Below are 104,445 nucleotides of genomic sequence, written 5' to 3' on the forward strand. Positions count from 1 at the left end.
GGCGCCGCCCTGCCGGTGTCCAGCTTCCGCGAGAAGCCCGATGCCGCGACCGCAGCGAAGTTCCTCGAGGAGGGCACCTATCTCTGGAACGCCGGGATCTTCCTGTTCCGTGCCGCCGACGTGATCGCGGCCTTCGAGGCCCATGCACCGGACCTCGTCGCCCCCGCCCGCGCCGCTCTGGATCGCGGCCGCGAGGATCTGAACCTGTTCCGGCTGGACCCTGACTCCTACGCCGGGTCGCCGTCGATCTCCTTCGACTATGCCGTGATGGAAAAGGCCGGGCGGGTCTCGGCGGTGCCGCTCGACTGCGCCTGGTCCGACCTCGGCGCCTGGGACGCAATCTGGGCGGCCGAGGCCCCCGACCCCAAAGGGCTGGCCACCCGAGGTCCCGTCACGGCTATCGATTGCAGCGACAGCTACCTGCGGTCCGAGGAGCCGGGGCTGCAACTCGTGGGGCTCGGGCTCGACGGGGTCGTCGCAGTGGCGATGCGCGATGCGGTGCTGGTGGCCGACAAGAGCCGGGTGCAGGAGGTCAAGGGCCTGGTCTCGACCCTGCGCGCCGGCGGCGTCTGTCAAGCCGACGACTACCCCCGTTTCCACCGTCCCTGGGGCTGGTACGAGACGCTCTGCATCGACACGCGCTTCCAGGTGAAGCGGATCATGGTGCACCCCGGCGGGGTGCTGAGCCTGCAGAGCCACCATCACCGGTCGGAGCACTGGATCGTTGTGTCCGGCACGGCCGAAGTTACGATCGGCGACCAGGTCAAACTGGTGACCGAGAACCAATCGGTCTACATCCCGCTCGGCACCGTGCACCGCATGGCCAACCCCGGAAAGCTGCCGATGTATCTGATCGAGGTCCAGACCGGAGCCTATCTCGGCGAGGACGACATCCAGCGCTACGAGGATGTCTACGGCAGGGGCTGACGCCCCGCCCCACCTGGAGACTTCGCCCTGCCTGACCGCCCCCGCACCTTTCCTGCCCCGGAGACGGTCGCTGTCGTCCTCGCCGTGTTCAACGGCGAACGCTTCCTTGGCGCGGCGCTCGCCTCCGTCTTCGCGCAGAGCCGGGTGCCGGACGAGGTGATCGTGGTCGATGACGGCTCGACTGATTCCAGCGGGCAGATCGCGCGCAGCCATCCCGGCGTGCGGGTGATCCGGCAGGAGAACCAGGGACTGAGCGCCGCCCGCAACACCGGGCTCGCCGCCGTGCAGTCGGACGCGGTGGTGTTTCTCGACGATGACGACCGGATGCTGCCGGAGAACCTCGCCACGGGGCTGCGTCTCCTGTCCGCATACCCGCAGGCGGCCTTCGTCGCCGGTTGCGCCACGCCGATCGACGCCGCCGGTACCCGGACCAGCCCCGACAAGCGCCTCGGCAGTCCCGGCCCCTGCAGCTTTGCCACCCTGCTGGCCGGTCATTCCTTCGTGCCGCCCTCCACCGTGATGTTCCGCCGCGCGGCCTTCGAGGCGACCGGCCCGTTCGACACCGCGCTTCGGTCGGGCTGCGAGGATCTGGACATCTACCTGCGCATGGCGCGGGTCTTCGAGATTCATGCCCACCCGGCGCTGATCGTCGAATATCGCCGCCACGGCCGCAACATCACCCGCAATCGTGCCAGGCTGCTCAAGGCCAGCCTCGACCTGCTGGAGCGCAACCGTGCACTTGTCGCGGACGACCCGGAGCTGAAGGCCGCCCTTGAAGCGGGCCGGCGGCGCTGGATCGCGACCTATGGGCCGGGCTTGCCCAGCGAAGCGGCCGGACATCTGAAACAGGGGCACATCCTGCCGGCCGTGCGCGCGATCGGTGCGGCGCTGCGCTATCATCCGCAGGGGCTCTGGCGCTACCTGTACGGCAAGTTCGGGCGCGGATGATCTGCGGCGGACGGGGGGCCGTCTGCCCCCCGCGCCCCGTTCCGGGGCTCCCCCCGAGGGTATTTTCCCCAAGAAGACGGGTATGGGCCGTTTTGCGATGGACCTCCGCCCCTGCCGCGTCGCAAGGTGCCGTCGCCCGCATCGAAGGACCCTCATGGACGACCGCCCGCAATCGAAGGCCCTGCCGCGCCTCGCCTACCTGACCAGCGAATACCCGGCGGTGTCTCACACCTTCATACTGCGGGAGGTCAACGCCCTGCGGCGGCTCGGTTTCGAGGTCGAGACCTGCTCGATCCGGCGGACGGATCCGGAGCTTCACCATCGCGGGCCGCAGGAACGGCATGCAGCGGCATCGACCTTCTACGTCCTGAGTGCTGCGCGGTCTCCCCTGGCGCTGATTTCCGCGCAACTGGCTGCACTAGCACGTCCCGGACGATGGTTGCGGGCAGCGGGGCTCGCCTGGCGCAGCCGGCCACCGGGCTTGCGGGCCATGCTCTACCAGGCATTCTACCTCGTCGAGGCCGCGGTCCTGGCGCGCCACCTGCGCCAGCGGGGCATCACGCACCTGCACTGCCATTTCGGACACTCCGCCTGCAGCGTCGCCATGCTGGCCAGCGAATTGTCCGGCATCCCCTACAGTTTCACCCTGCACGGGCCAACGATCTTCTATGCGCCGAAGCATTGGCGGATCGACGAGAAGATCGCCCGGGCGCGCTTCGTGGCCTGCATCAGCCAGTACTGCCGAAGCCAGGCGATGATCTTTGCCGCGCCCGAGCATTGGGACCGTCTCAAGGTGATCCACTGCGGCGTCGATCCGGCACTCGACGATACCGGAGCGCGGGAACGAACCGGCAAGCGGCTGCTGTTTGTCGGGCGACTGGCGGCGGTCAAGGGGGTGCCGGTGCTGCTGGAGGCGTTCAAGGCGGTGGCCGCGCAGCACCCGGAAGCCCATCTGACCCTGATTGGCGATGGCCCTGAGCGGACCCGGTTGGAAACCGAGGCGGAGCATCTCGGCGTTTCGCGGCAGGCGGCCTTTGCCGGGTATCGCAGCCAGGAGGAGGTGGCCGCCGCTCTGGCGGATGCGGATCTGTTCGTTCTGCCCTCCTTCGCCGAGGGGGTGCCGGTGGTGTTGATGGAGGCGATGGCGGCGCGCCTGCCGGTCGTCGCGACGCGCGTTGGCGGGGTTCAGGAACTGGTCGAGGACGGCGTGAGCGGACTTGCCGTGGCACCAGGGGATGCGGACGCCTTCGCCAATGCGCTTCTGCGCCTCTTGGACGATCCGGACCGGATGCGCTCCATGGGAGAGGCCGGACGCGCGCGAGTGATCGATGAATTCTCCACCGAACGCGAAGCGGAACGGCTGGCCGGGTTGTTTCGGGGAGATATGGCCGGGCCAGCCCGCCAATAAGATCCATTTCAGTCCTGATAGGCCGAGCGGCGCGTTTACGAAACGCCGCCAGTGCGTCTCAGTCCGCGCAGGACCAGGCGGCGTCCTCTCCAAGGGCGGGGTGGCGCATCTGGGTGCCGGGCGCGATGTTCAGCGCCTCGGCCAGCCCGCCGTTGATCTCCAGCACCGCCACCACGCCGCGGCCGCCGTCGATCGGCGTGAGGTCGCCCGGAATCGCCTCCGAATGCACGCGGGTCACGACGCCGCGGGCATCGGCAAAGATCATGTCGAGCGGGATCAGCGTGTTCTTCATCCAGAAGCTCGCGTGCTGCGGCTGCGGATAGATGAACAGCATGCCTGCGGACCGGGGCAGCGACTCGCGGAACATCAGGCCGCGGGCACGTTCTTCGTTGTCGTCTGCGACCTCGACGGAAAAACGCGCACTGCCCCAGTCGCCGCGCAGGTCGATCTGGTCCTCTGCGCATTCGGCGCTCGCAACCGCGGGAAGTGCCGCCATCACAAGCGCCAGGAACGCCGTCCTGCCCCACCCCGTGAACATCGTCAGTGATCCCTGATCGCGCGTTCCCAAGCCGCGACCTCTATCGCCATGCGGCCGCGGCGCCCCTCGACCACGCGTAGGCCGACGGCCTCGCCGGGCTGAAGATCCGCCAGACCGGAGCGGCGCAGCACCTCGACATGCACGAAGATATCCTCATTGCGGCCAAATACATTGGCAAAGCCGAAGCCCTTGCCCTTGTCAAACCACTTAACCCGCGCGGGCTCCAGCGGTAGGGCGGCGATTTCCTCGGCCGTGATGGCGGCCGCATCTTCCAGCGGCGGGCCGTCGTCCTCGTCGGGCGGGGTGATCGAACGCACCTCGACCGCCTGCATCCCGCGAGCGGTCTGCTGGACGAGGATCTCGATGAGCGCCCCGTCGGCAACGGAAGATTGCCCGAAGTTCCGAAGCACATTCGCATGAAGCAGAATGTCCGGACCGCCCTCTTCGGCGACCACGAAGCCAAACCCCTTGCTGGGGTCGAACCATTTTACACGGCCGTTCACCGGCCACGCGTTCCCAGTCTCGTCTTTCGCGGTCACCAGCGGGTCACCTTTGTACACTCCCGATTACGGGCCTTCGGTTTTCTACCACTACACCAATCAAAGAGCTTGGAGAGTAAAAGCGTGACGTAAATGGAAACAATCAATTCAGAGCTTCGATGGTTAGGGCATGATACCCATCGTTTCAAGCTTTGGCCTTCGTTTCAACGCAGATGCCACGAAATGACCTAGATTGATGAAGAAAAACCACATTTTCGACAGATTTCACGGCGATAGCCGGCGAACTTCCCATGAACCCTGGGCAGTTTTCCGCCACTGGAAACGATCGTGAAGGCGAAACGCGCCATCGGCCCAGAATTCGATCTCGGTCGGCCGCAGCCGGAAACCGCCCCAGAATGGCGGACGCGGCGGGTTGGTGCCGTGTTTTGCCGTGACGCGGGCCACTTCGGCCATGAGCGACGCGCGCGACGCGAGCGGTTGACTCTGGTGCGACGCCCAGGCCCCCAGCCGGGATTTCAGAGACCGGGAGGCGAAATAGGCATCGGCCTGCGGCCCCTCTTCGCGCTCCACCGTGCCGCGCACCCGGATCTGCCGGCGCAGGCTCTTCCAGTGGGCGACGAAGGCCGCCTTGCCGGCTTGCTCCAGCTCGGCCGCCTTGGCGCTGCTGTAGTTGGTGTAGAAGACGAAGGCATCGGCCTCGATCTCCTTGAGCAGCACCATCCGGACATTGGGCATGCCCCCCTCGTCGACCGTGGCGAGCGCGATCGCGTTGGGATCGTTCACTTCCCTGGCCTCCGCCTCGGCCAGCCAGTCACGGGCCAGCGCGAAGGGATCGTCGCCTGCGAAGATGCCGGTTCGGTCGCTCATCGGGGTTACTCCTGCGTTGCGCAGCCCGGGCTATACGCGATGCGCGGGCATTTCCAGTGTCTTCCGTCGCTCTTGCCCTGCCCATGCCGCTTGCCGTAAAGGGGCCGAAAGGAAATCCGAGCGGCGGAGGGACAGATGACGACAGGTCTTATGGCGGGCAAGCGCGGCCTTATAATGGGGCTTGCCAACGACAAGTCCATCGCCTGGGGAATTGCGCGGGCCTGCGCAGATGCCGGCGCCGAACTCGCGCTGACCTATCAGGGCGACGCCTTCCGCAAGCGTGTGCTGCCGCTGGCCGAGCAACTGGGCGTGACCCAGCTTGCCGATTGCGATGTGACCGACGACGCCTCGGTGGATGCGGTTTTCGCGCAGCTCGAAGAGGCCTGGGGCTCCATCGATTTCGTCGTGCACGCCATCGGTTTCTCCGACAAGAACGAGCTGCGCGGCCGCTATGTCGACACCAGCCGGGCCAATTTCAACATGACGATGGATGTCTCGGTCTACTCCTTCACCTCCGTCGTCCAGCGGGCAGAGAAGCTGATGAAAAACGGCGGCTCCTGCCTGACGCTCAGCTACCTCGGTGCCGAGCGGGTGATGCCACACTATAATGTGATGGGTGTCGCCAAGGCCGCGCTGGAGGCCAGCGTGCGCTACCTTGCCGAGGACCTGGGCAAGGACGGCATCCGGGTCAACGCGATCTCGGCAGGCCCGATCAAGACGCTGGCCGCGAGCGGCATCGGCGATTTCCGCTACATCCTGAAGTGGAACGAGCTGAATTCGCCGCTGCGCCGCAACGTGACCATCCAGGACGTGGGCAATTCGGCGCTCTACCTGCTGTCGGATCTCGGCGCGGGCGTCACGGGCGAGCTGCACCACGTGGATGCCGGCTACCACAGCGTCGGCATGAAGGCCGTCGATGCGCCCGATATCGACGTGACCACCGGAAAGAAGTGAGACCCAGATGAGCCAGCGCCCCGACCGCCTGCCCCACGAAAAGGGATTCCACATCAGCTGGGATCAAATCCACCGCGACAGCCGCGCGCTCGCCTGGCGTCTCGACGGCCACGGGCCGATGGAAGGCGGCGCCTGGAAGGCGATCGTCGCGATCACCCGGGGCGGCATGGCGCCGGCGATGATCATCGCCCGCGAACTCGACGTGCGAATGGTCGATACGATCTCGGTGAAGTCCTACAACCACCAGCACCAGATGGATGCGGTCGTGCTCAAGGCGCCGGACGAGGCGATGATGGGCGACGGCGAGGGCATTCTGGTGATCGACGACCTCGTGGACAGCGGCAAGACGCTGGAGCTGGTCCGCAAGCTTTATCCCAAGGCGCATTTCGCCACCGTCTACGCCAAGCCCAAGGGCCGGCCGATGGTGGACACCTTCATCACCGAGGTGAGCCAGGACACCTGGATCTTCTTCCCCTGGGACATGGCCCTGCAATACGTCGAGCCCTATCGCGGCACCGACTGACGGCGCTGGCCTTAAGGGGCGAGGGGGGGCCGTCTGCCCCCCGCCTGCCCCGTTCGGGGCAGCCTCCCCCCGAGGGTATTTCCCACCAGGAGAAGCTGCCTGCCTTGGTCTGATCAGGCCAGGTTCGCCGCGAAATGCGCCAGCGTGCGATCCCACGCCAGGGTCGCCGCCGCCTCGTCGTAGCGCGGCGTCGAGTCGTTGTGGAAGCCGTGGTTGGCGCCCTCGTAGATATGCGCCTCATAGGCCTTGCCGTTCGCCTGCAGCGCCTCCTCGTAGGCGGGCCAGCCGGCGTTGACGCGTTCGTCGAGGCCACCGTAGTGCAGCAAGAGCGGTGCCTGGATCGACGGCACCTGCGCCGCTTCCGGCTGGCGTCCGTAGAAGGGCACGGAGGCGGCCATCTCGGGATAGGCCACCGCCAGCGCGTTGCAGACGCCGCCGCCGTAGCAGAAGCCCACCGCGCCGACCTTGCCGGTCGAGCCCTCGTGGTCGCGCAGGAATTCGAAAGCGGCGAAGAAATCCTCCATCAGCTTGGCGCCGTCGAGCGTCTGCTGCATGGCGCGGCCGTCGTCGTCATTGCCGGGATAACCGCCGAGCGGCGTGAGCCCGTCGGGTCCGAAGGCGAGGTAGCCCGCCTTGGCAGTCCGGCGCACGACGTCCTCGATATAGGGGTTGAGGCCCCGGTTCTCGTGGATCACCAGCACCGCCGGAAGCGGGCCGTTGGCGCCCGCGGGTTTCGCCATCAGGCCGCGGATGGTGCCGTGCCCCTCGGGGCTTTCGTATTCTGCGATCATGGTCTCGATCGACGGGTCGTCCTCCGCCACCTGCTGGGCGAGGGCATAGTTCGGCCGCATGCTCTGCAGCACCGCGGCCGCAGTCACGCCGACGGCGGTGTAATGCGCCGCCTGACGCAGGAATTCGCGCTTGGTCAGCTGCCCGTGGGCATAGCCGTCGTATAGTTCCAATAGCTTGGGATGAAAATCGGTTGCCTTCTTGCGGGTCATGTCGCGCTCCTTGGCGAGGGTGTCCGGGCGGACTGTAGCACCGGAATCCGGCCGCGCGACGCCCGTCACCAAAACGTGTTGAGGGTGCGCAGAAGCCGCCATTGCCGCGCCGCAGCAGGACCCTTTCGGGCCGGTGTCGGCGCTGTTAGACAGGGCAAGGACCGAAGGAGCCCCGCCGATGCCCATGCCCCTGAACCCAGCCATGGCCGCGACGGCGGTGTCTCCGGTGCCGGAGGCCGCCCGCTGGGTCGCCGGCAGGCAGTTTCCCGACGACCGGCCCCTGATCAACGTCAGCCAGGCCGCGCCGGTGGCGCCGCCGCCCCTGCCCTTGCGCGAGGCGATGGCGCGGGCGGTGATGGAGGAGGCCGGCGCGCACCACTACGGCCCCGACCTCGGCCTGCCGGCCTTGAGGGAAGCGCTGGCGGGACAGATCGCAGGCATCTATGGCGGCGCCGTCGCACCGGCACAGGTGGCGATCACCTCCGGCTGCAACCAGGCCTTCGCCGCCGCCATCGCGACCCTTGCCGGGCCCGGCGACGAGGTGCTGCTCCCGGTGCCCTGGTACTTCAACCACAAGATGTGGCTCGACATGTCCTCCGTGCGCGCGGTGTCCTTGCCCAGTGGAGACGACCTCGTGCCCGATCCGTATGCCGCGGCCGCGCGGATCACCAGCCGCACCCGGGCGATCGTTCTGGTCACGCCGAACAACCCCACGGGCGTCGCCTACCCGGCTGAAACCATTGCCGCTTTCCGTGACCTCGCCCGCGCGCGCGGACTGGCGCTGGTGATCGACGAGACCTATCGCGACTTCCATCCCGACCCAGGTGCGCCGCACGGGCTCTTCACCGATCCGGACTGGGAGGACACGGTGATCCACCTCTACAGCTTCTCCAAGGCCTACCGGCTCACCGGGCACCGGGTGGGCGCGCTGGTCAGTTCGCCGGCGCGCCTTGCCGAGGTGGAGAAGTTCATCGACTCCGTCACCATCTGCCCCAGCCAGGTCGGCCAGCGGGCGGCGCTCTGGGGCATCCGGCACCTTGGCGACTGGCTGGCCGGTGAGCGGCGCGAGATCCTCGACCGGCGCGCGGCCATCGTGGAGGGCTTCGGGGAACTCGCCGATCGGGGCTGGCGGCTGCGTGGCTGCGGCGCCTATTTCGCCTATGTCGAGCATCCCTTCGCGATGTCCTCCGACGCGCTGGCCCGAGAGTTGGTGGGCCGGGCGGGCGTGCTCTGCCTGCCGGGCACGATGTTCGAACCGGTAAGCAAGGCGCCGGGTGGCGGCGCCGGCAGCCGCCACCTGCGGATCGCCTATGCCAACATCGACCGCGCCGGGATCCGCGCGCTCTACGAGCGGCTTTCACAGGTCAGTTTCCCGGCCTGAGGGCGCTTGCCTCCCTGCGATCAGGCGCATAGACAAGCGCGACACGGATCCGCAGGAGACAGGTGCCCCATGAGCAAAGGCAAGAAGGCCGGTAACATCCTCGTCTATGCGCTGATGGCGGCGCTGATCGCAGGTCTCGGCGGGTTCGGCATTTCGAATTTCTCCGGCGGCGGCACCACTGTCGCGACGGTTGGCGACCGCGAGATCACGGCCGAGGAATACTACCGCGCGATGGTCGAGGCGATCCGGGCGCAGGAAGCCGCCGGCGCGACCGACCTGAACTTCGCCACGCTCGAGGCCCAGGGAATCCCCTCGCAGGTGCGCGGCCAGCTTGCCGGGATCGAGGCGATCAACGGCGAGGCCGACCGGCTCGGCCTGTCGGTGGGCGACGCCGAGGTCGCGCGCCAGATCCGGGCGTCCTCCTCCTTTGCCGGCGTCAACGGCGAGTTCGACCGCGATGCCTATGAATACACGCTGGAGCAGAACGGCTGGAGCGTGAGCGAGTTCGAGACCTCGGTGCGCGAGGAGACCACCCGCCAGATCCTGCAGGGCGCTGTCTCGGCCGGGGTCGCTCCGTCGCAACAGATGGTCGACCAGCTGACCAACTGGCTCGGCGAGCGCCGCAGCTTCCGCTGGGCCGCCTTCCGCGCCACCCGCTACCTTGCCGAGCTGGAAGAGCCGACCGAGGACGAACTCGCGGCCTTCCATGCCGAGAACGAGGAAGCCTTCACATTGCCCGAGACCAAGCGCATCACCTATGCGCTGCTGACGCCCGACATGATCGCGGGAGAGGTCGAGCTGAACGAGGACGACCTCCGCGCGCTCTACACCGAGCGGGCCGCTCAATACGTCATGCCCGAGCGCCGGCTGGTCGAACGCCTGGTCTTCGGAACGGCCGAGGAAGCGACTGCCGCCCGCGAGGCCATCGAGGCCGGCGAGAGCGATTTCCCCGCCGAGGTCGCGAAGCGCGACCTGACCCTGCAGGACGTGGATCTCGGCGACGTGACCCGCGACGCGCTCGGCGCGGCCGCGGATGCGGTCTTCGGGCTGGAAGAGCCGGGCATCGTCGGCCCCTACCCGACCGATCTGGGCCCGGCGTTGTTCCGGATGAACGGCATCCTCTCGGCGCAGGAAACCACGTTTGAAGAAGCAGAGCCGGATCTCCGCGCCGAGCTCGGCCGCGAGCGCGCCGCCCGCATGATAGAGGACATGATCAGCGATTTCGACGACCGGCTCGCCGGCGGCGCAACGCTTGAAGACCTTGCGGCCGAGACCGAAATGGAGCTCGGCACGATCGACTACTACCCCGGCGTCGATGCCGGTGTTGCGGGCTACGAGGCGTTTCGCGCTGCCGCCGAGGCGGTGACCGAGAGCGACTTCCCCGAGATCGACACGCTCGACGATGGCGGCATTTTTGCCCTGCGGATGGACGAGACCGTGTCGCCGCGGCTGCAGCCTCTGGACGAGATCCGCGACCAGGTGGCCGACGCGCTGCTGGCCGAGCGCGCGCTCGACCGCGCCCGTGAAGAGGCCGCAGCGGCGCAGGCGCAGCTCGAGATCGGCGGCACGCTCGGCAGCGACGCGGCCACGGTCGAGACGGCGCAGAACGCAACCCGCGCGAACTTTGCCGAGACCGGCGCGCCGGCGATTCTGGCCGACGCCGTCTTCGCGCTGGAAGCCGGTGAAAGCACACTGGTCGATTTTCCGGGCCTCGCGATCGTCGTGGTGCTCGACAGCATCGATCCGGTCGACGCAGAGGACCCGCAGAACGCGCTGATGGAGCAACAGATCCGGGCGCAGGTCGCCCAGGGCACCGCCTCCGACCTGTTCCTCTACTTCGCGCAGTCGCTGACCTCGAGCGCCGGGATCCGCTTCAACGACGCAGGGCTGAACGCCGTGAACTCGCAACTCTTCCGCTGAGCGCCCGATGGTACAGCTCCTTCCCGGCTTCGACGATTTCGCCCGCGGTTTCAATGCGGGGCAGAACCAGGTGGTCTATGCCCGCCTGGCCGCCGACCTCGACACGCCCGTCAGCCTGATGCTCAAGCTCGCCGACGCCCGCACCGACAGCTTCATGCTGGAATCGGTGACCGGCGGCGAGGTGCGCGGCCGCTACTCCATCGTCGGACTCAAGCCGGACCTCGTGTGGAAATGCAACGGCAGCGCGGCCCGGATCAACCGGTCGGCCCGCTTCGACCCCGACGCCTATGTCGACGAAGAGACCGATCCGCTGACATCTCTGCGCGCGCTGATCGCGGAGAGCCGGATCGAGCTGCCCGACGGCCTGCCCTCCGCGGCGGCCGGGCTCTTCGGCTATCTCGGTTACGACATGATCCGGCTGGTCGAACACCTGCCCGGCGTCAATCCCGATCCGCTCGGCCTGCCTGACGCGGTGATGATGCGCCCCTCCGTCGTGGCGGTGCTCGACGGGGTGAAGGGCGAGGTGATGGTCGTCTCCCCCGCCTTCACCGGCCAGGGGCTGTCTGCCAAGGCCGCCTATGCCCAGGCCGCCGAGCGGGTGATGGACGCGATCCGCGACCTCGAGTCCGGGATGCGGGGCGAGAGCCGCGCGCTCGCGGACCAGGCCCATGTGGGCGAGCCGGTCTCGAACTTCACCAAGCCGGACTACCTGGCGGCCGTCGAGAAGGCCAAGGACTACATCCGCGCCGGAGACATCTTCCAGGTCGTGCCCTCGCAGCGCTGGACCGTGGATTTCCCGCTGCCGCCCTTCGCGCTCTACCGCAGCCTGCGGCGCACCAACCCCTCGCCTTTCATGTTCTTCTTCAACTTCGGCGGGTTCCAGGTAATCGGCGCGAGCCCCGAGATCCTTGTTCGCCTGCGTGAGGGCGAGGTCACGATCCGGCCCATCGCCGGCACCCGTCCGCGCGGCGCCAACGAGGACGAGGACCGCGCGCTGGAAGCCGACCTGCTCGGAGACGAGAAGGAAATGGCCGAACACCTGATGCTGCTCGACCTCGGCCGCAACGATGTGGGCCGGGTCGCGAAGATCGGCACCGTGCATCCCACGGAAGAATTCGTGATCGAGCGCTACAGCCATGTCATGCACATCGTCTCCAACGTCGTCGGAGAGCTGAAGGACGGCGAGGACGCGCTCTCCGCGCTGCTGGCCGGACTGCCCGCCGGCACCGTGTCCGGGGCGCCCAAGGTCCGCGCGATGGAGATCATCGACGAGTTGGAGCCCGAGAAACGCGGTGTCTACGGCGGCGGCGTGGGCTATTTCTCCGCCGACGGCGACATGGATATGTGCATCGCCCTGCGCACCGCGGTGCTGAAGGACGAGAAGCTCTATATCCAGGCCGGTGGCGGGGTGGTCTATGACAGCGACCCGGAAGCGGAATGGCTGGAGACAGTGAACAAATCCCGCGCCATCCGCGCCGCCGCGCAGGATGCAGGCCGATTCGTGCGCCGGGGCAACCGCTGAGATCCGGTTCGCCCTGAGGCCGGGCCGATCGGCGCCTTGCAGCCGGCCAACGATGGTTTTCGCATCACTCGCGACCAGATGATCCTGTCCAACACCGGCGCGGCGCGTCAGCCGGTCCGTTCGATGGACGTTCTTGAGCTCACCGAGCACACCGAGATGCCGGCATCGCAACCGCCGCGGCACCATCGGGCCCGCATGTTCGGCCGGGCGGATGAGGCCGCTGGATCCTCGGGATGAGCCGGATACCGAGCGGCATGGACAACCACCCGTTCCCGTCCCCCCACTCCCCGCGCCCGATGACGCGTTTGCCGATCTCGGGATGTGGGACGTCGGCAACCCCACGCGCGGCTCTCTGGCTCTGGCTCGCGCTCGGCCTGGAAGCCGGTGACGCCTTTTCCTCTCCTTCTCAACAGTATGACGGACGCGCACAATGCCATCCCGTTCCCACGCGAGGAGGTCTTCGGTGCACTGAAACAGGTCGACACCGCGCTCGAGATGGGACCGTGCCCAGACTTCGCCGATCCGGAAAATGCCCTTGCCGGCGACCATTGGCGCGGGGAAGAACGTTTGGATATGACATGCCCTGCGGTGCCGGCCGTATGGTATGGTCAGACGATGGACAGCTCTTCTTCGCGATCCTCACGCACCGCCTCACGCCGCAAATACCGCGGGCTGGCTGTTCTGAGCCTCTGCGCACTGGCCATCGGCGCGGTCGTCTGGCTGCTGCCGAGCCTCGACCCTGCGGCGCTGGTCGAGCGCATGGCCAACAGCCCGGAACACATCGTCGTGCTGCTTGTCGCGCTGATGATCCTGCATAATTTCCTGCCGATCCCGGCCGAGGCCATTGCCATCTGCGCCGGCGCGACGCTCGGCATTGCAACCGGTGCCGTGGCGATCTGGATCGGGGCGATGCTGGGGGCGGCACTCGCCTTCTGGCTGTCGCGTCGCTACGGCCGCGGGTTCGTCGCCGCGCGCGACGCCTCCGGCCACCTCGCGCGAATCGAGCGAGACTGGGAAAACTGGGGCGCGCCGGGGCTGATCGGCGTGCGCCTGGTGCCGCTGATCTCCTTCAACCTCATCAACTACGGGGCTGGGCTGACCTCAGTCGGCTGGTGGACTTTCCTCTGGACCACGGCTGTCGGCATCCTGCCGATCCTGCTCCTCTCGGTCGCCGCCGGCGCGGGGCTTCATGCGACCTTCATGGGGCCGGCCTTCCTCGCCATCCTCGGGCTGCTCTGTCTCGGTCCCGGCCTTGTCCGCTATCTCCGGCGCAGACGCTGGAACAGCGCCGCCAATAGCATCGAGGCCCTGCCCGTCAGTCCAGATCCTTGACCATGAAGACGCGGAAGCCCTCGCGGCCGGTCTCTGCCCAGCCGCTGTTGCGGTAGAACCGCAGCGTCGGGGTCATGTCCCGGTGGCTTGCGAGCGTCATCTGCCGGTATCCGGCTGCACGCGCGTGCTCCTCCGCCGCCGCCATCAGCGCGCGTCCGATCCCCTGGCCGCCGCAGTCGGGATGGACGGCGAGGTTGGCGACCCGCGCCACCCCCGGTTCGAGATGCAGCACCAGCCCGCCGACGATCCGCCCCGTGCCCGGCTGCGCCGCCACCCAGACCGGGTGATGCGCGATCTCGTCAGCCACCCCCGCATCGACATCCGGAAGGCCCTCCAGCCGGTCAATCCACGGGCCATAGGCAGCGCGGATGACAGAGGTGAAGGCCGGGGCGTCCTCGACGCGGGCTTGGCGGATATCAGGCGTTTCCATGTGTAATATCTGGGCCGGGCTCTCGGGCTTTGCAATCCCGCGGACTTGCCAAGTTCAAGCCGGCATGAGCAGGTGCCAGTTCAGGGCAGCACCGGGAGGCACGCATGACACCCTTCTCCGAGCGCCAGATCATCGACCTGGCGATCCGCATCGGCTTCATCGCCATCTTCGTCTACGGCGCGGTCATGCTTGTCGCGCCGCTCATCGGGCTGATGCTCTGGGCGGTGATCCTCGCGGTCGCGGTCTACCCGCTGCACCGGTGGCTCTCGCGCCTACTCGGGGGCCGGGTCCGGATTTCGGCTGCGCTTCTCACGATCCTCGGGTTGATGCTGGTGGCCGGGCCGGTCGCACTGCTGGCCGCCGGCATCTTTGAAGCCGCCAACGCCGTTGCCGAGAGCGTCGATGCCGGTACCTTCCATATCCCGCCGCCCCCCGAAAGCATCCGGGACTGGGCGCTCGTCGGACCCAAGTTGCACGAGGTCTGGACGGCCTCCCACGCCAACCTCGCCGACACGCTTGGCCGGTTCGTGCCGCAGATCCTGCGGGCAAGCGGGCGGGTGCTCGGCGAACTGGCTGGGCTCGGGATCGGGCTGCTGATGATGGCCCTGTCGGTTCTGATCATGGGCGCGTTGCTGGTCGTCGGGCCGGGCTTTGCCGCCGGCACACGGACCTTCGCCGACCGGATCTTCGAGACTAGCGGGCCGGAGCTGCTCGACATGGCAGGGGCCACGGTCCGCAACGTCTCTCGCGGGGTGATCGGGGTCGCGGTGATCCAGGCCCTGATGGCCGGCATCATCATGGGCGCCTTCGGCCTCGCCGCCGCAGGACCGCTGGCGCTGGCCTGCCTTCTGCTCGCGGTGATCCAGATCGGCGCCGGCCCGGTCCTGCTGCCGACGATCATCTGGGCCTGGACCGCGATGGACACGTCGCAAGCCGTGCTCTTCACGGTGCTGCTGGCCCCGGTGACCATCATCGACAACATTCTGAAACCGATCTTCATGGGGCGCGGGCTCGACACGCCGATGTTGGTGATCCTCGTCGGTGTGCTGGGCGGGCTGATGGCCTATGGCGTTGTGGGCATCTTCGTCGGGCCGGTCATCCTGGCCGTGTTCCACCGGCTACTCGTCCACTGGATCAACCAGGCCTCCGACCCCATCTCCGCCGCGCCGGAGCAATCCGACGGCAAAACGCTCTAGCGCCCGTCCTGGATCTCCGGCGCAGTGTATGGAGCGAGTTCGATGTCGCTCCAGATGGGAAGGTGATCGGAGGCCCAGCTCGCCTGCTGCCCCTCCTCAACGCCGGCATCCCGCAGCCCGACATCGCGGCCGAGCGCAAACCGGTCGAGCCCGGCGACAGGCCGTGCTGCGTGAAAGGAATTGCCGGGGCAGACCAGCTGGAAATCGCGCTCTAGCGGTTCCAGTCCGCGATCCGTCGACCACTCGTTGAAGTCGCCCATCACCACCGCCCGGCCGGGCATGTCGCCCAGATGCTCGCGAATGGTCTGCAACTGCAGCCGCCGGTGGTAGCGCACCAGCCCGAGATGGGCGCCCACGACGGATAGCATACCGTCCTCGCCTTCTACATCGACCCGCACCGCCCCGCGCGGCTCCAGCCCCGGCAGGTCCACACGCTCCACATGCGCGATGCTGAGCCCCTTGCGGACCAGAACCGCATTGCCGTGCCAACCGAGGCTGACCTCGTTCTGGGCCAGCGGCGCGATCTCGTAATCCGTCTCGGTATCGATGTAGGTGCGGCAGAGCACCGAAGGCCGCTCGCCAAGGCGCTTGTCCACCTCCTGAAGCGCGACCACATCGGCGTCCAGTTCATTCACGATCTCCAGAATCCGCATCGGGTCGCGGCGCAGATCGACGCCGACGGCCTTCTGGATGTTGTAGCTGGCTAGTCGCAGCCGCATCTGGCTTCGCTCCCGTTTCCCCTGCCGGCCCGGCCCCGCCTGTCTTGCATGCAACGGCAGCCGCTAGAGAACCGGCGCCATCAGCCTGGCGAAGGGCGCGCCGATGCGCCGCGGCCAGGGCTGCTCGCTCAGGCTCTTCTCCAGTAGATAGGCACGCGTGAAATCCGCTTCCAGCATTGCCGCCACCTCCGCCGCCGCGCGGGCGTCGAAGACCACGACGGTTGCCTCGAAATTCAGCCGGCAGGAACGGTTGTCCATGTTGGTGGTGCCGATGGAGGCAAGGTTGTCGTCCACCAGCACGACTTTCTGGTGCATGAACCCCTCGGTATAGCGCCAGACCTGCACCCCGGCGTCCCGGATCTCGTCGAAATAGGCGAAGGCCGCGAGCCAGGGCATCCGGTGGTCGATCGCCGAGGGCACCAGGATGCGCACGTCGACCCCGCGAAGCGCCGCCAGCTTGAGCGCGGTCAGGATGTCCACATCCGGAACGAAATAGGGCGAAGCAATCCAGACCCGCGTGGTCGCGCGGGTGATGCAGGCACAGAAATAAAGGCTCCCCGTCTCCAGCTGGTCGCCCGGCCCGGTGGGCACGACCAACGCGTCCATGCCGTTTGTCACCCGCTCGGCCCGCCACTCGAGGAAATCGAGCAGGAGCGTCCGTGTGGCCCAGTGCCAGTCCTCGGCAAAGACCAGCTGCAGCTCCGAGACGACAGGCCCGCGCAGCCGGCAATGCGTGTCGCGCCAGGGGCCGAAAGTCGGATCCCGCCCCATGTATTCGTCGCCCACGTTCAGCCCGCCGATGAACCCGACCTGCCCGTCCACCACCACCGTCTTGCGGTGGTTGCGGAAGTTGATCTGGAAACGGTGGCGCGGCCCGCCGCTGGCGTGGGCGTTGACCACGTCGATCCCGGCGGCGCGGAGATCCTCGAGGTAGGCATTGGGCAGTTTCGAGCAGCCGACGGAATCGTAAAGCAGCTTCACCGTCACGCCGCGCGCCGCCGCGCCCTTGAGCCGCTCGGCAAAGGCCTGGCCCTGCTCGTCGTCGTGGATGATGTAAAACTGCGCCAGGATATAGCTCTTCGCCTCCTCCATCGCGGCGAAGATCGCGTAGAAGGTCTGCTGCCCGTCGATCAGCGGCTCCACCGAATTGCCCGAGACCACCGGCATTTCGGCGATCCTCTCGAAGGCGCGGAATCCATAGGGGCCACCGTCTCCCTTTGCCCGGTTCAGCTCGGCCAGCGCGTCGATGCCGGCGATCACGGCAGAGGAATCGCGCCGCGAGATGACATAGCCGCTGAATCGGAAGTGACCGAAGAACAGGAAGGCCGGCACCGCCAGCCAGGGGAGCGTAATTAGGAACATCACCCAGGCCAGCGACCCCTGCGGCGTGCGCGCCTTGGTCACCGCGCGGTGGGCGAAATAGACGGCCGCGACCTCCAGAGCCAGATAGGCGACGGCGTAGATCGTGACCCACATGTCAGACCTCCCTTTCCAACGTCGGCTCCGGCTCTTCGGCGATACTGAACGCAGCGCCCCCTGCGATGCAAGTAATGCTTGGCAGTGGCAAAGGTTCCGTGCAGGTCCTCCCCAGGCAGTCTGAAGGGGGAAATCAGGCTCCGGGCTTGAGCGGCAGCGCGCGCGTCCTCCAGAGCCAGCGCCGCCCGGTCTGCCAGCACCGCGTCCGGACAGGCTTTGGTAAATACGTGGGAAAAGCCGCCCATGCGGCAGCCGCACCGTGGACCATCGGCGTCGCGCCCGGTAATCCAGCCGGACGCGGCGCGTTACCCTTTCCGACCCGTAACAGGAACCGACCCGCGCCTGAGTCGACGTGCCGGCAGACCCCGCCTGACAGCCGCTACCCCCCGGGAAGAACGTGGCCGGAACCGGCTTTCTACTGGCCTCTCAGCACCGCCGAAACCGGCGCCAGCGCCACGTCCCGCGCCTTGTCGTCCTGCGCCCATCTGAAGAGGGCCTCCACCGTTTCCGGTTGGGCATGGCCGGCCATGACGACGGCTCCGTCCTGAGCCGCTTTGAAGGCCGCGCGGTCGAGATAGCGCTGGATCACACTGCTGCGCTCGCCCTGCTCATCGAGACTGCGGAAGATCAGCGCCGCCGGATGGCCGGCCCGCGCCGACGCCGCGCGCACCGCGCCGAGCCCGCGGTCCCAGCCGATCATTCCCAGCCCGTCGCCCGCGGCGATCTCTACCGCGTGCTCCACCAGCGCCCTGCGGCCGCCGATCCCGTCCGCGGCGGGATCCATGATCGCCACGGCCTCCGGCACGGCGGCCAGATTGGCTTCTAGCGCCACTTCGAGATCCCGAGCGGTGGCGTTCGGGGTGAGACCGGTGGCCAGCGCAACCACTTCGAAACCGGCTGAACGATAGAACTCCGCCGCCTCCGCCGCGTCCGGCAGCGCCGGGTCGATGGCGAAGGTGACCGGGAAGTTGAACGTGCTGAGAACCTGCCGGTCCAGCGTCCGCGACCCGTCGTCGATCAGGATCACCGAGAACAGCGGTTTGCCCTCGGGGTTGGAGAAGGGCACCGCGTGGCGGCTCAGGGCACCGAGCCCCGGCCGCTCCGCTTCGCCGGGCAGAGGATCGACCTCGGCCTCCGGCTCGACGGCGACAGCCACCTCATCGCCCTCCGGTTCACGCCCGATCTGCGGCAGCCGAGAGGACCCTCGGGACCGGTCGGTCAGCGGCAGGACCCGGACGCCCGGCACTGTGGGCGCCTCATCCCCCACCTCGGGCGCGGCCTCGCCGGGATCGGCGCGGCGGATCTCCATGCGCTCCGGCCGGTCCGGCTCGTCGCCGCCTTCAGGCAAGGCATCCGCCGGTGCGGCCGGAAGCGGATCGGTGCCATCGGCGGGCACAGCCGTGCCGGACTGCGGCTCCTCGGCCACCCGCTCCGGCGCGACAGGGCCTGGCAGCTCGGTCTGAGGCTCGGCCATCGCGATCTGCTCGCCGTCCGCCGTCGGGGCCGGCTCGGACTCCTCGACGCGCGTGCCCGGGCTGGCAGTCACGACCTCTGCCTCCGACGCGGCATCGCCGTTCACGGGCGGCGTGGCCGCTGGCGGATCGACCGGCGCGATGGGGCTGGCCGCGTCGCTTTCTTCCGAGGTCAGCGCCGCAGATACGGCCGGCGGAGTTTCGGCCTCCGTCGCGGGCGTCGCTGCCTGCGCCGCTTCCACGGCGGGCGCCGTGGTCTCCGCCGCTTCTACGGCGGGCCTCTCTGCCACATCGCCGATCTCCGGCGGCGCGGTTCCTTCAACCACCGCCGCGCCGCCTTCCGCCGGCACCGGCGCGGCGTCCGTGGCGGCAATGGATTCGGCGGGCGCGGCGTCGCTGGCGGCCAACGACTCGGTGGGCGCTTCGGTGACCTCGAGCGTGTCGGTCGGGACCGGCTGCGGCGTGACCGCCGGCGGGAGGCCGCCACCGTCGAGTTGCAGGGAGCTATCTGCGTTCGGTCCGGAGACCGGGCTCAGCGACTCACCCTCCGGCCGGGACACCGTTCCTCCAGAGGCGTCGGCGGTCACCTCGGGGGCGATTTCGTCGATCACGGGTGCAACCGGCGCGGTGACGGACATACCCGGCGTGTCGGGACGCACGGCGCCCTCGGTCGAAGGCAGGTCCAGCCCGCCCTCCTGCGTCACGCTCGGCGGCACCGCAGGGGCGCCGGCCACCGGCGACGTCGGGTCGGCGACCGGCAGCGCGGCTTCCGTCTCGGGCGGAGGGCGGCGGAATTCGGAGCCCGCGGGCACCGAGACGGCCTCGCCAATGGTCTGCTGCGTGGCCGGCGCGGGGCGTTCGGGCTCGGATGTATCGGCCGTTTCCGTGTCAGGCTCAGGGGTGTCGGTGGCGTCGGCTTCAGGTGGCGTGCTCGCCTCCGGCAGGTCGTCAGGCTCCGGCGCGGTTTCCTCCGCCTCCGGCTCCGGCTCCACCGCAGCGAGGTCCTCGCCCGCTTCGCCCGGGCGCTGCGGCAAGGGTGCAAGCAGCGACACGGCGCTGAGCACAAAGACCGAAATGATGCTGCCCCAGATCAGACCCGACAGGATACCGCGACCCATGCCTTATCCCCACTTGCTTATCGTTGCGCTCTCGCCTCGGGCATTCCCCGACCGAGGCCTTGACCTTGACCCCGGCGAGTGCCTCTGAGCATGTATAGCCCGACACTGAGACCGGTTCACCCCCAATTGCTCGGACACCCCGGAATGCTGCTTCTGATCGACAATTACGACAGTTTTACCTACAACCTCGTCCATTATCTTGGCGAGTTGGGGGCCGAAGTTGAAGTGCGCCGGAACGATGCGCTGGATGTGCAACAGGCGATGGCCCTGCACCCGGACGCGTTCCTGCTCTCGCCCGGACCGTGCGACCCCGCCCAGGCCGGCATCTGCCTGGCGCTGACCGCCGCCGCCGCCGAGACGGGGACGCCGCTTCTGGGGGTCTGCCTCGGGCATCAGACGATCGGCGAGGCATTCGGCGGCAAGGTCGTCCGCTGCCACGAGATCGTTCACGGCAAGATGGGCCTCATCCACCACGACGGAAAGGGCCTTTTCGCGGGCATCGAGGGGCCGTTCCAGGCCACGCGCTACCATTCGCTGGTGGTCGAGCGCGAGAGCCTGCCCGATTGCCTCGAGGTGTCCGCCTGGCTCGAGGACGGCACGATCATGGGCCTTCGCCACAAGACGCTGCCCATCGAGGGCGTGCAGTTCCACCCCGAGAGCATCCGGTCCGAGCACGGCCACCTGATGCTCCGGAACTTCCTCGACCGCATGAAGGTGCCGGCATGAGCGACGCGATCAAACCCCTGATCGGCCTTGCCGCCGACCGCCCCCTGACCCGCGCCGAGGCGGAGGCCGCCTTTGACGCGCTGTTCGAGGGTGAGGCGACGCCGAGCCAGATCGGCGGCTTCCTGATGGCGCTGCGCACCCGCGGCGAGACGGTCGAGGAGATCGCCGCCGCCGCCAGCGTCATGCGCGCCAAATGCCACGCCGTGGCAGCGCCGGACGGGGCGATGGACATCGTCGGCACCGGCGGCGACGGCAAGGGCACGCTCAACATCTCCACCGCCACCGCCTTTGTCGTGGCCGGCGCGGGCGTGCCGGTGGCCAAGCACGGCAACCGCAACCTGTCGTCGAAATCCGGCTCCGCCGATGCGCTGACCCAGATGGGCATCAACGTGATGGTCGGACCGAAGGTCGCCGAGCGGGCACTGGCCAAGGCCGGCATCTGCTTCATGATGGCGCCGATGCACCACCCGGCGATGCGCCACGTCATGCCGACCCGCACCGAGCTCGGCACCCGCACGATCTTCAACATCCTCGGCCCGCTTACCAACCCCGCGGGCGTGAAGCGCCAGCTGACCGGCGCCTATTCTCCCGCCCTTCTGCGCCCGATGGTCGAGACCCTCGGCGCGCTCGGCAGCGTCTCCGCATGGCTGGTGCACGGCTCCGACGGCACGGACGAGCTCTCCATCGCCGGCCCCTCGCAGGTGGCCGCGCTGAAGGACGGCACGGTGACCGAGTTCGAGGTCTCGCCCGAGGACGCCGGCCTTCCGGTCCATCCGTTCGAGGCGATCCTCGGCGGCACGCCGGAGGAAAACGGCCGCGCCTTCGCCGCGCTGCTCGACGGGGCGCCGGGCGCCTATCGCGACGCGGTGCTGCTGAACACCGCCGCCGCGCTGCTGGTCGCCGGGGTGGCCGCCGACCTGAAAGAAGGCGTCGAGATGGGCCGGACCAGCATCGATTCCGGACAGGCGCGCGCCAAGGTGCAGGCGCTGGCCGCACTCACCTCCGCCGCCGAATGAAGCTCGACCCGGATCATACGGGCGCCTGGGCGAGCTTGCCGTTCTTCCGAGACGACCTGCCCCGCATCGACGCGGCGCTGACGTCCGAGGAGCGGCCCTTCCTGCCCGCACCCGACCGGGTCTTCGCCGCGCTGGAGATGACCCAGCCCGAGGACGTGCGCGTGGTGATCCTGGGCCAGGACCCCTACCCCACGCCGGGCCACGCCCACGGGCTGGCCTTTTCCGCCGAGCCCGAGGTGCGGCCGCTGCCGCGCTCGCTGTCCAACATCTTTCGCGAGATGCAGGACGACCTCGGCGCCGTGCCGCCCAACGCCGACCTGCGGTTCTGGGCCCGACAGGGCGTGTTGCTGTTGAACGCGGTGCTGACCGTCCCCGCGGGCGAGGCCAACGGCCACAGGGCGCTCGGCTGGCAAAGGCTCACCGCGCAGGTGCTGGCCCGCCTTACCGACAGGCCCCGCGCCTTCCTGCTCTGGGGCAAGCCGGCCCAGGCCGCCGCGGCCTCGGTCGACGCCACGCGGCACCTCAAGATCGAGACGGCGCATCCCTCGCCACTCTCCGCCCATCGCGGATTTTTCGGTTCCCGACCCTTCTCGCGCGCCAACGACTGGCTGCGCGCCCAGGGGCATACTCCCATCAACTGGACGACCCCGGAGACGTCATGAGCACCCCGACCATTCTCGAGAAGATCAAGGCGTACAAGCTGGAGCATATCGCCGCCTGCAAGGAAGCCCGCTCCTATAGTGACGTCGAGGCGCTGGCGCGCGGCGCGGACCCGGTGCGCGGCTTCCAGGCATCGCTGCGCAAGGCGGTCAAGCAGGGCTATGGGCTGATCGCCGAGGTCAAGAAAGCCAGCCCCTCCAAGGGGTTGATCCGCGCCGACTTCGACCCGCCGGCGCTGGCGCAGGCCTATGAGCGCGGCGGCGCAACCTGCCTGAGCGTGCTGACCGACGGCCCGTCTTTCCAGGGCGCCGACGAGTTCCTGACCGCCGCCCGCAACGCGACCTCCTTGCCGGCGCTGCGCAAGGATTTCATGTACGACACCTACCAGGTCGCCGAGGCCCGCGCCCTCGGCGCAGACTGCATCCTGATCATCATGGCCTCGGTCTCCGACGCGCAGGCCTCCGAGCTGGAAACCGCGGCCCATGAATGGGGCATGGACGCTCTGATCGAGGTGCACAACGCCGAGGAACTGAACCGCGCCCTGCATCTCGAGTCGAGGCTCATCGGCATCAACAACCGGGATCTCAATACCTTCGAGACCTCGCTCGACGTCACCCGCGGGCTCATCAAGCACGTCCCCGAGGAATACCTGATCGTCTCGGAAAGCGGGCTGAACGGGCCGAAGGAGCTCGCCGAGCTGGCGATGTACGGCGCCCGCTGTTTCCTCATCGGCGAAAGCCTGATGCGCAACGAGGATGTCGAGAGCGCCACGCGCGCGCTGCTCGCCAACCCGCTCACGGCCGCGCACGGCGGAGGCATGTGATGGCTCTCACGCATTTCGACTCGCAGGGACGCGCCCACATGGTCGATGTCTCGGACAAGGAGATCACCAGCCGCGTCGCCGTGGCGGAGGGCTGGGTGCGGATGCTGCCCGAGACGCTGACACTGGTGCAGCAGGGCAGCGCCAAGAAGGGCGACGTGCTGGGCGTGGCACGGCTGGCGGGGATCATGGGGGCCAAGAAGACGGCCGACCTGATCCCGCTCTGCCACCCGCTGCCCATCAGCAAGGTCGCGGTGGAACTGGAGGCTGACCCCGCCCTGCCCGGCGTGCGCATCGCCGCGACGGTCAAGACCACCGGCCAGACCGGGGTCGAGATGGAGGCGCTGACCGCGGTCTCCACCGCCGCGCTCACCGTCTACGACATGCTCAAGGCGGTGGACCGCGGCATGGAGATGGGCGGCATCCGGGTGATCCTGAAGGACGGCGGCAAGTCCGGGCGGTTCGAGGCGGGCGCATGATCCCCGTCTCCGAGGCGCTGGACCGGCTCTTCGACCTCGCCACGCCGCTCGGCACCGAGTGCGTGCCGCTCGCAGACGCCGCTGGCCGGGTGCTGGCCGAATCGGTGATCGCTCGCCGCCTGCAACCGCCCTTCGCCGCCTCCGCCATGGACGGCTACGCCCTGCGCCGGGCCGAGATCGCGACGGGCGCCCGGTTCCGGGTGATCGGCGAGGCCCCGGCGGGACGGGCGTTCACCGGCACCGTCGGCCCCGGCGAGGCGGTTCGGATCTTCACCGGTGCGCCCCTGCCCGAGGGCGCGGATTTTGTGGTGATCCAGGAGGACACCGCCCGCGACGGCGAGGTAATGACGATCACCGAGGCCGATCTGCACAACGACAACATCCGCCCGGCCGGCGGCGACTTCGGCCCCGGCGACCGGATCGAGGCGCCACGCCTCCTGTCGCCCGGCGACGTGGCACTGGCCGCGGCGATGAACGTGCCGGAACTGGTGGTGGCCCGCCGGCCCTCCGTCGCTCTGCTCGCAACCGGCGATGAGTTGGTGATGCCGGGCGAGGATCCGCGGCCCGACCAGATCATCGCCTCCAACTCCTTCGGCCTGAAGGCGATGATCGAGGCCGCCGGAGCCGAGGCACGGATGCTGCCCATTGCCCGCGACACCGAGGCCAGCCTGCGCGCCGCGCTCGAACTGGCCGCCGGCGCGGACCTGATCGTCACCATCGGCGGCGCCTCGGTGGGCGACCACGACCTCGTCGCGCCGGTCGCCGGGGCCCTCGGCATGGAGCGCGCCTTCTACAAGGTGGCGATGCGCCCGGGCAAACCGCTGATGGCCGGCCGCCTGAACGGCTCCGCGATGGTCGGACTGCCAGGAAATCCCGTCTCCGCAATGGTTTGTGGCCACATTTTCATCCTCCCCCTGCTGCGCGCGATGCTCGGACTCGGCCGGGCGCCCGCGCCTCGGAAGACGGCTGTGCTTGGGATCGACGTGGACGCGAACGGCCCCCGCGAACATTACATGCGGGCGGTGCTGGCCGATGGCGTGGTCACGCCCTTCGAACGGCAGGACAGCGCCCTGCTCGGCATCCTGTCGCGCGCCAACGCCCTGCTCGTCCGCCCGGTGGCCGACGGGCCGCGCAAGGCCGGCGAGGCGGTGGAGATCCTCCCGATCTGATCGCCTGCTCCCATGCGCCCGGTTGACACAAAACGTGAACACTGGCAGAACATGGGGGAAACGTGGGCCGGTCGAATGCGCCCGCGCGGGCAGACAACGGAAGGGTGCCATGCTGACACGGAAGCAACTCGACCTGCTGGAGTTCATTCACAAGCGGATGCAGCGCGACGGGGTTCCGCCCTCCTTCGACGAGATGAAGGACGCGCTCGACCTGCGGTCGAAATCTGGCATCCACCGGCTGATCACGGCGCTGGAGGAGCGGGGCTTCATCCGTCGCCTCGCCCACCGCGCCCGGGCAATCGAGATCGTTCGACTGCCGGAGGCGCTTCAGGCCAAGGGGTTCCAGCCCGTGGTGATCGAGGGCGACGCCCCGGAGGTCGCTCCGACAGCGCCGCCCCGACCGGCCAACTCGATGCCAGTGGATCTGCACGCGACGGAACTGCCGGTGATGGGCCGGATCGCCGCCGGCGTGCCGATCGAGGCGATCAGCGAGGTCAGCCACACCGTGGCGGTGCCCGGCCAGATGGTCGGCGCGGGCCGGCATTACGCGCTCGAGGTGCGCGGGGATTCGATGATCGAGGTCGGAATCAACGATGGCGACGTGGTGGTGATCCACGAGCAGGACACGGCGGACGATGGCGATATCGTGGTGGCGCTGGTCGAGGATCACGAGGCGACGCTGAAGCGCTTCCGCCGGAAGGGCGGCATGATCGCCCTGGAGGCCGCGAACCAGGCTTACGAGACGCGCCTTTTGCGGGGCGACCAGGTCAAGGTGCAGGGCCGTCTGGTGGGACTGATCCGCACCTACTGATCCGTCGGGAGCGCCGCCCGGGAGGGCTCCCGCCCGTCGTCGGCGCATCGCAGATGCGCCTCCTCCCGTTGGGCCGGGCCGCGCTTCGCGCGGCAGCCACCGGGCGGGCACCCCGCCCCCCTTCAAGAAAGACGGCTGTCACGGCTCTGATCAGGGCGACCACATGCGTTGCCCCGAGCGGTCCGCCACCGTCTCGACCTCCAGGCCACCTTCCCGAATCCGCAGCGCAATCGCTCCCGTCGCGCGCAGGTCCACCGGATCGAGCAGCCAGCACGGTCCGGCGGGCCGGGTTTCGACCTTTACGTTGGCGACAATGACCCCCGGTCCGCATCGCTCGCCGAGGTCCTTCAGGCCGGTCTTGCCGGCCAGATGCCGAACGGTGGTGTCGCCAAGCGCCGCGCGGCGGTCGTGGGGCGGGCCGGTGAAGCCGGTGCGCACGGCGGCGCTCGCCTGGTCCCCTCCGTCGCCATCGTTCTCCAGCCAGACCTGGGCGGCGAAACCGTCGCCCCGCGGGCGCGACAGGACGCGCCCGTCCGGCCCCATGATCCCCACCAGCCCCCCGGTGTCGGCGATCAGCGCGTCCGGGCGGGAGGCCTGCGTCCAGAGCGCGAGCGCCACCGCCACCGCGCCAAGGCCGATCCAGCGCATCCGGCCGCACCAGATGAGCGTGAACAGGAACCCGAGGGTCAGGAGCGGCAGCACCGCGCCTCCGGGTGAAATGACGTGGGTGACCGCCCCTTCCATCCCGGCGACGCGATCGGCCACGTAGAGGATCCACTCCAGCCCCATCTGCATCGCCCAGAACGCGGGGGCGGCAAGCCCAAACGGCCAGAGAACCGCGGCCGTCACCGCCGCGGGCATCACCAGCGCGCCCATGAGCGGCACGGAGGCAAGGTTGGCCAGCAGGCCGTAATCCGCAAGCCGGTTGAAATGGGCCGCCGAATAGGGCGCTGTGGCCGCCCCCGCGACGGCGGAGGACAGCGCCACCGCGAGCACCGGCATCAGCCAGCGTGGCAGCCGCTTCAGCCGCTCGCGCTGTGTTCGCAGCGCGCCGAAGGCCGCGACCAGTGCCGTCGTGGCCGCAAAGGACATCTGGAACCCCGGACCGAGCAGCGCCTCTGGCGAGATCACCAGCAACAGCGTCGCCGCGAGCGCCACCGAGCGCAGCGAGATCGCCCGCCGCTCCAGGATCACCGCCACCAGCATGACCGACACCATGACGAAGGCCCGCATGGTGGACACGGCGCCGCCCGACAGCGCGAGGTAGAAAGCTCCGGCCGCCAGAGCGCCAAGCGCCGCCGCCTTGCGGATCGGGAAACGCAGCGCCAGCCAGGGCACCAGCGCCAGCAAACCGCGCAGCGCGGCAAAGACCGATCCGGTCAGCAGCCCCATGTGCAGGCCGGAGATCGCGAGCAGATGCGCAAGGTTGGAGTTTCGCAGGTTCTCGACCACCTCGCGCGGCATGGCGGAGCGGTCACCGGTCAGGATCGCGGCCGCGAAGGCCCCGGCCGCGCCGGGGATATGCTCCTGAACCGCGGCACTGATCGCCATTCGCATCCGGAACACCGCCAGCCCGGCCCGGCCCTCCTCTGCCGGGGCGAGCACGAGCACCGGCGTCCGGGTGTAGCCGGTCGCGCCAAGCCGCTCGAACCAGGCATTGCGGCGGAAGTCGAAGCCGCCGGGCTCGACCGGACCGGCGGGCGGCGAGAGATGGCCGGTAAGGATCACCGTCAGGCCGGGCTCTGGGGTCACGTAATCCTGCGCGCCGTGCAGGGAGACGCGAACGCGCTCGGGCGTCCGGTGCGGGGCGACGTCGGCGAGCACCACCCGGTCCAGCGTCAACCGAGGCATGTCGGAGACGGAGCGGTCGATCTCGATGATCCGGCCCTCGACCGGCCCGTAATAGCGGAACCCGAGCACAGGCGCCGCCACCGAATGCGCCCGCGCACCCGCCAGCATCGCGCCGCAGAGCATGAGCGCCACCGCCCAGACCAGTGGCGCGGCGACCTCCCCGGCCCAGCGGCCGAGCGTCATCAGCACCAGGATCGCCAGCGCGCCGCCCAGGTAAGCCTCCGCCCCCGGCTCGACCCGCAAGGCGAACCAGCCGCCGCTGCCGAGGCCGAGGCAGATCGGGACCCACAGCAACAGCCGCCCCCGCTGCGCCAGAAGCGCCGCGGCGATCCTTCCCTGCCTGCCTGCCTCTCCGGCATCGGGCATTTCGGCCGGTGCAACGGGTTCCATCGCGCCAGCCTTCGGCGATCATCCTTGCCAAAGCGTTAACGCCCGCCGGTCGCCCCCGGTTCAGCCTGTCGCAGGCTTCCGTGACGGCGTCCTCATCAAGCCCTCTTGCATTCGCCGCGGGCTTGGCTTTCCATCCCGCCAGCGCTGAAATATATCCGCGACGACAGATATCGGAGGGCGCGATGCGCGGGGCCGGGACGATCCCGGAACCTCGCTTGACGGCGCGCCCAATGCAGCGAGAGGTCTCAGGTTTTCATGTCGGACACGCCCCCAGTCGTCACCCGCATCGCACCGTCCCCTACCGGGTTCATGCACATCGGCACGGCCCGCACCGCGCTCTTCAACTGGCTTTACGCCCGGGGCCGCGGCGGCAAGTTCCTGCTGCGGATCGAGGATACCGACCGGGAGCGTTCCACGCCGGAAGCGACCGAGGCGATTCTGCGCGGGATGCGCTGGCTCGGGCTCGACTGGGACGGAGAGGCCGTCAGCCAGTTCGAGCGCGCCGGGCGGCACGCCGAGGTGGCGCATGAACTGCTGGCGCGGGGCGCGGCCTACAAGTGCTTTGCCAGCCCCGAGGAGATCACCGCGTTCCGCGAAGCGGCGCGCGCCGAGGGGCGGAGCACGAATTTCCAGTCGCCCTGGCGAGACGCCGATCCCTCCACCCACCCGGACGCGCCCTACGTGGTGCGGATCAAGGCCCCGCGCGAGGGCGAGGCGGTGATCGCGGATGCCGTGCAGGGCAACGTACGCTGGAAGAACGCGGATCTCGACGACATGGTCCTGCTGCGGTCCGACGGCACGCCGACCTACATGCTCGCCGTCGTGGTGGACGACGTGGACATGGGCATCACCCACGTGATCCGCGGCGACGACCACCTGGCCAACGCCGCGCGCCAGTCGCTGATCTACACCGCGATGGGCTGGCCGCTGCCGGTCTATGCCCACATCCCGCTGATCCTCGGCCCCGACGGCAAGAAGCTCTCCAAGCGGCACGGCGCCACCGGCGTAGAGGAATACCAGAAGATGGGCTACCCGGCCGCGGGGATGCGCAACTATCTCGCCCGGCTCGGCTGGAGCCACGGCGACGACGAGTTCTTCACCGATGCGCAGGCGCTCGAATGGTTCGACCTTGACGGCATCAACAAGGCCGCCGCGCGGTTCGATTTCAAGAAGCTCGAAAACCTCTGCGGACAGCATATTGCAGCTGCAGAAAATTCCGATCTCCTCGAGGAATTGATCGCCTATCTCGCTGCAATCGAGGCCGCTCCGCTCTCCGAAACGCAAAAGGACGCACTGTCGCGGGGCATGGACAGCCTCAAGGAACGCGCCAAGACTTTCGGAGAACTCCTTGAAAAGGCGCATTTCGCCTTGACAGAGCGGCCGATTGTGCCGGACGAAAAGGCTGCCGGCGCGCTCGATCCGGTATCCCGTGGTATACTGGAAGAATTGACGCCGCACCTGCAAAATGCTAGCTGGACGCGCGACGGTCTCGAGGGGGCCGTCAAGGAATTCGCCGACCTCAAGGGGCTCAAGCTCGGAAAGATCGCACAGCCCCTTCGTGCGGCCCTCGCGGGACGCACAGCAACGCCGAGCGTCTTCGACATGATGCTCGTGATCGGCCGGGAGGAGACCCTGGGCCGCATAGAAGACGCCGCGGGCCATCCGGGGGAGTGATCCCACGGCCCGCGTAGCAGAAATCCGAGCCCGGATGTGCGCCCCGTGCGACATCGGTGCCAGTCAGAAAGGGACGCCACATGACAGACAGAAAAGCGACGCTGACGTTCGACAACAAGACGCTCGAACTGCCGATCCACTCGCCCACCGTCGGGCCGGACGTGATCGATATCCGCAAGCTCTACGCCCAGGGCGATGTCTTCACCCACGACCCGGGCTTCACTTCGACCTCGGCCTGCGAGTCGACCATCACCTTCATCGATGGCGACAAGGGCGAGCTGCTGCACCGCGGCTACCCGATCGACCAGCTGGCGTCCAAGTCGCATTACCTCGAAGTCTGCTACCTGCTGCTCTACGGCGAACTGCCGACCGCGGCCGAGATGGAAAAGTTCGAGAACACCATCACCCGTCACACCATGCTCCACGAGCAGATGACGTATTTCTATCGCGGCTTCCGTCGCGACGCGCACCCGATGGCGATCATCGTCGGCGTGATGGGCGCCATGTCGGCCTTCTACCACGACTCGACCGACATCTCCGATCCGCGCCAGCGCGAAATCGCCACGCACCGGCTGATCGCCAAGATGCCGACGATCGTCGCCTGGGCGTTCAAGTATTCGATCGGCCAGCCCTTCGTCTATCCGCGCAACGATCTCGACTACGCGGCGAACTTCCTGAACATGTGCTTCTCGGTCCCGGCCGAGGATTACGAGGTCAGCCCGGTTCTGGCCCGCGCCATGGACCGGATCTTCACGTTGCACGCCGACCACGAACAGAACGCCTCGACCTCGACGGTGCGTCTGGCCTCGTCGTCGGGCGCCAACCCCTTCGCCTGCATCGCGGCGGGCGCAGCCTGTCTCTGGGGGCCGGCCCACGGCGGCGCCAACCAGGCCTGCCTGGAAATGCTCCGCAAGATCGGCACCGTGGACAAGATCCCGGAATACATCGCTCGCGCCAAGGACAAGGACGATCCGTTCCGCCTGATGGGCTTCGGCCACCGCGTCTACAAGAACTTCGACCCGCGGGCGAAGGTCATGAAGGAATCGGCGGACGAGGTGCTGGACCTGCTCGGCATCCACGACAACCCGACCCTTCAAGTCGCCAAGGAGCTGGAGCGCCAGGCGCTGGAGGATCCCTACTTCGCCGAGAAGAAGCTGTTCCCGAACGTCGACTTCTACTCCGGCATCATCCTCGAGGCGATGGGCTTCCCGACGTCGATGTTCACCCCGATCTTCGCCTTGTCGAGGACCGTCGGCTGGATCTCGCAGTGGAAGGAGCAGCTCTCCGATCCGGCGCACAAGATCGGCCGCCCGCGGCAGCTCTACACCGGCCATCCGTTCCGTGACTACGTCGAGGTCGAGGACCGCGGCTGAGGCTCGGCGACCTCCCTATCACAACACGCGAAGGCCGGGGCAATGCCCCGGCCTTCTGCCGTTTCAGGGGTTGGTCGTCTCAGATCGCGGCGACGCGCAGGTGCGGCGCACCGTCCGACGTGCGCTGCGGCGAGACGCCCTTCCCGTCGATCGTCGCCGACACGCGCTGCCGGAACGAGCAGAAGCTGTCGAAGCGCACCACGTCGACCGGATCGTCGAAATGCAGCGTCACCTCGTGATGCGTGCCGCCGGCGATCTGGCGCAGCGCCAGAACTTCGCCGGTAAACGCCTGGCCGAGATAGCTGCCGCGCACCCTGTCGCCGACGGAAAGCGGCGGCAGCGGGCGGTTCGGCTTCGGCTGCGCGTTGGCGGCGGCGTGCAGGGTGTTCCAGTCGCGATAGCCGAGCTGGGCGGCCAGCAGCTCGAGGCTGCGGGAATGGGACACCGGCGTGCCGGTGGCGGCGAGACTGTCGCGCAGGCGGCGTGCCTGCGCCTTTAGGGCATCGACGCCGGGAAGGCGGTCGTTGGAAGGAGAATGGGTCATCTGTTGCCTCGTGAAACGCGACCGATGGCGGTTCGATGGGGCTCGCATTGCCACCCTGCCGGATGTCGCTCGGGCTCGGGATGATTATCTTCTACGGGACTTCACCATTGCGACCAGCGCATGCGAGCGGCCGGCGTCCCTGACCGAGTGCCTATCTGGCCCCTGGCGGCCGCAAATTCAAGGGGTCAGTTGCGCAGCACCACGCAGGGCACCCCGCCGCCCCGCAGGCGGCCACAGAGGCGCTGCGCCTCGGCACGGCTGTCGGCGCCGATCTGGGCGGTGACCTGCCGGCCGGACCGGGCCGGCAGCCGCATCCGCCGGAAGGTGACGTCATACTCCTCGAGGACCGGCCGGCGGCGGCGCAACTGCTCAACCCGCTGCGCGGCCACGCCCTGGCTCGGGTTGGCCGCCAGGATGACGGCCCAGGGGTGGTAGACGTCGGGCATCCGGAACTCGCGAAACCGGCGCGACTCGGCCAGCTCGACGCAGGCCTCGCGGAAAGGCCGGTCGTCATCGAGCGTCAGCGCCAGGCTCTCGGGCGGGGCGTCGCGCCAGTCGAGCGCCGAATAGCCGGTGATCGCGGGCACGTAGCGCCGGGTCTCCAGCGGCAGGATGCGGTCGTGGTCGATGAAATCCTCCACCCGGTCCTCGCCGGCATTGTAGGCTGCCGCCGCGAGGCCGAGGTTGCCGTAGCGGTCCCGCAGCTCGGCCAGGTAGATCGCCGAGGCCCGCAGCGCCTTGGCCGGGTTGAACGGGTCGTCGAGCCGCCGCAGCAGCGCAGTACCCGGCATGAACTGCGCGATGCCCTGCGCGCCGGCGGGGCTGACGGCGGAGGCGTCGAACAGGCTCTCGCGCCAGATCAGCCGGGCGAAGAAATCCCGATCCAGCCCGGCCTCCGCGGCGGCTGCCTCGATGGTGCGGCAGACATCTGCGGTGTAGCTCTCGAGCGCGATGCAATGGGCGCCATCCGGGGTGCAGCGCAGGCCGGCCTTGCCGAGCGCCGCCGGCCGCGACGGCGGGCGGAGCTGGCCCGGGTCCAGCTCCGGCGGCCCCGGCGGATCGGCGGCTGCGGGCAGCGCCAGGGAGAGCCCCAGCGCCAGGGAGAGCCCCAGCGCCAGGGCGAGCCCGAGCCGCCGCACTCCGCGCCCTGCCCCGAGTTGCCTCCCTGCGGCCATGCCACGCTCTCCACCAACCCCGAAATCCACACCGGCCGAAGGGAACCACGTTTCGCACCGTGCCCAAAGAAAAAAGCCAGCGGCGAAGGCTCCCGCCCGGCCGACCCCCATCAAAGATGGGCCCCGGCCGGTTGGGCCGGGCCGCGCGCCTTCGGCACGCGGCGGGCGCGGGCGGTGAAGAGCAGGCTCAGGGCCGAACCGCCGGCGCTCAGCGTCCCTCGAAATGGGCCGGACGTTTCTCGAGGAAGGCCAGCACACCTTCCTTGAAGTCCCGGCTCAGCCCGCATTCCCCCTGCAACTGCGCTTCCAGCTCAAGCTGGGCGGCCAGCGTGTTGTCCCAGCCCTGGCGCAGCGCCTGCCGCGCCGCGCGATAGGCCGCCGTCGGGCCCTTGGCCAGGTGCAGCGCCCGGCTCCACCAGCGCGCCGGGAAATCCTCGTCCGGCACCGCTTCCCAGATCATCCCCCAGGCATCGGCCTGCCGCGCGGTGATCGGCTCGGCAAAAAGCGCCGCCCCCATCGCCTTGGCCGCGCCCATCTGGCGGGGCAGCATGTAGGTGCCACCGGCATCCGGGATCAGGCCGATCCGGGCGAAGGCCTGCAGGAACACGGCGCTCTCGGCCGCGATGACCACGTCGCAGGCCAGCGCGAGGTTGGCCCCTGCCCCGGCCGCTGCGCCGTTCACCGCCGCGATGGTCGGCACCGGGCTCTCGGTGATCGCCTCCAGCATCGGGATGTATTCGTCGCGCAGCGTCCGCTCGAGGTCGATGTGGCCCACGTTGGCGCGGTCGCCCAGATCCTGCCCGGAGCAGAAGGCCCGCCCCTCGCCAGTCAGCACGACAACCCGCGCTTCCGATCCGGCGCGCCGCACCGCATGGGCGATCTCGGCCCGCATCTGCGTGTTGAGAGCGTTCATCACCTCGGGGCGGTTCATCGTCACCAAGGCGACGTCGTCGCGCACCGCATAGGTAATTGCGTCGTATTGCACCCTGCCGTCTCCCTCATAACCTGTCGGCGCGAGCATAGGCCGGCCACTGGCATCGCAAAAGTCCACCCCGGCCGGGCCGTTACGTCATTCCTCGAGAATGTCGCGCAGCCGCGCTTCTTCTTCGGCGGAGAGACCGGCGGCGGCGGCGTCCGGCGCGCTGCCACGGCGGCGGACATAGACCAGACCGAGCCCACCGGCGACCAGCAGCATGGCCGGCCCCGCGATCCACAGCACCAGGTTCGCCCCGGTCGCGGTCGGCTTGAGAAGCACGTATTCGCCGTAGCGGTCGACGACGTAGTCTAGGACCTCCTCGTCGCTGTCGCCCTCGACAAGCCGTTCGCGAACCAGCACCCGGAGGTCGGAGGCCAGCTCGGCATTGGATTCATCGATGTTCTCGTTGCGACAGACCAGGCAGCGCAGCCCCTTGGAAATCTCCCGCGCCCGCGCCTCCAGCACCGGGTCGTCGAGGATCTCGTCAGGCGTCACGGCCTGCACCGGCGCGGCGAGCAGAAGGCCAAGAAAGAGGATCAGGCGTTTCATTCTGCAGGCACTCCGGCGACCGGAGCCCGGCGCTTGCGAGCGCCCGCGGCAACGCGATAACGGCGGTCGGTGAGCGAGAATACCCCACCGATCCCCATGATGATGCAGCCCGCCCAGATCCAGTTTGCGAAGGGTCGGATATAGGTCCGCACCGCATAGCCGCCGTCCGCCTGGGCATCGCCGATCACCAGGTAGACATCTCGCAGGAAGCCACTGTCGATCCCTGCTTCGGAGGTCGGCATCCCGGCCACCGGATAGACGCGCTTTTCCGGATGCAGCAGCGCGATCTCGTCGCCGTTGCGATAGACGGCCATGGTCGCCGTGGTGGACACGTAGTTCGGCCCCTGCACGTCCCGCACATCCCGCAGCTCGATCTCGTAGCCCGCGTGCTCGAAACGCTCGCCGATCTGCGCGACGCGGATGTCCTCGCTCTCCCAGGCCATCAGGCCGGAAATCCCGAAGACCGTCACCGCGAGGCCGATATGGGCGGTCGTCTTGCCCCAGTCCGCGCCCGGCAGGTTGCGCAGGCGCCGCAGCCGGCTGGAAATGTCGCCCCGCCCGGTCCGGCTCCAGAAATCGACCAGAGCCCCGAGGGTCACCCAGGTCGCCAGCGCAAGCCCCACCGGTGCCAGCATCGCTCCGCCGGTCTGCATCACCCAGACCAGCGCACCAAAGGCCACGCTCAGCGCCAGAACGCCCCAGAGCGGCTGCATCGCCCGACCGAGATTGCCCCGCTTCCAGGGCAGCATTGCGCCGATCGGCAGGATCGCGGTCAGGGCCACCATGAAAGGCGTGAAAGCCGCGTTGAAGAAGGGCGCGCCGACGCTCAGCTTGCGATCGAAGGCGATCTCCGCGACCAGCGGCCAGACCGTGCCCACGAAGACGACGAAGGCCGACACCGCCAGCAGCACGTTGTTGGCCACCAGCGCGCTCTCCCGGCTGACCATGGCAAAGACGCCCTTGGCCTGCATCACGTTGGCCCGCGCCGCGAACAGGGTCAGCGCGCCGCCCATGAACACCGCGAGGATCAGCAGGATGAAGACCCCGCGCTCTGGGTCGTTGGCGAAGGCGTGGACAGAAGTGATCACGCCGGAGCGCACCAGGAACGTCCCGATCAGCGAGAAGCCGAAGGCCATGATGGCGAGCAGGATGGTCCAGGATTTCAGCGCTTCCCGCTTCTCCACCACGATGGCCGAATGCAGCAGCGCCGCCGCCAGCAACCAGGGCATGAAGGAGGCGTTCTCCACCGGGTCCCAGAACCAGAACCCGCCCCAGCCCAACTCGTAATAGGCCCACCAGGAGCCGAGCCCGATGCCGATGGTCAGGAAGAGCCAGGCCGCCAGCGTCCAGGGCCGAACCCAACGGCCCCAGGCAGCATCCACCTTGCCCTCTATCAGCGCCGCCACCGCAAAGGAGAAGGCCATCGAAAGGCCCACATAGCCGAGGTAGAGGAACGGCGGGTGAAAGGCGAGGCCCGGGTCCTGCAGGAGCGGGTTCAGGTCCTCGCCATTCATCGGCGGCGTGGCGAGCCGCAGGAACGGGTTCGAGGTGAAGAGAATAAAGGCATAGAAGGCCACCGAGACCGATGCCTGCACCGCCAGCACCCGCGCCTTGAGCGAGGGTTTCAGGTTGCCGCCGAACCAGGCCGCGCAGGCCCCGAACAGCGCCAGGATCAGAACCCAGAGCAGCATCGAGCCCTCGTGGTTCCCCCAGACTCCGGAGATCTTGTAGAGCATCGGCTTCGCGGTGTGAGAATTCATCACCACCAACCGCAGCGAGAAGTCCGAGACCACGAAGGCGTAGGTCAGCGCCGCGAAGGAGGCGGACACCAGCAGGAACTGGATCGTGGCCGCCGGCACGGCAGCCGCCATCCAGCCGCTCCATTGCCGGGACGCCCCGACCATGGGAACGATCATCTGCACAATCGCGACAAGCGCGGCGAGGACGAGGGCGAAGTGGCCGAGTTCGACTATCATGGCCGGCAAACTAGCCGAGCCCCAGCCTTCCGGCAACGGGCCTGCGGCACCATGCCCTCACGATAGCGGGAGCAGACCGCTTGCCACGAGCCGCATCGGGCCGACAAAGACTCCACCTGTTTCTTCTTGGCCCAAATACCCTCGCCGAAGGCGGGATCTTCGCAGAAGATCCGTCTCACCCCGCCCGGGCCTTACCGTCCGAGCATCTCCTTCAATGCCAGGTCCAGAAGATCCGCCGCCTCACGGTTGCGCTCCAGCGTCTGCAGGAATCGCCGACCCAGCAGCAGCTTGCGCGCGGTGCGGCGCATCTCCGCCGCCACCCTTCCCATCCCGGCCCGCCAGATCCCGCGCATCGGACCGCTCACCTGACAAGCGTCAGAAAAAGGACCGAAACCGCGAAGGCGCCGGCCACAGGTAGCAGGAAACTGCCGCGCCGATGCCCGAGCGAGGTCTCCAGCACCTCGAAATGCAGCACCGCCCCGGTCAGCATCAACCCCACCAGCCCCAGAAGCATCTCGCTGCGCTCCATCCAGACCGGCGCCCCCAGTAGGGTGAAAAGCCACCACCACCCCATCACCATCGCGGCCCCGGCCCAGGAGAACGCCATGCCGAGCGACAGCGGCGACATCCGCATCGCCCAGAGCCACAGGAAGATCGCGGAGATCATCAGCGCCATCACGGTCAACGCCCCGAAGGCGATCTCCGCCGTGCCGAGGTAGCCCTGGCTCAGGTAGGACGCATGGATCGCGCCCAGCAGGACGGAATAGATGGTAAGTGCCTGTTTCACGTCCATTTCCTCTCTCGGGAGGGTACCGGCTCACACGCGGTCGCGCGGCAGCCTCTCGCGGATCAGCGTGGTGATCTCGACGATGATCTCGGTGTTTCGGTTCAGGATGGTCCGGGTCGCATCGTCCTTCTGATGGTCCCGGAACAGCAGGTAGAAGACCAGGAGCACCCAGGGCCCGTGTTCGGTAACAAGGGTGATCCAGAATCCTTCAGCCACGGGCATTCTTCCACTCCGCCAGCGCCGCATTTGGCGCTTCTGTGGCGGCCTCCTCGTCGTCGTCAGGCTCGAAAACCGGCGCCGGCAGCGCGGCCGGCCGGGCGAGAGCCCCGCCCCGAAGCGCCTCCAGCGCCGCGAGCCCCTCGGTCACCTGCCCCGCCTGCGCCAGTGTTGTGGCGATCGAGCGCTGGAACTCCTGCCCCTTGGCCTGGTGACGGGCGCCGAAATAGAACCCGACGATCCCGCCCAGCAGCCACCACAGCGGTTCCGGCACCAGCGCGATGCCCTGCATCCGGGAGGCGAACCACACCGGGTCCACCATCGCCGACACGAAGAGCGCCAGCGTGCCGAGCGCCAGCGCCGGCCGCGGCAGCCGGTTGAGCCCGTCTATTACCGCGTCGAACGGCGACCGGCGCGTGCCGGCGAACTCCGCCGCGAACTGCGCGAGCGCCGCCTGGCTCAGCGCGGCCTCCCGCACGGCGCCGTTCTCGGCATTCTCACGAAACAGCTCCACCGTCTCGGCCACAGCGTTGCGCCCGTCGCCGAACAGCGTTCCCATCAGCGCCGACATCACCCCCATGCCGCCACCCGCGCCCGGTGCTGGGCCTCCGACAGGTGAAAGCGCGGAGCGATGAACTCCTCCGCCCGCACGATCCAGCCGCCCTTCCCGCCATCCCGGCGGCGGGCGTACTTGCGGCTGGCCGGCCGGGCATCAGCCAGGGCGTAGTAGTAATTGCGCCGGGCAATCCCGTAGGCGTCCGCCAGATGGTCCGGCGCCCTCACGGCGGCGCGTTCCGCCGCGGCGATGGTCTGCGACCCGATCACTCCGTCGACCGCAACCGTCTCGCCCATCTGCACCAGCAGCCGCTGCAGGATCCTCACCGCGTTGGACCCGGCGTTCACGTACATGTCGAAGACACTCGCATGCAGCGTCTGCGGCAGCGCGGCGATCCGCGGCCGGTGGAAGTAATGCTCGATGAAGATGCGCACCGCCGTCGCCCGGTCGAGCCGCTGCACATCGCTCACGCCGACCCGCCCGTCGCCATCGAGATCCATCCCGAGCCGCTGCAGGGTGCCGATGGTGACGCCATACTTGGTCGCCCCGCCCGGATCGTCCGGATCGTTCACAAAGCCGCCCTCGCGGGCGACGATCTCGCTGGCGATTGCCTCGATGTCTTTCATGGAGCCTGCTCTCCGGTGCCAAGGAATGCCCCTGAAGCTGGTCCAAATGGTTTAAGAAAGATGAACCCGGCCGTTCGGTGCCGGAGGCCCCGAGGCCGGTTTCGCCGCCTGCGGAGACATCCGAGCAGGTGGCCCCAATGCAGACCACGACCGGCGCGCGGGGCACGGCGTTCTCGGACAGTCTCCGTAAGAGACCGCAGACCTCAATGGCACCGCCCGACAGGCTCGGCTCAGACCGGGATCATGGAGATCGGCGAATGGCCAATCCACGGCTCGCCAAATTCATGCCGTGGGGCTGCTCCGAGACGGAAATGCCCCCGATGAACGGACATCTTTGTCCGGGCGCCTGGAGGAGACAGGCGCATCGTTCGGCCTTCCACTCAGAACCCGTATCGCACCGGGCAGAAAGACACTCAGGCTCACCGCCGCCGTCAGCGTCAATCCAGCCGTCACGGCAAGAAAGGCGAAGTAGTCGGTCTCGTTCTGCGGACGCCATTCCAAAAACGTCCCAAGACTACGAATGATCAAGGGATGTATGATGTAGACAGGTAGCGCCAGTAAAGCCGAAGCGCCTGCAACACGACCGCCAACGATATGTCCGTGCCGAATGCACACTCCGAAGAGGCCGAGACCGACGAGGATCGTTCCAAGGAACATCTTCCTTGCGGCCATATCGGATCCAAGAGCCGAACTCAGGAGGGCCTCGGGAATCTGAAGCGCCAGTCCGGCGAAAAGGAACGCCCAGGAATGGCGCACGAATGACTCGCTCTTCCTGCGGGCAAGCATCCCAGCCGTAATGAAAGCGAACCCGCTCAGGATCTGCAGCGTCGCAGTTTCCCGGGAAAACCGATCGTTAATCCCGGCCAGAAAATCCATCACGATGAATGCCGCGAGGATCGCAATTGCGGCGGGGACTGCGAAATTCAAGATGCGCAGGCGGCTGAATATGACGACGCCGATCGTTCCGTATACTGCCGCAGACAAGAACCAGAGATGATACCACGTTCCGAGTGAGAAAATGCTGACGGGAAAGCGGAAACCCCAGAACCACAGCCTGACCGGAACATAAAGAAGAGACGCGACGAGAAAGGTCGTCGCCAGCCGCGCCGAAAAGTCGAGGATCCTGGTTTCCCCTTTTTGCGGGTCAGGAAGATAATACCCGATCGCGATGAAGAAGAACGGAACGCACCAGCGCACCGTTACACGGATCCATTCAACCAGAGACGACTCCGGAATTTGCGGAACGTGAAGGGAGATGATCAACAGCGCTGCTATCAGGCGCATCAGATCGATGCTGGTATTCCGCATCTCTGACGTCCTTTCACTCAAACAAAACCACCGGAACACAACTGCGCCCCATACATCCTAGGCTATTTCGGCTTTGGACTGCGTTGTCAAGCAAGGGCGGCCAGGCAAGTTGCCCGCGCCGCCATGCGAATTTCCCGTGCAAAAGTGGAATTGGCGGGGATCAAAAGGTCCGGATCGGGATGGGACACAGCCGCCCCGCGCAGATTGCAAATCGCTCCGGATATTGCCCGCAGGTTCCGCCTTGTTGCCTGTCCCAAGAGCGCTTCGAACCGGCGAACCGCCGCAACATGAGATGCATCGCGTTCAATGGGAAGCGCGCAGGCGGGCCGATGGAGCCCTTCTCACACCAGCCCGGTCTCTTTGTCAGGAGCCGCTGTCGGCCGGGTCCTGGTAGACGCCCTGCTCCTTGAGGGCGTCCATGACCTCCTTGGGCATGTAGGTCTCGTCGTGGCGTGCGAGTATCTCGCGAGCGACGAAGACGCCGTCCACCAGGTTGCCGGTGCCGATCATGCCCTGTCCCTCGCCGAACAGGTCCGGAAGCACGCCGGTGTAGGAGACCTGCACCGAGGCGCCGCCATCGGTCACGCTGAAGGTGATGGTCTCGCCCTGCCCGCGCACCAGCGTGCCCTCCTCCACCAGGCCGCCGATCCGGAAGGTCTCGCGCTCCGCCGGCGGCTCGGCGACCACGTCGGACGGGGCGCGGAAATAGTTGATCCCGTCCCGCATCGCGTAGCCGACCAGCGCCGTGCTGCCCGCCAGGGCGATAAAGGCCACCAGGATCACCTGGATCCGGCGCTTCTTCTTGAGCCCTTTCATTCCCTGCATGGTCGTCGCCCTCCCTCGGAGACAGCCCCGGGCCTCACGGATAGACGGGGGCCAGCATAAGCCCCTCGGTCTCCGGCAGCCCGAGCATAAGGTTCGCGTTCTGGATCGCCTGGCCGGACGACCCCTTGGTAAGGTTGTCCAGCGTGGCATAGACCGTCGCTCGCCCCGCCGCGCGCTCCTTCACCACGCCGATATGGACGAAGTTGCTCGCCCGCACGTGCTTGGCCGCGGGCACCTCGCCCATCGGCAGCACGGCGAAGAACGGCTCGTCGCCATAGGCCGCCCGCATCGTCGCATGTATCTCGGCCGCATCGCCGCGCACGTAGGTCGCGGCCAGGATGCCCCGGTTGGCGGGCAGCAGCGTCGGGGTGAACTGCACCTCGACCTTGCGGCCGGCGGCCTTGCTGAACTCCTGATCGAACTCGCCCAGGTGCCGGTGCTTGCCACCGACACTGTAGGGGAACCAGCTTTCCGACAGCTCGGCATGCAGAAGGTTCTCCTTGAGCGACCGCCCGGCCCCGCTGACGCCCACCTTCATGTCGAGGATGATGTCGTCGAGGTCGATCACCCCGGCCCGGATCAGCGGCAGCAGCGAATAGAGCCCCGTCGCCGCATTGCAGCCGGTGCCGGCGACCAGCCGAGCGCCGCGGATCTCGTCGCGGTAGAACTCGGTGAGGCCATAGACGGCCTCCTTCTGAAGCTCAGGCGCCGAATGCGGCTTGCCGTACCATTTCTCGTATTCCGCCGGGTCGCGCAGCCGGAAATCGGCGGACAGGTCCACCACCTTCACACTCCGCGGCAGCTCCGCGATCACCGCCTGGCTCGTGGCATGGGGCAGCGCGCAGAAGCACAGGTCGACGCAGTCGAAGTCGATCTCCTCGATCTTCTGCAGCGGCGGCAGGTCGAGGTGGCGCAGGTGTGGGTAGACCTCCGACATCGCCATGCCAGCCTTGCGGTCGCCCGACAGCGCACGCACCTCCAGGCCGGGATGCGTTGCGATCAGGCGTACGAGTTCGGCGCCGGTGTAGCCGGACGCCCCGAGGATGGCGACGGAATAGGTCATGTCTGCCCTTACATATTAGGATTTCGATTGCGTCAAAGGTCGAGAATTGCCGCACTCACGCGGCGGTGAACTCGATCTGTCGTCGCAGGAACTGGGTCGCACGGCTCGAAACCCTGCGCGGATCGCCGGTGGTCAGGAAGCGCGGCGCCTCGCCCGGCCCGATCATAGCGGGGTGACGTTCGAGGTAATCGGCAAGGCTCTCCGCCACCAGGTTGGCCTGGGAATAGACCTTCACGTCGGGGCCGAGCGCATCGCGGAAGATGTCTTCCATCAGCGGGTAATGGGTGCAGCCGAGGATCGCGGCCTCCGGGTCCGGCATCTTGCGCTTGAGCGCGTCGACATGGCTGCGTACCAGCGCCTCGGCGAGGATCATGTCCCCCTCCTCGATCGCATCCACCACGCCGCCACAGGCCTGCGCCTCCACGTCGACCCCGATGGCACGGAAGGCCAGCTCGCGCTGGAAGGCCCGGCTGCGCACCGTCGCCGGCGTGGCGAACAGCGCCACATGCTTCACCTCGACCTCGCGCGGCGGCGAGTTGTCCCCCCACTGGCGTTCAGTCAGCGCCTCGATCAGCGGCACGAAGACACCGAGCACCCGCTTCTCGCGCGGCACCCAGCTCTCCTGCATCCGCCGCAGCGCGGCCGCAGAGGCCGTGTTGCAGGCGAGAATCACCAGGTCGCACCCCTCCTGCCACATCCGCTCCACCGCCGAGGTGGTCAGCGCATAGACGTCGTCGGCGTCCCGCACGCCGTAGGGCGCATGGGCGTTGTCGCCGAAATAGACGAAGGGCACCTCGGGGAGACGCTTGCTCACCGCATCCAGAACGGTCAGCCCGCCCAGCCCGCTGTCGAATATGCCAACTGCCATCAGTAGATCCGTGGCCCCCTCTCGCCCTTGTCTTCCCGGTATCTGTCCTCGAATTCGAAGCCATAGTCGAGCGACTTCAACGGCCGCGGCGACAGCGCATAGGTCTCGGAGCGCAGAAAATCCATCATCGCGCGGGAATCCCCGGCCCGCTTGGCCAGTTCCTCGCGCGGGATCGGCTCGCCGATCACCACCCGGACGGGCTCGTCCACCCGCTTGCGGAACTCCTTGATCAGCAGCGCGAGCCGCAAGGTGGAATGCAGGTGGCTGGCGAACTGGAACAGCCGGCTGTTGTGCCCCTCGAAGAAGATCGGCACCACAGAGGCGTTCGACTTGGCCACCATCCGCGCGGTGAAGCTGCGCCAGCCCGGATCCATCGGCCGGGTGAACGGCCTGGCCGCGGTCGAGACGGTGCCGCCGGGAAACACCCCGATCGCGCCGCCCGCGGCGAGGTATTCCAGTGCGATCTTCCGGGTCGCCAGGTTCTCCTTCATCGCCTCCTTGGACTCGTCGAAGGAGACCGGCAGAATCACCTTGTTCAGGTCCTCGGCCTTGCGGAACACGCTGTTGGCGAGAATGCGGAAATCCCCCCGCACGATCGACAGCATATGCCCCATTATCAACCCGTCGAGGATGCCGTAGGGATGGTTGGCGATCAGGATCAGCGGCCCCTCGGTCGGGATGTTGTCGAGGCTTCCGCCGACCACGTCGAGGCTCAGCCCGTAGCGCGCGACCATCACCCCCCAGAAATCCTTGCCCGCGGCGACCTCGTGCTCATAGCCCTCCGCCCGCCGGATCAGCCCGATCCTGCCGGTGGCGTTCTCCAGAACCCGCACCAGAGCCCGGCCGCCCCGCGACCGAACGCTCGTTGCATAGCTTATGTCTCGGGCGACATGCCTGCCTGCCATTCCAGCTGCCTCCAATCTGCCGGGCGTCATACAGTGCCTTCCGGAGCTTAGCCACATCATATAGGACAGCATGACAGGTATAGGGAGGGCCGCGGCGCTCCCTCGGCCGATCGCCGGGCGGCGACCGGGGCCAAGTCGTCGCGATTTACAAATTTTCACGCATTGGGGATATGATCCTGGCGCAGAGCGTGCCAAAACGCTTTGACGCATCCGCGGACCATCGCCAACCTTCGCAGCCGGAATTGAAATCCATGGATTGGGACAAGCTCAGGATCTTTCACGCCGTCGCTTCCGCCGGAAGTCTCACCCACGCGGGAGATTCCCTCCACCTGAGCCAGTCGGCCGTCTCGCGGCAGATTCGCGCGCTCGAGGAGAGCCTAAACACCACCCTGTTCCACCGGCACGCCCGCGGCCTGATCCTCACCGAGCAGGGCGAGCTTCTGTACGAGGCGACCCGCGGCATGAGCAAGCGGCTGGAGGCCGCCTCGGCCCGCATTCGAGACAGCGAGGAGGAGGTCTTCGGCGAGTTGCGCGTGACCACCGCCCACGGATTCGGCTGCCTCTGGCTGGCGCCGCGTCTGGCCAAGCTCTACAGCAAGTACCCCGATCTCAACATCGACCTGATGCTGGAAGAGCGGGTGCTCGACCTGCCGATGCGCGAGGCCGATGTCGCGATCCGGATGAAGGAGCCCTCGCAGGCCGACCTGATCCGCAAGCGCCTGATGACGGTCCGGATGCGGCTCTACGCATCGCGGGACTACATCGAGCAGTTCGGCATGCCGCAAACCGCGGACGAGATGCGCGACCATCGGCTGATCTGCCAGGGGACCTCCTCTACCCAGGTCTCGGCCGGCGCTTCGATGGTGCAGTGGCTGATCGGGCACGACATCACCTCGCGGCTGAACGTCAACAACTACTTCGGCGTTCTGCAATGCGTGAAGAACAACCTCGGCATCGGCGTCCTGCCCGACTACATCGTCGCATCGGAGCCCTACTTGGTGCGCGTCCTTCCAGAAGTGGAAAGCGCCGAAGTGCCGGTGTTCCTCGCCTATCCCGAGGAACTGCGGCAATCCAAGCGCATCGCCGCCTTCCGCGACTTCGTGGTCGAGGAGATCCAGGCACACCGCCGGATTCTCGAAGCCAGCCAGTCCGAAGAAGGCTGACAGGTCCCTCCCGGCCAGCGTCCAGGCGTCGTTGCAGTTGCAACACAGGCAAAGCTGCTATTTGCACTTGCGGCAATTTTGGACTTGAACCGGACCGTTCACTTTTCTAAATCCAGAGTATCGACGGGCGTTATTCGCTCGTCTTTACCTCCCTGTTGGACTTGGGCCGAGACTTGTCTCGGCCTTTTTTTTCGACCTTTTCGTGCCCGAACCGCTGAAATTGTCACCGTTTTCCACAGGCCCCTTCCGCGAATCCCGGCATTTTGCAAACCGGAAAGCTGGTCTATGATGCACAAAACCCAGATCCGGAGATGTCCCATGCTTCGCCAGTTCGCCGCTCTCGCACTCGCCGCGGCACTGTCTCTTCCCACAGCCGGCCACGCCGCCAGCTGCGGCAATTCCGCCTCCGGCTTCGACGCGTGGAAGCGGGAATTCGCGGCCGAAGCGTCGCGCGCTGGCATCGGCCAGCGCGGCCTCTCGGCCCTCGCCAACACCCAGTATTCCCAGGCCACGATCAACGCCGACCGCGGCCAGAAGAGCTTCAAGCTCAGCTACGACCAGTTCTGCCAGAAGCGCGGCTGCAACGTGATCGTCTCGCAGGGCAAGAAGCGCAAGGCGCAGAACCCCGGCTTCTACCAGTCGCTCGAGCGCGCCTATGGCGTCCCCTCCGGCGTCATCATCGCGATTCACGGCATGGAAACCGGATTCGGCCGCTTCATGGGCGATTCCAACGTCCTCAACGCCACCGCGACCCTCGCCTACGACTGCCGCCGCCCCGCCTTCTTCCAACCCCACCTTCTGGGCGCGCTGGTGATGATCGACCGGGGCATGATGTCGCCCGGCGCGATCGGCGCCATGCACGGCGAGCTTGGCCACACCCAGTTCCTGCCCGGCAACGCGCTGCGCTACGGCCAGGACGGCAACGGCGACGGCCGCATCGACTTCAACGACATGTCCGACGCGCTCGCCTCGACCGCCAACTACCTGCGCATGAAGGGCTGGGCACCGGGGCAGCCCTACCAGCCGGGCACCCGCAACTACAATGTGCTCAAGGAATGGAACGCGGCCTCCGTATACCAGCAATCGCTTGCCGTGATGGGCGCCCAGATCGACGGCTGAGCCGGCCCTTCCGGATGCGCGCGATACGCCATCGCCCGCGCCCGCTTCTTCTGTCCGAAAATATTCCGGGGGGGCTGCGGCCCTGCCGCAGCGGGGGCAGCGCCCCCTCCCCCTCCCCCTCCCCCTCTCCGAGCCCGCGCAAAGCCGCCCTTGCCCAAACCACCCTTCCCCTTTTCTCCGCGCCCGAATAAAAGCGCAGCGGACAAAGGGGACGAACATGCAAGAGCCAGCCATCACGCCGGAAATCATCGCGGCCCACGGCCTCAAGCCCGAGGAATACGCCGAGATCCTGCGGATCCTGAACCGCGACCCGAACTTCACCGAGCTCGGCATCTTCTCGGCGATGTGGAACGAGCACTGCTCCTACAAATCCTCCAAGAAGTGGCTGCGCACTCTGCCGACCGAGGGCCCCCAGGTGATCTGCGGCCCCGGCGAGAACGCGGGCGTGGTCGACATCGGCGACGGTCAGGCCGTGGTCTTCAAGATGGAGAGCCACAACCACCCCTCCTACATCGAGCCCTACCAGGGCGCCGCGACCGGCGTCGGCGGCATCCTGCGTGACGTCTTCACCATGGGCGCGCGCCCCATCGCGGCGATGAACGCCCTCTCCTTCGGCGAACCCTCGCACCCCAAGACCCGCTCCCTCGTCTCCGGCGTGGTGGCCGGCATCGGCGGCTACGGCAACTGCTTCGGCGTGCCGACCATCGGCGGTGAAGTCCGCTTCCACCCCGCCTACAACGGAAACTGCCTGGTCAACGCCTTCGCCGCGGGCCTCGCGGATGCCAACAAGATCTTCTACTCCGCCGCCTCGGGCGTCGGCATGCCGGTGGTTTATCTCGGTGCCAAGACCGGCCGCGACGGTGTCGGCGGCGCGACCATGGCCTCCGCCGAATTCGACGACACGATCGAGGAAAAGCGCCCCACGGTGCAGGTCGGTGACCCCTTCACCGAGAAGCGCCTGATGGAAGCCTGCCTCGAACTCATGCAGACCGGCGCCGTGATCTCGATCCAGGACATGGGCGCCGCAGGCCTCACCTGCTCGGCTGTCGAGATGGGCGACAAGGGCAAGCTCGGCATCAAGCTCGACCTCGACTGCGTGCCGCAGCGTGAAGAAAACATGACCGCCTACGAGATGATGCTCTCCGAAAGCCAGGAGCGGATGCTCATGGTGCTGCGCCCCGAGAAGGAGGCCGAGGCCCGTGCGGTGTTCGAGAAATGGGATCTCGATTTCGCCATCGTCGGCGAGACCATCCCCGAGGACCGCTTCCTGATCGAGCACAAGGGCGCCGTGGTGGCCGACCTGCCGCTCGCCACCCTCGCCGGCTCCGCCCCCGAATACGACCGCCCCTGGGTCGAGACTCCCGCCGCACCGGAAATGGACCCGGTGCCCGAGGTCGACCCGATCGACGCGCTCAAGGCGCTGATCTCCTCGCCCAACTACGCCCACAAGGGCTGGGTCTTCGAGCAATACGACCACATGGTCATGGCCGACACCGTGCGCGTCCCCGGCCTCGGCGCCGGCATCACCCGCGTGCACGGCACCAACAAGGCGCTGGCCTTCACCTCCGACGTGACGCCCCGCTACGTCCGCGCCAACCCGCTCCAGGGCGGCCGGCAGGCCGTGGCCGAGGCCTGGCGCAACCTTTGCGCCGTCGGTGCGAAACCGCTCGCGACCACCGACAACCTCAACTTCGGCAACCCCGAGAAGCCCGAGATCATGGGCCAGTTCGTCGGCGCCATCAAAGGCATCGGCGAGGCCTGCGCCGCGCTCGACATGCCGATCGTCTCCGGCAACGTCTCGCTCTACAACGAGACCGACGGCGAGCCGATCCTGCCCACGCCGACCATCGGAGCGGTCGGGCTGATCGAGGACCTGGGCCAGGTCATCGGCCGCGACGCCCGAGAGGGCCACGTGCTGCTGCTGCTCGGCGAGACCACCGGCCACCTTGGACAGTCGGCGCTTCTCGCTGAGGTCTTCAACCGGGAGGACGGCGACGCGCCCCAGGTGGATCTCGCCGCCGAGAAGGCGCATGGCGAATTCATCCTCGCCAACCGCGAGTGGATCGACGGCTGCACCGACCTCTCCGACGGCGGCCTCGCCCTCGCCGCCTTCGAAATGGCCGAGGCCGCGGGCGTCGGCGTAATTCTCGACCCCGCCGACACGGCGACGCTCTTCGGCGAGGACCAGGCGCGTTACCTGATCGCCTGTTCCTTCGACAAGGCCGAGGCCCTGATGGTGGCCGCGGGCCGGGCCGGCGTGCCGCTGCAGACGGTCGGCCGATTTGCAGGCGAGACGGTGCGCATCGGCGATGCCGAGGCCCCGCTGACGGACCTCTCGCGGATCTTCCGCGGCGCTTTCGCCGAAGCCGTCGGCTGATCGCGGAGCACACCGAGCGGGCCGCGCCGATGGCGCGGTGCCTTCGGCGAGGGTACTTTCGCCAAGAAGACGAGGCCCGGCACCTCAGGTGACTGGCGCCACGCCGTGGCGGGGATCGCCCCGCGCACCCTTGCGGCCATTGTCCGACGGCCCTAACTTTCATCGAAACACAACGTGACAGGGATTACACCCATGGCCATCGAGGCCCAGCAGATCGAGACGCTTCTTCGCGAGGCCTTTCCGCAAGGCAAGGTCAAGGTGACCGACATGGCCGGCGACGGCGCGCATTTCGCCGCCGAGGTGGTGGACGAGAGCTTTCGCGGCATGAATCGAGTCCAGCAGCAGCGCGCCGTCTATGCCGCGCTCAAGGGCATGATGGACGGCAGCCAGGCCGACCTGCATGCGCTGGCCCTGACCACCAAGGCGCCGGGCTGATGTCCGGTGGCAACTCCATGGCCGTCACCCTCGCGCTCGCTGCGCTGGCTGGCATCATGGCGTTTGCCCTGAAGCGGGCTCTCAGTGGTCCATACTCCGGGCTCGACCCGCTGGAAGCTGAAGAAACGGCGCGCCGTGCCTATCTGGAGCAAGCACGGCGCGATGGGGTGGACCCCAACGTGGCGGATGCCTATGAAATCGAGCTCAGGCTCCGCCGGCGCGAAATGGAACGTCAGCGCAAGGAAGAACTCCGCTCGGACCTCTCCAGAGTGTAGGAAACCGCGCCTGCCGGCACAGGACAATGGATGTGAAAAAATGACCGAAGCTAAAGCCCAGATCGAAAAGACCGTCTCCGAGAATGATGTCGTGCTCTACATGAAGGGCACCAAGATGGCGCCGCAATGCGGGTTCTCGCAGCGGGTGGCCGGCGTTCTCAACTACATGGGCGTCGATTTCGCCGATGTGAACGTGCTTGCCGACGAGGAGATCCGCCAGGGCATCAAGGAATATTCGGACTGGCCGACGATCCCGCAGCTCTACGTTAAGGGCGAGTTCGTCGGCGGCTGCGACATCGTCACCGAAATGACGCTGTCGGGCGAACTGGACCAACTCTTCGAGAAAAACGGCGTCGCTTACAACAAGGACGCCGCGGACAAGATCCGCGAAGCCAACGCCTGAGTTTCCGCCCCGGCGCAGTTTGCGCTGCGTCGGGGCGCGCTCGCCGGATGACCCGTGCCCGCCGTTCGGCCGACCGGACACCTACAATGGTCGTCCTGCCATCCCCGGGTCGCAGCCCCTGGCCGCGTCGGTGCAGCCAGGACCGGCACGCGAAGCGTGCCACGCCCAACCCGCGAAGATGCCGCAAGGCATTGCCAAGGGGCGGGAGCCCCCCGGCCCTGCCGTCAGCTTCCGGCCTTTTCCTCGGCCAGCGCAGCCAGCGCCTCGGCACGCGCCGCGATCTCGGCCAGCGTGTCGCTGACGATCGGCGGGATCACCGCGACTTCCACGCGCTCGGGCTCGGGCGCGGGCATTGCCTTCATCTCCTCGATCAGGCGCTCCTGCCGGGCGAGCTTCTCCTCCGCGGCGGCTGCCTTTTCCTCGTAGGCCGCCGTGCGGTCCGCGAGCATCAGCCCCGCCATCAGCAGCATCCGGGCGTCCGGCATCCGGCCGATCTGGCTGACCAGTCCCTGCGCCTCGCGGTCCAGCATCGCCGCCGCGGATTGCAGGAACGGCTCCTCGCCTTCCTGGCAGGCCACGGTGAATTCCTTGCCGCCCACGACAATCCGAACTTCAGGCATCGCTTTGCTCCTTCACCAGCGGCTCCAGCGCCGAGATCAGGCCGTCGAGCTCTTCGCGGTCGGCCGAGCGCTGCCCGGCCAGCGCGGAGAGCTCGGCCTCCAGTTCCACAATCCGTTCCTGCTGGCGGTCCTTCATCGACTTCAGCGACCCGACGCGCTCGCGCAGCTGCCCGCCGGCGGTGGTTTCCGCCTCGAGCGCCTGGCGCAGCCGCGCCACCTCCGCTTCGGCGGCCTCCGCCCGGGCCTGCGCCTTGCGCGCCTCGGCCTCGGCTGCCTCCGCGGCCCCGCGGGCGTGATCCAGTTCCTCGGACGAGGCGCCGCCGCCACCGCCCTGGTACCCTTCGACGGCACGTCCGATCCGCGCCATCGCGGCGCTGATCCGGCTCTCGAGATCGGCAATTTCGCTCATGCTCATCTCCCCGTTTCGCGGCTCTTGTCTCAGGGGCGGGTCCGGCAGCCGCAGCGAATCGGCCCTCCCCTCAATTGAATGAATACTAACCAACAAGCCAGCGGAATGCGCCCCCCTTGGTGGTCAGGCACTTAGGGCGGCTTCTTCATGCGCGCCAAGCCGCCTTGACCCGCCCGCTCCCCCTGCTACACCGCGCCAACCCCTTCTGTCGCGCCCCGTGCGCGACCGCGGCGCATACGAAAGGATCTCGCCATGGATATTGCAGCTCTGAAAGATGCCCATCCCGACCATTGGCAGAAGGCCTGCGCGATCCGCGTGCTCACGCTCGACGCCGTGGCCGCCGCGAACTCCGGCCACTCCGGGATGCCGATGGGCATGGCCGACGTCGCAACGGTGCTGTTCGAGAAGCACCTGAAGTTCGACGCCGCCAATCCCGGCTGGCCCGACCGCGACCGCTTCATCCTCTCCGCCGGCCACGGCTCGATGCTGCTTTACTCGCTGCTGCACCTGACAGGCTCGCCCGACATGACGCTCGAGCAGCTCAAGGACTTCCGCCAGCTCGGCTCGATCACCGCCGGCCACCCCGAATACGGCCACGCCATGGGCGTCGAGACGACGACCGGCCCGCTCGGCCAGGGCATCGCCAACGCGGTCGGCTTCGCCATCGCCGAGGAGCACCTGCGCGCCACCTGGGGCCCGAAGATCGTCGACCACTACACCTACTGCATCGCCGGCGACGGCTGCCTGATGGAGGGCGTGAGCCAGGAAGCGATCGCGCTCGCCGGTCGCCAGCAGCTCTCGCGCCTGATCGTGCTGTGGGATGACAACGGCATCACCATCGACGGCAAGGTCGCGCTGGCCGACATCACCGACCAGAAGATGCGCTTCCAGGCCTCCGGCTGGAACGTGCTGGAATGCGACGGCCACGACCCCGAGGCGATCGACGCGGCGCTGACCGCGGCCAAGTCCTCGGATCGCCCGACGATGATCGCCTGCAAGACCCATATCGCCCTCGGCTCCTCTGCCCAGGACACCTCCAAGGGCCACGGCGCGCTGACCGACGCGCAGCTCATCGCCGACACCCGCGCCGCCTATGGCTGGGAGCACGGCCCATTCGAGATCCCGGCCGGGATCAAGTCGGCCTGGGAAGCCATCGGCGCTCGCGGCGCGGCCGACCGCGCCGAGTGGGACGCGCGCCTCGCCGCCCTCTCCGACCGCAAGCGCGCCGAGTTTGCCCGCGCCCAGTCCGGCGAGTTGCCGAAGAAACTCGCCAAGGCGCTGCGCGACTACCGGGCGCAGCTGGTGGCCGACGCTCCCAAGGTGGCGACCCGCTCGGCCTCCGAGATGGCGCTCAACGTCATCAACCCGATCCTCACCGAAACCCTCGGCGGCTCGGCCGACCTCACCGGCTCCAACAACACCAAATCGAAGGAGATGACGGTGTTCGAGCCCGGCAATCGCAAGGGCCGCTACATCCACTACGGCGTGCGCGAGCACGGCATGGCGGCGGCGATGAACGGCATCGCCCTGCATGGCGGCGTGCGGCCCTACGGCGGCACCTTCATGTGCTTCACCGACTATGCCCGCCCCTCCATGCGCCTCTCCGCGCTGATGGGCGTGCCGGTGGTCTACGTGATGACCCACGACAGCATCGGCCTCGGCGAGGACGGCCCGACCCACCAGCCGGTCGAGCATCTCGCCATGCTCCGTGCCACGCCCAACACCCTGGTCTTCCGCCCGGCCGACGCGGTGGAAACCGCAGAGGCCTGGGAACTGGCCCTGCAGCAGACCGGCACCCCCTCGGTGCTGGCGCTCTCCCGCCAGGGCCTGCCCACCCTGCGCAAGGTGGCGAAACCCGCCAACCTCACCGCCGGCGGCGCCTACGTGCTGGCCGAGTCCGAAGCCAAGCGCCAGGCGGTGCTGATGGCCACCGGCTCCGAGGTTGCCGTGGCGATGGCCGCGCGCGACCTGCTCGAGGCCGAGGGCATCGGTACCCGCGTCGTCTCCATGCCCTGCATGGAGCTCTTCGCCCAGGCCGACGAGAAGTACCGCCGCAAGGTGCTGCCGAGCGGCGCGGTGCGTGTCGGGATCGAGGCCGGCGTGCAGCAGGGCTGGGACCGCTGGCTCTGCGGCGAGCGCGGCCGCGAGGCGAAGGCCGGCTTCATCGGCATGGACAGCTTCGGTGCCTCGGCTCCGGCCGGCGAGCTCTTCGAGCATTTCGGCATCACCGCCGCGGCCACCGCCGAAAAGGTCAAGTCCCTGCTCTGAGCGTTCCCCCGCCGCGGCCGGTGCGCTCCCGCCCGGCCCGGCGACATCGGAGATGTCTCCGGCCCGGTTGGGCCGGGCACGCGGCCCATCTGGCCGCGTGCGTCGCAAACGGCCGCCGTCCCACCCTGCCCGAGGTCGCGAAAGCCTCGATGAAAAAGCTTGGCAGGGCGTCGCCATACTGCATCGGGTCACCATTTCCGGCCAGACCGGCTTTACCCGTCATCCACTTGCCAATGCGCGAACGTGCCACCTGCCATCAGGGACCTGGGAACCCGGATCGGGAAGACGTTCGACACCGCCAGATCCCGGTCGCCGACATCCCCAGTCGAACCTTCGTGATAGGGCAACGGCTCGGGAAACCGAGATCACCTGACCCGCAGCGCCGCGCGCGGCGCAAGCCGCGCGCCACGCCCAACCGGGAGGCCGCATCCATGATGCGGCGCGACCGGACGGGAGCTCCTCGGGGCCGGGCGTGCCGGTCGCGTCAGGCCGGATCCTTGCCACGGAACATTCCGGCCAGCGGAATGAGCACACGCGTGGCCACCGGCACCAGCAGCAAACCCACGAAAAGGCCGAAAATGCCATCGAGGAACGCCGTCACGAACCAGATCGTCGCCCCGGACCAGTCTTCCGGCACCATGTGCCCGGCCGCATGGGCCACGTCGTGGATCCAGTGGCCGACCTCGGCGCCAAGGTGCAGCTCTTCCATCCCGTGGATCACGATGCTGCCGCCGACCCAGAGCATCGCCGCCGTGCCGACGGTCGTCAGGATCGACATGAAGGTCGGCATGCCGCGCACGATGCCGCGACCGATCGTCCGGGTCAGGCCGAGCCGGCCCCGCTGGGCCATCAGCAGGCCAATGTCATCTGCCTTCACGATCAGCGCCACCGAGCCGTAGACCAGCACCGTGATACCGACCGCCACCAGCGCCAGCGTCAGCGCCTCGGTCCAGAATCCCGATTCCGGGATCGCCGAGAGCGCGATGGTCATGATCTCCGCCGAGAGGATGAAATCGGTCTTGATCGCACCCGCGACCCGGCTTTCCTCAAGGTGCGTGGGATCTTCGGGGGTGTCGCCGTGGGTGTCGTGCTCCCTGTGCGGCATCAGCGCGTGCAGGATCTTCTCGGCGCCCTCGAAACACAGGTAGCCCCCGCCCACCATAAGAAGCGGCACGATGAGCCAGGGCGCGAAGTTGCTCAGGACCAGCGCCGCCGGCAACAGCACCAGCAGCTTGTTGCGGATCGAGCCCCAGGCGATACGCCCGACAATAGGCAGTTCGCGCGCGGCCGGGAATCCCATTGTGTATTTCGGCGTCACCGCCGCGTCGTCGATCACCGCGCCCGCCGCCTTGGCGCCCGCCTTGGCCGCGTCGTCGATCACGCCGCCCGCGACCTTGGCCGTTGTCTTGACCGCCTGGCTCGCCACGTCGTCGATGGAGGTCGCCGCCACCTTGGCCAGCGCGGCCACGTCGTCCAGAAGTGCCAGCAATCCGCTCATCGTCGCCTCGCGCGTTCCCGTTCGTTGCCGAAAACCCTAACGCCCTGCCTGCGCTGCGCCAAGGCATAGGACCGTAGATTGTCGCCGCCGCCGCAAGCCTTTAGAGAAATCTCAAGTGTTTCGCCGGAGCCTCTGCCTCATGTCGACCCGATCCTGGATGTTCCTCACCCTGCTGCTCGCCCTGGCAATCGGCACCAATGCCGTTTTCGGCTGGAACCTGCACATCTTTCTCGGCCGCAAGTTCGCCGATGCGGTGGAATGGCTGGCCTTCTGGCGCTGAGCGGCGCCGAACTCAGCAGTCGGAGCCGAGCCTGTCCTGAAGCGCCCGCCGCACCGGCGGGGTCACGAACTGCGAGACATTGCCCCCCAGCCGCGCGATCTCCTTGACCAGCTTGGAGGCGATCGCCTGGTGCTGCGCCTCCGCCATCAGGAACACCGTTTCGACCGAGGCGTCGAGCCGCCGGTTCATGCCGACCATCTGGAATTCGTATTCGAAATCCGCCACCGCGCGCAGGCCTCGAATGATGATGCCGGCGCCAACGTCCCGGGCGCAGTCGATCAGCAGGTTCTCGAACGGATGCGCCACGATCTCGCAGCCGGTCTCGGCGGCGATCTTCACGCATTCCGCCTCGATCATCTCGACGCGCTGCTCCAGGTCGAAGAGCGGGCCCTTGTCGCGGTTGATCGCGACGCCGATCACCAGTCGGTCGACCAGCACCGTGGCGCGGCGGATGATGTCCAGATGGCCCAGGGTCACCGGGTCGAAAGTCCCGGGGTACAGCCCGATGCGCATGGTGATCGCTCCCTGTTAGGCTCCGGCGCGTCCCATCGCACGCGCCTCCCCGAGACACGCCGCAGGACCACCAAAAGATCTGTCATGCACGCTTAACATTCCGCAGCGCAGCAATCCACGGCCATCTGGGCGCACCCCCCCTCCGGCCGGGACCTGGCGGTCCCGGGGCTCAATGCCCCATGATCATCCCCTGGAGCGCGTCCTTCTCCATCGCCAGTTCCATCAGCCGGGCCTTGACCACGTCGCCGATGGAAATGATGCCGATCATCTCGCCGTCCTTGACCACCGGCATGTGGCGGAAGCGGCCGTCGGTCATCCGGGTCAGGATGATTTCGGCGTCATCGGCCAGCCCGCAGGTCTCGATGGCGGCGGTCATCAGGACCTCGACCTTGTCGGCCATGCAGCCCGGCCCCCGCTTGCCCAGTTCGCGCACGATGTCGCGTTCCGACAGTATGCCCACGCAGGAGCGCCCGTCCGCCGAGACCACGACGGAACCGATCCGGTTGTCCGAAAGCACCTTGGCCGCCGATTCGACGCTATCGCCAGGCGCCACCGTGATCACGTTCGAAATTGGCTTCCCGTTCAAAATCTGTTGCACAATCATACTGCTGGCTCCTCCCCGGCATGTCCTGTCCTGTCTCCTTCCCCAGCGTCCACCGAGCCGGCAGCTTCTGTCAATGCCTCGCGCACGCGGGCCATCTCCCGGCGCATCCCCGACACCAGCAATTCGGCGAAGCGCGCGAGCCGGCGCACCCGGGCATCGTCGGCGTGGCGGATAAGGAAGAAGCTCCGGTCGAGCGCGAACTGCTCCGGCAGCACCCACTGCAGATTCGGCTCGCCGGCCAGCACGAAATCATGGGTCACCGCCAGCCCGGCCCCGGCGCGCACCATCTGGTATTGCACCGCCGCCGAGTTGGAGGCGATCTGCGGCCGGTCGACGCCCAGGCGTCCGAGATAGTCCAGCTCCTTGTCGAAGATCATCTCCGGGATGTAGCCGACAAGCCGCTGCCCGCGCAGATCCTCCAGCCGCCGAATCGGTCCGGCCCCGGCAAGGAACCCGCGCGAGGCCGCAAGCACCAACCGGTAGTCGGCGATCTTCTGCACCGTCAGCCGGCCGGCTGTCGGCGCGCTCACCCCGATCGCCATGTCGGCCTCGCGCCGGTTGAGATTGAAGACCCGCGGCAGCGCCACGACCTGCACCTCAAGCGCCGGATGGGCGGCAACAATTCCGGTCACCACCCGTGGCAGCAGGAAGTTGGCGCAGCCGTCCGGCGCACCGATCCGCACCGCGCCGGCCAGCCTGTCCCCCTGCCCGCGCACCGCGTCCTCGGCGCAGGCCATCGCCTGCTCGGCCTCCACCGCGTGGGGCATAAGTCGTTCGCCGGCCTCGGTGAGCGCATAGCCCTGCGGCGATTTCAGGAACAGCACCGTGCCGAGCGCCGCCTCCAGCCGCCCGACCCGCCGCCCCGCCGTCGCCGGGTCCAGCCCGAGTGTGGTGCCGGCGGCCGACAGGCTCCCTTGCCGCGCCACCGCCAGGAACACGCGCAGATCGTCCCAGCTCGGGGTCATCGCGGCACCTCCTGCATTTTTGCAAAGCCCTTTTGGGAACCTGCCGCTTTTCGGCGCATTCGTGCAAGACTATTGTGCCGCCAAACCAACATGGAGGAGAGACCCATGGAAGAGATCGGCCATTACATCAACGGTCAGCGCGTCCCCGGCACCTCGGGCCGCTTCACGGACGTCTACAACCCCGCCACCGGCGAGGTTCAGGCCAAGGTGGCGCTGGCCACTGTCGAAGAGATGAACGCCGCCGTCGCCAAGGCCGCCGAGGCGCAGAAGGTCTGGGGCGCGACCAACCCGCAGCGCCGCGCCAGGGTGATGATGAAGTTCGGCGCCCTGATCAACGAACACATGGACGAGCTGGCCGAGCTGGTCAGCCGCGAGCACGGCAAGACCCTACCCGACGGGCGCGGCGACGTGCAGCGTGGCCTCGAGGTCGTCGAGGTCTGCATGGGCGCCCCGGCGCTCCTGAAGGGCGAGTTCACCGACGATGGCGGCCCCGGCATCGACCTCTACTCGATGCGCCAGCCGCTCGGCGTCGTCGCCGGCATCACCCCGTTCAACTTCCCCGCCATGATCCCGCTGTGGAAGATGGCCCCCGCGCTGGCCTGCGGCAACGCGATGATCCTCAAGCCGTCAGAGCGCTGCCCCTCGACCTCGATGCGGCTGGCCGAGTTAATGACCGAGGCCGGCCTGCCCGATGGCGTGCTCCAGGTGGTCAACGGCGACAAGGAAGCGGTGGACGCGATCCTCGACAACGAGACCATCCAGGCGGTGGGCTTCGTCGGCTCGACCCCGATCGCCCAGTACATCTACGGACGCGCCGCCACCAACGGCAAGCGCGCCCAGTGCTTCGGCGGCGCCAAGAACCACATGATCATCATGCCCGACGCCGACATGGACAAGGCCGCCGACGCGCTGGTGGGCGCGGGCTTCGGCGCTGCCGGCGAGCGCTGCATGGCGATCTCGGTCGCCGTTCCGGTCGGCCAGGAGACCGCCGACGCGCTGGTCGAACGCCTCGTGCCGCGCATCGAGAAGCTGAAGGTCGGCCCCTACACCTCCGGCGACGATGTGGACTATGGCCCGGTTATCACCGCTCAGGCCAAGGCCCGCATCGAGGGCCTCGTCGAATCCGGCGTCGCGCAGGGTGCGGACCTCGTGGTCGACGGCCGCGGCTTCAGCCTGCAGGGCTACGAGGACGGCTTCTTCGTCGGCCCCTCCTTCTTCGACAAGGTCACGCCGGAGATGGACATCTACAAGGAAGAGATCTTCGGCCCGGTCCTCAGCCAGGTGCGCACCGACAGCTATGAAGAGGCGCTGAACCTGGTGATCGACAACCCCTACGGCAACGGCACGGCGATCTTCACCGCCGACGGCGACACCGCCCGCGACTTCGCCCACCGGGTCAACGTCGGCATGGTCGGCATCAACTTCCCGATCCCGGTGCCGCTCAGCTACCACACCTTCGGCGGCTGGAAGAAATCGGCCTTCGGCGATCTCAACCAGTACGGCCCCGACGCCTTCCGCTTCTACACCAAGACCAAGACGGTCACCGCCCGCTGGTTCTCCGGCATCAAGGACGGCGGCGAGTTCAACTTCAAGGCGATGGACTGACCCCCACGCCCCTTGCCGAGACGACCTCACCCCGCCGGGCAACCGGCGGGGTGTTTCGTTGAAGCGTCGCGCCCGCCTTGATCCACCTCAGCGACATCCACGGTGGCCCGCAATATCATTCCTCTGCGTCAATCGAAGTGGAGGGAACGGGTCATGAAAAGAGTATCGATTTTCATCGCTGGGCTTTGCGTCGCGCTCGCCCCGAATGCCACGTTCGCGCAGGACCGGAACGTGGAGCTTGGCCAGCAGGAATACCTCGTCGCCTGCGCCGGATGCCACGGCGAAAGCGGCATGGGGGACGGGCCCCTCGCGGACCTGCTGAACATCACCACGCCGAGCCTGCTGGAGCTCTCACAGGCCAATGACGGCAGCTTCCCCTACGAAGCTGTGCTGACCACGATCGACGGCCGCGACGGCGTCCGGGCGCATGGCAGCACGATGCCGATCTGGGGAGAACGCTTCCAGATCTCGGCCACCAGCCAGCGCGGTGAGACTGCCGAAATGGTCGCACGGGGCCGGATCCTGTCGCTCGTCTACTATCTTCAGTCGATCCAGAAGTAGCCGCAGGGGCGCGGCCCGCGTCTCAACCGGTGACCGGAACCACTGAACCACCCTCTCCGCAAGCCGCAACGCTTGCCGGTTCGGGATCGCTTCGCCAAAGGCCGCGCGCCGATGTCCACCCATGCGCCGCAGGGCCTCTCCCCGGCGAGATGCACCTGCTCCGGACCGGCATTCGACAGCGTCCCTGCCCGATGCGGAACCACCCGCCCTGCCCTTGACCCCGCCGCCACGCCATGCGACCGCAGGGCGTTCCCCTGCGCGAAGGGCAGAAGGCAATGCGCGTTCTCTACATCATCCGCGACCGCTCCAGCCGCAAGATCGGCAAGCGGTTGCACCGCTGGGCGGTGGGCTTCATCGACGGCCAGGACGGCTTCTTCGAGGCCGCGCTCCACGAAGCTGCGCAGGTCACCCGGAAGTCCTATGCCGAGGCAATGGCCCTGTCCGATGCCGGAATCGGCGCATTCGACGCTGTGGTGATCAACGGCAAGTCCGGTTGGCCCTGGGAAAAGGACATTGAGGCCGCTTCATCGGCACTGGCCCGCTTCCGCCAACCGATCGCCCTGTTCATTGGCCACGCCCAGCCGCAGACAATGCCATCAGATCGCCTCATCGATCCGGTCAAGGCCGTCTTCAAGCGTGAGCCATTTGCCGACATCGACCGATACTCTCTCTCGCCGAGCAATGCCGCCAAGATCGTGCCGACGCACCTTGCCAATCCGTTGGTGACGCACAGCTACCGATTGACGTCCCGCAACCGCACAAGGCCGCTCCGCCAATATGCCTGGCAGGTCCCGGATGAACACGACGTTTTCTTCATCGGCACGGTGGACCACAACCGCTACGTCGCACGGATCGCCGCGTGGCAGGCAATCCACGACTCCCGACTTCGCGCCATCGGCGGGCTGCTGCCGACCAGGGAATTCGCGGAGAAAGTGCCGGCCGATCTCGTCACCCGGACACTGCCCCGGGCCCACTATCTGAACGCAATGATGAAAAGCAGCATCAACCTTGCGCTCGAAGGCATCGGCCCCTTCACCTTTCGCCACCTGGAACAGTTCTGGGCCGGCGCCTTCACACTCTCGACGCCGAGCATCCGGCCGTTGCGGCTGCGCGCGCCGATCGTCGAGGGGAAGGATTACATCGCATTCGACTCGACGGATGACATGATGGACAAGATCCGCTGGTATCTCGACCATCCCGAGGAACGTGACGCCATTGCCCGCAACGGCCGGGCCGCTTACGAAAAGCTCTATGATGTGGCCGCCCACGCAACCGAGATCCGCGTCGCACTGACGACGTGAACGCGGAACCGTCCATGCGCCGCTGAAGCACGCAGAAGAGGAGCCAGAGGGTCGTGCGCGTTCTGTACATTCCCCGAAGCAGTGAAACCCGCAAACGCAACCGGCGCCGCTTCCATCGCGCCTTGGCTGGCTATGTCGATGGCCCTGAAGGGTTTTTCGAAGCGAGCCTCCACGGTGCATGCAGCGTTACGAGACTGACGCTTCAGCGCGCCCTGGCGCTCACCAAAAAGCAGCGGAAGTCCTTCGACGCGGTGATCGTCAACAGCCGGTCAGGGTTAGAGTGGGAAGACCCAGCCGCCGCACTCGCCGCGCTCGAAGGGTTTCGCCAGCCGGTCTCGTTCTTCCAAAGCCATGACCGGCCCGGTGCAATCGGAGACGATGCACTGCTCGATCGGTTCAAGGTCATATTCAAACGGGAACCCTTTGACGATCTCTCGCGGTATGACATCTCGCCGGCGAATGCGTCAAAGATCGTGCCCACACATCTCTCCAACCCGATGGAACCGATGAGCCATCGTTTGCGGTGGCGCAACCGGACCAGCGCGCCGGCGGAGTTCGCGTGGCAGATGCCAAAGGACCAGGACGTGTTCTTCATCGGCACGGTCTCCGAAAACCGCTATCTGGAACGCATGGCCGCCTGGCAGGCCGTCCTCGATTCCGGCTTGCCGCACCTCGGTGGCCTGCTCCCCAAAAAGGAATTCGCGGCGCGCGTGCCGGACCATCTCGTGACGACACCACTTCCCAGGGCCGAGTATATGAAGACACTCATGAAGACCCGCGTCAATCTTGCCCTCGGAGGCATCGGCCCCTTTACGTTCCGCCATCTCGAGCTGTTCTGGGCCGGCGCCTTTACCTTGTCGACGCCGACGATCCGCGAGATCCGGTTTCGGGTGCCGCTGGTTGATGGCAGGGATTACGTTGCCTTCGAGACCCCCGCAGACATGATCGACAAGATCCGGCACTACCTCGACCACGAGGATGAGCGAAACCTGATTGCCCGCAATGGCCGCGCTGCCTACGAAAGGCTGCACGATGTGAAGGCGCACGGTCGCGAGATCCATGACGCTCTGACGGCATGACCGGACAGTCGCGCCGCGTGCTCTTTCCCTTCTCCGGCGAAACGGTTGGCGGCAGCCATGTCTCGGCGCTTACCCTGGTGGGCGGCCTCGCCGACACCGGATGGGAGCCCGTCGTCGGCGTGCACCAGCCCGGCGGCCTGCTGAGCGATTACCTCGACACGCTCGGCCAGCCCTGGATCGCCCTGCCCGATCTCGCCCTGCCCACCATGGGATCCCTGCGCCGGCAGGCGCCCGTCTTCGCGCGCGCCACCTGGCCACTTTGCAGCCTGCTGCGCGCGCAGGGCATCGGCATCGTTCACACCAACGACATCCGAATGCACCAGCTCTGGGGCCTGCCGGCCCGGCTCGCCGGGGCGACCCACCTGTGGCACCAGCGGACGCCCACGCGCAACCGGCGGCTCGACGCCTATGCCAGACTGGCCACCCGGGTCGCCACCGTCTCCGACTATTGCCGCGGCGAGCTTCCGCCCCGCCTGCGCGGCAAGGCCGTGGTCGTCACCAATCCGGTGATCCTGCCCGAGCCCCCCGACCGAGCCGCCGCCCGCACCCGCCTTCTGGAAGCGCTCGGCCGTCCCGATGCCGGCCCGGTGATCGGCTTCGTCTCCAACATCACCGAGCGCAAGCGACCGCTCGCCATGGTCGCGCTGGCCAGCGCCCTGCGCGCGGCCGGCCATGCCGATGCCGTCTTCCCGATGTTCGGAGACGCCCGCCCGCCGACCGGCCCGGAACTCGACGCCGCTATCTCCGGCGCCGGCCTGCAGGGCACCGTGGTGCCGATGGGGCCGCGTTTCCCGATCGAGCCCTGGCTCGCCGGGTGCGATATCCTGATTGCCCCCGCCCGGCGCGAGGCCTTCGGGCGCACGCTGGTCGAGGCGATGCTCTGCGGCACTGCCGTGATCGCCTCCGACGAGGGCGGGCACCGCGAGATCGTGGATCATGGCCGCACCGGCCTGCTGGTCCCTCCGGACGACCCGCCCGCGCTTGAAGCTGCCGCGCGCCAGCTGCTCGCCGACCCCGCCACCATGCACGGGATCGCCGAAGCCGCCCGCAGCGAGGCCGAGGCCCGCTACGGCCTGCCGGCCCATGTCGCCGCGATCACCGCGCTCTATGCCCGCGGTTGAAACCACCCGCGGCGCGCTCTACCACGGGGCACCGGCAGGCCAGGACCAGACCCCATGAAAAGCTGCATCGCGACCGGCGACTACTATCGCAACGGCGAGACCTTCATCAACCGCCACATCCAGCACCTGTTCGGCGGCGAGACCTGCATCGTGGCCGGCCGCTACCACGGCGAGAACCCGCTCGGCCGGCCGGTCTTCGAACGGCGCAAGGGCGCGGGCGGTGCCGATCGGCTGATCGCCCCATACTGGCTCATTCGCAACACGCTGGTCCACGGCACCTCGCGCCTGCCCTACGGCCGCGCCAAGGCCGAGCTGGCGCAGTTCTGGCGCGACAACGGGGTCGAGGTGATCCTTGCCGAGTTCGGCACCCAGGCACTGGCCGTGGCGCCGCTGGGCAACGAGATGGGCATCCCCGTCTTCACCTATTTCCGCGGCACCGACGCCTCCAAGCACCTGCGCCGCACCCATATCCAGAAAGCCTACCGCAAGCTCATGCCCAAGCTCGCCGGCGTCTTCTCGGTGTCGCAATTCCTGCTCGACAACCTCGCCGCCGAGGGCATCTCCCATCCCAACAGCCACGTCATCCCCTCCGGCGTGAACGTCTCGCTCTTCAAGCCCGCCGAGAAGGAGCCGTCGACCTTCCTCGCCGTGGGCCGCTTCGTCGAGAAAAAGGCCCCCCTCATCACCTTGCGCAGCTTTGCCGCCGCGACCGAAGCCCATCCCGAGGCGCGGCTCGAGATGATCGGCGACGGCCCGCTGCTGGCCGAAGCCAGGGCGCTGGCCGCGAGCCTCGGCGCGGGCGACCGCATGCATTTCCCCGGCGCCATGCCGCATGATTACGTGCGCGAGCGCCTGTCACGAACCGAGGTCTTCCTGCAGCACTCGATCACCGCCGCCGACGGTAACACCGAAGGCCTGCCCACCGCGATCCAGGAGGCGCTCGCCTGCGGCTGCATCACCCTCTCCACCCGCCACGCCGGCATCCCCGAGGCAGTCGAGCACGGGGTGAACGGATTTCTGGTAGAGGAATGGGACGAAACCGGCTTCACCGCCCAGATCGCCCGCGTTCTCGAAGAGGGCCGTCAGGACGAAATGGAGCGCGCCGCCCGCGCCACCGCCGAGGAACGCTTCGACAACGCGAAACTGCTGACGAAGCTGGAGCAGACCATCCTGCGCACCCTCGCCGGAACCTGACCCGGCGGCCCCGCCCCACAAACGCACCATGCTCCCGCAACGCAAGCTCGGGCCCGGCCAACGGACGTGCCGCATCGCCTTGGCTCAAGCCGGAACGCTGCCTGCGACGCAAGGTTGCCGTTCAATGGCGTCTGATTGGCGTCCGGTGGGCGGACTGCAAGGCAGGTGACCAAACGGCGGCCGAGGTTCACGATTCCAGGACGGGCTAGATCGCATCCCGTGGAGGGTGCTCTTTGAACCAGTCGACAATCTGGACCATTTTTGCCTCAAAGGCGCCAGGTGCAAAGATATTCAGCACGATCGCCGGCTTCTCACTCCGGTTTTCAAAGTCATGCTGCACACCGGCGGGCACGAAGATGAAACTGCCCTGCTCTGCATCCCGCCATTCATCGCCAACGAGAAAGCTCATCGTTCCTTCCAGAACGTAGAAGATTTCGTTTTCCTGCTCGTGGGAATGCGCCCCGATTCCTTTGGTATTCGGCTCCATCAACCATTCGGATATCGAGTATTGGTTCGCGGTTTCATCGCCGTCTGCTTTGAAGTTGGCCTTGATCCGGCCCATGTCGTAGCCGCGGCCTTCCCCGCGTTTCAGGAAGATGGGATTTCGTCCGCCTGTGCCTGACACTGTCCACCTCCAGACATCTCATCGATGGTCCCAAGGTATTGCGATGGCGTTTTTTCGTGCAATCCGCAGCATCTATGACCAGTCGGCTCGGAACCGTCATGCGACACAGCCCCTCATAAACCGCCCAGCCCTGCAGACTTGCCGTCGTCCCAGGCGGAGTATGGCTCGCGAGACGGGGAGTGGCGTCCTGCCGGGCCACGCAAGCGCGCTCCGGCGTCGATGCCGTCCCGCTCGCGGCGGGCCCGCTAGGTAACGACAGGACCGGCCAGCCCGAGCGCCAGCATCAGAAGCGAGATCGCCCCGACCCAGGCGGCCGCGACGCGCAGGGCGATCCCGACCCAGTCCCAGGTGAAGCGCTGCTTAAGGACGAGGATGATCCCGAAGAGGTAGAGCAAGCCGAGGTTGGCTCCCACCAGCGAGCCCGACATGGTGAAGAGGCGGTCGCGCAGGGGCCCCGCGTCCGGAATGGACGCAGCCCCGATCAGGAACCCGCCGACCGCCACCAGCGCCACTGCAAGCAGGTGGACCCTGCCCGGCGCCAACGCCGCCAGCCCGCAGACCGCGAAGGCGGTGGCGAACATCGCCGGGTCGAGATCCGCGCTGCTGGACCCGAGGATCAGGCCGAGGATCGTCGCCACCGGGAAAGCGGCAAAGTGATACCGCTCCCGCTCGCTGGCATATCCCGACGCCAGCAGCCCCATCCCGACCATCAGCAGCGCCTGAGCGGGGGTCGAAAAGGGATGCAGCATCCCGATGTAGAACCCCTCCAGCCCGGGAACCGGACTGTGGGCGAAGGCAGGCCCCGCTCCCAGCAGGAACGGGAGCCACGCCAGCCGCCAGGCCCGGGTCACGTCAGGCCACGCCGGTCAGAAAGGCGACCCCGGCAAGCGCGATCACGCCGCCCGCACCGCGAACCGCCGTGCGCCCGGCCGGCCACCGGACCAGCAGGCCGAAGGCGATGCCGATAAGGTGCAGCAGGCCGGTCGAGATCACGAAGCCCACCGCATAGGCAAAGGCATTGACCGTCGCGGGCAGTTCGGTGCCGTGGGCATAGCCGTGGAAGATCGCGAAAGCCCCCACGATCACCGCCGCCACCCAGATCGGCGGCCGCACGGCAAAGACGATCATCAGGCCGAGCACCACCGCGGACAGCGCGATCCCGGTCTCGATGGCGGGAATGGGGATACCGAGGATCCCCGCCACTGCGCCAAAGGCCATGACCAGCGGAAAGACGACCGGCAGGATCCAGATCGCCGGCGCGCCGAGGAACGCCCCCCAGAGCCCCACTGCGACCATCGCCGCAACGTGGTCCCAGCCAAGGATCGGGTGGGTGAACCCGGCGACGAAACCGCCGCCGTATCCTTCGCCGGTATGAGCGAGAACGGGAAAGGCCGAACTTAAATACGCCAGTGTTATCCCGAAAAGGGCAAATGCGAGGCGGTGCGTCATTGAATACTCCCTGGAGACTCGTCCTTACAATGAATTGGTACGACACCTCTGGAAAGCAAACAACTTTTGCCTCGTATACGGACAGGATGCCGCGCGACCTCCCCCTGATCGACCGACCGCGCACAAAAGGGCCCCGCCGAACAGATGTCCGACGGGGCCCCCTCCTCCTGGGTAACTGTCAGGCCGCGATCAGGCGGCGCCCTTCGCCGTGCCCTTTCCGCCCATCGGCTGCACCGGGTGGGCATAGCGCAGGAAGGTCGCCAGCGCGCCCCCGGCGATCACGAGGCTCGCGACGTTGGAGAGGGTCGGGTCGAGCCCGAAGCCGATCTTGTCCTGCAGGATGAAGGCCGCATCCACCGCCGTCATGAAGACGGCCGGTACCGTGGCGATCCAGTGGAACTTGCCTTTCTGGGCGAGGTAGATCGCCGCCGACCAGAGCACCATCATCGACAGCATCTGGTTCGACCAGCCGAAGTACCGCCAGATCACGGCGAAGTCGGCGCGGCTGACGAAGAAGGCCACCACGAAAAGCGGGATCGCGATCATCAGCCGTTTCGAGATCTGCGCCTGGTCCACGCGGAAGGTCTCCGCGAGGATCAGCCGTGTCGACCGGAAAGCCGTGTCGCCCGAGGTGATCGGCAGGATCACCACGCCGAGGATCGCGAGGAAGCCGCCGAAGGTGCCGAGCAGCGTGTTGCAGACCTCGTTGACCACCGCCGAGGGCGAGCCGGAGGCGATCACCGCCTGCAGCGCCTCGGAACTCTCGTAGAAGCTGACACCCGCCGTGACCCAGATCAGCGCGATGATGCCCTCGGCGATCATGGCGCCGTAGAACACCTTGCGGCCGTCCCGCTCGTTGCGCATGCAGCGCGCCATCAGCGGCGATTGCGTCGAGTGGAACCCCGAGATCGCACCGCAGGAAAGCGTGATGAACAGCAGCGGCCAGAGCGGCAGGTCGTTGGGATGGACATTGGCCCGGAAATCGAGGTTCGGCAGCAGCTCGTAGCCGTTGAAGACCAGCCCGCCGAGAACGCCGAAGGTCATGAACAGCAGCAGCACGCCGAAGATCGGGTAAAGCCGGCCGATGATCTTGTCGATCGGCAGGACGGTGGCCACGAAATAGTAGCAGAAGATGAAGAAGACCAGCAGCTGCACGTTCAGCCCGGTCATGCTCGACAGCAGCTTCGCCGGGCCGAGGATGAAGACCACGCCGACCAGCAGCAGCAAGAGCACCGAGAAGACGCGCATCACCTGGCGCGCCGGCATCCCCATGAAGTCGCCGACCACCTCGGGAATGGACTCGCCGCCCTTGCGTACCGAGAGCATTCCGGAGAAATAGTCGTGCACGCCACCGGCGAAGATCGACCCGATGACGACCCAGAGCAGCGCCTGGGGACCGTAGAGCGCACCGAGGATCGGGCCGAAGATCGGGCCGAGGCCGGCAATGTCGAGAAGCTGGATGAAGAAGACCTTCCACGTCGGCATGTTGATGTAGTCGACGCCGTCCTCACGGGTCCAGCAGGGGGTCTTGCGGTCCGGCTCAATGCCGAAGATCCGTTCGACCAGAACGCCGTAGGTGAAATACCCGAGTATCAGCACCCCGACGCAGGCAAGGAAGAAAGCCATTGTTTTTTGTCCCTCCGAGACGTTGCTCGCGCGGCTCACGTGTCCTGTGACCGCGGCCTGAACCCGCCGCGACCCCCAGTCAACCTGCCCCCAGCGCATGTCCGCCATGGCAGGAACAGATGGGTCGGAGCGCCGCTCGGGAAACAAAATTATCCCAATGGGTTAGGCTGAGGTCCAAATCGTGCGCGCAAGATTCTCTCGCAAAGCGGTGCGACAGCAGGCCGCTTGCGGATTTCCAAGCGCCTGCCGCCTTCTTCGGCATGTGAGCGCTGACACCCCGAAAGGCCCGTTCCGGCGGCCGGCATCGTCGCCGCCGCGCGGCGCTGCGGCTTGCGCCCCCGGCCCGGCTCTGCCACCCTCGCCCAACGACGCAGGGAGGGAGAGATGTCGCGCACGGCACCCCAGCTGACACTCGGGATCGAGGAGGAATACCTCCTGGTCGACACCGAGACCTTCGAACTCGCCAACGCGCCGGAGGCGCTGATCGAGGAATGCGCCGGCGCCATGCAGGGCCAGGTCAGCCCGGAATTCCTGCAATGCCAGATCGAGATCGGCACCAAGGTCTGCACCGACATCGCCGGGGCGCGGGACGAGTTGAAGCGTCTGCGCTCCACGGTGGCGCAGCACGCCGCGCGGCACGGGCTGGCCCCGATCGCCGCCTCCTGCCATCCCTTCGCCGACTGGAAACAGCAGATCCACACCGACAAGACCCGCTACAACGAGCTCGAACAGGCGCTGGCCGGGGTGGCGCGGCGGCTGCTGATCTGCGGGATGCATGTGCACGTCGGCATCGAGAGCCCGAGCCAGCGCATCGACCTGATGAACCAGCTCACCTATTTCCTGCCGCACCTGCTGGCGCTGTCGTGCTCCTCGCCGTTCTGGATGGGCCAGGACACCGGGCTCTGCTCCTACCGGCTGACCGTGTTCGACAACCTGCCCCGCACCGGCCTGCCGCCGCTGCTGAATTCCTGGGCCGAGTTCGAGCGGATGACCGGCGTGCTGGTGGATCTCGGCATCATCGAGGACGCCTCCAAGATCTGGTGGGACCTCCGCCCCTCCTGGCGCTTTCCAACCATCGAGGCCCGGATCTGCGACGTGCCGACCCTGCTGGAGGACACGCTGACCATCGCCGCGCTGACCCAGTGCTTCACCCGGATGCTCTGGCGGCTCGCGGCCAGGAACCAGCGCTGGCGGCTCTACGACAACGTGCTGATCGGCGAGAACCGCTGGCGGGCGCAGCGCTATGGCGTGAACGAGGGCATGATCGATTTCGGCCAGCGCGAGATCGTGGGCTTCGACGTGCTCGCCGAGGAGATGGTCGAGATCCTGGCCGAGGACGCCGAAGCGCTCGGCTGCCTGGCCGAGGTCGAGCGGGTGCGCGACCTCGTCGCCCGCGGCACCAGCGCCGACCGCCAACGCACCGTGCGCCAGCAACGGCTCGAGGCCGGCAACGACGAGCAGGCAGCGATGCGGGCCGTGGTCAGCCACCTGATCGACGCCTTCCAGGACGGGCTGTGAGACCAGGCGTGCGGCCGATCCCGAAGCGCTCCCGCCCGTCGTCGACGCATCCTTCGGATGCGCCTCCTCCAGTTGGGCCGGGCCGCGCGCATCCGCGCGCGGGGCGATCTTTCGGACGAAAGATCGTGCCTCCGGCGGGGTTATTTCGCACCAGGAGACCAGGCAAAACACCGCCCTTGCCAACGCCGGGAAACGCGGGGTGAAGGAGACCGATCTCTACGGCCCGGTGAAGGCGTTGCTCGAGGGACAGGGCTACGAGGTGAAGGGTGAGGTCGGGCCCGCCGACCTGGTGGCCTGCCGCCAGGACGAGGCCGCGCCGGTCATCGTCGAGCTCAAGCGCGGCTTCTCACTGGCGCTGATCCACCAGGCGATCGACCGGCAGGCGATCACCGATGCGGTCTATATCGCCGTGCCGCGCGGCGCCGGGCGGCGCTTCCTGAAGGCGCTGGCGGAGAACCGGGCGCTGTGCCGGCGGCTCGGGCTGGGGCTGATCACCGTGCGGCTGTCGGACGGCCACGTCGAGATCCACCTCGACCCCGCCCCCTACCGCCCGCGCCCGGCCCCGGCCCGCCGCAGCCGCCTGCTGCGCGAATTCGCCCGGCGCGAGGGCGACCCGAACACCGGCGGCGCGGCGGCCGGGCCGCTGGTCACCGCCTACCGCCAGGATGCGCTTCGGCTCGCCGCCCACCTGGCCGAGCACGGCCCCTCGCGCGGCGCGGAGGTCGCCCGGGCGACCGGCGTGGCCCAGGCGACGCGGATGATGGCGGACGATCACTACGGCTGGTTCGAGCGGGTGGAACGCGGAGTCTACGGGCTCACGCCCAACGGTCAGCGCGCGATCGTGGCCGGCGCGCCATGATGGACCGAAATCGCGCTCAAATCCCTGTGTGCATGCGCTGCGCCCACTGGTCCCGCGGCCTCGCACCTGCTAGCAGACGCCGCACGACCCTTGGGGAATGAACAGGATTCCAATGACCAAACCGCTCAGCCGGCGCGGCCTGATCGCAGGCCTTGGCGCCCTCCCGCTCCTCGCCCATCCCGCGATCCTGCGGGCCCAGGTGACGCCGATGACCGACCGCCCCACCGATACCGGGGCGCTGCGCAACATCTCGGCCTTCACCCGCCGCAACTGGCAGGACCATTTCCCCTCGCTCGGCGTCGGCGCCATCGTCTGCGATGTCGACAGCCGCGCGGTGCATTACTGGAATCCCGACGGGAGCTACTACGTCTACCCGAGCTCGGTGCCGCTCTCCGAGGACCTGACCAAGCGCGGGTACACCGAGGTCGTCCGCAAGAAGGAAGGCCCGACCTGGACGCCCACCGCCTCGATGCGCGAGCGCGATCCCAGCCTGCCGCAATCGGTCGGCCCGGGCCCGGACAACCCGCTCGGCACCCATGCGATGTACCTGGGCTGGCCGGCCTATCTGATCCACGGCACCCATGACACCCGCAAGATCGGCCGCCCCTCCTCCTCGGGCTGCTTCGGCCTCTACAACGAACAGGTCGCGCAGCTTTACCCGATGGTCGATATCGGCACCCAGGTCCGGGTGATGTAACCGGCCGCCGGCGGCCGCCGGGCCGGGGTTGCGAGCGGAGGGCCGATCGGCTATCCGGGGCGCTTTCCCGTTTCCAGCAAGGGCCGCCGCCATGTCCCCCCGCGTGCTTGCCGTCGATTTCGGCACGTCCAATTCCGCCGCCGCCGTGCTCGATGGCGGCGCTGTGCGCCGGATCCCTGTCGAGGGAACGGCCGACACCCTCCCCACCGCCGTGTTCTTTCCCGCCGACGGCGGCGCGATGCGGATCGGCGCGGCCGCCGGCGCGGCGCTGGTCTCCGGCGAGGAGGGCCGCTATATGCGCGCCCTCAAGTCCATCCTGGGCACCTCCCTCTTTCACGAACAGCGGCTGATCGAAGGCCGCCGGCGCCGCCTCTCGGAGGTCGTCACGGCCTTTCTCGTTGCCCTGCGCGAACGGGCGGAGACCGAGACGGGCGCGCCGCTGCGGCAGGTGCTGTCCGGCCGCCCGGTGCGGTTTCACTCCACCGACGACGCCCGCGACACCCAGGCCGAGGCCGACCTGCGGGCCTGCTACGAGGCCGCCGGCTTCGAACAGGTCGATTTCCTGTTCGAGCCGGAGGCGGCGGCACGGGCGAGCCACGGCCTTGGCGCGGCGGGCGAGACCGGCCTGATCGTCGACATCGGCGGCGGCACCTCGGACTTCTCGGTCTTCCGGCAGGGCACCGGGGGGATCGAGATCCTCGCCAGCCACGGCATCCGCCTCGGCGGCACGGATTTCGACACCGAGGTCTCGATGGCCCATGCCATGCCGCTCCTCGGCCACGGCGGCCAGCTCCGGCGCAGCTTCGGCGACGGACTCCTGCCGGTCCCCAATGCGATCTACCGCGACCTGGCGACCTGGGCGCGCATCCCGTTCCTCTATGCCCGGGACACCGAACGCCACGTCGAGGACCTGCTGGCCCATGCGGTGGAGCCCGAGAAGCTGCGGCGCCTTCAAGCGGTGGTCGGCGAACGGCTGGGCCACGACCTCGCCTTCGCGGTCGAGGATGGAAAGATCGCCGCCAATGCCGGTGGCGCGCGCGCCGAGATCGCCATGGGCTTCGTGGAGCCCGGACTTGCGGCCCCGGTCACGCCCGGCTCGCTCCATGCCGCGCTTTCGGGCTTCGGCGACGCCCTGCGCGCGGCGATCTGGGAGGTGCTGGTCCGCGCCGGCACCCCGCCCCACGCCATCGGTTCGGTGATCCTCGTCGGCGGCTCCAGCCTGATGCGGCTGGTCACCGACGCCGCGACCGAGGTCTGCCCCGCCGCCGCCCAACGGCGCGCGCAGGCCTTCACCGCCGTGGTCGACGGCCTCGCGCTGGCCACCGGAGAGCACGCGCCGGCCTGACATCGACACGGCCCGACCAGCCCTCGTGCGCCTGGACAGCGGGGGACGATCCTGCGGATCGTGCCTCCGGCGGGGGTATTGGGTCCAAGAAGAATGGAGAGGCCGCACCCTGCCCGTCTTCCTGGTACAAGTACCCCGGGGGTTTGGGGGCAGCGCCCCCAACCTGCCGCCGGCCACCGCCCGACCGCCAACCGATCACGACGCCCGCTCCGATTAGCGCTTGCCAGCGCCCCCTCTCCCGTGGAAATTGAACGTGCATTCAATTTCCAACGGCTCTGGGAGGAAGCCCATGGATTTCGCACTGAGCGAAGAGCAATCGGCGATCTTCGACATGGCCCGCGCCTTCGGCGCGGAGCACATCGCCCCCCACGCCCGCGCATGGGAAACCGAGGGCACGATCCCGAAGGATCTCTGGCCCCGGCTGGCCGAGCTCGGCTTCGGCGGTCTCTATGTCTCCGAGGAGAGCGGCGGCTCCGGCCTCACCCGGCTCGACGCCACGCTGGTGTTCGAGGCGCTGTCGATGGCCTGCCCCTCGGTCGCGGCGTTTCTCTCGATCCACAACATGTGCGCCCGGATGCTCGACAGCTTCGGCTCCGAGGATCTCAAGGCCCGCTACCTCGCCCCCGCCCTCACCATGGAGACCGTGTTCTCCTATTGCCTGACCGAGCCCGGCTCCGGCTCCGACGCGGCAGCGCTGAAGACCCGGGCCGAGCCCGCCGGCAACGGTTATGCCCTCACCGGCACCAAGGCCTTCATCTCCGGCGGCGGCTATTCCCATGCCTATATCGTCATGGCCCGCACCGGCGCGGACGGCCCCCGCGGCATCTCCGCCTTCGTGCTCGAGGACAGCACCGAGGGCCTGTCCTTCGGCGGGCTGGAGCAAAAAATGGGCTGGAAGAGCCAGCCCACACGGGCTGTCCAGATGGACGCCTGCCCCGTCCCCGCCGCCAACCTGCTGGGCGAGGAAGGCCGCGGCTTTGCCTATGCCATGGCCGGGCTCGACGGCGGGCGGCTCAACATCTCCGCCTGCTCCCTCGGTGCCGCGCAGGCCGCGCTCGATGCCACGCTCGCCTACATGGCCGAGCGCCGCGCCTTCGGCCAGACCATCGACCAGTTCCAGGCCCTCCAGTTCCGCCTCGCCGACATGGAGATCGAGTTGCAGGCCGCCCGCACCTTCCTCCGCCAGGCCGCCTGGAAGCTCGACACCGGCGCGCCGGACGCCACCAAGTTCTGCGCCATGGCCAAGAAGTTCGTGACCGAGGCCGGCAGCCGCGTCGCCGACCAGTGTTTGCAGCTGCACGGCGGCTACGGCTACCTTGCCGATTATGGAATCGAGAAGATCGTGCGCGACCTGCGCGTGCACCAGATCCTCGAGGGCACGAACGAGATCATGCGCCTGATCGTGGCGCGCCACCTTCTGAGCGAACGATGAGCGACATCCACATCCGCAAGGCCGGCCGCACCGGCCGCATCACCCTCACCCGCCCGCAGGCGCTCAACGCCATGTCCTACGAGATGTGCCTGGCGATCGACGCCGCGCTCAAGGACTGGGCGGATGACCCCGGCGTCGCCATGATCGTCTTCGACGCCGAGGGCGAGAAGGCCTTCTGCGCCGGCGGAGACATCGCCGAGATCTACGCCACCGGCACCGCCGGCGACTATGCCTACGGCCGGAAGTTCTGGCACGACGAATACAACATGAACGCCCGGCTGTTCGAATTCCCCAAGCCGGTCGCGAGCTTCCTGCAAGGCTTCACCATGGGTGGCGGCGTCGGCATCGGCTGCCACGGCTCGCACCGGGTGGTGGGCGAAAGCAGCCAGATCGCCATGCCCGAATGCGGCATCGGCCTGCTGCCCGACGTCGGCGGCACCCTGCTGCTCGCCCGCGCGCCCGGGCGGCTGGGCGAATACCTCGGCACCACCGGCACCCGCATGGGCCCGGCCGACGCGCTGTTGGCGGGCTTTGCCGATTACTTCGTGCCGCAGGCCCAATGGCCCGACCTCATCGCCCGGCTGGAAGACACCGGCGACTGGACCCTGATCGACGCCGCCGCCGCGCCCGCCCCCGAGGGCCGTCTCGCCACCCTGCAACCGCAGATCGACCGCCACTTCGGCGGCGAGCGGCTGGGCGACGTCCTGCGCAGCCTGAACGCGGAGCCCTCCGACTTCACCGCCAGCACGCTCAAGGCGATGACCCGCAACGCGCCGCTCGCCATGGCCTGCGCCATCGAGGCCGTCCACCGCCTGCGCGGCCCCACCGCCGACATCCGCCGCGCGCTCGACCTCGAGTACCGCTTCACGTTCCGCGCCATGGAACAGGGCGACTTCCTCGAAGGCATCTGCGCCGCGATCATCGACAAGGACCGCAGCCCCAAATGGCGGCACGGGCTGGAAGAGGTCACGCCCGCCATGGTCAGCGCCATGCTCCGCCCCCTTGGGGCCGACGCGCTCACATTCGACACGCCACAGCCCCGGGAGGACATCGCATGAAAGTCGGTTTCATAGGACTTGGAAACATGGGCGCGCCGATGGCCGCCAACCTGGCCGCCGCGGGCCATGCAGTGACCGGCTTCGACCTCGCCGCGCCCTGCCCTGAGGGCGTCACCGCCGCCGCCACCGCCGCCGAGGCCGCCAGCGGCGCCGAGGTGGTCATCACCATGCTCCCCAACGGCGAGATCCTGCGCCGCGTCGCGGCCGAGATCCACCCGGCCATGCAGCCCGGCGCGGTCCATCTCGACTGCTCCACCGTCGATGTCGACAGCGCCCGCGCCGTGGCCGAGGCCGCCGCCTCCGCTGGCCTGCGTGCGGTCGATGCCCCGGTCTCCGGCGGTGTCGGCGGCGCGGCGGCCGGCACGCTCACCTTCATGGCCGGCGGCGCCGAGGACGCCTTCGCCACAGTCGCGCCGCTCTTCGAGGTCATGGGCCAGAAAGCCGTCCACTGCGGCGGCCCCGGCGCCGGGCAGGCGGCCAAGATCTGCAACAACATGATCCTGGGCATCACCATGATCGGCACCTGCGAGGCCTTCGCGCTGGCCGACAAGCTGGGCCTCGACCGGCAAAAGATGTTCGACGTGGTGTCCACCTCCTCCGGCTACAGCTGGTCGATGAACGCCTATTGCCCCGCCCCCGGCGTCGGCCCGACAAGCCCCGCCGACAACGGCTACAAGCCCGGATTCGCCGCCGAGCTGATGCTCAAGGACCTGCGCCTCGCCCAGCAGGCCGCCGAGGCCGCCGACGCCGACACGCCGCTGGGCCTCGCCGCCGCCCGGCTCTACGAGACCTTCGTGGAGCAGGAGGACGGCAAGGGCATGGACTTCTCCGCCATGCTGCCCCGCTTCGAGAAACGCGGGCGCGGCTGAGCCTGACACCGGCATCTGCGCCGCGCCCGGTCGGATCCGGGCGCGCGCGCCAGGCATCGCGCTGCTACCAGGACAGCGTCTTCACATCCGGGTCGAACAGAAGGCTCTCGACCACCGGCCAGGTGCCCATCTCGACACCATCGATGTAATCCGCCTGAGTCAGGCCCGCCGCCTGCGAACAGGCACTGCACATGATCACCTTGCCACCATCGGCCATGAAGGCCGTCAGCATGTCCTGAATCGAGGTGCCGTCGTCGGCCATCAATCCAGGCACGTTGCTGGGGCGTTTCTTGTCGGCCAGGTAGACCGCCCGCACGTTCAGCCAGATCGCCACCGGCTCATGCCCGTTCTTCAGGGCCTTCTCATGGGCAAACATGATCGCCTTCGCCGCCGCCCATGTATCATCGGTGGTGAGGTTCACTAACAGCCCGGGCTTTCCGTCTTCGGCCAGGGCCGCGGCACCGAACAGCGCCAGGGCAAGGCCCGCTAAGAGATTCCGCAAAAGACTCATCTTTCCCTCCCTTGTCTCGCAGACAGAGAGTTGCGCCTCCATGAAAGTTGGCAAATGAGACAGATCAAATATTGCGCATCTTATAAATATCTTTTTTGAAGGAGTCCGTCACGAAGCCGCCCCCGTCTGCAACAGAGTCCCCCCCCCCCTCTGCAGATCGAGCGCGATCCGCCGGCGCGCTACGGCTTCAACGCGAGGCGGTCCGCCAGCTTGAAGCAATAGGTCCACCAGTCCACCAGCTCGTCCCGGTTCGCCGGATCATGCCAGTCGCCGGCATCCCACCGCGCGTGCCAGGCCTCCCGCTTGGCCAGCGCCGTCTCCGCCACGTAGCCCTCCGACGTCCGGCGCAGCGCCTCCTCCCGCATCGAACGGGAAGCCGCGACGTAGAGGTCGATCATCGCGTTCTCGCCGGGCTGGAAGCTCTGCTCCCCCAGCAGCAGGTCGACCAGCACCGAGCATTCGACCAGGCTCTCGTGCAGCGGCTGCCCCGCCTGCCCCGGCGCGGCCAGTCCGGCCGCCAACGCCCCTGCAATCCCGATCCCGCGCATCCCGCACTCCCGCTTCTCCGGGCGCAGCCTGCCAGCGGAACCCGGCCGAAGTTTGGCAACCTCCCGCCGATCACGCCAAATCGACTGGAACCCCCCGCGCCTTCCGGTGTTCTGTCCCGGCGCGCCCGCCACACAGGCGGGCCGCAAAGACAAGATTGAAGGACCAGGTATGAAGACCCTCGCCACCGTGCTGCTGACAGCCGCCTTCGCCGCCGGGATCGGAGCCGGCGTCGCCTCCGCCGGCAACGGTAACGCCGGCTGCCCGCCCGGACTCGCCAAGAAGAACCCGCCCTGCGTGCCACCGGGCCAGGTCGGCAAATCGGTGCGCTCGGACGCTCCCGACCGGGACGACAGATACGTCCGGCGCTACCAGCGCGGCGAGGTGCTCGACGGGGACTACCGGGTGATCCACGACCCCGCGCGCTACCGGCTCGACCGCAATGGCGACTACGCCGTGCTCGGCGACTACGTCTACCGCATCGACCCCGACACCCGGAAAGTGCTCAACCTGATCGGCGCCATCGCCGACCTCGCGCAGTAACCTCCGGACACCCCGCCTGCGCGCGAAGCGCGCTCGGCCCAACGGGAGGAGCGGCATCTGCGATGCCGCGACGACGGGCGGGAGACCTGAGTGCCGGGATTTCCGGTCGTTTCCGGGCGCGAAATGACCGCAACGGCGCGACCCAGGGCGAAAGCCTGCCCCGAAGCCATGAAATGACCGGAACACACAGGAAAACGACCGCGATTGCGGTCGTTTTTGCCTTCGGATCGGTCGAAACGCCTATTCCGCCGCGTGCCGCCGCGCCGCGTCCAGCATCGGTTTGAGATAGCGACCGGTGTGGCTCCCGGCCACCTCCGCCACCTCTTCCGGGGTGCCCGTCGCCACCACCGTACCGCCGCCATCGCCTCCCTCGGGGCCGATGTCGATAATCCAGTCGGCGGTCTTGATGACGTCGAGATTGTGCTCGATCACCACCACGGTGTTCCCCTGCTCCACCAATTCGTGCAGCACTTCCAACAACTTGCGCACGTCTTCGAAGTGCAGCCCGGTGGTCGGCTCATCGAGGATATAGAGCGTCCGCCCGGTCGAGCGCTTGGCCAGCTCCTTCGACAGCTTCACCCGCTGCGCCTCGCCACCCGACAGCGTCGTCGCCTGCTGTCCGACCTTGATGTAGCCCAGCCCCACCCGGACCAGCGCATCCATCTTCTCCCGGATGCTCGGCACCGCCTTGAAAAACTCCTGCGCGTCCTCGACCGTCATATCAAGAACGTCGGCTATGCTCTTGCCTTTGAACCTGATTTCCAGAGTCTCGCGGTTGTAGCGCGCACCGTGGCAGGTCTCGCAGGTCACATACACATCCGGCAGGAAGTGCATCTCGATCTTGATCACCCCGTCGCCCTGGCAGGCCTCGCAGCGCCCGCCCTTGACGTTGAAGCTGAACCGCCCCGGCTTGTAGCCGCGCGCCTTGGCTTCGGGCAGCCCCGCGAACCAGTCACGGATCGGCGTGAACGCCCCGGTGTAAGTCGCTGGATTCGAACGCGGAGTCCGGCCAATGGGGCGCTGGTCGATGTCGATCACCTTGTCCAGGTGCTCGAGCCCCTTGATGGTCTCGCAGGGCGCCGGCGTCTGCCGCGCCCCGTTCAGCCGCATCGAGGCCGTCTTGAACAGCGTCTCGATCGTCAGGGTGGATTTACCTCCGCCGCTAACCCCCGTTACGCAAACAAATTTCCCGAGCGGGAAGTCGGCCGTCACCTCCTTGAGGTTGTTGCCGGTGGCCTTGACCACGGTGAGTTTCTTGCCGTTGCCATCGCGGCGAAGCTGGCTCACCGGAATTTCGCGCTTGCCACTCAGGTAGTCGCCGGTGATCGAGTCCGGGTTGGCCGCGATCTCGCCCGGCGTGCCCTTGGCCACCACCTGCCCGCCATGCACACCGGCGCCTGGGCCAATGTCGAAGACATAGTCCGCCTCGCGGATCGCTTCCTCGTCATGCTCCACGACGATCACGGTATTCCCTTGATCCCGCAGGTTTTTCAGGGTGCCGAGCAGGCGGTCGTTGTCGCGCTGGTGCAGGCCGATCGAAGGCTCATCCAGAACGTAAAGCACGCCGGTCAGCCCCGAGCCGATCTGGCTCGCCAGCCGGATCCGCTGGCTCTCGCCGCCCGACAGCGTGCCGGCGTTGCGCGACAGGGTCAGGTATTCCAGACCGACGTTGTTCAGGAAGCCCAGCCGCTCGCGGATCTCCTTGAGGATGGCGCGGGCGATCTCGTTCTTCTGTGAGGTCAGCTTCTCCGGCACCGCATCGACCCAGTCGAAGGCCTCCCGGATCGACATCTGCACCACCTGCCCCACGTGCAGCCCGGCGATCTTCACCGCCAGCGCCTCGGGGCGCAGACGATAGCCGCCACAGGACCCACAGGGCCGATTGTTCTGATACCGCTCGAACTCCTCGCGGATCCAGGCGGAGTCCGTTTCGCGGTAGCGCCGCTCCATGTTGGGAATCACGCCCTCGAAGCTGCGCGTCACCTGGTAGACACGGCCGCCCTCGTCGTAGCGGAACGCGATCTCCTCGTCGCCGGAGCCGTGCAGGAACACCTGCTGCACCTTTTCCGGCAGGTCCTTCCAGCGCGCGTTCTTGTCGAACGCGTAGTGCTTCGCGATGGCCTCGATGGTCTGAAGGAAATAGGGCGACTTGCCCTTCCGCCAGGGGGCCAATGCGCCATCATAGATCTTGAGCGTGACATCGGGCACCACCAGCCGCTCGTCGAAGAACAGCTCGACGCCGAGACCGTCGCAATGCGGACAGGCGCCGAAAGGGGCGTTGAACGAGAACAGCCGCGGCTCGATCTCGGGGATGGTGAAGCCGGAGACCGGACAGGCGAAATTCTCGGAGAAGGTGATGCGCTCCGGCTCCCCCTCGTCCTCCTTCGGCGCGGTCTCCAGGATCGCGATGCCGGATGCCAGGTCGAGCGCGGTGCGGAAGCTGTCGGCCAGCCGGGTCTCCATGCCCTCACGCACGACGATCCGGTCTACCACGACATCAATGTCGTGGCGAAACTTCTTGTCGAGCTTGGGCGCGTCGTCGAGGTCGTGGAAGGCGCCATCGACCTTCACCCGCTGGAAACCCTGCTTCCGGAGTTCCAGGAATTCCTTGCGATACTCGCCCTTGCGGTCGCGCACGATGGGCGCGAGCAGGTAGGCGCGCGTGCCTTCCTCCATCGCCATCACCCGGTCGACCATGTCCTGCACCTGCTGCGCCTCGATCGGCAGTCCGGTGGCCGGCGAATAGGGGGTGCCGACGCGAGCGAAGAGAAGGCGGAGGTAGTCGTAAATCTCCGTCACCGTGCCGACGGTGGAGCGGGGGTTCTTGGAGGTCGTCTTCTGCTCTATGGAGATGGCAGGGCTGAGGCCGGTGATGTGGTCCACGTCCGGCTTCTCCATCATGTCGAGGAACTGGCGGGCGTAGGCGGAGAGGCTCTCCACGTAACGGCGCTGCCCCTCTGCATAGATCGTGTCGAAGGCGAGCGATGACTTCCCCGAACCGGAGAGCCCGGTGATGACCACCAACTCGTCGCGCGGGATATCCACGTCGATGTTCTTCAGATTGTGCTCGCGCGCGCCGCGCACCTCGATGAACTTCTGTTCAGGCATGTCCCACCCCGTCCGGCATGGCACAGAGATAAGCGAGAGCCGCGGATTCTCCAATGGGAAATCGAGAACAAAAGGTAAACGCGCTCATCAATACCGTCGAACATCGCAAGGGAGCGCCCATCAGAAACGCAAACGGGGCAGCAAAAGGCCACCCCGTGTAGTCAGGATCTATCCGTCAGGTGTCAGGAAGCCTTGCGACGGAAGGCAGCCAGCCCTCCAAGGCCGGTCAGCAGCAGGAGCGCGGACATGGGAAGCGGAACTTCGCTCAACTCGACCCGAACATTGTCGATCGCTGCCCCCTGCGTGCCACTGATGGCGCTGACGAAGGAAACATACTGAACAGTCGCGGCCGCCGTGAACTTGAAGGACATCGTCGTCCAGTTCATGTTTCTCCGGCTGTTTCCGGTGGTGTCGTAGTAGAAGCTGCGTATACGGTCGTAGTTGATGTAGGTGATCAATTCCTTGACCCCCTGCACACCGCCCGGGTTGCCCGACATGTCGAAGGACACGGTGTAGCTGCTTCCAGCAGACAGCCCGTCCATCCGGGCGCTGACGCCACCGGCGTCGGTCGAGTTCAAGTCTATGGAATAGTCGCCCTCGGATGCCGCCCACCAGGAACTCGAGACCTGATCCACGCCGCCGCCAGAGCCGATCGCGTCGACGATCCATGAACCGATCCGGTCAGATGCACCGTAGACTTTCCATCTTGCGGATGGATCCAAAGTCGGCGCCTCAAATCCGCCGTTTCCGCCAGCCACAGTTACGGCCCCCGCAGTTCCAGCGGAGAGCGCGATAATAACGGATGCAATCGCAACGTTCTTCAACTGTGTGCTCCAGATAGATCGCCCGGTAACCGGAAGATTTCGTTAACGCACATTAACAATTTGGGCAAACCTGTCAAACGTCCGGCTGCGTCGTTCGAGAGATTTCGAGGTAAAGGTGTGTGATGGTCGCACCACAACGACGAAAATCCGATCAAGAATGTCGTAACCTCATGATATTAATTGAAAAAATAGATGCGCCGTTTTTTGGGCAATTCCTGCGGACGAGTAAGAACCGTCAGGAAATTGCACGCGAACGGGCCGGAAATGGAGCCACTCAACCCAAGGGTGTGCCATTCTCGGACGCCGGAGCGGATCATCGGCGCATGTCTCGGTTGAACAGGAGAATCGGATCGTTCCGAAATGTAGGCGCGTTGCCGGTTGCCGGCACCGCGCCGCCGGATCACATGTGGATGACGCGGTCGAAGGCGTCGAGCACGCTCTCGTGCATCATCTCGCTGAGCGTCGGGTGCGGGAAGACGGTTTCCATCAGGTCCTGCTCTGTGGTCTCCAGCTTGCGCCCGATGACATAGCCCTGGATCATCTCGGTAACCTCGGCGCCGACCATGTGAGCGCCCAGCAGTTCGCCGGTCTTGGCGTCGAACACCGTCTTGATCAGACCTTCGGGCTCGCCGAGGGCGATGGCCTTGCCGTTGCCGATGAAGGGGAACTTGCCGACCTTGACCTCGTAGCCCTGCTCCTTGGCCTTGGCCTCGGTCAGGCCGACGCTTGCGACCTGCGGGTGACAGTAGGTGCAGCCGGCGATGCTCTCGGGCTTCACCGGGTGCGCATGCATCCCCTTGATCAGCTCGGCCACCATCACGCCCTCGTGGCTGGCCTTGTGCGCCAGCCAGGGCGCGCCGGCGATGTCGCCGATGGCATAGAGACCCTCGACGCCGGTGCGGCAGAACTCGTCGGTCACCACATGGGTGCGGTCGATCTTCACGCCGAGTTCTTCCAGGCCGAGGTTCTCCACGTTGCCGACGATGCCGACGGCGGAGATCACGGTGTCGAACTCCATCTTCTCGACCTTGCCGCCGGTCTCGATGTGGGCGACCACCTTGTCGGCGGAGCGGTCGAGTTGCTTGACCATGCTCTTCTCGAGGATCTTCATCCCCTGCTTGGTGAAGGCCTTCTTGGCGAAGGCTGAGATCTCGGCGTCCTCCACCGGCAGCACCCGGTCGAGCACCTCGACCACCGTCGTTTCGGCGCCGAGCGTGTTGTAGAAGCTGGCGAATTCGATGCCGATTGCCCCGGAGCCGATGACCAGCAGTTTCTTGGGCATGTGCGGCGGCTGCAGGGCGGTCTTGTAGGCCCAGACGCGCTTGCCGTCGGCTTCGAGGCCCGGCAGTTCGCGGGCGCGGGCGCCGGTTGCCAGCACGATGTTCTTGGCGGTCAGCTCTTCGGTGCCCTTGTCGGTCTTTACCGACACCTTGCCTTTACCGGTCAGCCTGGCCTCGCCCATGATGGTCGTGACCTTGTTCTTCTTGAGCAGGTGGCCGATGCCGCCGGACAGTTGGGCGGCCACGCCGCGGGAGCGCTTCACCACAGCGTCGATGTCGTAGCCGATCTTTTCGGCGGAGAGGCCGAAGTCCTTGGCGCGCTCCATCAGGTGGAACACTTCCGCAGACCGCAGGAGCGCCTTGGTCGGGATGCAGCCCCAGTTCAGGCAGATCCCGCCGAGGTGCTCGCGCTCGACGCAGGCCACCTTGAGCCCGAGCTGCGCGCCCCGGATCGCGGCCACGTAGCCGCCCGGACCAGCGCCGATAACGATCATGTCGAAAGTCTGTGCAGCCATCTCGGCCCCCTCCGCGAAGAAAATTTAGTTCAGCATTAAACTATTTTCGGCACCGCGCGAAGGCCCGATCTTGGGCAAATCGGACGCAAGGTCAGAAATGCCGCCATTCACCAAGCGCATAGCTTCGGTCGGCAAACGAATAGCCGGAGCAGGTCGCCCTGCCCCGGCCCGGAGCGGTCTCTCAATCCGCCTCGGCCGCGCTCAGGGCCTGCAGGATGCGGCCATATCCGCCGGTCTCCAGAAACTCCTTCTCCCGCGGCAGCGTCATCCGTCCGAGCGCCTTGTTGCGATAGGGGAAGCGGCCGTACTCGCGGATGATCTCGCGATGGGCGCGGGCATGACGCAGGTTCTCGGCGCCGGTCCCGGGCATCCGGTCGACCATCAGGCGCACGCAGCGGTCCTGATCGATCAGGTTCTCGGAATGCATCAGGGGCAGGTAGAAGAACTGCCGCTGCGGTTCCGGCACGGCCATGTCCCAGCGGCGGTCGATCGCCATCTTGCAGGCGGTGCGGGCCAGCACGTCGGTGTCGAACGCGCGGGCATTTTCGCGGAACATGTTGCGCGGGAACTGGTCGGTCAGGATCAGGAAGCCGAAGCTGCCCTCCGCATCGCAGCACCAGTCATGCAGATCGCCGGCATGGGCGGCCTGCCAGGCGCTGCCGAACTTTTCCCGGATCTGCGCATCGAGCGCGTCGCTGACCTTGTACCATCCCTCTGGCCCGACCTCGTCGACCCAGAATTCGGCGATCTGCTGTGGTGTGACGTCCACCATCTTGTCTGTCCTCTGTCTCGGCGGCGATCTGCGCCGTCGGTTTCACGGCATCTGCTTGGGCGCGCCTGTCTCGCTGCCCAGGCGCGTTCCGTATTTCTCGGCCTCGGCTTCCGCCTCGGCCTCCGCTTCCTGCGCCTCCTCGATGAACATCTCCTGGACGAACTCGACGGCCACAGGGCTCGCAGTCGGCGAAACATGGGTGTAGCTGATGGTCTCGTCAACCGGCACGGCATCGCTGCGCGTCATCCGCCAGCCTGCATAGCCCGCCATGGCACTACACAGCACTCCGAGAAACAGGAAGAACCCCTGTGGCCCGGCAAGCCCCATGATCGCGCCCGAAGCAAGCGGGCCGGCAACCGCGCCGACGCCGTAGAGGAACATCAGCCCGCCCGAGGCGCCCGCCATGTCCTCCGGTGCGAGGTGGTCGTTCACATAGGCCAGCAGCAGTGCGTAGAGCGGGTTCGAGCCGCCACCGATCACCATTGCCGCCACGAGCAGCGCCGCGAACTGCCCGCCAAGGGCCACGGCGAGGAACGAGGCGAAGCCGCCGATGGCCGATACCACCAGGATCAGCCAGCGGCGGTCCATCCGGTCCGAGAGCCAGCCGATCGGGTACTGCAGGATCAGCCCGCCGAGGTAGATCGCGGCGATGAAGGCGGAGATCTGCGGCACGGTCATGCCGGCCTGGGAGCCGTAGACGGAGGACATGCCGAACAGGGTGGAAAGTGCCCCGCCCAGCAAAAGGATGCCGACGACGCCGAGCGGCGAGCTGTCCCACAGCTGGCGAAGGCTCATCGGCTTGGACGTCGCGAAGGCCGGGGTCGGCTGGATCGCCAGCAGGATCGGCGCGAAGGAGACCGAGACCAGCACCGAGGGGATGATGAACAGCACGAAGCCGGAGGGGTCCGGCGTCAGCATGATCCCCTGCGAGGCGACCATCCCCGCCATCTGCACCAGCCCGTAGAGCGACAGCGCCTGCCCGCGCTGTTCGTTGCTCACCGAGTTGTTCAGCCAGCTTTCGGCGGTCACGTAGACGCCCGAGAGGCAGAACCCGATCAGCACCCGGCCAATGGCCCAGGCCCAAGGGTTGATCAGCAGCGGGTAGAGCACGAGGATCGCCGAGATCAGCGAGCCGAGCGCCGCGAACACGCGGATGTGGCCGACCCGGCGGATCAGTTCCGGCGCCAGCCGCGAGCCGCCGAGGAAGCCGAGAAAATAGGCCGACATGATGATCGACATCTGGAAGGTCGAGAACCCCTCGATGTCGCCACGGATACCGAGCACCGTGCCCTGAACGCCATTGCCCACGATGAGCAACAGGATTCCGAACATCAGCGCCCAGGTGGCGGACAGGACTTGGAACATGGGGATCGAATCCTTCCCGGTTGAATGCCCGCTCTAACGCGGCAGAGGCGGGCAATTCCAGAGTCTATTGCGACATCTCATGTCGCTCGGCGACATTCGTCTCAGCGACCCTGCCCCTCGCCGTCTTGCCTCACGTGATCGTTCATGCGATCGGCGATCTGGCGACGGACCAGTTCGACATGCAGTCGGGCGTTGTAGGCGCCGTCGCGGAACGGAGGAGGCAGCCGTATGGCGGCGAGCTGGTGGTCGATCTCCTCGAGCCGGGCGTTGAGGACAGCGACCTCGGCCGGCGTGCCGGCACCCGGGATCTCCATCTCGATCTCGCCGATGGCGCGGTAATGCCGCCAGATCCGTCGCCGCATCGACCAGCGGTAGATCGCCGGGAGCAACCGCATCAAGGGCACCATGACGATGAAGAGCGGCAGCACCACCAGAAGCACCCGGCGGATCTGCGCCGCAATCCAGTAAGGCAGCCAGCCGTGGAACCCGCTCTGCCCCTCGATCAGCAGCTTCATTGCGCCGGCGTCGATCGGCAGGTCCGCCCCTTCCGCGCTCGGGAAGTCGCCATGGTGGGCAAAGATGCTGTTGCCGCCGTGGATCTCGCGCGCGGCCAGCACCAGCCGGTCGACGACAGCCGGGTGGAGATGCGGCACGGCGGCAAGGCGGGCGCGCATCGCCACCATCGGCAGCGGCCGCGGCGGCACCACCGGGTCGAGGGAAATTGCCCCGGATGGCGCGGAGACAACCCGGCTGAACGGCAGCCGGAGCGAGATCGCTTCCGCATGGTCGAAGCCGATGAGCGCGGTGTCCGGGGAGGCGAAGAGCGGCTGAAGGTAGGCGGCCGAGATCGGCGCGACGAAGATCGCAAGGTCGATCTCCCCCGCCAGCAACGCCGCCGCCGCCTCCGTGCCGCCGAGGTCGACCACACGGTTGACCGGCGGCGCGACACCGAGCGCACCGAGGAGCTTGTCGGCCACGACGCGGGCGCCAGAACCCTCGCCGCCGCGGGCAATGGTCAGGTCACGCCAGAGCGCCGGGTTCCTCGCGATTTCCCGGTCGGTGCGCGCGATCGGCAGCACGGGCTCTACAAAGACGGTAGCGAGCGCCTCGACCCCCGCGTCGCCCGCGGGAATCCCCCCCTGCAGCAGGCCGACATCCGCAGTGCGGTTCGCCAGCAGAGCGAGGTTTTCCAGCGACCCGCCGGTCTCCAGCAGCTCGACATCGATCCCGTCGCGGGCGAGGATTTCCTGGTAGCGTTCGGCGACCCGCCAATATCCCCCGTCGCGCACGCCTGCGGCGAAGACCAGCCGCTCCGGTGGCGGCAGGTCGCGCAGAAGAAAGATCGCGGACAGCAGCGCCACTGCCACCGCGGCCAGCACAAGGGTCGTTCGCATCGGGCGCTTCGGGCAGCCTTAGATCTTACAGCGACGAGCGGGATCGCCCCGACCCTGCCACAGGGAGACCGTCGGCGAAAGATTCCGTTTGACGGGCGAAGGGAAAAGGCGCATCAGGCTTGCCATGACCGTTCAAGCCGCCTCCCGATTTTACTGGACCCGTTCCAAATAGGAGCGGCCGGAAGGGTTTGACAAACCGACGAGGCCGCCACGAGCGGCCTTTTTCAGTTCCGGTGTCTCGTGGCGACAGACCACGAAAGGACCGGAAAGATGCATATGCAGGACATCGAGACAGACGCCGCGGACACGCGCGTCCGACGCGCCGAGCGGCGTGACGGCGCGCGGCTTATCGAGATGGTGCGGGCGCTGGCCCAACACCACGGCGACGAGGCAACCCTCACCCCCAAGGCCCTGGAGCGCGACCTCTTCGCACCGGGCGCCTGCGCCGCGGCGCTGGTCGCGGAACGCGGCGGCAAGATCGTGGGCTACGCGGTGCTCGCCATCTCGACCCATCTGCACTGGGGGCGGCGCCTGATGGAAGTCCACCATCTCTTCGTCGAGGAGGAGGCGCGCGGCGCCGGTGTCGGCCGGCATCTGGTTGCGGCCGCGGTTGCCGAGGCACGCCGGCAGGAATGCGGGCAATTGCTGGTCTCCACCCATCCTGACAACGTCATGGCGCGGCAGATCTATGGAGCGATGGGGTTCGCCGAGCATCCGTCGACCGGTTGCCGCTTCAAGCTGGACCTGCCGGCGACCGGCGCGCTGCCCGCCGGCTGGATCTGACCCCACCCGCTCGCACCAGACCTGCCCTTGCACCCGCCGCGCATGCCCGCGCGGCGGCGGCACAGGGCGAACGCGTGCCATCCCTGCTTGACGTAACGTAGTTGTCAGGTGGGGAACATTTTGTTACCGGTAAAAGACACGAACAAGAAATATCATTTCGTTTTCAAGGCCCATTACCGATTGACGCTGCGTAGCGTCCGCCTTTTCAAGGAGAACGCTTATGCCGAGCGATCATGACAGCTCCAGATTTCGCCGCGACACGATTGCCGATCTTTCTGCGCTGATGGATGCGCCGACAGCAGGCCCACCCCCTGAAATCGCCGAGGAAACCTCAGCCCGCACGACGGACACGCCCGACACCCAGCTCCGCGCCGCCTTTGCCGGACTTGGCAAGACCTGGCAGCCGCTAGAAGGCCCCGCAGCGGAAACCGACGACGCCCCCTCCCCGGAAAGCGGCTGGGGCGCGGCGGGCTCTGCCTTCAGGACGAACAGCTTCCAGGCATCAAGCGCCATGATCCAATCCGCAGCGTCCGCCCCACGCACGCCCCGGGACAGCACGCCCCCATTGTTCGAACGACCGCAGGCGGATGATGCGGACACGACGGCGACCGTCAGGTCTGAAACGCAGGATGCACCCGAGGACGTCTTCGCCGCGTCGGTCATCACCACGATGATGCGCCAGCAGCTTCCGCAGGAGCCCGTCGAGGTCTACGCCACCGCGCAGGCGCCGAGCGAGCTGGATATCTACAAGTCCCGCCTGGACGGCCTGCTTCCCGACGTCACCGAAATGCGCGATGCGGTCAAGACCATCGGCTATATCCTGTTCTCCGCAAAATACGGCGTCGGCGCCTTCAAGACCGCCGACAAGACCGTCAAGACGACCTACGACGCGATCTACTTCACCGACAAGCTGCTGACGGTCGTGGGCTTCGTCTCGCCGCTGAAGGCGCCGACCAAGGCGATCCAGCAGGTTCTGAAAAAGGTGAAGAAGCCGGTCGAGAAGGTCGAGCAGAAGTTCGACGACATCACCGGCAAGGACGACAAATCGACGCCCGCGAAGGAAAACAACAACGAGTTCATCGACAAGGTCCAGGCGAATATCGACAAGGCGGCGCTGGCGAATGCCACGGTGCAGGACGCGCTGACGCTCAAGGTCCGCCAGATGGAGATCGCCTCGGAGGCGACCGGGAATTTCCAGAAAGCCCTCGCGGTGGCGATGCGCTCGGGCGAGACCTGGAGCGGCCGGTACGACGCGCTCAACACCGCGATCGAGTCCCAGCTCGGCAACCGCAACGACAAGTTCGCCAAGGTCGAGGCGCTCTACGAGGACGTGAAGGCGGAACTCGACGAATTCCTGAAGGTCATGAAAGACATCGATTTCGGGAAGATTCTCGGCGAGCTGGTCGATCTGGACGAGATCGCCAAGATCTTCGAATTCCTTGAGAAGCCGCTGGAAATTGCCGGAAACGTGCTCAAGCCGATCCTGCCGTTGCTGGAGGCGGTGGACAAGCTTGTGGGCCTCATCGTCGATCCGGTGGTCGATTATGTGATGGAGACGCTCGGGCTCGGCGACCTGCTCGAGGCCACCGAGGAGGCCGTGGCGGCGCTGATCCCGTCGCTCAACCTGCTCGAAGCCTTCGAGACGCTGATGCAGCCGCTGAGCGACTTCCTGCTGGAATACATCATCGACGCGCTCGGCACTGTGCCCTTCCTCGACCTGCTGGAACAGGCGATCTTCAAGGACGGCGTGGTCGGCGATGCCGAGAAGGGGCCGACCGGTTGGGGCAACGACGTGGCCAACACGCTGGAAGGCGACGACAAGCCCGACATCCTCGACGCACTGGCCGGCGACGACGAGATCTACGGCTATGCCGGAAACGACGTGATCATCGCCGGTGAAGGCTCCGACCTGCTCGACGGCGGACAGGGAAACGACCTGTTCTACTTCGGCGCGAGCTTCACCGAATACGAGTTGGCCCGCGAGCCCGGCACCGCGAATATCATCGTCAGCCACCTGCAGCCCAAGACCGGCGTCGACACCGGGATCGACACGCTGATCTCGCTTGGCGACAAGGACAGCGTGGTCTTCACCGATGTCTCCTTCACCGGCAAGGAATTGAAGAACGCGATCATCGGCGGCTCGATCCTGAACGGGGACGAGGACGGCAAGGCCGCGGACGACCTGATGTTCCTCAATTCCAGTGGCACCAAGGTCGACGGGCTCTACGTCGCCAATGGCCGCAAGGGCAACGACAGGATCTTCGGCTCCACCTCGGACGACCGGCTCAACGGCGGCTCCGGCAACGACGTGCTGCTGCCCGGATCCGGCGACGACGAGGTGAACGGCCAGGCGGGCATCGACACCTTCCAGGTGCTCGAGGGCGCAAATGCCAGGCTGACCGTGGACTTGACCGACGGCACGGCCTTCGGCCTGGGGCAGGACAAGCTCAGCTCGATCGAGAACGTGGTCGCCTCCCCAAACAAGGACCACAAGATCCGCGGCACCAACGCCGACAATGTGATCTACACCGGCGACGGTATCGACGTGATCACCGGCATGAGCGGGAACGATCGGATCGATGCCGGCGGTGAGGACGATTACATTGTGGGCGGCCCCGGGTCCGACATCATCTCCGCCGGCGCCGGAAATGTGGACGTCATGATCTCTGGCAGCCGGGCCAAACAGGGCGTGCGCGATATCTACAAGGGCGGCGACGGCTACGACGTCGTGTCCTACACGAGCAGTTCCAACACCATAAAGTTCGACGTCAGCGACCAGAGCGACGACCCGTCGATCCTGCAGACGCTGAAGAACTACATGCAGGATATCCCTGCGAGCGGACCGGTGGAGATCTGGGCCGGCACCGGCCGGATCGTCCGTTACGACGCCAAGGGCAACCGGCTTACCGTGGACCGCACCGAGGATGTCGAGGGGTTCATGGGGTCCGACCAGGACGACATCCTGCACGGCGATGCCGCGGCCCGGATGCTGCATGGCGCCGGCGGCAACGACACGATCTACAGCGGCGGCAGCGAGTATCTTTATGGCGGTGATGGCGACGACCTGATCCTTGCCGAAGCCGTGGATGGCGGCGCGAGCGCGCTGCAGATCGAGGGCGGCGGCGGCTACGATACGCTCCGGCTCGACGACGTGGGCGACGCCCGGTGGTTCTACCGCGTGGAGAGCGCGATCGCGCTGACGCTCCGCGCGCACAAGACCTCGGTCGAGGGCGAGGACCTGCGCAACGCCCGCGATGTGTTCTTTTCCATCAAGCCGAGGCAGGTGGAGGAGATCAGCCTTGGCGATTACGCGGACCACGCGATCTACGAGCCCGGCGGCACCACGACCGCGCTGTTCAACCTGCGCGGCGGCAATGACCGGTTCGACGGCGAGAACGGCTTTGCCGACGTGACCGCGGGCGCGGGCAACGACATCGGCAATTTCTACAGTGGCGGCAGCGGCATCTTCCGCGGCGGCGCGGGTGACGACTACGCCCGCTACGACGAAACCGACCGCAACAGCGCGGCGCTGATGGGCAATGGCGTCGACACGGTCCTGATCGAGCGCTTCTTCGGCCATGCCAACGGCGGCCAGGGCTTCGACACGATCTCCTTCGACGTCAGCTACCAGTCGCGGATCGAGGTCAACCTCGCGGCCGGCACGGTCGCCTCCTTCAAGGGCGTGAGCACCCTCGTCTCCGAACAGGTCGGCATGACGCTGGAAAATTTCGAGAAGCTGATCGCTACGGATTTCAACGATGTGCTGTCCGGTAGCGGCGCCGACGAGCAGTTGATCGGCCGAGGCGGCAGCGACCTGATGCGCGGCGCGGGCGGCCGGGACAAGCTCTTTGGCGGCGCGGCCAACGACACGCTTCAGGGCGGCCGTGGTGACGACCTGCTGCACGGCGGCGCTGGCAACGACCTGCTCAAGGGCGGCGGCGGCAGCGATACCGCCTCCTATGCCTGGGTCCGGCCGGGCGGCCTCGACGGGGCGCTCATTGCCGACAGCTTCTCGGGCGTGACGGTGGACCTCTTTGCCGGAACCGCCGCCGGTGCCTTCGGCTTCGACACGCTGGTCGCGATCGAGAATGTCTCGGGCTCCGGCGGTGACGATACGCTGCAGGGCAACAACCGGGACAACCTTCTCGCCGGCGACGAAGGCGACGACCGCCTGTTCGGCGCGGACGGCAACGACGTGCTGGTAACGGGCAGCGGAGACGACCGGGCCTGGGGCGGCAAGGGCGACGACACCGTGACGGTCGGCCTCGGCACCAAGAAGCTCTACGGCAGCGACGGCTTCGACACGCTCGATTTTGGCACCGTCGATGGCGAACTCTCCGTCGATTTCGGCGCCGGCACCTATCAGGCGACCTTCGACGCCCGCACGCCGGTCTGGGTGGTGCTGGATCGCGACGGCGACGGCGTGGCGGAGAGCGACGGCACGGAGGCGCGGATCTTCGGTGGCGTGGCGATGACCCCGCAGCAGGTTCTGGAGACCGACCCCAACTATTCGAACAGCACCGACGACACGACCCGGGCGCTGCCCGACGAGGACGACGATGCCTTCGATGATTTCCGGATCGAGCTGGAGACGATCGGCCTGGCGTCTCGCGGCAACTTCGCGGGCTTCGAGCGCGTCGTCGGCGGCAACAGCAACGACCGGATCAGCGGCGACAGCTCCGACAACAGCTTTGCCGGGATGGGCGGCCGGGATGTTCTGGAAGGCTACGGCGGCCACGACGAGCTGCGCGGCGGGCTCGGCAACGACAGCTTGCTGGGCGGCGGCGGGGCCGACGCGCTGTTTGGCGACGCCGGGAAGGACAGGATCGACGGCGCGGCCGGAGGCGACAGGCTCAAGGGCGGGGCCGGAAACGACACCATGACCGGTGGTGGCGGCGCGGACACCATCCTCGGCGATGCCGGCGCCGACAGCCTCGAGGGTGGGAGCGGCAACGACGCGCTCAAGGGGGGCGGCGGCAATGACCTGCTGCGGGGCGGCGACGGCGCCGACACGATGAGCGGCAATGGCGGCAACGATACCCTCAAGGGCGGCGCCGGTAACGACCGGCTCTTCGGCAACAAGGGCGCCGATCTTCTCCAGGGGGGCAACGGCGCCGATGTGATCGACGGAGGCCAGACGGGCGACGTGCTCGACGGCGGCAGTGGCAACGATCTGCTCACCGGTGGTCAGGGCGCAGACGATTTCGTCTTTGCCAACAATTATGGCCGGAACCAGATCGTGGATTTCGAGGCCCGCAACGACCGGGAGGATATCGACCTGTCGGACGTGACCCGGATCAAGGATTTCAAGGACCTCAAGGCCAACCATATGAAGCAGGTCGGCGACCGGGTGGTGATCGACGACGGCGCGAACACCCAGATCGTGCTGCTCTCGACCGACCTCGGCGACCTGGACCGGCAGGACTTCCTGTTCTGACCTGCTCTAGGCGACGAAGCTGTCGATCAGCTCGATCGAGAGCTGGCTGGACACGGTGTTCTCGACCGTGATCCTTGTGCTGCCGAAGGAAATCACCGCGTCGCCGTTCTGGTTGGAAACCGAGTAGCTGGAGGTCGAACCGTCCCGCAGGTAGATGAGGTCACTGCCGGAAGCATAGTCCATGATCCTGTCCTGGCCATCGGTGTCGTCAAAAACGAACTGGTCGATCCCCGATCCGCCCCACAGGTCATCGTTCCCTGCACGGCCCTCGATCCAGTCGTTCCCGCCAGCCCCCTTGAGCTCGTTGCCCTGATTGTCGCCGAGCAACCGGTCGCCGTGATCGGAGCCAACGACATCTGTCAGGTTCCCGGAGACCGCGTCCGGGTCCGCCTGCAACGTGCCGGCGATGGCCGTCGCATAGTTCGAAATCGCGTTGGCCCAGATCGAAGCGACCTTTTTCTGCCCGCCCGAAGATGGATGGATGCCGTCGTACATGTCGGACAGCGAAATCGCAGAGGTGTCGACCAGCCGGGCATCGATCCCTTGCGCCCGTGCCTGTGCGATAATCCCCGGGAGCGCCTCGTTGGCGTCAGTCGCCCGGTAGTTGACCGTTCCGAAACGCGTCGAGTCGGAGACCGGAAGGATTTCGGCGACCAGGAACAGCCCGTCCGAGTTCGCCGCGTGGAGCCGCTCGAGGATCCGCAACAGCTCGCCCGGAACGGTGTCGCCCGCGTCGTCCTCGCGCAGGACGTCGTTGGTTCCGAGCATGATCAGGGCGATGTCGGAAGGCGACGCCTGGGCGATCCGGTTGATGTCGGCGAGCACCTCCGTCGCGTGAATGCCGCTTTTCCCCTGGTGGTCCGGATCATGGAAACTGCTGCCGGGGTTGTTGTCATACTGGCCGACGAAATCCACCCAGAGGTTGCTTTTCTGCGTCAGGGTCTCCCACAGATATGGCCGATAGCCGCCGTCCACGCCGTAGCCATCGGTGATGGAATCCCCCAGGAGGAGGATCCGCGCGGCCTCGGCCCATTTGTCGGCCTCCAGATCCACGACCACGGCCCGGTCGTTCCCTGCGAACGACAGCGCCGGCGGGGGGGGCGGAGGTGGAGGGGGGGGCGGGGCCTCGACCGTGACGTAGACCCTGGCACTGGCGGTCGCACCGTCGGGATCGGCGGCGGTGTAGGTGAAGGACGTGTTCCCCACGCTCGACGGGGAGAAGACCACCTTGGAGCCATCCAGCCGCGCGCCGCTTACGGCCTTTACCGTCAGCGTGTCGCCGTCGGGATCGCTGTCGTTGGCCAGAAGCGTCGAGACCGGAATCTCCAGATCGGTACCGACGATCGCGGTAAAGCCCGTATCGTCCTGCGGTTCGGGGCTTTCGTTGGGAAGGACCGGGCTGATCAGAACGATCTGCCCCCTGTTGAGCAGGTCCGCCGCGTCAAGCCCGGCGCCGTTCTTTACCCAGGCGACACTCCGGAAAGACCCGCTCTCCCCGGACTCGCTGAACTGCAACAGCGCGTTGTCACCGCTCGCTACAAAGCGCACATGGGAGGACAGGTCCTCCGCCTCGATGCCCGCAGGCAGGACCTCGCCCAGATCGAACACGTCCCCTTCGGCGCGCGAGAAATCCTTCACGCGATCGCCATCGAAGGCGGACACATCAATCACGAACCGATCGGCACCTGCCCCGCCAGTCATCCTGTCTCGGCCCTTTCCGCCGTCCAGGATATCATCGTCGTTTCCGCCGTAGAGGTGGTCGCCGCCGCTGCCGCCGTTCAACTCATCATTGCCGTTGCCGCCGCTGAGCGTGTCGTCCCGGCTGCCCCCTTTGAGCACGTCGCGCCCGGCGCCTCCCGTCAGCGTATCGCTGCCCTTGCCGCCCTTAAGCACATCGTTCCCCGTCCCTCCCTTGAGAACGTCCGCGCCATTGCCGCCGAGGATTTCGTCATCCCCTGCCCCGCCATCCAGCACATCGCCGCGCTTGAACCCGTACAGAATGTCATTGCCGCCAAAGCCGCTGATTTCGTCCCGGCCGGACGTGCCTTTGAGCGTCTCGGCGCCGCTGGTCCCGAGGACCCGGTTGAAGGACATTTCTGCCGATGCCACTTGTGCAAAGGAAGCCGACACTCTGTCGACGGCTTCCGGCGGGGCGGCATCGTCCTCCGGGATCGGGCCACCGTCTGCGAGCCCCGTCACCAGGGCCGCCACGGTTTCCGGGTCTGGCGGCTCCGTGACGCCATGAGTGACCCCGAGCATATCGTGCAGGTCTGCAAAATCCCGATGGTTGGGGTTTCGGACCGACCATGTCTCGACGAGATCGCCTTGCCACGCATTCCACAGGACGTTCCCGAAAAGGTCGCTGTAGGTCCAGCGCGGCTCATTGGCGGCCCCGAAAAATGGCCGGAGGGATGCCTCCGGGCCGGGCCGTAGAACACCAGGTTCAATTCGGCTCTCTGACTCACTCACCACAAGAATTCCACGCCCCACTCTGTCCAAAATCGCTTCAAAAAGTCACTCGAACTGCACGCACACGCCCGCAGCCGCCCCATATCCGACTATAGGGTGTTCAGGTTCCCGCAGTCTACGCTCGCGGACTTCCGGTGCCCCAGACCCGCGGAGGAGCGCCGATATCGATCCCTGTCGCGGTGCATGTCCGGTGACCTGCACTCCAGTTGCTGCTCGACTTCAAGGAGAGGTCGCCCCTAACGAACAGACCGCCGCGAGCATGGGATCCGCCTGGTGGCGTTCCACAAGTGGCTGGCACAGTTCCGTGGACCGCTGATGCTGGACGCGCGGCCGATGACGGCGCTCGGGACCGAACGCTGTCGTCAGCGACACCGACACGGAGCAGACCGTCATGTGGCTTGCGCAGGAGGCTCTGCCGTCCATGGCACACCTGCTTTCGACAGGTGCCATGTTTGAGCGAGACCGCTGCTTTCCGGGGCCAGTCCGGGAATGTCCGCTTAAGATGCGGCTTGAACGAGTTCGCTGCGCAAGCCGCCAGAGCGAACGGCTTTGAGCTATCTCTACCCCTGGGTCTTGGGCTCCTTGCGCGCCGCATCAGCGGCAGGTCGGCCCATCGAAACCAGACGCGCCATCTCTCGCAGCCTCTCCTCGGCGTGGCGAAAGAACATGGTGTAGCCCTCGCAGAAGTAATTGTGCCCAGGCTCTCCGTCTCGAGCCTTGGAAATTCGATGTTTCGGGCAACCGCCGTTGCAAGCGAAGCGGTAGTCGCAGGCCTTGCATTGCCCCGTCAGAGTGGTCGCTTTTGCCTGCCCGAACTCCGCCTGTCGCTCGGTCCACAACATGTCACGCATCGGGGTCTCGGTGATCCGGCCGAGCCGGTATTCGGGATAGACGTAGTGATCGCAGGAAAACAGACTGCCGTCATGTTCCAGTGCCAGGCTGTCGCCGCAGGTCTCGGCAAACACGCACAGCCCGCCCGGCGCACCAACCCACTTGCCAAGCATCACGTCAAAATGCTGGACAAAGACCTTGCCGATATCGCTGCGGAACCAGATGTCGAAGACATCGCACAGAAATTTGCCATAGGCGCGCGGGCTGACGCTCCATTCTGTCACGCTGTTGCCCGGGTCCATGTCGACCTGCGGCGCGCCTGCCAGACCGTCGGCGCCATTGCGTTCGACGATGGGAATGAACTGCATATAGTCGATGCCCAACCCCTTGAGGAAGCGATAGACCTCCTTGCCCTTGCCGCCATTGGCGCGGTGTACGGTTGTCAGCGAGTTATGCTCCACCTCGTGACGCTGCAGGATCTCGAGGCCACGCATGACCTTGTCGAAGGTCGGCTGTCCCTGGCGGTCGATCCGGTAGCGGTCATGGACCTTCTTGGGTCCGTCGATGCTGATGCCGATCAGGAAGCCGGCGTCATGCAGAAATCTCCCCCAATCCTCGTCAAGCAACATGCCGTTGGTCTGAAATGCGTTGGTAATTGTTGTACGCGCCGGCGCGTATTTGGCCTGCAAGTCCACGATCTTCCGGAAGTAGTCCACGCCAAGCATGGTAGGTTCGCCGCCCTGCCAGGCGAAATTGATCTCGGCCATACCAGCCTCGAGCGAATTTTCGATGACCTGCCGGATGTAGCTTTCCAACACCTCGTCCGACATTCGGAACTTCTTCTCGGCGGGATAAAGCTTCAATTTTTCAAGATAGTAGCAGTACTTGCAATCGATATTGCACCGCGGTCCGATTGGTTTCGTCATGACGTTGAACGGGCGCGGTTGTGTCACTGGGGCTTTCTCACTTCAGGGCGCCTATCGGGTCGTTACGATCCGGATCAGGCACGATCTCCAGCACTCCGCTTACCCCAGCGGCGATAACCAGTAAACCGCGGGAGAGCGTGGAGGGCGTCGGCGCCACGCCCCGCACGTGCCGGTCAGCGCGCACAAAGCGCTTCGTGGTCGGATTGAAGCGTCGCCCTTCAGGCGCACACGTATGCGGATCCGTCCGATGGTCTGCTCCCCCTTCACAGCCCGGCGGCCACAGCTGCTGAAGCAGTTCACCAGGCTGGCCGCAACGAATCCTCATTCCCGCGTGCATCTCAGCAGCACGTATCGCCCCTTCCGGACTCGCCTCTGTGCCGCCTCGCGCGACGGCTGAAGTGAAAGCAATTCAACCTGTTGCACCATCTCTCCGCAACTTCGCAACCGACCAAGGGAGTCAATGATGCGTGCGGCGACAGAATGCGGCCCATAGCCGTCCGGCAGTGGCATGTGAGGAGAGACTGGCAAGTCGTCGAGCGTAAATGCCATGCGCATGGATCATCCTCCTCAGCGGCAGATCGACGGTCTCATGCACTTTGTGGGCAGGCAAGCAGCAACCGGTCTTCTGCAGTATGAACGGTGAACAATGCTGCGCTCGGGATGAATTTCAACTCTCGTATGTACCCGACATTGGCGTTGGAACCAACCAGCGTCGAATGGGCGGACACTGCGGACGTCGCTCCACTCGGGTGTAATCGTGTCAGTTCAAGCGCCAAGTGGAATGGCGGTCGGGCTCATCTCGGCGGCAACGTCCACCTCGTGATCCCGATAGGCCGCGAACACCGTCTCCCGCAGCCAGGTGTTCACGGGATCTGTCGCGTGACCGGCCAGGCAGGTAATTGCAATAGCGGATCAATTGCCCTTTCTGCAGGTCGGCCCATCGCACAACTATGTCGAAGGAGATGCACCAGCCGACCAAAACACGCTTTGCCCACGGCCGGTCCGGACCAGGTATGCGCGGAATTTTGGTTTTGTTTTTGTCGCTCCGTAAGTTAGCCTGCCTGTACCACCCAGCTTCGACCGACTTTGGCCTGGGCACTCGATGGAGATCGTCATGACCCAGATTATTCAAGTGGCTGCGATCGCACTTGCGACGCTCGGGACCGGGGCGGCGACGATGTCTGTTATGAACGAGGACATTCCCGACCTGCAGGTGCCCGAAGGCGCATGGGCCTCGACCGGCGCACTCGACGATCGGGCCTTTACGGTCCATGGCGTCGACGTCGGGAGCGGTGCGGTCCTCGAAGACGAACTGTTGTTTCGCGACGGGACGTTCCAGTCCGTCGACTGCCAGAATTATTGCGATTTTGGCTGGTCCGACTACCAGACAAAGGAGATCGATGGCGTGATCCATTTCACCGCCACGGCCATTTGTCCCGATGCGCCGCACACAGTGGTATTTTATGGCCAGGTCGACGGCGATGCGATCACGCTCGAAGGGACTTGGACCACCCGCCGCTGGTACTGGACGAACCAGATCGTGATGGAGGCGTCGGGCACGGCCACCGATTTCGACAACGCGATCGCTGTGTCGGGCTGAGATCCGCACCATGCGCCCAGCCGGCCCGTCGCTGGCCAGTATCCTCCTGCGCGTCGCGATCCTGATCGCCCTGCTGGTGCTGGCAACTTGGGGCGCGCACATGATCCGCGATGCTTTGAACCTGCAGATCCGTCCCGACAACGAACAGCAGGTTCACCGCATGATCATGTTCGGCGCCGCCGCCTATATCGGGCTGCTCGCGCTGCCCTTCGTGCCAGGGGCCGAGATCGGGTTGGCCATGCTTGCGGCCTTCGGCCCGGCCATCGCCCCGCTGATCTATGTCTGCACGGTCGCGTCCATGATGCTTGCATACGGGGCGGGGCGGTTCCTGCCCATTGAGGAGTTGCGGCGGGTCTTGTCGGCCCTGCGAATGCACCGAGCCGCGGATCTAGTCGCCCGAGCTGGCCCATTGTCGGGGGACGAGCGCCTGGCGATGCTGCTGGACGGGCAGTCGGCGCGAGCACTTCGGCTTGCCATACGATATCGTTATGTCGCGCTGGCTGTGGCTGTGAACACGCCCGGAAACTCGGTCATCGGCGGCGGGGGTGGCATTATGCTCATGGCAGGGCTCAGCGGCATTTTTTCGCCGTTGGCGATCGTCGCGACGATCGCGCTTGCTGTCTCTCCCGTACCGTTGGCGGTGGTGTTCTTCGGATTGCGGTTCTGACGCGAGAGTCATGCGGCGCCCGCGCGTTGCTTCGCGTGACCTCGGACGCCGCAGATCTGTACCGACCCAGTGAAATCCTGCTCATGCTACAAGGAGTAAAACGTAGCGATGAGTGGACCATTGGACGACAGCATCAAGCGTTGGACGGCGAAGCGTAAAACGGCCCTGGTGATCGAGATCATTCAGGGCAAGACGACGGTGGCGGAGGCGAGCCGGTCATTTGATCTGTCCCCCTCCGAGATCGAGGGCTGGGTCGAGGATGCGAAGCGCGGCATGGAGAACTCCTTGCGGGCCAATCCCCTCGACATCCGCGAGCAATATGAGAAGCAGCTGAAGGATCTGCAGGAAGCCTACGGCGCGGCCATGCTGGAGCTGCGCGCCCGAAAAAAGCTGCAGGCCCTCATGGAGCGGGAGGACGGCAATTGATCCGGACGCTCCATGAGGGCCTGCTGGCGGAGGGTGTCTCGGTGCCGCTGACCAGGCTTTGTGCCTGGTTCGGCGTGCCGCGGCGGACGGTCTACTACAAGCCGACCAAGTCTGCGCCGAAGGTCGATCCGCGTATTGCGGAGCCGATCAAGGCGATGATCGAGAAGGAGCCGTCCTTCGGCTATCGCACCGTGGCCTGGCTTCTTGGCTTCAACAAGAACACGGTGCAACGGGCGTTCCAGATCAAGGGCTGGCAGGTGCGAAAGCGGCCGATCGGGATGCGGCCGCGCATCGAGGCCGTGCCCTCGGTCGCCACAGCCCCGAACGAGCGCTGGTCAACTGACCTGTGCCGGGTCTGGGCTGGCCGCGACGGTTGGACAACGTTGGCCCTGGTCATCGACTGCCACACCCGTGAGCTTCTGGGCTGGCACCTGTGACGGGCCGGAAAGTCTTCGACGGCTGCCAGCGCCTTGGAGCATGCCCTGATCAGCCGGTTCGGCACGCTCGGCAAGGTGCCGCAGGAGTTCCTTCTGAGGTCCGACAACGGACTGGTCTTCACATCGCGCCACTACACCGCGCTGGTGCGCAACTACGGGCTGAAGCAGGAGTTCATCACCCCGCACTGCCCGCAGCAGAACGGCATGGTCGAACGCGTGATCCGGACGCTGAAGGAGCAATGCATCCACCGGCAGCGCTTCGACAGCATCCAGCACGCGACGCGCGCCATCGGCGACTGGATCAGCTTCTACAACCATGGCCGCCCACATCAGGCGCTGGACATGAAAACCCCCGCTGAGGCATTCGCATTAGCAGCTTAACCTAAGCAGATTCCGCTGGGTCGATACATCTCCACCATGCGGACGAACTTGCGGTGCTCCGCGTGGCGCAAAGCCTGGACCGCCTTGAACACCACCGAGTTCCTCATGGCAGCATCCGAGATGTCGAGATCCCGTTCCGCCATGACGCGCTCGGCGAGATCGCGCGTGGTCATATCCCCGTCGACGTCAAGATGGCGGACACAGATGTCGGCGATCTCTCCCTTCTTGAAGAAGCCATGGCTGACCATGTAGCGCGCCCGCTGCCGCTCCGGGGCAGCGAACAGTTCGATCGTCGCGTTCAAGTGCGCGAGGTCGTGCTTCGCATGGGCGATCTGCGCCTCATAGGCCTTGAACCTACCAAGGATCTCGGCGCGCTTCTGTGTCAGAGTCTGGATCACCAACGGTTCGGACATGCCGACATTGAAACCGACGCAGCGTCCCCGATCCAGCCGGCAACTTGGTGCATTTGCTACCTAAGACCGAGTGCCTGAACGAGCACCTGTTCACCAACCTGCGCCATGCCCGCCAATCGATTGCGGCATGGCGCGAAGGCTACAACCACCACCGCCCATATTCGAGCCTCGACGGGCTCACACCGTGGGACTATCACCAACGGTCGAAAGAGGACCAAAACCTGAACAGAACTAACCTATAAACGCGGATCTTTCGGGGAGCAGGTTACTCGCAAACTGCGGGTGATCCCGTGCCAAAGTATTTCTCGGCGGCGCCAAGCGAATGGCATTGAGAGAACTAGGAGTCCATCAGTTCTATTCAGGTGGAGCTGGCGCAACGGACCAAGGGCGCAAGGACACAACGACTGCCTCCACGAGTTCTGACCCCATCGGATGGTCCGGTTTCAGTCTTGCTGCATGATGGGGCTGGGTTCTACGGTCGGGGTGGCCGGCGAAGTGGCTCCGTGGAGTCCCCCCGGTTTCGTGGACGGTTAGGCGCTTAGCTTCTGAATCGCATCCAGGGCTTCCCTTTCCTAGTCGATCGGCGAGCGATATCCCAGAGCCGAGTGGCGTCGGCCCGGATTGTACCAGCCTTCAATGAACTCGAAGATTGCCATGCGTGCCTCCGCCTTGGTCCGGAACATGCGACGGTCGAGCAACTCGCATTCGAAGGTGGCGAAGAAGCTCTCGCACATTGCGTTGTCGTAGACGTCGCCGACCGATCCCATCGAGGGTCGGCCCCCGGCTTCCTTGCAGCGCGGGCCGAAAGCCACGGAGGTGGGGACTTCACCCCGTTTCTGGTCCGGTCGTCATGCGACCTTTCGGGTTGGTTGAAGTTGGGCTGCAAAGGCGTTCGGCGTCAAGTTTCCGAGCGCCGAATGCGGCCGGTTTTCGTTGTAATCAATCCTCCACCGGTGCTAAACGTGCTAATCGTGCTAATCCGCCCCCAACCGAGCCGCACCGTTTAGCACGTTTAGCACGTTTAGCACGGCCAGAGGTTCCAAATCCCGAAACGGCAGCGCCGCTCTCGACACCCGCCGAATGCCAGCATGGCCTGTATGCCGCGGGTCGCCCGCGCACTTGGACAGGCCGCGTCGTATCCATTGACGAGTACCGACGGCTCTCGGATTGGCAAAGGCATGGACCGAACGGGAGGATCTGGAACGGGAGCACGCAGTGATGGGTGGTTCCGGAAGACTCAACCTGAACGCTTCAACACCTTGTCAACTTCAAGCTGGTCGATGCCGAGCGCGTCAGCCGCGGCCCTCAGCATCCAAGCGCCACTGTCGAGCATGGCAACGTCATAGCGATCCCGCCAGACCTCCCGCGCCCATGGCACCATATCGTCCGGCAGAAGGTCGGTTATGCTTCCGGGTCGTGCGCGTCTGGGCATAGCTCGCCATTGTTCATGATTTGTTCGAACGCAATACAGCACCATGATTGCTTCGGGATCAAGGGGGCAGCCTGCTTCCTGTTCTGAGAGGGCTTGGCCGCCAACTTGCCCCAATCCACAACAAGCGACTGCTTTGCTGACGTTGCGATCATCCGACCAGAAAGGTCAGATGACCGCATCCATACTCAACTGCGCGAAGAAATAGGCTGCTTGGAGCAGAGCCCCCGGATCTCGAAGTCAGTTGAGAGTGTTCTTGTAAACCACGCCGTACTTGATGATGACGTCGAAGTTCTGTTCCGGATCGCTTACGAGATCGAGACTCTCCAAAGGGTTGCCATCCACAAGGATCAGGTCGGCATAGGCACCTTCCTCGATCACGCCGAGCGGGCCCTGCGGATAGGGCGTAAGTTGGCCCGAGAGTTTCAGCAGTTCCGCGTTGTCACAGGTTGCCATTTTGAGCGCTTCATACGGCGTGAACCAGTTTTGCAGTTTTGCAAGTTGCGCGCCCTGGCGCTTGGCGAGATCGGCGCTGAAGAGCGTGTCGGTGCCGAAGGCGATCTTCACACCCAACTCCTTGGCCGTGCGGTAGACGAAATCGGTGCCGTCGGTGACAGAGTTGTATTTCGCCTTCTGGAACGCGTTCAGCGCCGGTGCGTCTTCGTCATCGAGGAAAGGCTGCATGCTGAGCCAGACGTCGTTGTCGACAAAGCGCTGCAACGTTTCGCGGGTCGACATGTGGCCATGCTCGACGCTCTTGACGCCCGCATCGATGGAATGGTTCACGGCCTCGTCGTTGATGGCGTGGGTCAGGACATAGGTGCCCCAGTTTTCCGCCTGCTCGACCGCCGCTTCCAGCTCTTCCCTCGTGTATTGAATCGTGTGGATCGGGTCATAGCTCGACGTCACGCCGCCGCCGGCCATCAGCTTGATCTGCGTCGCGCCCTGCATCAGGTTCTCCCGGACGCGCTTGAGCACCTCGGGAACGCCGTCGGCGATGTAGAACATGTCGGAGGTCTCGAAGGAATGCAGCTTGTCCGGCGTGGCAGGCACGTCGCGGGTCACCCGGAAATCCATGTGACCCGCCGTTTGCGAGATGGCGGGGCCGGACGGAAAGACCCGCGGCCCTTCGATCAGGCCCTCGTCAGTGGCGCGGGCAATGTCGAACATCGGCCCGGCGGTGTCGCGCACGGTGGTGAAGCCGCGGTAGAGCGTGTCCCGCTGCGCGGCCGCCGTCAGCAGGTTCCAGTAACCCTCGTTGGTTGTCATCAGCTGGCCGATCGTTGCCGTGGCATAGACCCCATGCCAGTGCGCGTCGATCAGGCCGGGGATCAGCACGCGCCCGTCGGCGTCGATCACGGTTGCGAACTCGGGCGGTTCGAGGTCCGGCCCGATACGTGCGATCATCTGGCCCGCGATGAACACATCCTGACCTTCCACGAGCTCGGGCGAGCAGCCGGTGAAGATCTTTGCACCGCGGATGAGCACGGCATTGGGTGTGCCATCCGAACCAGCATCCTGCGCCATCCCGCTGGTGGGACCAACGATTGCCGCGGTACAGAAAAGAAGTTTCAGGGCGCGCATGGAGACCTCCCGCTATGTCGATGGATCGTGTTGATCGAATCGCGTTTGGGCCTCGCGAGGGAAGCGAACGCTACAGATTGGCCTGCCTTGCCCGCTGAACTCAAAACCCGATAATATGAACTTACTTGATTTTTAGTATGTGAGCCTTGTTATGCAAGCCAAACCGTGGCGCGGCTGATCCGCCCGCGTAGCGGAGCGTGCCGTGGTACCCTCAATGTCTGAACTGCGCAGCTTGCTGACCTCGACTGCTCGCGTGGTCTGCGACGCCACCGGCCGCTGATCTATCGGCAACTTTGCCGACCTTCCAGACCTTCGCTACGAAGGCGAAATCTCGCCATTTCGAGCGCGTAATCCAATAAGAGTGGCGGGGACAGGACCTTCTCTGCTGGGGCGTCGTAACCGTGCGCCGCGCACGCGGCGCGTTCCAGCGAGGCGCAAGCAGGCAGGCGCAAAAAGTGCCTTTCGCGGCGAGGACTTGGAAGTGGTCAACCGTGAAGTCGGGGTCGGCGCGTCTGATCCGGGCGGTTGACGGGATGACGTCTTGGCTACCAAGAATGCGTGGCTGAAACGCCCGCGCGATGAAAGGCTACCCTTACATAACCCATAAATTAAGGGTTTTTTGTTGATCATTATGATTGCGGTCAAAGCAGGGATCGTATCCCAACGGTATAATGTAATAGTGTTGTGCGCTAGGGCGCGCCGAGAAGCCAACGAGAGGAGGAGGCGAGATGTCGTACCCGTACATATACCAGACAGACTTCTATAACACCTCGGTTAGAGAGATCGGTGTCAGCACGGGTGACTACGATAACGACGGTCTCTCCGACGTTGTCGTCGGAAACTATTCCCAGAACTCGGTGACGGTTTGGGAGTATGACCCGAGCGTCGGCGGACTTGTTGCACAAACCACGTATTCGGGGTTCGTGAACAACATCCACGACGCAACTCTTGCCGACATCGATGAGGATGGGATTGCGGACATAATCGCGAGCACGCGGTTCTATAGTCTACATGCGCAGCTCTCTTCGACCGGTACCAAGCCTGTTCTCGACGGAGCCTATTCCTGGCAAGTGATCGCCGAGGACTTTGACGGCGACGGCCATATCGATCTTTTCAGCGGGATCGATGGCGGATTCTCGAATATGCTATACGGGAATGGAGATGGGACGTTCACTTTCGGGCCTGAGCCTGCTCAGGTTGTACCTGGCAGCCGTGGCGTTGGTTACAACGCCGTTGACCTTAATGCCGACGGTCTGCTCGATCTCATCGGCTTCCAAACCGCCGGGGGTGTAACAAGACTTGCCGCGTATCTGAACCAAAGTGTGCCGGGCACTCCGGCGTGGTCGGGGAACATCGCGGCC

The 104,445-nt window shown here is 66.6% G+C and carries 96 protein-coding genes and 3 pseudogenes (1 of these 99 only partly in view); 51 read left to right on the forward strand and 48 right to left on the reverse strand.

Translation table 11 applies throughout. From position 1 onward, the window contains the following. The 3 genes from ACFQ2S_RS03170 to ACFQ2S_RS03180 form a co-directional block, all read left to right on the forward strand. Positions 1 to 927, forward strand: the 3' portion of a protein-coding gene (locus tag ACFQ2S_RS03170) for a mannose-1-phosphate guanylyltransferase/mannose-6-phosphate isomerase (RefSeq protein ID WP_386072643.1). The gene continues 495 nt to the left of window position 1, outside the view; the window shows 927 of its 1,422 coding nt (coding positions 496-1,422); its start codon lies off the left edge, out of view; it ends in the stop codon at positions 925 to 927. A gap of 27 nt (positions 928 to 954) precedes the next feature. Further along, positions 955 to 1,875 (forward strand): glycosyltransferase family 2 protein, encoded by a 921-nt coding sequence (locus tag ACFQ2S_RS03175; RefSeq protein ID WP_386072799.1) that lies wholly within the window; start codon positions 955 to 957, stop codon positions 1,873 to 1,875. 154 nt (positions 1,876 to 2,029) lie between these two features. After that, positions 2,030 to 3,283, forward strand: coding sequence for a glycosyltransferase (locus ACFQ2S_RS03180; RefSeq protein ID WP_386072645.1), 1,254 nt, complete (start codon positions 2,030 to 2,032; stop codon positions 3,281 to 3,283). 58 nt (positions 3,284 to 3,341) lie between these two features. Here ACFQ2S_RS03180 and ACFQ2S_RS03185 read toward each other — a convergent pair whose 3' ends face one another. The 3 genes from ACFQ2S_RS03185 to pdxH form a co-directional block, all read right to left on the reverse strand. Further along, complete coding sequence (locus ACFQ2S_RS03185; RefSeq protein ID WP_386072647.1) at positions 3,342 to 3,821, reverse strand: DUF192 domain-containing protein; 480 nt, start codon at positions 3,819 to 3,821, stop codon at positions 3,342 to 3,344. Between the two features lie 2 nt (positions 3,822 to 3,823). Then, positions 3,824 to 4,360, reverse strand: coding sequence for a cold-shock protein (locus ACFQ2S_RS03190; protein WP_386072648.1), 537 nt, complete (start codon positions 4,358 to 4,360; stop codon positions 3,824 to 3,826). A 225-nt stretch (positions 4,361 to 4,585) separates the two neighbouring features. Continuing rightward, positions 4,586 to 5,188, reverse strand: coding sequence for a pyridoxamine 5'-phosphate oxidase (gene pdxH, locus ACFQ2S_RS03195; RefSeq protein ID WP_386072650.1), 603 nt, complete (start codon positions 5,186 to 5,188; stop codon positions 4,586 to 4,588). Positions 5,189 to 5,323: 135 nt separating this feature from the next. Between pdxH and fabI the strand changes: the two genes are divergently transcribed. Both fabI and gpt read left to right on the forward strand, forming a co-directional pair. Next, positions 5,324 to 6,142 carry an enoyl-ACP reductase FabI gene (gene fabI / locus ACFQ2S_RS03200; RefSeq protein ID WP_386072651.1) on the forward strand — a complete coding sequence of 273 codons (819 nt, stop codon included), beginning with the start codon at positions 5,324 to 5,326 and terminating at the stop codon, positions 6,140 to 6,142. 7 nt (positions 6,143 to 6,149) lie between these two features. Next, positions 6,150 to 6,665 (forward strand): xanthine phosphoribosyltransferase, encoded by a 516-nt coding sequence (gene gpt / locus ACFQ2S_RS03205; RefSeq protein ID WP_089232882.1) that lies wholly within the window; start codon positions 6,150 to 6,152, stop codon positions 6,663 to 6,665. Between the two features lie 113 nt (positions 6,666 to 6,778). Here gpt and yghX read toward each other — a convergent pair whose 3' ends face one another. Beyond that, positions 6,779 to 7,666, reverse strand: coding sequence for a YghX family hydrolase (yghX, locus tag ACFQ2S_RS03210; RefSeq protein ID WP_386072653.1), 888 nt, complete (start codon positions 7,664 to 7,666; stop codon positions 6,779 to 6,781). 178 nt (positions 7,667 to 7,844) lie between these two features. Between yghX and ACFQ2S_RS03215 the strand changes: the two genes are divergently transcribed. The 5 genes from ACFQ2S_RS03215 to ACFQ2S_RS03235 all read left to right on the forward strand — a co-directional run bounded on the left by ACFQ2S_RS03215 (position 7,845) and on the right by ACFQ2S_RS03235 (position 13,821). Then, on the forward strand, positions 7,845 to 9,047 hold the full coding sequence (locus ACFQ2S_RS03215) for an aminotransferase (protein WP_386072655.1): 1,203 nt from the start codon (positions 7,845 to 7,847) through the stop codon (positions 9,045 to 9,047). 69 nt (positions 9,048 to 9,116) lie between these two features. Next, positions 9,117 to 10,967 (forward strand): peptidylprolyl isomerase, encoded by a 1,851-nt coding sequence (locus ACFQ2S_RS03220; RefSeq protein WP_386072657.1) that lies wholly within the window; start codon positions 9,117 to 9,119, stop codon positions 10,965 to 10,967. 7 nt (positions 10,968 to 10,974) lie between these two features. After that, positions 10,975 to 12,489, forward strand: coding sequence for an anthranilate synthase component I (trpE, locus tag ACFQ2S_RS03225; RefSeq protein WP_386072659.1), 1,515 nt, complete (start codon positions 10,975 to 10,977; stop codon positions 12,487 to 12,489). A 36-nt stretch (positions 12,490 to 12,525) separates the two neighbouring features. After that, positions 12,526 to 12,726, forward strand: coding sequence for a hypothetical protein (locus tag ACFQ2S_RS03230; protein ID WP_386072660.1), 201 nt, complete (start codon positions 12,526 to 12,528; stop codon positions 12,724 to 12,726). Between the two features lie 336 nt (positions 12,727 to 13,062). After that, positions 13,063 to 13,821, forward strand: a complete 759-nt coding sequence (locus ACFQ2S_RS03235) for a TVP38/TMEM64 family protein (protein ID WP_386072662.1) — start codon at positions 13,063 to 13,065, stop codon at positions 13,819 to 13,821. On the opposite strand, the gene ACFQ2S_RS03240 is transcribed toward ACFQ2S_RS03235, so the two are convergent. Then, positions 13,805 to 14,251 (reverse strand): GNAT family N-acetyltransferase, encoded by a 447-nt coding sequence (locus ACFQ2S_RS03240; protein ID WP_386072664.1) that lies wholly within the window; start codon positions 14,249 to 14,251, stop codon positions 13,805 to 13,807. The genes ACFQ2S_RS03235 and ACFQ2S_RS03240 overlap by 17 nt on opposite strands. A gap of 104 nt (positions 14,252 to 14,355) precedes the next feature. Between ACFQ2S_RS03240 and ACFQ2S_RS03245 the strand changes: the two genes are divergently transcribed. Next, positions 14,356 to 15,447: an AI-2E family transporter gene (locus ACFQ2S_RS03245; protein ID WP_386072666.1), complete on the forward strand. Its 1,092-nt coding sequence runs from the start codon at positions 14,356 to 14,358 to the stop codon at positions 15,445 to 15,447. Here the strand turns inward: ACFQ2S_RS03245 and ACFQ2S_RS03250 are convergent. From ACFQ2S_RS03250 to ACFQ2S_RS03260, 3 genes are all read right to left on the reverse strand, one after another. Further along, positions 15,444 to 16,166: an endonuclease/exonuclease/phosphatase family protein gene (locus ACFQ2S_RS03250; RefSeq protein WP_386072668.1), complete on the reverse strand. Its 723-nt coding sequence runs from the start codon at positions 16,164 to 16,166 to the stop codon at positions 15,444 to 15,446. The two genes, ACFQ2S_RS03245 and ACFQ2S_RS03250, sit on opposite strands and share 4 nt — an antisense overlap. A gap of 63 nt (positions 16,167 to 16,229) precedes the next feature. After that, positions 16,230 to 17,642: a cardiolipin synthase gene (gene cls / locus ACFQ2S_RS03255; protein ID WP_386072669.1), complete on the reverse strand. Its 1,413-nt coding sequence runs from the start codon at positions 17,640 to 17,642 to the stop codon at positions 16,230 to 16,232. Between the two features lie 415 nt (positions 17,643 to 18,057). Continuing rightward, entirely contained in the window at positions 18,058 to 20,232 is a 2,175-nt protein-coding gene (locus ACFQ2S_RS03260; RefSeq protein WP_386072671.1) for a divergent polysaccharide deacetylase family protein, read from the reverse strand. A gap of 144 nt (positions 20,233 to 20,376) precedes the next feature. On the opposite strand from ACFQ2S_RS03260, the gene ACFQ2S_RS03265 reads away from it, so the two are divergent. The 7 genes from ACFQ2S_RS03265 to lexA all read left to right on the forward strand — a co-directional run bounded on the left by ACFQ2S_RS03265 (position 20,377) and on the right by lexA (position 25,913). Beyond that, positions 20,377 to 20,958, forward strand: a complete 582-nt coding sequence (locus ACFQ2S_RS03265) for an anthranilate synthase component II (RefSeq protein WP_386072673.1) — start codon at positions 20,377 to 20,379, stop codon at positions 20,956 to 20,958. Continuing rightward, positions 20,955 to 21,974: an anthranilate phosphoribosyltransferase gene (gene trpD, locus ACFQ2S_RS03270; RefSeq protein ID WP_386072674.1), complete on the forward strand. Its 1,020-nt coding sequence runs from the start codon at positions 20,955 to 20,957 to the stop codon at positions 21,972 to 21,974. Before ACFQ2S_RS03265 ends, trpD begins: the two co-directional genes overlap by 4 nt. Next, a complete protein-coding gene (locus tag ACFQ2S_RS03275) occupies positions 21,971 to 22,636 on the forward strand; it encodes a uracil-DNA glycosylase (RefSeq protein ID WP_386072676.1) in 666 nt (221 codons plus the stop codon). Before trpD ends, ACFQ2S_RS03275 begins: the two co-directional genes overlap by 4 nt. After that, entirely contained in the window at positions 22,633 to 23,457 is an 825-nt protein-coding gene (trpC, locus tag ACFQ2S_RS03280; RefSeq protein WP_386072677.1) for an indole-3-glycerol phosphate synthase TrpC, read from the forward strand. Before ACFQ2S_RS03275 ends, trpC begins: the two co-directional genes overlap by 4 nt. Then, the gene (gene moaC, locus ACFQ2S_RS03285; RefSeq protein WP_089232868.1) at positions 23,457 to 23,933 is read left to right on the forward strand and encodes a cyclic pyranopterin monophosphate synthase MoaC; all 477 of its coding nucleotides are present in this window, start codon (positions 23,457 to 23,459) and stop codon (positions 23,931 to 23,933) included. Before trpC ends, moaC begins: the two co-directional genes overlap by 1 nt. Continuing rightward, the gene (locus tag ACFQ2S_RS03290) at positions 23,930 to 25,102 is read left to right on the forward strand and encodes a molybdopterin molybdotransferase MoeA (RefSeq protein WP_386072679.1); all 1,173 of its coding nucleotides are present in this window, start codon (positions 23,930 to 23,932) and stop codon (positions 25,100 to 25,102) included. The genes moaC and ACFQ2S_RS03290 overlap by 4 nt, the downstream gene beginning before the upstream one ends. 109 nt (positions 25,103 to 25,211) lie before the next feature. Continuing rightward, positions 25,212 to 25,913, forward strand: a complete 702-nt coding sequence (gene lexA, locus ACFQ2S_RS03295; protein WP_386072681.1) for a transcriptional repressor LexA — start codon at positions 25,212 to 25,214, stop codon at positions 25,911 to 25,913. Positions 25,914 to 26,063: 150 nt separating this feature from the next. Here lexA and ACFQ2S_RS03300 read toward each other — a convergent pair whose 3' ends face one another. Beyond that, positions 26,064 to 28,154, reverse strand: a complete 2,091-nt coding sequence (locus ACFQ2S_RS03300) for a ComEC/Rec2 family competence protein (protein WP_386072683.1) — start codon at positions 28,152 to 28,154, stop codon at positions 26,064 to 26,066. Positions 28,155 to 28,409: 255 nt separating this feature from the next. Here ACFQ2S_RS03300 and gltX point away from each other — a divergent pair, with 255 nt between their 5' ends. Together gltX and gltA are read left to right on the forward strand one after the other, a co-directional pair. Further along, positions 28,410 to 29,828, forward strand: coding sequence for a glutamate--tRNA ligase (gene gltX / locus ACFQ2S_RS03305; protein WP_386072685.1), 1,419 nt, complete (start codon positions 28,410 to 28,412; stop codon positions 29,826 to 29,828). An 80-nt stretch (positions 29,829 to 29,908) separates the two neighbouring features. After that, on the forward strand, positions 29,909 to 31,201 hold the full coding sequence (gltA, locus tag ACFQ2S_RS03310; protein ID WP_386072687.1) for a citrate synthase: 1,293 nt from the start codon (positions 29,909 to 29,911) through the stop codon (positions 31,199 to 31,201). Between the two features lie 79 nt (positions 31,202 to 31,280). Here the strand turns inward: gltA and ACFQ2S_RS03315 are convergent, their stop codons facing one another. The 15 genes from ACFQ2S_RS03315 to ACFQ2S_RS03385 form a co-directional block, all read right to left on the reverse strand. Then, positions 31,281 to 31,745: a glyoxalase superfamily protein gene (locus ACFQ2S_RS03315; RefSeq protein ID WP_386072688.1), complete on the reverse strand. Its 465-nt coding sequence runs from the start codon at positions 31,743 to 31,745 to the stop codon at positions 31,281 to 31,283. 185 nt (positions 31,746 to 31,930) lie between these two features. After that, positions 31,931 to 32,920 carry a lytic transglycosylase domain-containing protein gene (locus tag ACFQ2S_RS03320; RefSeq protein WP_386072690.1) on the reverse strand — a complete coding sequence of 330 codons (990 nt, stop codon included), beginning with the start codon at positions 32,918 to 32,920 and terminating at the stop codon, positions 31,931 to 31,933. Positions 32,921 to 33,128: 208 nt separating this feature from the next. Continuing rightward, positions 33,129 to 33,905 (reverse strand): enoyl-CoA hydratase-related protein, encoded by a 777-nt coding sequence (locus tag ACFQ2S_RS03325; protein ID WP_245837868.1) that lies wholly within the window; start codon positions 33,903 to 33,905, stop codon positions 33,129 to 33,131. Between the two features lie 84 nt (positions 33,906 to 33,989). Continuing rightward, positions 33,990 to 34,445, reverse strand: a complete 456-nt coding sequence (locus ACFQ2S_RS03330; protein ID WP_386072692.1) for a cytochrome c-type biogenesis protein — start codon at positions 34,443 to 34,445, stop codon at positions 33,990 to 33,992. Continuing rightward, entirely contained in the window at positions 34,442 to 36,421 is a 1,980-nt protein-coding gene (locus tag ACFQ2S_RS03335; RefSeq protein WP_386072694.1) for a heme lyase CcmF/NrfE family subunit, read from the reverse strand. Before ACFQ2S_RS03335 ends, ACFQ2S_RS03330 begins: the two co-directional genes overlap by 4 nt. Positions 36,422 to 36,612: 191 nt before the next feature. Beyond that, on the reverse strand, positions 36,613 to 36,774 hold the full coding sequence (locus ACFQ2S_RS03340; RefSeq protein WP_386072696.1) for a hypothetical protein: 162 nt from the start codon (positions 36,772 to 36,774) through the stop codon (positions 36,613 to 36,615). 8 nt (positions 36,775 to 36,782) lie between these two features. Further along, on the reverse strand, positions 36,783 to 37,208 hold the full coding sequence (locus tag ACFQ2S_RS03345) for a hypothetical protein (RefSeq protein WP_386072698.1): 426 nt from the start codon (positions 37,206 to 37,208) through the stop codon (positions 36,783 to 36,785). 30 nt (positions 37,209 to 37,238) lie between these two features. Then, positions 37,239 to 37,430: a hypothetical protein gene (locus ACFQ2S_RS03350; RefSeq protein ID WP_089232857.1), complete on the reverse strand. Its 192-nt coding sequence runs from the start codon at positions 37,428 to 37,430 to the stop codon at positions 37,239 to 37,241. Further along, positions 37,417 to 38,004 carry a holin family protein gene (locus ACFQ2S_RS03355; protein WP_386072700.1) on the reverse strand — a complete coding sequence of 196 codons (588 nt, stop codon included), beginning with the start codon at positions 38,002 to 38,004 and terminating at the stop codon, positions 37,417 to 37,419. Before ACFQ2S_RS03355 ends, ACFQ2S_RS03350 begins: the two co-directional genes overlap by 14 nt. Continuing rightward, positions 37,995 to 38,606, reverse strand: a complete 612-nt coding sequence (locus tag ACFQ2S_RS03360) for a holin-associated N-acetylmuramidase (protein ID WP_386072702.1) — start codon at positions 38,604 to 38,606, stop codon at positions 37,995 to 37,997. The genes ACFQ2S_RS03355 and ACFQ2S_RS03360 overlap by 10 nt, the downstream gene beginning before the upstream one ends. A gap of 282 nt (positions 38,607 to 38,888) precedes the next feature. Beyond that, on the reverse strand, positions 38,889 to 39,914 hold the full coding sequence (locus ACFQ2S_RS03365; protein ID WP_386072704.1) for an acyltransferase family protein: 1,026 nt from the start codon (positions 39,912 to 39,914) through the stop codon (positions 38,889 to 38,891). 363 nt (positions 39,915 to 40,277) lie between these two features. Beyond that, positions 40,278 to 40,730: a cytochrome c maturation protein CcmE gene (gene ccmE / locus ACFQ2S_RS03370; protein WP_386072801.1), complete on the reverse strand. Its 453-nt coding sequence runs from the start codon at positions 40,728 to 40,730 to the stop codon at positions 40,278 to 40,280. 43 nt (positions 40,731 to 40,773) lie between these two features. After that, positions 40,774 to 41,802, reverse strand: coding sequence for an N-acetyl-gamma-glutamyl-phosphate reductase (gene argC, locus ACFQ2S_RS03375; protein WP_386072706.1), 1,029 nt, complete (start codon positions 41,800 to 41,802; stop codon positions 40,774 to 40,776). Between the two features lie 55 nt (positions 41,803 to 41,857). Next, positions 41,858 to 42,670, reverse strand: coding sequence for a glutamate racemase (locus ACFQ2S_RS03380; protein WP_089232849.1), 813 nt, complete (start codon positions 42,668 to 42,670; stop codon positions 41,858 to 41,860). Further along, a complete protein-coding gene (locus ACFQ2S_RS03385) occupies positions 42,670 to 43,575 on the reverse strand; it encodes a lysophospholipid acyltransferase family protein (protein ID WP_386072708.1) in 906 nt (301 codons plus the stop codon). The genes ACFQ2S_RS03380 and ACFQ2S_RS03385 overlap by 1 nt, the downstream gene beginning before the upstream one ends. A 251-nt stretch (positions 43,576 to 43,826) precedes the next feature. Between ACFQ2S_RS03385 and ACFQ2S_RS03390 the strand changes: the two genes are divergently transcribed. From ACFQ2S_RS03390 to grxD, 6 genes are all read left to right on the forward strand, one after another. Further along, complete coding sequence (locus ACFQ2S_RS03390; protein ID WP_386072710.1) at positions 43,827 to 44,738, forward strand: LysR family transcriptional regulator; 912 nt, start codon at positions 43,827 to 43,829, stop codon at positions 44,736 to 44,738. 318 nt (positions 44,739 to 45,056) lie between these two features. Further along, positions 45,057 to 45,857, forward strand: coding sequence for a lytic murein transglycosylase (locus ACFQ2S_RS03395; protein ID WP_386072711.1), 801 nt, complete (start codon positions 45,057 to 45,059; stop codon positions 45,855 to 45,857). 217 nt (positions 45,858 to 46,074) lie between these two features. Next, the gene (gene purL / locus ACFQ2S_RS03400; RefSeq protein ID WP_386072712.1) at positions 46,075 to 48,234 is read left to right on the forward strand and encodes a phosphoribosylformylglycinamidine synthase subunit PurL; all 2,160 of its coding nucleotides are present in this window, start codon (positions 46,075 to 46,077) and stop codon (positions 48,232 to 48,234) included. A gap of 192 nt (positions 48,235 to 48,426) precedes the next feature. Continuing rightward, positions 48,427 to 48,669, forward strand: coding sequence for a BolA/IbaG family iron-sulfur metabolism protein (locus ACFQ2S_RS03405; RefSeq protein ID WP_386072714.1), 243 nt, complete (start codon positions 48,427 to 48,429; stop codon positions 48,667 to 48,669). Next, on the forward strand, positions 48,669 to 48,944 hold the full coding sequence (locus ACFQ2S_RS03410; RefSeq protein ID WP_386072716.1) for a hypothetical protein: 276 nt from the start codon (positions 48,669 to 48,671) through the stop codon (positions 48,942 to 48,944). The genes ACFQ2S_RS03405 and ACFQ2S_RS03410 overlap by 1 nt, the downstream gene beginning before the upstream one ends. A 40-nt stretch (positions 48,945 to 48,984) precedes the next feature. Further along, a complete protein-coding gene (gene grxD, locus ACFQ2S_RS03415) occupies positions 48,985 to 49,347 on the forward strand; it encodes a Grx4 family monothiol glutaredoxin (protein ID WP_386072718.1) in 363 nt (120 codons plus the stop codon). Between the two features lie 224 nt (positions 49,348 to 49,571). Here the strand turns inward: grxD and ACFQ2S_RS03420 are convergent, their stop codons facing one another. Together ACFQ2S_RS03420 and ACFQ2S_RS03425 are read right to left on the reverse strand one after the other, a co-directional pair. Next, complete coding sequence (locus ACFQ2S_RS03420) at positions 49,572 to 49,967, reverse strand: cell division protein ZapA (protein WP_386072719.1); 396 nt, start codon at positions 49,965 to 49,967, stop codon at positions 49,572 to 49,574. Continuing rightward, entirely contained in the window at positions 49,960 to 50,376 is a 417-nt protein-coding gene (locus ACFQ2S_RS03425) for a hypothetical protein (protein WP_089232840.1), read from the reverse strand. The genes ACFQ2S_RS03420 and ACFQ2S_RS03425 overlap by 8 nt, the downstream gene beginning before the upstream one ends. A 252-nt stretch (positions 50,377 to 50,628) precedes the next feature. Here ACFQ2S_RS03425 and tkt point away from each other — a divergent pair, with 252 nt between their 5' ends. After that, complete coding sequence (tkt, locus tag ACFQ2S_RS03430) at positions 50,629 to 52,644, forward strand: transketolase (protein WP_386072721.1); 2,016 nt, start codon at positions 50,629 to 50,631, stop codon at positions 52,642 to 52,644. A gap of 484 nt (positions 52,645 to 53,128) precedes the next feature. Here the strand turns inward: tkt and ACFQ2S_RS03435 are convergent, their stop codons facing one another. Then, complete coding sequence (locus ACFQ2S_RS03435; protein ID WP_386072722.1) at positions 53,129 to 54,142, reverse strand: DUF808 domain-containing protein; 1,014 nt, start codon at positions 54,140 to 54,142, stop codon at positions 53,129 to 53,131. Between the two features lie 139 nt (positions 54,143 to 54,281). Between ACFQ2S_RS03435 and ACFQ2S_RS03440 the strand changes: the two genes are divergently transcribed. Continuing rightward, positions 54,282 to 54,422 (forward strand): hypothetical protein, encoded by a 141-nt coding sequence (locus tag ACFQ2S_RS03440; protein WP_386072724.1) that lies wholly within the window; start codon positions 54,282 to 54,284, stop codon positions 54,420 to 54,422. Between the two features lie 12 nt (positions 54,423 to 54,434). On the opposite strand, the gene coaD is transcribed toward ACFQ2S_RS03440, so the two are convergent. The 3 genes from coaD to ACFQ2S_RS03455 form a co-directional block, all read right to left on the reverse strand. Continuing rightward, positions 54,435 to 54,935: a pantetheine-phosphate adenylyltransferase gene (gene coaD / locus ACFQ2S_RS03445; RefSeq protein ID WP_386072726.1), complete on the reverse strand. Its 501-nt coding sequence runs from the start codon at positions 54,933 to 54,935 to the stop codon at positions 54,435 to 54,437. A 169-nt stretch (positions 54,936 to 55,104) separates the two neighbouring features. Beyond that, a complete protein-coding gene (locus ACFQ2S_RS03450; protein ID WP_386072728.1) occupies positions 55,105 to 55,539 on the reverse strand; it encodes a CBS domain-containing protein in 435 nt (144 codons plus the stop codon). Then, entirely contained in the window at positions 55,536 to 56,504 is a 969-nt protein-coding gene (locus tag ACFQ2S_RS03455) for a LysR family transcriptional regulator (protein ID WP_386072729.1), read from the reverse strand. The genes ACFQ2S_RS03450 and ACFQ2S_RS03455 overlap by 4 nt, the downstream gene beginning before the upstream one ends. Before the next feature lie 105 nt (positions 56,505 to 56,609). Here ACFQ2S_RS03455 and ACFQ2S_RS03460 point away from each other — a divergent pair, with 105 nt between their 5' ends. The 6 genes from ACFQ2S_RS03460 to ACFQ2S_RS03485 all read left to right on the forward strand — a co-directional run bounded on the left by ACFQ2S_RS03460 (position 56,610) and on the right by ACFQ2S_RS03485 (position 63,365). Beyond that, positions 56,610 to 58,109, forward strand: a complete 1,500-nt coding sequence (locus tag ACFQ2S_RS03460) for a CoA-acylating methylmalonate-semialdehyde dehydrogenase (protein ID WP_386072731.1) — start codon at positions 56,610 to 56,612, stop codon at positions 58,107 to 58,109. 153 nt (positions 58,110 to 58,262) lie between these two features. Further along, on the forward strand, positions 58,263 to 58,670 hold the full coding sequence (locus tag ACFQ2S_RS03465; protein WP_386072732.1) for a c-type cytochrome: 408 nt from the start codon (positions 58,263 to 58,265) through the stop codon (positions 58,668 to 58,670). A 275-nt stretch (positions 58,671 to 58,945) separates the two neighbouring features. Beyond that, positions 58,946 to 59,971 carry a glycosyltransferase gene (locus tag ACFQ2S_RS03470; protein ID WP_386072734.1) on the forward strand — a complete coding sequence of 342 codons (1,026 nt, stop codon included), beginning with the start codon at positions 58,946 to 58,948 and terminating at the stop codon, positions 59,969 to 59,971. Positions 59,972 to 60,024: 53 nt separating this feature from the next. Beyond that, on the forward strand, positions 60,025 to 61,050 hold the full coding sequence (locus ACFQ2S_RS03475; protein ID WP_386072736.1) for a glycosyltransferase: 1,026 nt from the start codon (positions 60,025 to 60,027) through the stop codon (positions 61,048 to 61,050). Then, positions 61,047 to 62,171 (forward strand): glycosyltransferase family 4 protein, encoded by a 1,125-nt coding sequence (locus ACFQ2S_RS03480; RefSeq protein ID WP_386072737.1) that lies wholly within the window; start codon positions 61,047 to 61,049, stop codon positions 62,169 to 62,171. The genes ACFQ2S_RS03475 and ACFQ2S_RS03480 overlap by 4 nt, the downstream gene beginning before the upstream one ends. Before the next feature lie 54 nt (positions 62,172 to 62,225). Beyond that, positions 62,226 to 63,365, forward strand: coding sequence for a glycosyltransferase (locus tag ACFQ2S_RS03485; protein ID WP_386072738.1), 1,140 nt, complete (start codon positions 62,226 to 62,228; stop codon positions 63,363 to 63,365). A 205-nt stretch (positions 63,366 to 63,570) separates the two neighbouring features. Here ACFQ2S_RS03485 and ACFQ2S_RS03490 read toward each other — a convergent pair whose 3' ends face one another. The 4 genes from ACFQ2S_RS03490 to ACFQ2S_RS03505 form a co-directional block, all read right to left on the reverse strand. Further along, positions 63,571 to 63,990, reverse strand: coding sequence for a cupin domain-containing protein (locus ACFQ2S_RS03490; RefSeq protein WP_386072740.1), 420 nt, complete (start codon positions 63,988 to 63,990; stop codon positions 63,571 to 63,573). A gap of 245 nt (positions 63,991 to 64,235) precedes the next feature. Next, positions 64,236 to 64,841, reverse strand: coding sequence for a HupE/UreJ family protein (locus ACFQ2S_RS03495; protein ID WP_386072741.1), 606 nt, complete (start codon positions 64,839 to 64,841; stop codon positions 64,236 to 64,238). A gap of 1 nt (position 64,842) precedes the next feature. Then, a complete protein-coding gene (locus ACFQ2S_RS03500; protein ID WP_386072743.1) occupies positions 64,843 to 65,439 on the reverse strand; it encodes a HupE/UreJ family protein in 597 nt (198 codons plus the stop codon). A 189-nt stretch (positions 65,440 to 65,628) separates the two neighbouring features. Continuing rightward, positions 65,629 to 67,065 carry a carbon starvation CstA family protein gene (locus ACFQ2S_RS03505; protein ID WP_386072744.1) on the reverse strand — a complete coding sequence of 479 codons (1,437 nt, stop codon included), beginning with the start codon at positions 67,063 to 67,065 and terminating at the stop codon, positions 65,629 to 65,631. Positions 67,066 to 67,449: 384 nt separating this feature from the next. On the opposite strand from ACFQ2S_RS03505, the gene ACFQ2S_RS03510 reads away from it, so the two are divergent. The 7 genes from ACFQ2S_RS03510 (at position 67,450) to mmsB (ending at position 74,843) form a co-directional block, all read left to right on the forward strand. Beyond that, a complete protein-coding gene (locus ACFQ2S_RS03510; RefSeq protein ID WP_386072745.1) occupies positions 67,450 to 68,583 on the forward strand; it encodes a carboxylate-amine ligase in 1,134 nt (377 codons plus the stop codon). A 199-nt stretch (positions 68,584 to 68,782) separates the two neighbouring features. After that, on the forward strand, positions 68,783 to 69,442 hold the full coding sequence (locus ACFQ2S_RS03515) for a DUF2161 domain-containing phosphodiesterase (RefSeq protein ID WP_386072747.1): 660 nt from the start codon (positions 68,783 to 68,785) through the stop codon (positions 69,440 to 69,442). 112 nt (positions 69,443 to 69,554) lie between these two features. After that, entirely contained in the window at positions 69,555 to 70,139 is a 585-nt protein-coding gene (locus ACFQ2S_RS03520) for a L,D-transpeptidase (protein ID WP_386072749.1), read from the forward strand. Between the two features lie 91 nt (positions 70,140 to 70,230). Continuing rightward, positions 70,231 to 71,484, forward strand: a complete 1,254-nt coding sequence (locus ACFQ2S_RS03525; protein ID WP_386072750.1) for an Hsp70 family protein — start codon at positions 70,231 to 70,233, stop codon at positions 71,482 to 71,484. 289 nt (positions 71,485 to 71,773) lie between these two features. Beyond that, on the forward strand, positions 71,774 to 72,916 hold the full coding sequence (locus ACFQ2S_RS03530; RefSeq protein WP_386072752.1) for an acyl-CoA dehydrogenase family protein: 1,143 nt from the start codon (positions 71,774 to 71,776) through the stop codon (positions 72,914 to 72,916). Then, positions 72,913 to 73,974, forward strand: coding sequence for an enoyl-CoA hydratase/isomerase family protein (locus tag ACFQ2S_RS03535; RefSeq protein WP_386072753.1), 1,062 nt, complete (start codon positions 72,913 to 72,915; stop codon positions 73,972 to 73,974). The genes ACFQ2S_RS03530 and ACFQ2S_RS03535 overlap by 4 nt, the downstream gene beginning before the upstream one ends. Further along, positions 73,971 to 74,843, forward strand: a complete 873-nt coding sequence (gene mmsB, locus ACFQ2S_RS03540) for a 3-hydroxyisobutyrate dehydrogenase (RefSeq protein WP_386072755.1) — start codon at positions 73,971 to 73,973, stop codon at positions 74,841 to 74,843. Before ACFQ2S_RS03535 ends, mmsB begins: the two co-directional genes overlap by 4 nt. 64 nt (positions 74,844 to 74,907) lie before the next feature. Here the strand turns inward: mmsB and ACFQ2S_RS03545 are convergent, their stop codons facing one another. Together ACFQ2S_RS03545 and ACFQ2S_RS03550 are read right to left on the reverse strand one after the other, a co-directional pair. Beyond that, positions 74,908 to 75,354, reverse strand: coding sequence for a DsrE family protein (locus ACFQ2S_RS03545; RefSeq protein ID WP_386072756.1), 447 nt, complete (start codon positions 75,352 to 75,354; stop codon positions 74,908 to 74,910). Between the two features lie 179 nt (positions 75,355 to 75,533). Then, complete coding sequence (locus ACFQ2S_RS03550; protein WP_386072758.1) at positions 75,534 to 75,902, reverse strand: hypothetical protein; 369 nt, start codon at positions 75,900 to 75,902, stop codon at positions 75,534 to 75,536. A gap of 169 nt (positions 75,903 to 76,071) precedes the next feature. On the opposite strand from ACFQ2S_RS03550, the gene ACFQ2S_RS03555 reads away from it, so the two are divergent. Continuing rightward, positions 76,072 to 76,443 carry an excinuclease ABC subunit A gene (locus ACFQ2S_RS03555; protein ID WP_386072760.1) on the forward strand — a complete coding sequence of 124 codons (372 nt, stop codon included), beginning with the start codon at positions 76,072 to 76,074 and terminating at the stop codon, positions 76,441 to 76,443. A 240-nt stretch (positions 76,444 to 76,683) separates the two neighbouring features. Here ACFQ2S_RS03555 and uvrA read toward each other — a convergent pair whose 3' ends face one another. The 6 genes from uvrA to ACFQ2S_RS03585 form a co-directional block, all read right to left on the reverse strand. Next, positions 76,684 to 79,551, reverse strand: a complete 2,868-nt coding sequence (gene uvrA / locus ACFQ2S_RS03560; protein ID WP_386072761.1) for an excinuclease ABC subunit UvrA — start codon at positions 79,549 to 79,551, stop codon at positions 76,684 to 76,686. Positions 79,552 to 79,733: 182 nt separating this feature from the next. Further along, positions 79,734 to 80,375: a DUF642 domain-containing protein gene (locus ACFQ2S_RS03565; protein ID WP_386072763.1), complete on the reverse strand. Its 642-nt coding sequence runs from the start codon at positions 80,373 to 80,375 to the stop codon at positions 79,734 to 79,736. A gap of 400 nt (positions 80,376 to 80,775) precedes the next feature. Further along, the gene (lpdA, locus tag ACFQ2S_RS03570; protein WP_386072764.1) at positions 80,776 to 82,170 is read right to left on the reverse strand and encodes a dihydrolipoyl dehydrogenase; all 1,395 of its coding nucleotides are present in this window, start codon (positions 82,168 to 82,170) and stop codon (positions 80,776 to 80,778) included. 181 nt (positions 82,171 to 82,351) lie between these two features. After that, positions 82,352 to 82,942: a DUF924 family protein gene (locus ACFQ2S_RS03575; protein WP_386072766.1), complete on the reverse strand. Its 591-nt coding sequence runs from the start codon at positions 82,940 to 82,942 to the stop codon at positions 82,352 to 82,354. A gap of 42 nt (positions 82,943 to 82,984) precedes the next feature. Then, on the reverse strand, positions 82,985 to 84,307 hold the full coding sequence (locus ACFQ2S_RS03580; RefSeq protein ID WP_386072768.1) for an MFS transporter: 1,323 nt from the start codon (positions 84,305 to 84,307) through the stop codon (positions 82,985 to 82,987). Positions 84,308 to 84,408: 101 nt separating this feature from the next. Continuing rightward, complete coding sequence (locus ACFQ2S_RS03585; RefSeq protein WP_386072770.1) at positions 84,409 to 85,701, reverse strand: TAXI family TRAP transporter solute-binding subunit; 1,293 nt, start codon at positions 85,699 to 85,701, stop codon at positions 84,409 to 84,411. A 270-nt stretch (positions 85,702 to 85,971) separates the two neighbouring features. On the opposite strand from ACFQ2S_RS03585, the gene ACFQ2S_RS03590 reads away from it, so the two are divergent. Both ACFQ2S_RS03590 and ACFQ2S_RS03595 read left to right on the forward strand, forming a co-directional pair. After that, positions 85,972 to 86,484 (forward strand): GNAT family N-acetyltransferase, encoded by a 513-nt coding sequence (locus ACFQ2S_RS03590; RefSeq protein ID WP_386072771.1) that lies wholly within the window; start codon positions 85,972 to 85,974, stop codon positions 86,482 to 86,484. Between the two features lie 220 nt (positions 86,485 to 86,704). Beyond that, positions 86,705 to 91,921, forward strand: coding sequence for a calcium-binding protein (locus ACFQ2S_RS03595; protein WP_386072773.1), 5,217 nt, complete (start codon positions 86,705 to 86,707; stop codon positions 91,919 to 91,921). A 6-nt stretch (positions 91,922 to 91,927) separates the two neighbouring features. Here the strand turns inward: ACFQ2S_RS03595 and ACFQ2S_RS03600 are convergent, their stop codons facing one another. Together ACFQ2S_RS03600 and ACFQ2S_RS03605 are read right to left on the reverse strand one after the other, a co-directional pair. Continuing rightward, on the reverse strand, positions 91,928 to 94,180 hold the full coding sequence (locus ACFQ2S_RS03600) for a GDSL-type esterase/lipase family protein (protein WP_386072775.1): 2,253 nt from the start codon (positions 94,178 to 94,180) through the stop codon (positions 91,928 to 91,930). A 770-nt stretch (positions 94,181 to 94,950) separates the two neighbouring features. Next, positions 94,951 to 96,174: an anaerobic sulfatase maturase gene (locus ACFQ2S_RS03605; RefSeq protein ID WP_386072776.1), complete on the reverse strand. Its 1,224-nt coding sequence runs from the start codon at positions 96,172 to 96,174 to the stop codon at positions 94,951 to 94,953. 1,087 nt (positions 96,175 to 97,261) lie between these two features. On the opposite strand from ACFQ2S_RS03605, the gene ACFQ2S_RS03610 reads away from it, so the two are divergent. From ACFQ2S_RS03610 to ACFQ2S_RS03630, 5 genes are all read left to right on the forward strand, one after another. Beyond that, positions 97,262 to 97,747: a hypothetical protein gene (locus tag ACFQ2S_RS03610; RefSeq protein WP_386072778.1), complete on the forward strand. Its 486-nt coding sequence runs from the start codon at positions 97,262 to 97,264 to the stop codon at positions 97,745 to 97,747. 10 nt (positions 97,748 to 97,757) lie between these two features. Then, the gene (locus ACFQ2S_RS03615) at positions 97,758 to 98,414 is read left to right on the forward strand and encodes a hypothetical protein (RefSeq protein WP_386072779.1); all 657 of its coding nucleotides are present in this window, start codon (positions 97,758 to 97,760) and stop codon (positions 98,412 to 98,414) included. A gap of 120 nt (positions 98,415 to 98,534) precedes the next feature. Continuing rightward, positions 98,535 to 98,840, forward strand: a complete 306-nt coding sequence (locus ACFQ2S_RS03620) for a transposase (protein WP_449369410.1) — start codon at positions 98,535 to 98,537, stop codon at positions 98,838 to 98,840. After that, entirely contained in the window at positions 98,837 to 99,277 is a 441-nt protein-coding gene (locus tag ACFQ2S_RS03625) for a hypothetical protein (protein WP_386072782.1), read from the forward strand. The genes ACFQ2S_RS03620 and ACFQ2S_RS03625 overlap by 4 nt, the downstream gene beginning before the upstream one ends. A 33-nt stretch (positions 99,278 to 99,310) precedes the next feature. Continuing rightward, positions 99,311 to 99,658, forward strand: a complete 348-nt coding sequence (locus tag ACFQ2S_RS03630; protein ID WP_386072784.1) for a transposase — start codon at positions 99,311 to 99,313, stop codon at positions 99,656 to 99,658. Here the strand turns inward: ACFQ2S_RS03630 and ACFQ2S_RS03635 are convergent. Beyond that, positions 99,655 to 100,071: a hypothetical protein gene (locus ACFQ2S_RS03635; RefSeq protein ID WP_386072786.1), complete on the reverse strand. Its 417-nt coding sequence runs from the start codon at positions 100,069 to 100,071 to the stop codon at positions 99,655 to 99,657. The two genes, ACFQ2S_RS03630 and ACFQ2S_RS03635, sit on opposite strands and share 4 nt — an antisense overlap. Before the next feature lie 62 nt (positions 100,072 to 100,133). On the opposite strand from ACFQ2S_RS03635, the pseudogene ACFQ2S_RS03640 reads away from it, so the two are divergent. Then, positions 100,134 to 100,313, forward strand: a pseudogene (locus tag ACFQ2S_RS03640) (integrase core domain-containing protein); the annotation flags it as partial. A gap of 330 nt (positions 100,314 to 100,643) precedes the next feature. On the opposite strand, the pseudogene ACFQ2S_RS03645 reads toward ACFQ2S_RS03640, so the two are convergent. The 3 genes and pseudogenes from ACFQ2S_RS03645 to ACFQ2S_RS03655 form a co-directional block, all read right to left on the reverse strand. Beyond that, positions 100,644 to 100,889 (reverse strand): annotated as a pseudogene (locus ACFQ2S_RS03645) (integrase core domain-containing protein); the annotation flags it as partial. A gap of 30 nt (positions 100,890 to 100,919) precedes the next feature. Continuing rightward, positions 100,920 to 101,021 (reverse strand): annotated as a pseudogene (locus ACFQ2S_RS03650) (integrase core domain-containing protein); the annotation flags it as partial. A gap of 719 nt (positions 101,022 to 101,740) precedes the next feature. Next, complete coding sequence (locus tag ACFQ2S_RS03655) at positions 101,741 to 103,084, reverse strand: metal-dependent hydrolase family protein (RefSeq protein WP_386072788.1); 1,344 nt, start codon at positions 103,082 to 103,084, stop codon at positions 101,741 to 101,743. A gap of 728 nt (positions 103,085 to 103,812) precedes the next feature. Here ACFQ2S_RS03655 and ACFQ2S_RS03660 point away from each other — a divergent pair. Beyond that, positions 103,813 to 104,445, forward strand: a 633-nt coding sequence (locus tag ACFQ2S_RS03660; RefSeq protein WP_386072790.1) for an FG-GAP repeat domain-containing protein, incomplete at its 3' end; no start/stop codon positions are given.

The organism is Tropicimonas aquimaris (genome assembly GCF_042676185.1).
In the GTDB taxonomy this organism is placed as follows: domain Bacteria; phylum Pseudomonadota; class Alphaproteobacteria; order Rhodobacterales; family Rhodobacteraceae; genus Tropicimonas; species Tropicimonas aquimaris.

What these genes read in the sequence shown, in the direction of transcription:
- ACFQ2S_RS03470 (WP_386072734.1), top strand. Translation starts at nt 58,946, where the DNA reads ATGCGCGTTCTCTACATCATCCGCGACCGCTCCAGCCGCAAGATCGGC.
- ACFQ2S_RS03360 (WP_386072702.1), bottom strand. Translation starts at nt 38,606, where the DNA reads ATGAAAGACATCGAGGCAATCGCCAGCGAGATCGTCGCCCGCGAGGGC.
- ACFQ2S_RS03365 (WP_386072704.1), bottom strand. Translation starts at nt 39,914, where the DNA reads ATGCGGAATACCAGCATCGATCTGATGCGCCTGATAGCAGCGCTGTTG.
- ACFQ2S_RS03615 (WP_386072779.1), top strand. Translation starts at nt 97,758, where the DNA reads ATGCGCCCAGCCGGCCCGTCGCTGGCCAGTATCCTCCTGCGCGTCGCG.
- argC (WP_386072706.1), bottom strand. Translation starts at nt 41,802, where the DNA reads ATGACCTATTCCGTCGCCATCCTCGGGGCGTCCGGCTACACCGGCGCC.
- ACFQ2S_RS03185 (WP_386072647.1), bottom strand. Translation starts at nt 3,821, where the DNA reads ATGTTCACGGGGTGGGGCAGGACGGCGTTCCTGGCGCTTGTGATGGCG.
- moaC (WP_089232868.1), top strand. Translation starts at nt 23,457, where the DNA reads ATGGCTCTCACGCATTTCGACTCGCAGGGACGCGCCCACATGGTCGAT.
- ACFQ2S_RS03610 (WP_386072778.1), top strand. Translation starts at nt 97,262, where the DNA reads ATGACCCAGATTATTCAAGTGGCTGCGATCGCACTTGCGACGCTCGGG.
- trpC (WP_386072677.1), top strand. Translation starts at nt 22,633, where the DNA reads ATGAGCACCCCGACCATTCTCGAGAAGATCAAGGCGTACAAGCTGGAG.
- ACFQ2S_RS03510 (WP_386072745.1), top strand. Translation starts at nt 67,450, where the DNA reads ATGTCGCGCACGGCACCCCAGCTGACACTCGGGATCGAGGAGGAATAC.
- gltX (WP_386072685.1), top strand. Translation starts at nt 28,410, where the DNA reads ATGTCGGACACGCCCCCAGTCGTCACCCGCATCGCACCGTCCCCTACC.
- purL (WP_386072712.1), top strand. Translation starts at nt 46,075, where the DNA reads ATGCAAGAGCCAGCCATCACGCCGGAAATCATCGCGGCCCACGGCCTC.
- ACFQ2S_RS03440 (WP_386072724.1), top strand. Translation starts at nt 54,282, where the DNA reads ATGTCGACCCGATCCTGGATGTTCCTCACCCTGCTGCTCGCCCTGGCA.
- ACFQ2S_RS03655 (WP_386072788.1), bottom strand. Translation starts at nt 103,084, where the DNA reads ATGCGCGCCCTGAAACTTCTTTTCTGTACCGCGGCAATCGTTGGTCCC.
- ACFQ2S_RS03535 (WP_386072753.1), top strand. Translation starts at nt 72,913, where the DNA reads ATGAGCGACATCCACATCCGCAAGGCCGGCCGCACCGGCCGCATCACC.
- ACFQ2S_RS03455 (WP_386072729.1), bottom strand. Translation starts at nt 56,504, where the DNA reads ATGACCCCGAGCTGGGACGATCTGCGCGTGTTCCTGGCGGTGGCGCGG.
- ACFQ2S_RS03330 (WP_386072692.1), bottom strand. Translation starts at nt 34,445, where the DNA reads ATGAAACGCCTGATCCTCTTTCTTGGCCTTCTGCTCGCCGCGCCGGTG.
- mmsB (WP_386072755.1), top strand. Translation starts at nt 73,971, where the DNA reads ATGAAAGTCGGTTTCATAGGACTTGGAAACATGGGCGCGCCGATGGCC.
- cls (WP_386072669.1), bottom strand. Translation starts at nt 17,642, where the DNA reads ATGTGGGTCACGATCTACGCCGTCGCCTATCTGGCTCTGGAGGTCGCG.
- ACFQ2S_RS03545 (WP_386072756.1), bottom strand. Translation starts at nt 75,354, where the DNA reads ATGAGTCTTTTGCGGAATCTCTTAGCGGGCCTTGCCCTGGCGCTGTTC.
- trpD (WP_386072674.1), top strand. Translation starts at nt 20,955, where the DNA reads ATGAGCGACGCGATCAAACCCCTGATCGGCCTTGCCGCCGACCGCCCC.
- ACFQ2S_RS03260 (WP_386072671.1), bottom strand. Translation starts at nt 20,232, where the DNA reads ATGGGTCGCGGTATCCTGTCGGGTCTGATCTGGGGCAGCATCATTTCG.
- ACFQ2S_RS03460 (WP_386072731.1), top strand. Translation starts at nt 56,610, where the DNA reads ATGGAAGAGATCGGCCATTACATCAACGGTCAGCGCGTCCCCGGCACC.
- ACFQ2S_RS03420 (WP_386072719.1), bottom strand. Translation starts at nt 49,967, where the DNA reads ATGCCTGAAGTTCGGATTGTCGTGGGCGGCAAGGAATTCACCGTGGCC.
- ACFQ2S_RS03550 (WP_386072758.1), bottom strand. Translation starts at nt 75,902, where the DNA reads ATGCGCGGGATCGGGATTGCAGGGGCGTTGGCGGCCGGACTGGCCGCG.
- ACFQ2S_RS03265 (WP_386072673.1), top strand. Translation starts at nt 20,377, where the DNA reads ATGCTGCTTCTGATCGACAATTACGACAGTTTTACCTACAACCTCGTC.
- trpE (WP_386072659.1), top strand. Translation starts at nt 10,975, where the DNA reads ATGGTACAGCTCCTTCCCGGCTTCGACGATTTCGCCCGCGGTTTCAAT.
- ACFQ2S_RS03250 (WP_386072668.1), bottom strand. Translation starts at nt 16,166, where the DNA reads ATGCGGCTGCGACTAGCCAGCTACAACATCCAGAAGGCCGTCGGCGTC.
- ACFQ2S_RS03320 (WP_386072690.1), bottom strand. Translation starts at nt 32,920, where the DNA reads ATGGCCGCAGGGAGGCAACTCGGGGCAGGGCGCGGAGTGCGGCGGCTC.
- ACFQ2S_RS03585 (WP_386072770.1), bottom strand. Translation starts at nt 85,701, where the DNA reads ATGCGAACGACCCTTGTGCTGGCCGCGGTGGCAGTGGCGCTGCTGTCC.
- uvrA (WP_386072761.1), bottom strand. Translation starts at nt 79,551, where the DNA reads ATGCCTGAACAGAAGTTCATCGAGGTGCGCGGCGCGCGCGAGCACAAT.
- ccmE (WP_386072801.1), bottom strand. Translation starts at nt 40,730, where the DNA reads ATGAAAGGGCTCAAGAAGAAGCGCCGGATCCAGGTGATCCTGGTGGCC.
- grxD (WP_386072718.1), top strand. Translation starts at nt 48,985, where the DNA reads ATGACCGAAGCTAAAGCCCAGATCGAAAAGACCGTCTCCGAGAATGAT.
- ACFQ2S_RS03300 (WP_386072683.1), bottom strand. Translation starts at nt 28,154, where the DNA reads ATGGAACCCGTTGCACCGGCCGAAATGCCCGATGCCGGAGAGGCAGGC.
- ACFQ2S_RS03220 (WP_386072657.1), top strand. Translation starts at nt 9,117, where the DNA reads ATGAGCAAAGGCAAGAAGGCCGGTAACATCCTCGTCTATGCGCTGATG.
- ACFQ2S_RS03635 (WP_386072786.1), bottom strand. Translation starts at nt 100,071, where the DNA reads ATGTCCGAACCGTTGGTGATCCAGACTCTGACACAGAAGCGCGCCGAG.
- ACFQ2S_RS03335 (WP_386072694.1), bottom strand. Translation starts at nt 36,421, where the DNA reads ATGATAGTCGAACTCGGCCACTTCGCCCTCGTCCTCGCCGCGCTTGTC.
- gltA (WP_386072687.1), top strand. Translation starts at nt 29,909, where the DNA reads ATGACAGACAGAAAAGCGACGCTGACGTTCGACAACAAGACGCTCGAA.
- ACFQ2S_RS03520 (WP_386072749.1), top strand. Translation starts at nt 69,555, where the DNA reads ATGACCAAACCGCTCAGCCGGCGCGGCCTGATCGCAGGCCTTGGCGCC.
- gpt (WP_089232882.1), top strand. Translation starts at nt 6,150, where the DNA reads ATGAGCCAGCGCCCCGACCGCCTGCCCCACGAAAAGGGATTCCACATC.
- ACFQ2S_RS03595 (WP_386072773.1), top strand. Translation starts at nt 86,705, where the DNA reads ATGCCGAGCGATCATGACAGCTCCAGATTTCGCCGCGACACGATTGCC.
- ACFQ2S_RS03505 (WP_386072744.1), bottom strand. Translation starts at nt 67,065, where the DNA reads ATGGCTTTCTTCCTTGCCTGCGTCGGGGTGCTGATACTCGGGTATTTC.
- ACFQ2S_RS03555 (WP_386072760.1), top strand. Translation starts at nt 76,072, where the DNA reads ATGAAGACCCTCGCCACCGTGCTGCTGACAGCCGCCTTCGCCGCCGGG.
- ACFQ2S_RS03405 (WP_386072714.1), top strand. Translation starts at nt 48,427, where the DNA reads ATGGCCATCGAGGCCCAGCAGATCGAGACGCTTCTTCGCGAGGCCTTT.
- ACFQ2S_RS03350 (WP_089232857.1), bottom strand. Translation starts at nt 37,430, where the DNA reads ATGCCCGTGGCTGAAGGATTCTGGATCACCCTTGTTACCGAACACGGG.
- ACFQ2S_RS03485 (WP_386072738.1), top strand. Translation starts at nt 62,226, where the DNA reads ATGAAAAGCTGCATCGCGACCGGCGACTACTATCGCAACGGCGAGACC.
- ACFQ2S_RS03530 (WP_386072752.1), top strand. Translation starts at nt 71,774, where the DNA reads ATGGATTTCGCACTGAGCGAAGAGCAATCGGCGATCTTCGACATGGCC.
- ACFQ2S_RS03580 (WP_386072768.1), bottom strand. Translation starts at nt 84,307, where the DNA reads ATGTTCCAAGTCCTGTCCGCCACCTGGGCGCTGATGTTCGGAATCCTG.
- ACFQ2S_RS03245 (WP_386072666.1), top strand. Translation starts at nt 14,356, where the DNA reads ATGACACCCTTCTCCGAGCGCCAGATCATCGACCTGGCGATCCGCATC.
- ACFQ2S_RS03450 (WP_386072728.1), bottom strand. Translation starts at nt 55,539, where the DNA reads ATGATTGTGCAACAGATTTTGAACGGGAAGCCAATTTCGAACGTGATC.
- ACFQ2S_RS03215 (WP_386072655.1), top strand. Translation starts at nt 7,845, where the DNA reads ATGCCCATGCCCCTGAACCCAGCCATGGCCGCGACGGCGGTGTCTCCG.
- ACFQ2S_RS03590 (WP_386072771.1), top strand. Translation starts at nt 85,972, where the DNA reads ATGCATATGCAGGACATCGAGACAGACGCCGCGGACACGCGCGTCCGA.
- ACFQ2S_RS03315 (WP_386072688.1), bottom strand. Translation starts at nt 31,745, where the DNA reads ATGACCCATTCTCCTTCCAACGACCGCCTTCCCGGCGTCGATGCCCTA.
- lexA (WP_386072681.1), top strand. Translation starts at nt 25,212, where the DNA reads ATGCTGACACGGAAGCAACTCGACCTGCTGGAGTTCATTCACAAGCGG.
- ACFQ2S_RS03180 (WP_386072645.1), top strand. Translation starts at nt 2,030, where the DNA reads ATGGACGACCGCCCGCAATCGAAGGCCCTGCCGCGCCTCGCCTACCTG.
- coaD (WP_386072726.1), bottom strand. Translation starts at nt 54,935, where the DNA reads ATGCGCATCGGGCTGTACCCCGGGACTTTCGACCCGGTGACCCTGGGC.
- ACFQ2S_RS03275 (WP_386072676.1), top strand. Translation starts at nt 21,971, where the DNA reads ATGAAGCTCGACCCGGATCATACGGGCGCCTGGGCGAGCTTGCCGTTC.
- ACFQ2S_RS03340 (WP_386072696.1), bottom strand. Translation starts at nt 36,774, where the DNA reads ATGCGCGGGATCTGGCGGGCCGGGATGGGAAGGGTGGCGGCGGAGATG.
- pdxH (WP_386072650.1), bottom strand. Translation starts at nt 5,188, where the DNA reads ATGAGCGACCGAACCGGCATCTTCGCAGGCGACGATCCCTTCGCGCTG.
- yghX (WP_386072653.1), bottom strand. Translation starts at nt 7,666, where the DNA reads ATGACCCGCAAGAAGGCAACCGATTTTCATCCCAAGCTATTGGAACTA.
- ACFQ2S_RS03410 (WP_386072716.1), top strand. Translation starts at nt 48,669, where the DNA reads ATGTCCGGTGGCAACTCCATGGCCGTCACCCTCGCGCTCGCTGCGCTG.
- ACFQ2S_RS03240 (WP_386072664.1), bottom strand. Translation starts at nt 14,251, where the DNA reads ATGGAAACGCCTGATATCCGCCAAGCCCGCGTCGAGGACGCCCCGGCC.
- ACFQ2S_RS03425 (WP_089232840.1), bottom strand. Translation starts at nt 50,376, where the DNA reads ATGAGCGAAATTGCCGATCTCGAGAGCCGGATCAGCGCCGCGATGGCG.
- ACFQ2S_RS03290 (WP_386072679.1), top strand. Translation starts at nt 23,930, where the DNA reads ATGATCCCCGTCTCCGAGGCGCTGGACCGGCTCTTCGACCTCGCCACG.
- ACFQ2S_RS03390 (WP_386072710.1), top strand. Translation starts at nt 43,827, where the DNA reads ATGGATTGGGACAAGCTCAGGATCTTTCACGCCGTCGCTTCCGCCGGA.
- lpdA (WP_386072764.1), bottom strand. Translation starts at nt 82,170, where the DNA reads ATGGCTGCACAGACTTTCGACATGATCGTTATCGGCGCTGGTCCGGGC.
- ACFQ2S_RS03500 (WP_386072743.1), bottom strand. Translation starts at nt 65,439, where the DNA reads ATGACGCACCGCCTCGCATTTGCCCTTTTCGGGATAACACTGGCGTAT.
- ACFQ2S_RS03480 (WP_386072737.1), top strand. Translation starts at nt 61,047, where the DNA reads ATGACCGGACAGTCGCGCCGCGTGCTCTTTCCCTTCTCCGGCGAAACG.
- ACFQ2S_RS03380 (WP_089232849.1), bottom strand. Translation starts at nt 42,670, where the DNA reads ATGGCAGTTGGCATATTCGACAGCGGGCTGGGCGGGCTGACCGTTCTG.
- tkt (WP_386072721.1), top strand. Translation starts at nt 50,629, where the DNA reads ATGGATATTGCAGCTCTGAAAGATGCCCATCCCGACCATTGGCAGAAG.
- ACFQ2S_RS03395 (WP_386072711.1), top strand. Translation starts at nt 45,057, where the DNA reads ATGCTTCGCCAGTTCGCCGCTCTCGCACTCGCCGCGGCACTGTCTCTT.
- ACFQ2S_RS03465 (WP_386072732.1), top strand. Translation starts at nt 58,263, where the DNA reads ATGAAAAGAGTATCGATTTTCATCGCTGGGCTTTGCGTCGCGCTCGCC.
- fabI (WP_386072651.1), top strand. Translation starts at nt 5,324, where the DNA reads ATGACGACAGGTCTTATGGCGGGCAAGCGCGGCCTTATAATGGGGCTT.
- ACFQ2S_RS03235 (WP_386072662.1), top strand. Translation starts at nt 13,063, where the DNA reads ATGACATGCCCTGCGGTGCCGGCCGTATGGTATGGTCAGACGATGGAC.
- ACFQ2S_RS03385 (WP_386072708.1), bottom strand. Translation starts at nt 43,575, where the DNA reads ATGGCAGGCAGGCATGTCGCCCGAGACATAAGCTATGCAACGAGCGTT.
- ACFQ2S_RS03525 (WP_386072750.1), top strand. Translation starts at nt 70,231, where the DNA reads ATGTCCCCCCGCGTGCTTGCCGTCGATTTCGGCACGTCCAATTCCGCC.
- ACFQ2S_RS03600 (WP_386072775.1), bottom strand. Translation starts at nt 94,180, where the DNA reads ATGCTCGGGGTCACTCATGGCGTCACGGAGCCGCCAGACCCGGAAACC.
- ACFQ2S_RS03435 (WP_386072722.1), bottom strand. Translation starts at nt 54,142, where the DNA reads ATGAGCGGATTGCTGGCACTTCTGGACGACGTGGCCGCGCTGGCCAAG.
- ACFQ2S_RS03355 (WP_386072700.1), bottom strand. Translation starts at nt 38,004, where the DNA reads ATGGGGGTGATGTCGGCGCTGATGGGAACGCTGTTCGGCGACGGGCGC.
- ACFQ2S_RS03575 (WP_386072766.1), bottom strand. Translation starts at nt 82,942, where the DNA reads ATGGTGGACGTCACACCACAGCAGATCGCCGAATTCTGGGTCGACGAG.